At 61.6% G+C, this 115,343-nt stretch carries 88 protein-coding genes (1 of these 88 running past the window's edge); 46 read left to right on the top strand and 42 right to left on the bottom strand.

The genetic code is table 11. From position 1 onward, the window contains the following. Positions 1–1,280 carry the 5' portion of a glutathione-disulfide reductase gene (gene gorA, locus QD172_RS00440; RefSeq protein WP_254696484.1) on the bottom strand. Its footprint begins 109 nt before the window's first position, so the window shows 1,280 of its 1,389 coding nt (coding positions 1–1,280); it begins with the start codon at positions 1,278–1,280; its stop codon lies beyond the left edge, outside the window. Between the two features lie 278 nt (positions 1,281–1,558). Here gorA and can point away from each other — a divergent pair, with 278 nt between their 5' ends. The 11 genes from can (at position 1,559) to QD172_RS00385 (ending at position 15,836) form a co-directional block, all read left to right on the top strand. Next, positions 1,559–2,215, top strand: coding sequence for a carbonate dehydratase (can, locus tag QD172_RS00435; protein ID WP_084208684.1), 657 nt, complete (start codon positions 1,559–1,561; stop codon positions 2,213–2,215). 734 nt (positions 2,216–2,949) lie between these two features. After that, a complete protein-coding gene (locus QD172_RS00430) occupies positions 2,950–4,545 on the top strand; it encodes an ABC transporter substrate-binding protein (protein ID WP_084208685.1) in 1,596 nt (531 codons plus the stop codon). 324 nt (positions 4,546–4,869) lie between these two features. After that, entirely contained in the window at positions 4,870–5,916 is a 1,047-nt protein-coding gene (locus tag QD172_RS00425; protein ID WP_279854542.1) for an ABC transporter permease, read from the top strand. Further along, the gene (locus tag QD172_RS00420) at positions 5,913–6,893 is read left to right on the top strand and encodes an ABC transporter permease (RefSeq protein ID WP_077376435.1); all 981 of its coding nucleotides are present in this window, start codon (positions 5,913–5,915) and stop codon (positions 6,891–6,893) included. Before QD172_RS00425 ends, QD172_RS00420 begins: the two co-directional genes overlap by 4 nt. 20 nt (positions 6,894–6,913) lie before the next feature. Then, on the top strand, positions 6,914–7,945 hold the full coding sequence (locus QD172_RS00415; RefSeq protein WP_136937816.1) for an ABC transporter ATP-binding protein: 1,032 nt from the start codon (positions 6,914–6,916) through the stop codon (positions 7,943–7,945). After that, positions 7,942–9,009, top strand: a complete 1,068-nt coding sequence (locus QD172_RS00410; protein WP_279854541.1) for an oligopeptide/dipeptide ABC transporter ATP-binding protein — start codon at positions 7,942–7,944, stop codon at positions 9,007–9,009. The genes QD172_RS00415 and QD172_RS00410 overlap by 4 nt, the downstream gene beginning before the upstream one ends. A 379-nt stretch (positions 9,010–9,388) precedes the next feature. After that, complete coding sequence (locus tag QD172_RS00405; protein ID WP_077376443.1) at positions 9,389–10,315, top strand: LysR family transcriptional regulator; 927 nt, start codon at positions 9,389–9,391, stop codon at positions 10,313–10,315. 53 nt (positions 10,316–10,368) lie between these two features. Continuing rightward, on the top strand, positions 10,369–11,733 hold the full coding sequence (pepQ, locus tag QD172_RS00400) for a Xaa-Pro dipeptidase (RefSeq protein WP_279854539.1): 1,365 nt from the start codon (positions 10,369–10,371) through the stop codon (positions 11,731–11,733). 188 nt (positions 11,734–11,921) lie between these two features. Beyond that, the gene (locus QD172_RS00395) at positions 11,922–12,980 is read left to right on the top strand and encodes a hydrolase (RefSeq protein WP_279854537.1); all 1,059 of its coding nucleotides are present in this window, start codon (positions 11,922–11,924) and stop codon (positions 12,978–12,980) included. 243 nt (positions 12,981–13,223) lie between these two features. After that, positions 13,224–14,390: a dicarboxylate/amino acid:cation symporter gene (locus QD172_RS00390; RefSeq protein WP_084208688.1), complete on the top strand. Its 1,167-nt coding sequence runs from the start codon at positions 13,224–13,226 to the stop codon at positions 14,388–14,390. A 225-nt stretch (positions 14,391–14,615) separates the two neighbouring features. Then, on the top strand, positions 14,616–15,836 hold the full coding sequence (locus QD172_RS00385; protein WP_279854536.1) for an MFS transporter: 1,221 nt from the start codon (positions 14,616–14,618) through the stop codon (positions 15,834–15,836). A gap of 149 nt (positions 15,837–15,985) precedes the next feature. On the opposite strand, the gene msrA is transcribed toward QD172_RS00385, so the two are convergent. Beyond that, positions 15,986–16,624, bottom strand: a complete 639-nt coding sequence (gene msrA / locus QD172_RS00380; RefSeq protein ID WP_077376454.1) for a peptide-methionine (S)-S-oxide reductase MsrA — start codon at positions 16,622–16,624, stop codon at positions 15,986–15,988. Positions 16,625–16,673: 49 nt separating this feature from the next. Here msrA and QD172_RS00375 point away from each other — a divergent pair, with 49 nt between their 5' ends. Beyond that, positions 16,674–17,150: a YchJ family metal-binding protein gene (locus tag QD172_RS00375; protein WP_279854534.1), complete on the top strand. Its 477-nt coding sequence runs from the start codon at positions 16,674–16,676 to the stop codon at positions 17,148–17,150. A gap of 185 nt (positions 17,151–17,335) precedes the next feature. Here the strand turns inward: QD172_RS00375 and QD172_RS00370 are convergent, their stop codons facing one another. From QD172_RS00370 to QD172_RS00360, 3 genes are all read right to left on the bottom strand, one after another. Beyond that, positions 17,336–21,505 (bottom strand): translocation/assembly module TamB, encoded by a 4,170-nt coding sequence (locus QD172_RS00370; protein WP_279854533.1) that lies wholly within the window; start codon positions 21,503–21,505, stop codon positions 17,336–17,338. A 173-nt stretch (positions 21,506–21,678) separates the two neighbouring features. Then, the gene (locus QD172_RS00365) at positions 21,679–23,760 is read right to left on the bottom strand and encodes an autotransporter assembly complex family protein (protein ID WP_167593014.1); all 2,082 of its coding nucleotides are present in this window, start codon (positions 23,758–23,760) and stop codon (positions 21,679–21,681) included. A 187-nt stretch (positions 23,761–23,947) separates the two neighbouring features. Next, positions 23,948–25,087, bottom strand: a complete 1,140-nt coding sequence (locus QD172_RS00360; RefSeq protein ID WP_279854532.1) for a hypothetical protein — start codon at positions 25,085–25,087, stop codon at positions 23,948–23,950. Positions 25,088–25,693: 606 nt separating this feature from the next. Here QD172_RS00360 and QD172_RS00355 point away from each other — a divergent pair. Both QD172_RS00355 and QD172_RS00350 read left to right on the top strand, forming a co-directional pair. Beyond that, on the top strand, positions 25,694–26,278 hold the full coding sequence (locus QD172_RS00355; protein ID WP_065392414.1) for a Fe-Mn family superoxide dismutase: 585 nt from the start codon (positions 25,694–25,696) through the stop codon (positions 26,276–26,278). A gap of 261 nt (positions 26,279–26,539) precedes the next feature. Continuing rightward, the gene (locus QD172_RS00350) at positions 26,540–27,664 is read left to right on the top strand and encodes an alcohol dehydrogenase family protein (protein ID WP_279854531.1); all 1,125 of its coding nucleotides are present in this window, start codon (positions 26,540–26,542) and stop codon (positions 27,662–27,664) included. Positions 27,665–27,767: 103 nt separating this feature from the next. Here the strand turns inward: QD172_RS00350 and QD172_RS00345 are convergent, their stop codons facing one another. The 3 genes from QD172_RS00345 to mtnA all read right to left on the bottom strand — a co-directional run bounded on the left by QD172_RS00345 (position 27,768) and on the right by mtnA (position 31,292). Continuing rightward, on the bottom strand, positions 27,768–29,054 hold the full coding sequence (locus tag QD172_RS00345; protein WP_141391654.1) for a nucleotide sugar dehydrogenase: 1,287 nt from the start codon (positions 29,052–29,054) through the stop codon (positions 27,768–27,770). Between the two features lie 3 nt (positions 29,055–29,057). Next, entirely contained in the window at positions 29,058–29,942 is an 885-nt protein-coding gene (gene galU / locus QD172_RS00340) for a UTP--glucose-1-phosphate uridylyltransferase GalU (protein ID WP_077376470.1), read from the bottom strand. A gap of 231 nt (positions 29,943–30,173) precedes the next feature. Next, positions 30,174–31,292: an S-methyl-5-thioribose-1-phosphate isomerase gene (gene mtnA / locus QD172_RS00335; RefSeq protein WP_279854530.1), complete on the bottom strand. Its 1,119-nt coding sequence runs from the start codon at positions 31,290–31,292 to the stop codon at positions 30,174–30,176. 271 nt (positions 31,293–31,563) lie between these two features. Between mtnA and ubiG the strand changes: the two genes are divergently transcribed. Together ubiG and QD172_RS00325 are read left to right on the top strand one after the other, a co-directional pair. Beyond that, entirely contained in the window at positions 31,564–32,280 is a 717-nt protein-coding gene (ubiG, locus tag QD172_RS00330) for a bifunctional 2-polyprenyl-6-hydroxyphenol methylase/3-demethylubiquinol 3-O-methyltransferase UbiG (protein WP_103751442.1), read from the top strand. Beyond that, a complete protein-coding gene (locus QD172_RS00325; RefSeq protein ID WP_084208694.1) occupies positions 32,277–32,963 on the top strand; it encodes an HAD-IA family hydrolase in 687 nt (228 codons plus the stop codon). The genes ubiG and QD172_RS00325 overlap by 4 nt, the downstream gene beginning before the upstream one ends. A 136-nt stretch (positions 32,964–33,099) precedes the next feature. Here the strand turns inward: QD172_RS00325 and QD172_RS00320 are convergent, their stop codons facing one another. The 13 genes from QD172_RS00320 to QD172_RS00260 form a co-directional block, all read right to left on the bottom strand. Further along, the gene (locus tag QD172_RS00320) at positions 33,100–33,864 is read right to left on the bottom strand and encodes a YciK family oxidoreductase (RefSeq protein WP_279854529.1); all 765 of its coding nucleotides are present in this window, start codon (positions 33,862–33,864) and stop codon (positions 33,100–33,102) included. A 151-nt stretch (positions 33,865–34,015) separates the two neighbouring features. Continuing rightward, a complete protein-coding gene (ybgF, locus tag QD172_RS00315; protein WP_077376485.1) occupies positions 34,016–34,786 on the bottom strand; it encodes a tol-pal system protein YbgF in 771 nt (256 codons plus the stop codon). A gap of 138 nt (positions 34,787–34,924) precedes the next feature. Next, positions 34,925–35,434, bottom strand: a complete 510-nt coding sequence (pal, locus tag QD172_RS00310; protein WP_065392600.1) for a peptidoglycan-associated lipoprotein Pal — start codon at positions 35,432–35,434, stop codon at positions 34,925–34,927. Between the two features lie 70 nt (positions 35,435–35,504). Continuing rightward, the gene (gene tolB / locus QD172_RS00305; protein WP_279854528.1) at positions 35,505–36,797 is read right to left on the bottom strand and encodes a Tol-Pal system beta propeller repeat protein TolB; all 1,293 of its coding nucleotides are present in this window, start codon (positions 36,795–36,797) and stop codon (positions 35,505–35,507) included. After that, on the bottom strand, positions 36,794–37,990 hold the full coding sequence (gene tolA / locus QD172_RS00300) for a cell envelope integrity protein TolA (RefSeq protein WP_279854527.1): 1,197 nt from the start codon (positions 37,988–37,990) through the stop codon (positions 36,794–36,796). The genes tolB and tolA overlap by 4 nt, the downstream gene beginning before the upstream one ends. A gap of 3 nt (positions 37,991–37,993) precedes the next feature. Then, entirely contained in the window at positions 37,994–38,440 is a 447-nt protein-coding gene (tolR, locus tag QD172_RS00295) for a protein TolR (protein ID WP_077376494.1), read from the bottom strand. Positions 38,441–38,454: 14 nt separating this feature from the next. Further along, on the bottom strand, positions 38,455–39,132 hold the full coding sequence (gene tolQ / locus QD172_RS00290) for a protein TolQ (RefSeq protein WP_077377369.1): 678 nt from the start codon (positions 39,130–39,132) through the stop codon (positions 38,455–38,457). 178 nt (positions 39,133–39,310) lie between these two features. Further along, the gene (gene ybgC / locus QD172_RS00285; RefSeq protein WP_279854526.1) at positions 39,311–39,760 is read right to left on the bottom strand and encodes a tol-pal system-associated acyl-CoA thioesterase; all 450 of its coding nucleotides are present in this window, start codon (positions 39,758–39,760) and stop codon (positions 39,311–39,313) included. Next, positions 39,757–40,800: a Holliday junction branch migration DNA helicase RuvB gene (gene ruvB, locus QD172_RS00280; protein ID WP_077376500.1), complete on the bottom strand. Its 1,044-nt coding sequence runs from the start codon at positions 40,798–40,800 to the stop codon at positions 39,757–39,759. The genes ybgC and ruvB overlap by 4 nt, the downstream gene beginning before the upstream one ends. Before the next feature lie 204 nt (positions 40,801–41,004). Beyond that, positions 41,005–41,619, bottom strand: coding sequence for a Holliday junction branch migration protein RuvA (gene ruvA / locus QD172_RS00275; protein ID WP_077376504.1), 615 nt, complete (start codon positions 41,617–41,619; stop codon positions 41,005–41,007). Between the two features lie 408 nt (positions 41,620–42,027). Continuing rightward, positions 42,028–42,606 carry a crossover junction endodeoxyribonuclease RuvC gene (gene ruvC / locus QD172_RS00270; RefSeq protein WP_279854525.1) on the bottom strand — a complete coding sequence of 193 codons (579 nt, stop codon included), beginning with the start codon at positions 42,604–42,606 and terminating at the stop codon, positions 42,028–42,030. Between the two features lie 249 nt (positions 42,607–42,855). Beyond that, positions 42,856–44,643: an aspartate--tRNA ligase gene (gene aspS, locus QD172_RS00265; protein WP_191236994.1), complete on the bottom strand. Its 1,788-nt coding sequence runs from the start codon at positions 44,641–44,643 to the stop codon at positions 42,856–42,858. 143 nt (positions 44,644–44,786) lie between these two features. Then, on the bottom strand, positions 44,787–45,011 hold the full coding sequence (locus QD172_RS00260) for a zinc ribbon domain-containing protein (protein ID WP_136937831.1): 225 nt from the start codon (positions 45,009–45,011) through the stop codon (positions 44,787–44,789). A 314-nt stretch (positions 45,012–45,325) separates the two neighbouring features. Between QD172_RS00260 and QD172_RS00255 the strand changes: the two genes are divergently transcribed. After that, a complete protein-coding gene (locus QD172_RS00255) occupies positions 45,326–46,345 on the top strand; it encodes a D-2-hydroxyacid dehydrogenase (RefSeq protein WP_279854524.1) in 1,020 nt (339 codons plus the stop codon). A gap of 177 nt (positions 46,346–46,522) precedes the next feature. On the opposite strand, the gene QD172_RS00250 is transcribed toward QD172_RS00255, so the two are convergent. Next, entirely contained in the window at positions 46,523–48,454 is a 1,932-nt protein-coding gene (locus tag QD172_RS00250; protein ID WP_279854523.1) for a hypothetical protein, read from the bottom strand. A gap of 170 nt (positions 48,455–48,624) precedes the next feature. On the opposite strand from QD172_RS00250, the gene QD172_RS00245 reads away from it, so the two are divergent. The 3 genes from QD172_RS00245 (at position 48,625) to QD172_RS00235 (ending at position 52,140) form a co-directional block, all read left to right on the top strand. After that, entirely contained in the window at positions 48,625–49,545 is a 921-nt protein-coding gene (locus QD172_RS00245; protein ID WP_084208701.1) for a ribokinase, read from the top strand. A gap of 119 nt (positions 49,546–49,664) precedes the next feature. Further along, positions 49,665–50,618: a nucleoside hydrolase gene (locus QD172_RS00240; protein ID WP_077376524.1), complete on the top strand. Its 954-nt coding sequence runs from the start codon at positions 49,665–49,667 to the stop codon at positions 50,616–50,618. A gap of 394 nt (positions 50,619–51,012) precedes the next feature. Then, positions 51,013–52,140 (top strand): bifunctional nicotinamide-nucleotide adenylyltransferase/Nudix hydroxylase, encoded by a 1,128-nt coding sequence (locus QD172_RS00235; protein ID WP_258038301.1) that lies wholly within the window; start codon positions 51,013–51,015, stop codon positions 52,138–52,140. 79 nt (positions 52,141–52,219) lie between these two features. Here QD172_RS00235 and QD172_RS00230 read toward each other — a convergent pair whose 3' ends face one another. Then, a complete protein-coding gene (locus QD172_RS00230; protein ID WP_077377372.1) occupies positions 52,220–53,152 on the bottom strand; it encodes a LysR substrate-binding domain-containing protein in 933 nt (310 codons plus the stop codon). A 265-nt stretch (positions 53,153–53,417) separates the two neighbouring features. Here QD172_RS00230 and QD172_RS00225 point away from each other — a divergent pair, with 265 nt between their 5' ends. Then, positions 53,418–54,872, top strand: a complete 1,455-nt coding sequence (locus tag QD172_RS00225; RefSeq protein ID WP_077377375.1) for an aspartate ammonia-lyase — start codon at positions 53,418–53,420, stop codon at positions 54,870–54,872. A 213-nt stretch (positions 54,873–55,085) separates the two neighbouring features. Here QD172_RS00225 and QD172_RS00220 read toward each other — a convergent pair whose 3' ends face one another. From QD172_RS00220 to QD172_RS00205, 4 genes are all read right to left on the bottom strand, one after another. Beyond that, positions 55,086–57,035 carry a phosphotransferase gene (locus QD172_RS00220; protein WP_279854522.1) on the bottom strand — a complete coding sequence of 650 codons (1,950 nt, stop codon included), beginning with the start codon at positions 57,033–57,035 and terminating at the stop codon, positions 55,086–55,088. 28 nt (positions 57,036–57,063) lie between these two features. Beyond that, complete coding sequence (locus tag QD172_RS00215; protein WP_279854521.1) at positions 57,064–58,779, bottom strand: dihydrolipoyllysine-residue acetyltransferase; 1,716 nt, start codon at positions 58,777–58,779, stop codon at positions 57,064–57,066. Between the two features lie 174 nt (positions 58,780–58,953). Beyond that, positions 58,954–59,922 carry an alpha-ketoacid dehydrogenase subunit beta gene (locus QD172_RS00210; RefSeq protein ID WP_084209720.1) on the bottom strand — a complete coding sequence of 323 codons (969 nt, stop codon included), beginning with the start codon at positions 59,920–59,922 and terminating at the stop codon, positions 58,954–58,956. 83 nt (positions 59,923–60,005) lie between these two features. Then, positions 60,006–61,208, bottom strand: a complete 1,203-nt coding sequence (locus QD172_RS00205) for a thiamine pyrophosphate-dependent dehydrogenase E1 component subunit alpha (RefSeq protein ID WP_176494037.1) — start codon at positions 61,206–61,208, stop codon at positions 60,006–60,008. A 768-nt stretch (positions 61,209–61,976) separates the two neighbouring features. On the opposite strand from QD172_RS00205, the gene QD172_RS00200 reads away from it, so the two are divergent. Next, entirely contained in the window at positions 61,977–63,224 is a 1,248-nt protein-coding gene (locus QD172_RS00200; protein ID WP_084208707.1) for a dicarboxylate/amino acid:cation symporter, read from the top strand. A 169-nt stretch (positions 63,225–63,393) separates the two neighbouring features. Here the strand turns inward: QD172_RS00200 and QD172_RS00195 are convergent, their stop codons facing one another. The 3 genes from QD172_RS00195 to betT form a co-directional block, all read right to left on the bottom strand. Next, positions 63,394–65,061, bottom strand: a complete 1,668-nt coding sequence (locus tag QD172_RS00195) for an AMP-binding protein (protein ID WP_279854520.1) — start codon at positions 65,059–65,061, stop codon at positions 63,394–63,396. Between the two features lie 662 nt (positions 65,062–65,723). Beyond that, positions 65,724–67,457, bottom strand: coding sequence for a BCCT family transporter (locus QD172_RS00190; RefSeq protein ID WP_279854519.1), 1,734 nt, complete (start codon positions 67,455–67,457; stop codon positions 65,724–65,726). Positions 67,458–67,901: 444 nt separating this feature from the next. After that, positions 67,902–69,923, bottom strand: coding sequence for a choline BCCT transporter BetT (betT, locus tag QD172_RS00185; RefSeq protein ID WP_077376546.1), 2,022 nt, complete (start codon positions 69,921–69,923; stop codon positions 67,902–67,904). Positions 69,924–70,190: 267 nt separating this feature from the next. Between betT and QD172_RS00180 the strand changes: the two genes are divergently transcribed. Next, the gene (locus QD172_RS00180) at positions 70,191–70,718 is read left to right on the top strand and encodes a hypothetical protein (protein WP_084208710.1); all 528 of its coding nucleotides are present in this window, start codon (positions 70,191–70,193) and stop codon (positions 70,716–70,718) included. A gap of 122 nt (positions 70,719–70,840) precedes the next feature. Here the strand turns inward: QD172_RS00180 and smrA are convergent, their stop codons facing one another. From smrA to QD172_RS00150, 6 genes are all read right to left on the bottom strand, one after another. Beyond that, positions 70,841–71,482, bottom strand: a complete 642-nt coding sequence (gene smrA, locus QD172_RS00175; RefSeq protein ID WP_347882017.1) for a DNA endonuclease SmrA — start codon at positions 71,480–71,482, stop codon at positions 70,841–70,843. Positions 71,483–71,687: 205 nt separating this feature from the next. Next, complete coding sequence (locus tag QD172_RS00170; RefSeq protein WP_205632690.1) at positions 71,688–72,764, bottom strand: extracellular solute-binding protein; 1,077 nt, start codon at positions 72,762–72,764, stop codon at positions 71,688–71,690. Position 72,765: 1 nt separating this feature from the next. Continuing rightward, positions 72,766–73,548, bottom strand: a complete 783-nt coding sequence (potC, locus tag QD172_RS00165) for a spermidine/putrescine ABC transporter permease PotC (protein WP_077376552.1) — start codon at positions 73,546–73,548, stop codon at positions 72,766–72,768. Beyond that, the gene (gene potB, locus QD172_RS00160) at positions 73,545–74,426 is read right to left on the bottom strand and encodes a spermidine/putrescine ABC transporter permease PotB (RefSeq protein WP_077376555.1); all 882 of its coding nucleotides are present in this window, start codon (positions 74,424–74,426) and stop codon (positions 73,545–73,547) included. The genes potC and potB overlap by 4 nt, the downstream gene beginning before the upstream one ends. After that, a complete protein-coding gene (potA, locus tag QD172_RS00155; RefSeq protein WP_077376558.1) occupies positions 74,423–75,550 on the bottom strand; it encodes a spermidine/putrescine ABC transporter ATP-binding protein PotA in 1,128 nt (375 codons plus the stop codon). Before potA ends, potB begins: the two co-directional genes overlap by 4 nt. Positions 75,551–75,907: 357 nt before the next feature. After that, on the bottom strand, positions 75,908–77,206 hold the full coding sequence (locus tag QD172_RS00150) for a YihY family inner membrane protein (protein WP_176503283.1): 1,299 nt from the start codon (positions 77,204–77,206) through the stop codon (positions 75,908–75,910). Positions 77,207–77,305: 99 nt separating this feature from the next. Here QD172_RS00150 and QD172_RS00145 point away from each other — a divergent pair, with 99 nt between their 5' ends. From QD172_RS00145 to QD172_RS00110, 8 genes are all read left to right on the top strand, one after another. After that, complete coding sequence (locus tag QD172_RS00145) at positions 77,306–77,665, top strand: ArsC/Spx/MgsR family protein (RefSeq protein WP_279854517.1); 360 nt, start codon at positions 77,306–77,308, stop codon at positions 77,663–77,665. Positions 77,666–77,689: 24 nt separating this feature from the next. Next, complete coding sequence (wrbA, locus tag QD172_RS00140) at positions 77,690–78,337, top strand: NAD(P)H:quinone oxidoreductase (RefSeq protein WP_077376567.1); 648 nt, start codon at positions 77,690–77,692, stop codon at positions 78,335–78,337. Next, positions 78,338–78,745, top strand: a complete 408-nt coding sequence (locus QD172_RS00135) for a DUF2069 domain-containing protein (protein WP_279854516.1) — start codon at positions 78,338–78,340, stop codon at positions 78,743–78,745. 458 nt (positions 78,746–79,203) lie between these two features. Then, a complete protein-coding gene (locus QD172_RS00130; protein WP_279854515.1) occupies positions 79,204–80,037 on the top strand; it encodes an AzlC family ABC transporter permease in 834 nt (277 codons plus the stop codon). Further along, positions 80,034–80,432, top strand: coding sequence for an AzlD domain-containing protein (locus QD172_RS00125; protein WP_077376573.1), 399 nt, complete (start codon positions 80,034–80,036; stop codon positions 80,430–80,432). Before QD172_RS00130 ends, QD172_RS00125 begins: the two co-directional genes overlap by 4 nt. Positions 80,433–80,504: 72 nt before the next feature. Further along, the gene (gene pdxH / locus QD172_RS00120) at positions 80,505–81,155 is read left to right on the top strand and encodes a pyridoxamine 5'-phosphate oxidase (RefSeq protein ID WP_077376576.1); all 651 of its coding nucleotides are present in this window, start codon (positions 80,505–80,507) and stop codon (positions 81,153–81,155) included. 340 nt (positions 81,156–81,495) lie between these two features. After that, the gene (locus QD172_RS00115; protein WP_077376582.1) at positions 81,496–82,047 is read left to right on the top strand and encodes a hypothetical protein; all 552 of its coding nucleotides are present in this window, start codon (positions 81,496–81,498) and stop codon (positions 82,045–82,047) included. 67 nt (positions 82,048–82,114) lie between these two features. Next, positions 82,115–82,786 (top strand): RluA family pseudouridine synthase, encoded by a 672-nt coding sequence (locus QD172_RS00110; protein WP_279854514.1) that lies wholly within the window; start codon positions 82,115–82,117, stop codon positions 82,784–82,786. Positions 82,787–82,962: 176 nt separating this feature from the next. On the opposite strand, the gene QD172_RS00105 is transcribed toward QD172_RS00110, so the two are convergent. The 4 genes from QD172_RS00105 to QD172_RS00090 form a co-directional block, all read right to left on the bottom strand. After that, positions 82,963–83,865 (bottom strand): glycine betaine ABC transporter substrate-binding protein, encoded by a 903-nt coding sequence (locus QD172_RS00105; protein ID WP_077376588.1) that lies wholly within the window; start codon positions 83,863–83,865, stop codon positions 82,963–82,965. A gap of 247 nt (positions 83,866–84,112) precedes the next feature. Continuing rightward, a complete protein-coding gene (locus tag QD172_RS00100) occupies positions 84,113–84,970 on the bottom strand; it encodes a proline/glycine betaine ABC transporter permease (protein ID WP_077376591.1) in 858 nt (285 codons plus the stop codon). Beyond that, on the bottom strand, positions 84,967–86,175 hold the full coding sequence (locus QD172_RS00095; RefSeq protein ID WP_084208718.1) for a glycine betaine/L-proline ABC transporter ATP-binding protein: 1,209 nt from the start codon (positions 86,173–86,175) through the stop codon (positions 84,967–84,969). The genes QD172_RS00100 and QD172_RS00095 overlap by 4 nt, the downstream gene beginning before the upstream one ends. Before the next feature lie 307 nt (positions 86,176–86,482). Continuing rightward, positions 86,483–89,389 carry a bifunctional acetate--CoA ligase family protein/GNAT family N-acetyltransferase gene (locus QD172_RS00090; protein WP_279854513.1) on the bottom strand — a complete coding sequence of 969 codons (2,907 nt, stop codon included), beginning with the start codon at positions 89,387–89,389 and terminating at the stop codon, positions 86,483–86,485. A 193-nt stretch (positions 89,390–89,582) separates the two neighbouring features. On the opposite strand from QD172_RS00090, the gene QD172_RS00085 reads away from it, so the two are divergent. Next, positions 89,583–90,608, top strand: coding sequence for a histone deacetylase family protein (locus tag QD172_RS00085; RefSeq protein WP_084208720.1), 1,026 nt, complete (start codon positions 89,583–89,585; stop codon positions 90,606–90,608). A 164-nt stretch (positions 90,609–90,772) separates the two neighbouring features. Further along, positions 90,773–91,405, top strand: coding sequence for an XRE family transcriptional regulator (locus QD172_RS00080; protein ID WP_077376603.1), 633 nt, complete (start codon positions 90,773–90,775; stop codon positions 91,403–91,405). A 146-nt stretch (positions 91,406–91,551) separates the two neighbouring features. Here QD172_RS00080 and QD172_RS00075 read toward each other — a convergent pair whose 3' ends face one another. Both QD172_RS00075 and QD172_RS00070 read right to left on the bottom strand, forming a co-directional pair. Next, complete coding sequence (locus QD172_RS00075; RefSeq protein ID WP_255317579.1) at positions 91,552–92,493, bottom strand: helix-turn-helix transcriptional regulator; 942 nt, start codon at positions 92,491–92,493, stop codon at positions 91,552–91,554. Further along, positions 92,490–93,377, bottom strand: coding sequence for a formate dehydrogenase accessory sulfurtransferase FdhD (locus tag QD172_RS00070; protein ID WP_136938409.1), 888 nt, complete (start codon positions 93,375–93,377; stop codon positions 92,490–92,492). Before QD172_RS00070 ends, QD172_RS00075 begins: the two co-directional genes overlap by 4 nt. A 346-nt stretch (positions 93,378–93,723) precedes the next feature. Between QD172_RS00070 and QD172_RS00065 the strand changes: the two genes are divergently transcribed. From QD172_RS00065 to QD172_RS00005, 13 genes are all read left to right on the top strand, one after another. After that, on the top strand, positions 93,724–94,296 hold the full coding sequence (locus QD172_RS00065) for a DUF3305 domain-containing protein (protein WP_279854512.1): 573 nt from the start codon (positions 93,724–93,726) through the stop codon (positions 94,294–94,296). After that, positions 94,293–95,171, top strand: coding sequence for a DUF3306 domain-containing protein (locus tag QD172_RS00060; protein ID WP_279854511.1), 879 nt, complete (start codon positions 94,293–94,295; stop codon positions 95,169–95,171). The genes QD172_RS00065 and QD172_RS00060 overlap by 4 nt, the downstream gene beginning before the upstream one ends. Positions 95,172–95,611: 440 nt before the next feature. Then, the gene (locus QD172_RS00055) at positions 95,612–97,513 is read left to right on the top strand and encodes a 4Fe-4S dicluster domain-containing protein (protein ID WP_279854510.1); all 1,902 of its coding nucleotides are present in this window, start codon (positions 95,612–95,614) and stop codon (positions 97,511–97,513) included. Positions 97,514–97,541: 28 nt separating this feature from the next. After that, entirely contained in the window at positions 97,542–98,231 is a 690-nt protein-coding gene (locus QD172_RS00050) for a molecular chaperone TorD family protein (protein ID WP_176493876.1), read from the top strand. A gap of 175 nt (positions 98,232–98,406) precedes the next feature. Next, entirely contained in the window at positions 98,407–98,637 is a 231-nt protein-coding gene (locus QD172_RS00045; protein WP_077376618.1) for a hypothetical protein, read from the top strand. A gap of 279 nt (positions 98,638–98,916) precedes the next feature. Next, complete coding sequence (locus tag QD172_RS00040) at positions 98,917–101,763, top strand: molybdopterin-dependent oxidoreductase (protein WP_077376621.1); 2,847 nt, start codon at positions 98,917–98,919, stop codon at positions 101,761–101,763. Positions 101,764–101,890: 127 nt separating this feature from the next. Further along, positions 101,891–102,550: a formate dehydrogenase FDH3 subunit beta gene (fdh3B, locus tag QD172_RS00035; protein ID WP_084208727.1), complete on the top strand. Its 660-nt coding sequence runs from the start codon at positions 101,891–101,893 to the stop codon at positions 102,548–102,550. A gap of 51 nt (positions 102,551–102,601) precedes the next feature. Continuing rightward, positions 102,602–103,606 carry a formate dehydrogenase subunit gamma gene (locus tag QD172_RS00030; RefSeq protein WP_240499745.1) on the top strand — a complete coding sequence of 335 codons (1,005 nt, stop codon included), beginning with the start codon at positions 102,602–102,604 and terminating at the stop codon, positions 103,604–103,606. Between the two features lie 222 nt (positions 103,607–103,828). Continuing rightward, a complete protein-coding gene (locus QD172_RS00025; protein ID WP_077376629.1) occupies positions 103,829–104,173 on the top strand; it encodes a DUF1244 domain-containing protein in 345 nt (114 codons plus the stop codon). Positions 104,174–104,175: 2 nt separating this feature from the next. Continuing rightward, entirely contained in the window at positions 104,176–104,706 is a 531-nt protein-coding gene (gene moaB / locus QD172_RS00020) for a molybdenum cofactor biosynthesis protein B (protein WP_136937849.1), read from the top strand. Continuing rightward, positions 104,696–106,015 carry a gephyrin-like molybdotransferase Glp gene (gene glp, locus QD172_RS00015; RefSeq protein ID WP_279854508.1) on the top strand — a complete coding sequence of 440 codons (1,320 nt, stop codon included), beginning with the start codon at positions 104,696–104,698 and terminating at the stop codon, positions 106,013–106,015. The genes moaB and glp overlap by 11 nt, the downstream gene beginning before the upstream one ends. Positions 106,016–106,207: 192 nt before the next feature. Beyond that, entirely contained in the window at positions 106,208–107,002 is a 795-nt protein-coding gene (locus tag QD172_RS00010; RefSeq protein WP_084208731.1) for a carbonic anhydrase family protein, read from the top strand. 487 nt (positions 107,003–107,489) lie between these two features. Next, on the top strand, positions 107,490–115,343 hold a 7,854-nt coding region (locus tag QD172_RS00005; RefSeq protein WP_279854506.1), incomplete at its 3' end, for an Ig-like domain-containing protein.

Raw genomic sequence — 115,343 nt, 5'->3', positions numbered from 1 at the left:
CCGATGCCCTGCATGATCTCGCCTGCCTCATCCCCCACCATGTGGACGCCGACGACCTTGTCGGTTGCATCATCGACGATCAGCTTCATCAGACTGCGCTCGTCACTGCCGGACAGCGTGTGCTTCATCGGGCGGAAATCGGCGGTGTAGACACGGATGCTGTCGAACTTCTCGCGCGCCGCTTCCTCGCTGAGGCCGACGGTGCCGATGTTGGGGTGACAGAACACGGCCGTCGCGATGGTGTCGTAATCCAGGCCACCGACCACGCCATCACCGAAGTGTGCGCGAACCAGATGCATGGCCTCTTCCAGCGCGACCGGCGTGAGCTCCGGCCCGCCGGTGATGTCACCGAGTGCCAAGATGGAGGGGGTGGTGGTCTCGAAGCGCTCATTGACGCGCACGGTACCGTCGGCATTCAGCTCGACATCGACATTCTCGAGCCCGAGACCATCGATGTTCGGCTTGCGACCGGTCGCGGCGAGAATGCAGTCGACTTCCAGCACCTGGCCATCGCTGAGGCTGACCTGATAGACATCGCCCTGCTTGTCGATGGACTGCACGGTGGTGTTGAAGTGCAGGTTGACGCCCTTCTTGGCCATCTCGTCGCGCGTGAAGGCGCGCACTTCATCGTCAAAGCCCCGCAGGAACAGCTCGCCGCGATAGCTCAGATGCGCCTCGGCCCCCAGGCCATTGAAGATGCTGGCGAACTCGACGGCGATGTAGCCGCCGCCAATGACGAAGAAGCGCTTGGGGAACTGCTCGAGATCGAAGATGCGGTTGGAATCCAGCGCATGCTCACGGCCCGGGAAGTCCGGCAGGAAAGGCCAGCCACCGGTGGCCACCAGAATCTTCGCGGCGGTATAGCGCTTGCCGTTGACTTCGACGGTGTTGGCATCGGCGATCGTGGCACGGCCGTCGATCAGCGTGGTGCCGGAGTTGTTGAGCATGTTGCGGTAGATGCCGTTCAGGCGCGTGATCTCGGCGGTCTTGCGATCTCGCAGAGTGGCCCAGTCAAACCGGGGAGCCTCGCCGATGTTCCAACCGAAACCTGCGCTGTCCTTGAAGGAATCATGGTAGTGAGCCGCATAGGAGTAGAGCTTCTTCGGCACGCAACCCACGTTGACGCAGGTGCCGCCGAGATAGCGATCTTCCGCGACGGCAACGCGTGCACCGGTGGCTGCGGCAGTACGCGCTGCACGCACACCGCCGGAACCGGCGCCAATGACGAACAGGTCGAAGTCAAACTGGCCTGTCACAGGCTGTTGGGTCTGATCGGACACGGGAATCTCCTTGGTAAATTGGCCACATGGTATCAGGAGTCATGCCCCTCGGCAGCCCCATGACGTGGGCCGCGGTCATCCGCCATCATGACTGCTGGTTGACCCTGCAGGTCATCGCGCGGTAAAAATACCAATGATGTTAGACAAAAGTTACAACATGCGCCGCTCACGATGGCCTGCGATGTTGACGTATTGCATTGCAGAGGGCCTGGCGGCGGCAAGCATGTCTGTACAACATCTTCCCCTGCCCCGTCATCCTGATAAGTGGTCCCCTCGCCATGAGCAATATTGAAAAGCTGTTGGAGCAGAACAAGGTCTGGGCCGAGTCCATGACCGAGCGTGATCCTGACTTCTTCAAGCGACTCTCCGACCAGCAGAATCCGGACTATCTGTGGATCGGCTGTTCCGACTCACGCGTCCCCGCCAACCAGATCATCGATCTCCCGCCGGGTGAAGTCTTCGTTCACCGCAACGTCGCCAACCTGATTCACTACAACGACATGAATGCGTTGTCAGTGATCCAGTACGCCGTGGATGTCCTCAAGGTCGAGCACATCATGATCGTCGGCCATTACGGTTGTGGTGGTGTACGCGCTGCCATCACCGGCGGGGACAACGGCATGGTGGACTACTGGCTGCACAGTCTGCGCGAGCTCTACAACCTGCATCACGCCGAGCTCAAGGACTTGCCGCTGGACGAACAGGTCGACCGCATGTGTGAGCTGAATGCGCGTTCTCAGGTACAGAACCTGGCGCGTACCAAGATCCTCCAGCGTGCCTGGGAGCGCGGTCAGAATCTGCAGATTCATGGTTGGGTCTATGGCCTCTCGGATGGTCGCGTCAACAACCTGGAGTGCACCATCAGCGGTCTCTCCCAGGTGCCGAACCTCTATCGGGTTGACCGCCTGACGCCTGTCGCCGGCAGCAATGAGTAAGTGAAATGAGTAAGTGAGCAGGCGCACCCTGCTCTGCCTCCACGCCTGAGGCTTCTCGGCTCGCCAGCGGTACGCCACCACACGCCTTCCTTTCGGGAGGCGTGTCACGTTGCAGCGTTGATTTCGGGTGTATGACGCCCGCGAGACTGCGCACAACGACTAGACCTTAGTCGCGAATCAAGCCTCGCACCAGAACGGTGCACCTCATCGTTTCCTTCCAGGCAATCTCGGATTCCTCGTCCGGGAACACCGCCTCGTCAAGAATTTCCCCGCCGTCATCTCCGCAAGACAGGCTCCGTCGTCTGCCCGACTCGCGAGAGGACACGATGGCGTGGCTCTCTTGCCACCTTTCGATGAGCAAGGATGCATATCGCCATCAAGCCATTGAATTGAATAAGAATATCCCTTCAACCGCCTTTGTCGGAATGCTATCACCAGTCACGCTTTCCCCACGTGACACAGGCAAGAGACTTAACCAACCGTCCTGAACGACACTTGCCATCGTCCAACGAACGCCATGCAAGACGCCCTTGCCTCGTGATGCACCAGCAACGTGTGTGTTGCGCTTTTGTCGACACCGCTATTCACGGCCTGAATCTGGCTAGTCAACATTTCGATTGTCTCTGTGCGGCGTGTCTCACTACTGTGAAAGCGCATCCTTGCGTGTCGCCCTGAGGGAGACAATGCGAAGAGAGCCACAAGAACAACCAAACATCACAAGCAAAGGGAAGCTCATGACCCGTCAGAATGCCTTCCAGTCCCTCTTCCAAAAGAAGACCCTGTGCGCGCTGATCGGCAGCGCGACATTGGCCATGGCGACACCAGCCCTGGCCGAAGATGTCACCTTGCGCATGGCCTACGACGCAGACCCGGTCACGCTCGATATCCACGAGCAACTCTCCGGCGGCACTCTGCAGCTGTCGCACATGGTCTATGACCCGCTGATTCGCTGGAACAAGGATCTGGGCTTCGATGGCCGTCTGGCCAAGAGCTGGGAGCGTGTCGATGACAACACCATGCGTTTCCATCTGCGCGAAGGCGTCAAGTTCCATTCCGGCAATGACTTCTCCGCCAAGGATGTGGTCTGGACCATCGAGCGCCTCAAGAAGAGTGCTGACTTCAAGGCCATCTTCGCACCGTTCACTGACGTCAAGGCAGTGGATGACTACACCGTGGATCTGGTGACCGACAAGCCCTTCCCGCTGGTGCTGAATGCCGCGACCTACATCTTCCCGATGGACAGCAAGTTCTATTCCGGCGAGACCGAAGACGGCAAGGCCAAGGATGAGATCGCCAAGGCCGCCAACACCTTCGCCTCACGCAACGAGTCCGGTACCGGCCCCTACAAGGTCACTGACCGTCAGCAGGGCGTGAAGATCAGCTTCGAGCGCTTCGAGGATTACTGGGATACCGAATCCCCGGGCAATGTCGACGACATCGTGCTGACGCCGATCAAGGAAAACGCCACCCGTGTCGCGGCGCTGCTTTCCGGCGACATGGACTTCATCGCGCCGGTACCGCCGACCGACCTGGAACGCATCCGCAAGCAGGATGGCGTGCACCTGGTCGAGATGGGCGGCACCCGCATCATCACCTTCCAGATGAACCAGGAACGTGTCGAAGCCTTCAAGGACAAGCGTGTCCGCCAGGCGGTCAACTACGCCATCAATCAGGAAGGTATCGCCCAGAAGCTGATGAAGGGCTTCGCGACCCCCGCTGCCCAGATGTCGCCGGATGGTTATCAGGGCCACAATCCTGAGCTGACACCGCGCTATGACGTGGCCAAGGCCAAGGAGCTGATGAAGGAAGCCGGTTACGAGGATGGCTTCGAGATCAGCATGATGGCGCCCAACAACCGCTATGTGAACGACGCCAAGATCGCTCAGGCCGTCGCCTCGATGCTGGCCAAGATCAACATCACGGTAGATCTCAAGACCCTGCCCAAGGCCCAATACTGGCCGGAATATGATGCACGTGCGGCCGACATGATGATGATCGGCTGGCACTCGGATACCGAAGACAGCGCCAACTTCTTCGAATTCCTGACCTTCTGCCCGGATGCCGACAGCGGTGTCGGTCAGTACAACTCCGGCAACTACTGCAACCCGGACGTCGACAAGATGGTCACCGAGGCCAACCTGGAGACCGACACCGAGAAGCGCGCCAAGATGTTGCAGGCTGCCGAGAAAGCCGTCTACGACGATGCCGGCTTCGTGCCGCTGCACTGGCAGAACCTTGCCTGGGGCGCGCGTGATGGCGTCAACATCGAGCCGGTCCTCAACGTGATGAACTTCCCGTACCTGGGTGATCTGGTCATCGACCAGGACTGATCCCACGCCGTGAGTGAGCGACAGGTACTGGACCGTCTTGCATCGTCCAGTGCCATGTTCCTGGCCACGCACCCCTCGCGACAGGCAAGTCAGGCAACCGGAGACAGGCAACGTGAGCTCTCTGGTTGCCCTGCTTGGCTGAAGGCGACGACTTACCCCCGCTTGTTCCTTCCCCTTGGTCATCGCCTCTCGGTGATGGGTTGGGGAGCCTGTGCCCGATGACAGGCCAGCGACAGGCGGGACTCCTGACACCCAGCGCGATTGGCCAGCCAGACCAGGCCGCCGCGCGCGAGACCGTGATGTTCACGAGGAAGGTGGCGATCCATGATTGCCTTTCTGATCAAACGCCTGATGCACGCCGTACTGGTCATGTTCGTGATCAGCATCATCAGCTTCGCCATTCAGGACAACCTGGGCGACCCGCTGCGCGAGATGACCGGCCAGGCCGTGTCAGAAGCCCAGCGTGAAGTCATGCGCGATGAAATGGGGCTCAACGACCCATTCATCACCCAATATCTGCGTTTTGCCGGCAATGCCCTGCAAGGGGATCTCGGCACCTCGTATTTCTACAAGCAGCCAGCGACCGAGGTGATACTCAAGCACCTGCCCGCCACGCTGGAACTGGTGATGGCCTCGAGCCTGATCATCATCCTGCTCTCTGCCCCCATCGGCGTGTTCGCGGCGATCCGCCCACGCAACTGGCTGTCACGCCTGTTCATGGGCACCTCGATCATCGGAATCTCGGTGCCGGTGTTCCTGACGGCCATCGTGTTGATCCAGCTGTTCGCGATCGGCGTCACGGTGGACTGGTTCCCCGGTGATACCACCTGGGGCAGTGTGCTGAACGGCATGCTCTCCACCGATGGCGGCATGCCTTCCTACGGGCGGGGTGAGCTGGTCCATGTGGCAGGCCCCTGGTCCAGCGGCTTCTTCACCGCCGATGGCCTCTGGCATCTGGTACTGCCGGCCATCTCGCTGGCCTCGATCATGCTGCCGCTGTTCATCCGCCTGATTCGCGCCGAGATGATGGAGGTCCTGCAGTCGGACTACATCAAGTTCGCACGTGCCAAGGGGATCGGCCTCAAGCGCATCTACTTCCTGCACGCACTGAAGAACACCATGCTGCCGGTGATCACCGTCGGCGGCGTGCAGATCGGCACCATGGTGGCCTACACCATCCTGACCGAGACCGTCTTCCAGTGGCCGGGCATGGGCCTGATGTTCCTCGAGGCCATCACCCGCTCCGACATTCCGCTGATCGTGGCCTACCTGATGATGGTCGGCGTGATCTTCGTGATCACCAATACGCTCGTCGACCTGATCTACGGTCTGGTCAACCCCACCGTCAAGCTTGCGGGGAAATCGGCATGAGCCATTCCACTTCCGAGACCCATACGCCCGTCACTCCGAAGACCAGCTCCATCGCGGTGCCCGGACGCTGGCAGCGCTTCCGTGAGTCCTATCTGGTCTACAGCTTCAAGCGTGACTGGATGGCCCAGGCCTGCCTGCTGGTCTTCATCGCCATGGTGCTCGGGGCCTTTCTCGCCCCGTGGATCGCCCCGGCGGACCCCTATGACCTGGCCACCATCGACATCATGAACTCGGAGCTTCCGCCGGCGTGGATGGCGGGTGGTGATCCGGCCTTCCTGCTGGGCACCGATGCCCAGGGGCGGGATCTGCTCTCCACCATTCTGTACGGCACCCGCGTGTCGCTGCTGATCGGCTTCGGTGCCGTGATTCTGCAGGCGCTGCTCGGCGTGACCTTCGGGCTGCTGGCGGGCTATCTGGGGGGACGTGTCGATGCCTTCCTGATGCGCATGGCGGATATCCAGCTGTCGTTCTCGACCCTGATGGTGGCCATCGTGGTGGGTGCCATCATCAAGGCGACCTTCGGTGGCGCCGCCTTCTCGGACTATGCGCTGATCCTGCTGATCCTGATCATCGGGCTGGCGGAATGGCCCCAGTATGCGCGCACCGTCAGGGCGTCCGTGCTGGCGGAGAAGAGCAAGGAATATGTCGATGCCGCACGGGTGATGGGCTTCCGCTCCCGCCGCATCATGTTCCGCCACATTCTTCCCAATACCCTGTCGCCGATCTTCGTCATCTCCACCGTGCAGATCGCCAACGCGATCATCTCGGAGGCGGCGCTGTCCTTCCTCGGCCTCGGCATGCCGGAAACCCAGCCGTCACTGGGCTCATTGATCAAATCGGGCTTCGACTATCTGCAGTCAGGCAGCTGGTGGATCACGCTGATTCCCGGTGGCGTGCTGATTCTGCTGGTACTGGTGATCAATCTGCTGGGCGACTGGCTGCGTGACGTGATGAACCCCCGCCTCTACAAGGGCTGAAGCCGCGAGGAATCAAGACAATGGCATTACTTGAAGTCAACCACCTCGATGTCCGCTTCGCCATGCGAGGCGGCGAGGTCCGCGCCCTGCGCGACGTCAGTTTCACGCTGGAACGCGGCGAACGCCTGGGCATCGTGGGCGAGTCGGGGGCCGGCAAGTCGGTCGCCGCCTTCACCATCCTGAATCTGATCGCCAAGCCCGGCTACATTGCCGGCGGCGAGATCAAATTCGATGGCGAAGTGCTCAACACCATGAAGCCCAAGGCGATGCAATCGATTCGCGGCAATCGCATCTCGATGATCTTCCAGGACCCGATGATGACGCTGAATCCGGTGCTGACCATCGGCGAGCAGATGATCGAGTGCTTGAAGGCGCACCGTCGCATCTCCAGCAAGGATGCGCGCGCCATCGCCCTGCACAAGCTCAATCAGGTCTTCATTCCCTCACCGGAAAAGCGTCTTGATCAGTACCCGCACGAGCTGTCCGGTGGCATGCGTCAGCGCATCATCATCGCCATCGCGTTGCTGCTGGACCCGGACATCATCGTCGCCGATGAGCCGACCACCGCACTGGATGTGACCATCCAGGCCGAGATCATGGAGCTGCTGCTGCTGCTGTGCGAGAAGCACAATGTCGGGCTGATCCTGATCACCCACGACCTGGGTGTCGTCAGCCAGGTGACCCAGCGCACCCTGGTGATGTATGCCGGCCGTGTGATCGAGCAGGGCCCGACCCGCGAGATCATCAATGATGCTCAGCACCCCTATACCCAGGGGCTGATCAACGCCCTGCCCCAGATGGCCACGCCCGGTAGTCGCCTGAATCAGATTCGCGGCTCGATGCCCACGCTGACCAAGATTCCGGCTGGCTGCGCCTTCAATCCGCGCTGTGATTTCGCGGCGGATGTCTGTCATGAGCAGGTGCCCGCCTTCGTGGCTTCCGGCAATTGCAAGGTGGCCTGTCACATGGTGCAGGCGATGGTGAAAGGAGAGTCGTGGACCCCGATCGTCACCGATGCCTCCCAGGCTCCCCGAACGGAGGTGAACGCATGAGTCAGGCCATTCTCACACCAGAGGAGCGTCTCGCCAGCGGGACAAGTGCCGCGCTCGGCGACACCCTGGTCGAGATCCGCGATCTCGAGAAACGCTTCTCGCTGTCCGGTGACTTCCTCGAACAGCTGACCTTCGAGAAGGGACGCCTGCGGCGCAAGCAGGAGTACGTGCATGCCATCAATGGCGTCACTCTCGACGTCAAGCGTGGCGAGGCGTTGTGTGTCGTCGGCGAGTCCGGCTGTGGCAAGTCGACGGTCGCACGTACCGTGATGGGGCTGCTCAAGCCCAGTGGCGGGGAGATACGGTTCGACGGGACACGTATCGATGACATGGCGCCCAGGGACCTGCTGCCCTATCGCCGACGCATGCAGATGATCTTCCAGAACCCCTATGCGTCGCTCAATCCCCGCATGACCATCCAGCAGACGCTGGAGGAACCGCTGCGCTTCCACCAGCCGACACTGAAGGATGGTGAGATCCGCGACAAGATCGAGGAGGTGATGCGCTCGGTGGGGATCGACCCGGATTGGGGCAAGCGCTATGCCCACGAGTTCTCCGGTGGCCAGCGCCAGCGCATCTCGATTGCCCGCGCACTGGCGGTGGACCCCGAGTTCATCGTCGCCGATGAGCCGATCTCGGCACTGGATGTCTCGATTCAGGCTCAGGTGCTCAATCTGATGATGGATGCGCAGGAACAGCGGGATCTGACCTACCTGTTCATCACCCATGATCTTGCCGTGGTAGAGCACTTCGGGACACGTGTCGCCGTGATGTATCTGGGGACCCTGTGTGAGCTGGCGGACACTCGTTCGCTGTTCGCTCGTCCCAGACATCCCTACACCCAGGCACTGATGTCGGCGATACCGCGCCTACATGATGACAAGCCCAATCACATCCGCCTGGAGGGTGAGGTGACGACCCCGGTAAATCTGCCATCGGGCTGCGTCTTCCATGGCCGCTGCCCGCATGCCAATGAACGCTGCCGTCGGGAGATCCCGCGCTTGATCGCCATCGAGGGTGGTCAGGTGGCCTGCCATGCCGTCGAGGAAGGCAGAATCGACTGAGCAGGACACCTGCCCAGATGCCACTCCGTGGTGAGTCGCCCCGTGCCTCAGGGCCCGGCCCTCGGGGCACGGATGGCGATGTCCAAGGCAGCCGGCGCAAGCCGACTGCCTTGCCGTCTGATGACATGCCTGGCATGGACTTTCGGGTCGGCATCGACGGATCGACGATTGCATCCCACTCTCGGTCTAGGGCAACATCTCGCAGATCCGATATTGACCAAGGGGTCAATCCGCCCAGTAGCGAATCGTCACGATGAACGCTGCCGGGCATGGCGCCATTGACCTCCCCGCAAGATACCCTGGTGTGACACGTCCGCAGAGATGTGCGCCCGACCTCCTGACATGGCCTGTTGACAGGCCGACGAGGCACACCGAATCCATGGAAATACGCTGGCTCGAAGACTTCATCGTTCTGGCTCAGACCCGTCACTTTTCACGGGCAGCCGATGCACAGAATGTCTCTCAGCCCACCTTTTCTCGCCGTATCAAACTGCTGGAAGAGGAGATGGGCACCACATTGATCAATCGTCAGACCTTGCCACTGTCACTCACCCCTGCCGGGGATGAGTTTCTCCAGCTGTGCGAGCAGATTACCGAGCGGGTACGCATTACGCGTGAACGTCTGCAGGACATGGCCCAGCAGCAGGCCAGCAAGATCTCGCTCGGTGCGCCGCAATCGCTGGTATCACATTTCCTGCCCGAATGGCTGGATCAGCACCAGCTGCGTGAGCAGGTGTTTCCCTATCTGCGTGCGACGGGCTGGCTGGCGGCGGATTACTTTCATGGTCTGGATCGCGGCGAGTGTGATCTGGCCATGTGTTACTGGCCTCAGGCACGTGTGGACCTCGGCTTTGAACTGGACAGTTATCAATACCTGGTGGTCGGTGAGGAGTGCTTCATCCCGCTATGTGCGCCCCAGGCGGATGGCAGCCCGCTTCACCCCCTGCCGGGCACGCGTCGCAATCCCTTGCCGTTCATCAGCCCTCACCCCCGCGCCGTCATCGCGACCTCGTTGACGGCTCACCTGGCTCAGGTGCCCGTCCAGGCACACCTGGTGACCATGAACGAGAACATCCAGGCAGCCAACATCAAGGCACTGGTGCTGCAGGGCTACGGCATCGGCTGGTTGCCACAGCGTCTGGCGGCCGCGGAGATGGCCAGCGGGCAGCTGGTGCGCGCCGGAGATGAACGCTGGGATCTGCCACTGCATATTCGACTCTATCGCCCGCGAGAGCCACGTCACGCCAGCGTCAGTGAGCTATGGTCGCGGCTTGGCAAGCCACCGGAGTCCGGCGGACTGACCTGAAGGACTCGCCGGCGACAGCGCAGCTCTGAACCACATTGACATAAGGAAGACAGATGTTCGAACCTCGCCTGAATGACCCCGCACTGACCCATGCCGAGGCACATCGCGCGCATCTGGCGGCGCTGCAGGCGCGCTATGAGCTTGCCATGCAACAGCATGATCTGGACGCCATCGTGCTGCATAGCGGCAAGCCGAAACGGCATTTCGCCGATGACCAGGATGCCAGCTTCAAGTCCCATGCTCACTTCCTTCACTGGGTGCCGATGGCAGGCCTGAGCGATAGCTGGCTGCTGGTTCGACCGGGTGAGCGTCCGACGCTCTATCTGTATGCCCCCGATGATTTCTGGCACCTGTCGCCCACGTTGCCGACGCCTGACATCGCCCCCTGGGCTGCGTGCTTCGAGATCGTGCATCTACGCAAGCCGACACTGCCGAAGCGTCCCGAGGGCCGCGTGGCGCTGGTGGGTGAGATCGCCGAGCTTCAGCCGGAGGTGGTCAGCGAGCTTGGGGCGCTGCCCAATCCGCTCGGGCTTGTCCGTCAGCTGGACGAGGGGCGCGTCTGCAAGAGCGAATTCGAGATCGCCTGTCTGAGAGAGGCCAGCCTGCGCGCTGCCCGTGGCCACCTGGCTGCCCGGCGGACCTTCATGGAAGGCGGTGCGGAACTCGATATCCAGCTGGCATATCTCGGCGCGTCCCGCCAACGCGAATCCGATGTGCCCTACGGCAATATCGTCGGCCTCAACGAACATGCCGCGGTACTGCATTACCAGCACTATGGCCTGCAGACGCCTGATTCCCGCCGCAGCCTGCTGGTGGATGCCGGTGCCAGCGTGCACGGCTATGCCTCCGATATCACCCGCAGCTGGGCGGGTGATGACGCGCTGCCCCTTTACCGCTCACTGATAGTGGGCGTGGAAGCGCTCCAGAAGCGCCTGATCGCCAGACTGGCGCCCGGGGTCGATTACGTCGAGCTTCACCTGGAAATGCATCGTGAGCTGGGGGAGCTGCTGCGTGAACTGGGCGTGGTTTCCCTGCCTGCCGAGGAGCAGGTCGCACAAGGCATCACCGCCGCCTTCTGTCCGCATGGTCTCGGGCACCTGCTGGGACTTCAGGTGCATGATGTCGCGGGTCGAATTCCGGATCACACCAGCGGTGAGGTGCGTCACCCTCCGGAAGGTCACCCGATGCTGCGCCTGACCCGCGTACTCGAGACCGGCATGGCCATCACCATCGAGCCGGGGTGCTACATCATCCCCATGCTTCTCGAGCCACTGCGCAACGATGCACGGGGCGAGGCGATCAACTGGTCACTGGTAGACGCCCTGGCGCCTCATGGCGGTGTCAGAATCGAGGACAATCTGGTCATCACCGCCGATGGCGCCGAGAACCTGACGCGCAGCCCCGACACCGGATTGTGAGCAGCGCAGTGACCTGACCGACGACGGCGCATCATGCTGCAGTGCAACTAGCAGTGACCGATGGATAATGAAATGATGCAGCCAGCCCTGGTATCAGACGTAAAGAATCACTGAATGGAAGTCAGGAAATCCTGGCATGTGGCGCGCGATGCCCCTGCTCGGGATTTCCTGTCTCTGGAGTCAGCGTCATGCCTCATTCGATCTTCACCTCCGAGTTCCGGCCCGCTCTGGGGTTGCGCAATCGCCATGTCCAGACCTTGCTGCCCCGCCTGCTGCCCCGCGCCCCGCTGTCTTGCCGCACCGAGATACTCAACCTGCCGGACGGTGATTTCGTCGAACTCTCCTGGGTGACCAGTGATGGCAACAGCCGTCGCGAACGGGAAGTTGAACTGTCCGATGACGCCCCGCTGTTCGTGCTGTTCCATGGCCTGGAAGGCAATCTGGAGTCACCCTACGCTCGGGATCTGCTCAATGCGGCAGCGCGTCTGGGGTGGCGGCCCGTGCTGATGCATTTCCGGGGATGCGGGCAATCGCCCAACCGACTGCCGCGGGCCTACCACAGTGGTGACACGGCGGATGCCTACTGGGTTCTGGGGGAGATGGGCAAACGTTACCCCCATGCCCTCAAGGTGGCCTGTGGCGTATCTCTCGGGGCCAACATGCTGCTCAAGCTGGTGGCGGAACAAGGCGGAGATGGGCTGGACCTCGCCGGGGCGATCGCGATCAGCGCACCACTGGATCTCGCGGCAAGCTCCGACGTGCTGAATCAGGGCAGCTCGCGACTCTATCAGCGACATCTGCTCAAGAGCATGAAGGCCAAGGTGGCCGCCAAGCTGGCCAACGGGCCGCTGCCCATTTCCATCGGTGCACACCAGCTGACGCAGTTGAACAGCTTCTGGGCCTATGACAACGAAGTCACGGCGCCCTTGCATGGGTTTTCCTCGGCCAGTGACTACTACTCCCGTGCCTCGGCCGGCCGGCTGTTGCGAGACATCGAGCTACCGACCCTGATATTGCAGTCGCTGGACGATCCCTTCATGCCTCGTGACCTGTTCTCGCGCTTTCCGCAGCCCTCTGAAGCGGTGCGGATCGAGTTGAGCGAACGCGGCGGGCATGTGGGCTTCATCGAGTGGCGGCGCGGTCGTCTGTCGTCCTGGCTGGCACGCAGAATCACGCGCCAGCTCACGGATTGGTCAGCATTGTCACACTCCCGTCAGCGTCACAGTGTTCAGCAGGAAACGCTGTAACTGACATTGCCTGCCGCCTCGTTCGAGCACCTGCCGCGTGACTGACGTCCTGTATCGTGGGACGAGCACACGGAGACCTTCGCGGGTCAGATTGACAGACGTCTTCCTGCCCGAAGACGCCGTCATTACTTCAAAAGGAAACAATGACAAGATAACGGTATATAGAGAGAAGGAGGATTGCACTGTCGCGATGCCACGAGGATGGTAGACTGCGCGCCTGATACCTAGGCTATTGGTCTGATAATGAACCTCATTTTTCGTCTGGTACTCGGCATCGTCGCCGGTGTACTGCTGGGTCAATGGGCCCCGGACATCCTCGTGCGAAGCCTGCTCACCTTCAAGGTGCTGTTCGGCGAGCTGCTGGAGTATGCCATCCCGTTGATCATCCTGTTCTTCATCATGAGCGGCATCGCACGTCTCGAGCGCTCCTCCGGGCGGCTGCTGGCACTGACCATGGTGCTGGCATATGCCTCTACCACGCTGGCCGGATTGATGTCGGCGGTGGTGGGTCTCGAACTGGTGCCACATATCGTGAGCCACACCCAGATGCCCGCCAGTCACCCGATGGTGCTCCAACCTTATTTCGCGCTGGACATCCCCCCCTTGACCGATATCAGCACCGCCCTGGTCACGGCTTTCCTGTTCGGGATCGGTATCTCCGCCACCGGCCATGATGGCCTACGCAATCTTGCCGACGGTGGTCGTGACATCGTCGAGCGCTTCATCGCCAAGGCACTGATACCGGCATTGCCCTTCTATATCGCCGGACTCTTCTGCGAGATGACCATCGCCGGCACGGTGGCCAACACGCTGAAAAGCTTCGGCATGATCCTGATTCTCGCGCTGACCCTGCACTGGCTGTGGCTGAGTCTTCTCTACCTCGCCAGTGGCATGAGTACCGGCCGTGCACCGCTGGTGGCGCTACGTAACATGTTGCCGGCCTACTTCACTGCCGCCGGCACCATGTCATCCGCCGCGACGATCCCCGTGACCGTGCGCCAGACGCGCCTGAATCACATCTCGCCCTCGGTCTCGAGCTTTGCCATTCCGCTGCTTGCCACGATCCACATGTGTGGCAGCGCCATCACGCTGACCATCTGCGCCATCGGTGTCATCCTGGTGACACCGGCATTGCCGCAGCCCGACCTGATGTCGTTGTTGCCGTTCATTGCCGCACTCGGGGTTACCATCATCGCCGCGCCGGGCTCGCCTGGCGGCGCCGCGATGACATCGGTCGGAGTGCTCCAGAGTCTGCTGGGGTTCGATGCTGCCGCCGTCGGCCTGATGATGGCGCTCTATCTGGCGCAGGACAGCTTCGGCACGGCCTGCAATGTAGCGGGTGACGGTGCGCTGGTACAGTGGATCGACCGCTTCGCCGAAGCTGAACAGGATCGCCAGCGGTATCGCTGAAGCCGAGACGACAGGCGGCATCGCCTCAAGCAGAAGGTCAGGCCGCCTGCCCGGTGACATCGGTGCTGACTGACGCATTACCGACTGGAATCCAGAGTTGCGCCATCCAGCCCTTATGGTCGCGTCCCCTTGACCGCATGTCAGAGCTGTTCTTTGACGCGGCCATGGGGATTCACCTTCCCCGTGACGATGATGGATTTCATTCATGACACGGGGCAATCACGCATGACTCCCTCCGACACCTCTTCCTCGACCCCCAGCGACGGCATCAGCAGCGCCCTGGTGATGCTGTTTGCCTTCTGCTGTGGCGCGATCGTCGCCAATGTCTATTACTCGCAGCCGATCATCAACATGATCGCGGGCGACATCGGACTGTCAGAAAGCAGCGCCAGTCTCATCGTGGCGCTGACCCAGGGAGGATATGCGCTTGGCCTGCTGTTTCTGGTACCGCTGGGCGATCTGCTGGAAAACCGCCGGCTGTTGATCACCACGATCCTGATCTCGGCGGCGAGTCTGGTACTGGCGGGGCTGGCGGATGCTCCCTCCTCGTTTCTGCTCTGGTCATTGCTGATCGGTGTCAGCTCGGTCTCGGTGCAGATCCTGATCCCGCTGGCGGCTCACCTGTCTGCGGAACACAGCCGTGGCCGCGTGGTCGGCAACATCATGAGCGGATTGCTGCTGGGCATCCTGCTGGCACGGCCCGCCTCCAGCCTGCTGGCGGATCACTTCGGCTGGCGCTGCATCTTCTTCGTCGGTGCCGCCTTGATGCTGCTGGTCGGGGGCGTGGTATGGCGGGTGGTCCCCAGCCGCCAGCCACGCCATACCTCAAGCTATCCCGCGCTGCTCAAGACCCTCGGCAAGTTGATGCGTGATGAACCGGTACTGCGTCGTCGCTCCCTCTACCAGGGGCTGATGTTCGCGGCATTCAGTCTCTACTGGAGTGCCGTACCGCTCGAGCTGGTCAACGAACACGGCTTTTCGCAGACGCAGGTAGCGCTGTTCGCCCTGGTGGGGGTGTTGGGAGCTGTCGCCGCCCCGATCAGCGGACGCCTGGCAGATGCAGGCCACACCTCGATTGCCACCGTAGGCGCCCTGGTACTCGCCAGTGCCAGCTTCGCGACGGGGCTGATGCCGATGACTCTACAGGTCGTTGCACTGGCCGTGACGGGATTGCTGCTCGATTTCGCGGTACAGACCAACATGGTCCTCGGCCAGCGCGCCATCTATTCCCTCGACCCCGAGAGCCGTGGCCGCCTGAATGCCATCTACATGACCAGCATCTTCGTCGGCGGTGCGATCGGCTCGGCGCTGACCAGTCTGATCTACGCCCATCTCGGCTGGAATGGCATCATGGCGATCGGTGGCGCCTTGCCGCTCGTGGCACTGGCATGGCTGCTGGTGAGTCGCTCACGCAGCCAGGATGAGGCCTCCCCCACGACGGACTGAGACCGGGCGATCGGCCGTCAACCAGCAGGCGGGCCCAGCAACCAGAAAGCCTCATGGCAGGCGTCGTGCTGACGGTCACCATGAGGCTTTCGCGTTTCTTCAGGGCAGCGCAATCAGGGCAGACCGTTCATGCGCTCGCCGCCCGCCAGCTAGCCGATCGGGCAGCTGATCCCCGTGCCCTTCAGGCCACAATAGCCGCCCGGATTCTTGGCAAGATACTGCTGATGGAAATCTTCCGCGTAATAGAATGTCTCGAGCGGAGCGACCTCGGTGGTGATCCGTCCCAGACCGGACTGATTGAGCGCCTGCTGATAATCCGCCAGGCTCTTCTCGACGATCTCACGCTGCGCGTCATCGACGTAGTAGATCGCACTGCGATACTGGCTGCCGATGTCATTGCCCTGACGCATGCCTTGCGTCGGATCGTGCGCTTCGAAGCTGGCACGCAGGATTTCCGGCAGACCGATGACCGTCGGATCGAACACCACACGTACCACTTCGGTGTGTCCGGTCTTGCCGGTACAGGTCTCCTCGTAGGTCGGGTTCGGCGTATGGCCGCCAGCATACCCGACGGCCGTCACCACGACGCCCGGCAGCTGCCAGAACAGACGCTCCGCGCCCCAGAAACATCCCAGTCCCAGCACGATCTCCTCACATCCCTGGGGATAGGGAGGTACAATCGAGCGCCCATTGACGTGATGGGTACCCGTTATCTGCAGAGGCTGCTCGCGCCCCGGCAAGGCATCTTCTGCCGAGGGAATGGCCTGCTTGTCTTGCGTCTTCCACATGGCGGACTCTCTCCTGTGTCGCGTCGTGCAATCGTGTATAGGTTCAATGATGTCATCTCTGCCCCCCAAGATCTGCCCCTGCCAGCCCAACACCGCTGAGGCACGACGTTACGTCGATTGCTGTCAGCCGATTCATGCGGACATCACCCTCGCCGAACGCCCTGAGCAATTGATGCGCGCCCGCTACAGTGCCTTCTGCCTCTCGCTGAGCGACTTCCTCATCGACAGCTGGGACGCGGCACATTGCCCAGCACGCGCCGACCTGGAAGGTGCTGGCCCGCAATGGCTGGCGTTGGAGATTCTGGACAGCGGACAAGATGCCGATACCGGCATGGTACGCTTTCACGCCACCTTCTTCGAGCAGGGAAAGTTCCAACGATTGCAGGAACTTAGCCGATTTCATCATGATGGTCATCACTGGCGTTATGTCGACGGTGATGCCGAGTGGCAGACATTGACGCCAGGGCGCAACAACCTGTGCCCCTGTGGCAGCGGCAAGAAGATCAAGCGTTGCTGCACTGCATGACGCTGACCATCAGCGCCTGGTGCTGACGCGCACGAGCACGATCTCTGGCATAAGCCCTGCAAGCCCTGCAAGCCCTGCAAGACGCGCCCTGCGAAACGCCCAGGAAAACGCCCTGCAAAACGAAACAGCCCCCACCGACGCTATCGATGGGGGCTGAATCTGTGGCAATCAATTGGCCTGGCGTGTCATCTGTCCTTGCCGACTCTGGGCGCCAGCTCACTGCGACCCAATGAGAAGCTGTAGAGCAGATCCACGGCCTGCGCCGTACCGGACACCGCTTCGGCATACAGATTGCGGAACAGCTTGTAGCGCAGCGTAAGCTCCGCGATCGGCGAGAACAGCCCGACGCCGTAACTGAGCTTCAGATCCGGGGCGATATAGCCGCTGACCACCACCTGGCTGTCATCCCCGCTGCCGGAACTGTCCAGACTCAGATCCCTCACGCCGAAGGTTTCGCCGATCTGTCCGACCACCTGGCCACTTTGCGCCAGCGACATGCCGATCAAGGCGGACGTGACCGCACTGTCACTGCTGGTATCACTGTCCAGGCCTTCGCCGCGCAGCAGATAGCTCAGTGCCGACGACTCATCCATCGAGGGGTCCGAGAAGATCTCGATGCTGGGTGAGGAGGCAAGCCCCGTCACACGCACCCCTGCGGTCACGTCGTCCTCGGTGTTGTCAGGATCACGGATCGCTTCGATATTCAGTCGCGGACTCGAGGGCGGACCGGCCAGCAATACCTGCCCCTTGCTGATCTGCAGGTCCTGCCCGAAGCTCTTGTAGGTCCCGTCGACGAGATTGACCTCACCGAAGACCTGCACGCCGCCCTTGGACTGGCGCACATCGAGATCGCCTCTGAGCCTGGTCTTGAGCCCCATCGCCTCCAGGCGAGCATCTGGCCCGATATGGATGCCGATCCTCACATCCAGCGCCATGCCGGCCTCATTGAGCGCCTTGGCGGTATCGCTGCCATCCGCCAGCTCAGCCGGGTTGGAGGTGTCCTCATCACTGGGACGCTCGATGATGATGGTGTCACTGGAGGGTGACACGGCAGACGGCGGCACCTGGTCCACTTCGATGCGTGTCCAGGGCACATTGACGTCACCTCGCAGTTCGAGCAGCGTAGGGCTGGCATTGATCTCGAGATCCGGTGCGACGCGCATGCGCCCGATCCCGGCGATATTGAGCTCGAGCGGATTCTTCGCACCGTCGAGATTCACTGCCGCCGTCCAGTCATCCAGGGTCGGCCAGGCCGCCTCGCCATCGATACCCCAGCGCGCATCATTGCCCACCAGATACCCATCGATATCGGCACTGTTGCCATCGAAGTCGACGGTGAACTGGGCATCCGACAGCGACACCGGCAGCCCCTCACCCTGTACCTTGACGCCGGTCAGCGCGATCGGGCCGGTCAACGACGGCAGGCTCAGATTGCCGCCGACCTTGACGTCACCCGCCAGCTTGCCCTCCAGCTGAGTCATGCCCGCCACCAGCGGACGATACGGTGAGAGATCGATGTCGCGAATGGCCAGCGAGCCATCCAGCTGACCTGCGCCCGCCGGGTCGAGGACCGACACGGTAAGCCCGATGCCGCCTGCACTGTCGAGGCGAATCTGGGTATCGAGATCAGCCTTCTCGGGCGTGGCCTCCAACGCCAGTTGCAAGGTGGTTTCCGGCAGCGACCAGGCATTGCCATCAGCGTCTTCCCCGGCCAGTGTCAACTTGCCTGCCAGCTCCGCGTCCGCATTCCAGCGTTGGCCACCCTGCTTCCAGCTTGCCGTGATCTTGCCACCCGTGGCACCGCCGATGGTCCAGCTCTCCGGCATGGCGCTCTGGGCCATGTCCAGGGGAATCCCCTCGAGCGTCACCACGGCCTGGCCGTCATTGCCCGCACTCAAGGGCTCGGCGACACAGATCTGCCCCCCCTGTTCGCGGCTCAGACAGAATGGCTGCACCAGCACGCTGCCCTTGGCGAGATTGGCATCGAAGCGTGCCGGCGTATCGAAGTTGAAGTCACCGAAGTCGGTATTCGCCGTCAGCGGAGACAGCGCACCGCGATAATGCTCACGCGCCTTGTCGAGCCCGCCCTTGAGGGTCAATCCCAGACGTGACAATGGCATCTCGCCGGCCATCTCGGTATCGAACTGCAAGGTGTGGTCGCTCAGGAAGCCCCCCAGCGTCAGCGCGACCGTCGCGATCTGCTGTCCGCCAGCCCGAACGCCGTCGGCGTTGAGGGCGATATCCAGTGCCGGGTCATCCACACCACGCTTGCGGGCATCGACCCCGGCGGACAGCGCCATGTCGGAGATACGATTCTCCCCGATCTGCAGGCGTCGTCCCGTGAAGTTGCTCGCCAGTCGCGGCTTGTCGAGGGTGCCCGTGGCATCGATCTTGCCCTTGAGCTCACCCGCGACATCTGGCATCAGGGTCGAGAGCGCCGGGAAATCGATATTGGCGGCAAGCGTGATGGTCTTGGCAATCTTGCCGTTGGCGCTCAGGCGGTTCTGCCCCTGGCGCAGCTCCAGCGCGTCGACGTTCCACTGCATGTCGGCATTGCCTGAAAGCTTGCCGGTCAGCGTGAGCGGCCGCTCGAGCAAGGTGCCATGGATATCCAGCTTGCTGACATCGACGGCCCACGGGCCTTGCAGTGGCTGATGGAAGCTGGCCGCGAGATTGCCGCTCAGCTCACCGCGCACGGCTTTCTGCCCTCCACCGGTCGGGGCCGGCAGCAGATCCTCGGGATGCAGCTTGTCGAGCGCCAGCTGGGCCACGACCCGGAGTCCTTCCTTCCACTGGATCTCGCCGCGGGTCGTCGCGGAGCCACGCTTGAGCGCGATCTTGAGCGGCTGCCAACGGTAATGCTCGAGATCGCCGTCGCCTGCCAATGACACGGTGGCACGCGGAATGTCACGGCCCTCGATGATGGCATCCAGCGTGGTCGTATAGCCTGACAGTGAGCCCTTGGCGACCAGTGCCAGATTCTCGACAATATAGTCAGGCGTGAAGGAGGCAGACTGGCTCTTGGCGATGTGCTTGGCTGCGTTGTACTGATCCGCAGTCTGGGCCTCTTTCTGAGGCGCAAGAGCAGTATCACCCGCTGCGTCATTGGCGGCGGCAAGGGGCCAGGTGATCCGTTTGGCGCTCAGACGCGCCTCGAAGGGCAAATCACTGTCCAGCACATCCGCGCTGGCCACAAGCTCGGCGGCCAGTGGTCCGTCGGCCTTGAGAGAGGCCTCAAGATCCGCCAGTGAGCCCTCAAGCGACAGGCGCAGCCTTTCATGACGCACGGGGTCGATCAGGGTCTCGGCATTGAGCGTGGCGCTCAGGGGATACTCGTCCTTGAGCGTGACCTGCGCCACGAGATCGGCATTCACGTCACGCGAGTCGACCTCGAGACGCGAGAGCGTGATGTCATGCCCTTCCGCCTTGAGCGCCAGCGACAGACGGCTGACCTCATACGGGCTCGGCCCTTTGAGCGCAAAGTCTTCAATGGCCAGATCAGGGACCTCGATGGTCAGCGGAATATAGACCTCCGGCAAGGCGATGCGCCCGGCCTGCGCTGTCTCATCTGAGGTCTTGTCTGCAGTCTTGCCAGACACTTCTGCGGCCTCATCCGTGATGGCCTTGTTCGAGATGGCCCTGGCGGCGCTCTCGGCTTGTGGCGCCCCCCTCTGAGCGTTGACCACTGCGCTCGCCGCTTGCTGCGCCTCAGGCGTGAGGCTCACCCCCTCGAGACTCACAGTGTCAGACGTCGCTTGAGCCGCGATGGCATCAGCCGGAATGAAACGACTGGTGATCAGGCGTGTCTCGCCCAGCGTCAGCGTACTCACCGATAGCGCGGCCGAGGTATGGAAGTGATCGAAGGTGACGCGACTGCCATCCGCCAGCGCCAGGGCGAAGTCATCAATGGCGACCTTGCGCACCTCGATGGGAATCGGCACCACGATGGGCACGTTGAGACTCTCACCGCTCTCTAGCTCAGGCTCCTCGCTGGCACCGCTATCACTCAGGGTGATGGCGAGCCCGCTGGACTCAAGCGACTCGAGACACAGCTTGCCCTGGAGCAGACAGTCCTCGCCCCAGGCCAGCGACAGGGAATCGGCATTGACGGCCAGTCCCGGCAGGTCCAGCGAGACGTCCTTGAGCGACAGCGCTTCCAGCGGTGAACCTGAGGCCTGCGAATAATCGATGAAGCCACGTGAGCGTGCCTGATCGAGCACGAGGCCTGTGCCCCACGGAGACAACACGCCCCCGACCAGCAGCATCGTCAGCCCGATCAGGAACACGAGCAGCCATATCAGCAACCGGATGACCAGGCCGCCCCGACGTACATAGGGATTAGACAATTCCAACATCTCCATATCTTTTATCAGCTCACCCACCCAGCTGATTGAGCTGAGCAGGCGCTTGCTGCGCTTGAGAGCCGATCACGCGTCCATACAGCGATCACACTTCCCGGCTTCAGGAGGCACTCCGTCTCGCCCCCTGATCAGGCCTGCGAAACTGACCTGCGGATCAGGCCTGCTGATCAGAACTCGGGCCCGATCGAGAAGTGAATGCGATAATCGTTGTCATCGTCATCGAAGGGATGGGCGATATCGAGGCGAATCGGGCCCACCGGGGAGATCCAGCGAATCCCCATGCCCGCCGCCGTCTTGAGCTCCAGGGCATCCCAGCCATCGAAGGCGTTACCAGCGTCATAGAAGGCCGCGCCCCACCAGTCACCGGTCAGGCGGTAGTCATATTCCAGACTGCTGGTCAGCAGGGAACTCCCGCCTTCATCATCCCCGTCATCATCTTCCGGCGAGAGGCTCTCGTAGGAGTAACCGCGAACACTGCTGTCGCCGCCAGCATAGAAGCGCTTGGAGTTGGGCATGCCGTGGAAGTTATCGGTGTCGAGGTTACCGATACCGGCACGCGCCACGAAACGGTGATTGTTGCCGATGGAGCGGATCCAGTTGGTATCGAACTGGGTCCACACGAAGTTTTCATCAGATCCCCAAATCTGATTGCCGTACTCTACCGTCAGCTTCTGACGATCCCCCCACATGGGGAAGGCCTTGGGACGAGTTCGTGTCCGCGTCCAGCTGACCCCCGGATACAGCAGAAACACCTGACCAGTATCTGAGGCGATGGTGAAGTCGTCATAGCTCGCGCCCAGGTAAATCTTCTGCTGCCAGCCATTGTCGAATTTCCACTCACGCCCGAAACGCACTGTCGTTTCATTGCTGGTCTCATCATCGTCGTCGACGATGGCCACCCCGTACTCCAGCACATAGCTGTCCTTGAGCGGGTCAGCCAATGGCATGCGGTATTCACCCTCGAAGGTCTGCTCCGGTGAGGAGAGGAACAGGCTGTTGGTCATGCTATGGCCATAGCGATTGACCCACGGCATCTCCCAGCTGAACTGCAGGCGTGGCCCGACATCCGTGGCGTAACCGATGCCCGTCTCGAACTTGTGGCGGTCGGCGGGAATCAGGCTGATATCCACGGGAATGATGGGACCGTTGGCCGTCTTGACCGCCGCCTCCAGCGCATCGCCAGTCAGTACCGGCGTGTCGCTGCCAGAGGCTTGATCAGTACCCGCTTCACTCGCAGCACCGCCGGCGGCCAAGGTCGCCTGCCCGGGAGGCACCGACGAGGCTGATCGTGAGGACGCTCCAGCACGACGATTCGTCTCTGTGTCACGGTCTTTCTCACTGCCTTTTTGACTGTCTTGCTCGACGTCAGTCCGCTCGACATCGGCAAGCCATGACCCCTCATACCCCTGTGCCTCGGCATAGGCTGTCTTGACGTTGCGCGTCTTGATCTTGCTGTCAGGACTGGTGGTCTTGAGTTCGGCGCCCGGATTGAGCTGTGGCTTGATGGCGGCCGAGCGGAACCAGCCTGCCTCACTCAGCCGCTGGTTGAACTGGGTCAGCTTGCCGGCTTCGTAATAATCCCCCGTCTGGAACGGCTGCATGGCCTTGACGCGATCCAGCTCTATCTGGCTGTTGAGATAGGTGATATCGCCGAAGCGGTAACGCTGACCGCTCTGCATGACCAGATAGATGCGTGCCGAGTGCAACCAGGGGCGCACCTCGATGCGCTGCTGGGAGAAGGAGGTATCGAAATAGCCGCGCTCGAGACTGAGCGACGCCAGAGTCGACTTGAGGCTGTCGTAGCGAGAGTGACGCAGCACATCGCCTTCCTCGAGGTTGGCATCGGCCAGCGCCTTCTTCATGACCTTGTCGCGCGCGGCGTCGCCCTCGAGTCGCAGCTCCAGTGTCTCGATGGTGACCGGCTCACCGGCATCCACCGTCACCACCACATCATCGCCCCCCAGCAACCCCTTCTCGGGATAGCGGAGAGTGATCTGGGCATCGTAGTAACCGAAGGCCTGTAGCGCTTCCTGGATGCGCCGGATGATCTCGTCCTCGTAGCGCTCGGCCGGGACATCCTCCTCCAACGTCAGCCCCGCCAGATAATTGACCACGTTGGTGGCAGCGGCGCCTTTCAGCCCTTTCACCGCGGCATCCAGCGCCAATGCCTGTGGTGCCAGCAGCAGGCCGGTGCACAGGACCAGCGGCTTGCTCCAGCGCAGATAGCGGCGTGCAGCGTCGTTGCTCAACACCTTGCCTCGAGGCTCGAGCGAACCCGCTCTCCCATTCTTGTCGCCACTCATTGCACGTCCCTTGTTAGGTACTCATGCGAGTACTGTCCATCACTGTTACTGACCATATGTCATCTGCCGCAGGCCGGTTCGGGGAGGTTCGTGTCCTTCACGGGTACGTGACCCTCCAGGATTCCATCACTGCTCAGCGCTCCAGGCGCGCGACTCGCTGCTCCAACCGGGACAGCTGACTCAACATGGACGCCACGCGGCCACTCAACTGCCGACGGCTGGCATCCAGGGAGCGCAGCTGCTCGTCCTGCGGGGATGCCTCACCCAGGGCTTCCAGCCCGGCGCTGAGCGCCGTCTGCTGGCGTCGCAGCTCCCCCAGCTGGGAAGACAGCGACGTCTGGGTCTTGCTCAACGGCGCAAGCCGGGCGTCCACCAGCCCCGTCAGGGACGCCTGCTGCTGCTCGAGCTTGCGACGCAACGCGTCCAACGCCTCCTGCTGGGACTGCTTGAAGGCCGTCAGCGCCTGCGAGCTTGCCTGGCGATCCTCTGTCGTCGGCTCATCCTGCGCTTGCCTGAGGGCGTCCCACTGCGAGGCGAGACGCTCAAGCTGCACGGCCTGCTGATCCAAGCGGCTGGACTGATCGCTCAGGCGTTGCTCGAGTCGGGGCAGCGACTGCTGCTGCGCTTGCTCGACTGCCTTGAGCTCGGTCTCGAGATGGGCCAGGGTGTCAGCCTGTGCATCTAGGCGTGCCTTGAGCGTCGCACGCCCATCCCGGCTCAAGGACTCAAGGGCACTGACGGATCCCTGCAAGGCACTCAGCAAGGTGGTGCGGTTGTCACCCGCCTGGCGTAGTCCCTCGAGCTGGGCCTCGGTGGACTCGGCAAGCGCTGCGAGACGACTCGCCTGCGCGTCCTGCGATGCCGTCAGCGTGTCCGAGAGCGCGGCAAGACGCTCCTGCCAGGCGGCCTGCTGTTCAGCGAGGCTGTCGGCAAGGGATTCATCGGTCTGCGAGAGGCCGTCGATGCGCGCACTCAGCGACTCGTCCACCCGCGTGGTGAGCTGGGCAAGCCGCTCATCCACATCCCCCAGCAGCCGGGCGTCGTTCTCGACATCGCCCTTGAGTCCCGAGACCTGACGACTCAGCTGATCACTCTGCTGGCCTCGCATGTCCTGAAGCTGCTGCAATTGCCATTGCTGCCAGGCGACCACCCCTCCCAGTGCCAGCACGCACACCCACAGCGGCCAACGACGCGGGGGCGGGGCTGCATCAGGATGACGGGCCAGCGCTTCATCACGCCGTGCTATCAGTGATTCCTTCCGGGAATTGTCCATCGAAGGTCCCGTAGTGTCCTGCCGCATACTGGCTCCATGACTGGCACATCGACTCAAGGTTCCAGCGACAGGCGTCGGCATCATCCGCGGCAAGGCCCGAGCCTCATGCGACACCTGGAGGGAAAACGCCCGTATCCCGCTGATTGACTGGCCGGTTTTCGGTTGCCGGCTCTGCCGAGTCTAACAGCAGACCCCGGCCATCTCATCAGGTTCCCCGGCAGCACGGCCCGCGGTCCCTCTCATGTAACCGCACTGTACCTTACCGCCAGACGGCGACGTCGCCCGGGATGCCTGACATCGCTCACCGACATCCTTCGGTGCTTTCCCGCCAGCAGGTCCCGGCGGCGTTGGCCTGCAGGAACACGAGTGCTATAGTGCAAAGCACTGCGACTCTCGCAGCCTCTGGCTTCGTAGCTATCTGGATTCACAAGGTTTTTCACGCTAATTGCACATTTTCCATCATGTGCTGGCTGAATGGATCCCTGGCGATTGTCTCCTCGTCGCCTGACGTCGAAGAGAACACTGAAGGAGGCTTGAAAGCCTTCATGCCTGCCCCAACGAAGTCAGAGCAAGATTCTATTGGTGAGGAAAAGGAGCTTATCCCCCATGGCATTTGAACTCCCGGCACTGCCGTACGAAAAGAACGCACTCGAGCCGACCATCTCCGCCGAGACCCTTGAGTACCATTACGGCAAGCATCACCAGGCCTACGTCACCAAGCTCAACAGCATGGTCGAAGGCACTGCGGACGCAGAGAAGTCTCTGGAAGACATCATCCAGAGCGCTCAGGGCGGCCTGTTCAACCAGGCAGCTCAGGTGTGGAACCACACCTTCTACTGGCACTGCCTGTCTCCGAACGGTGGTGGCGAGCCGACAGGCCCGCTGGCAGATGCCATCGTGGCCAAGTGGGGCTCCGTCGCTGACTTCAAGGAAGCCTTCAACACTTCCGCTGCCGGCAACTTCGGTTCCGGTTGGACCTGGCTGGTCAAGAACGCTCAGGGCGAGCTGGAAATCGTCAACACTGACGACGCAGACACCCCGATCGCCAAGGCAGGCCAGACCCCGCTGCTGACCGTCGACGTCTGGGAACACGCCTACTACGTCGACTACCGCAACGCGCGTCCGAAGTATCTGGAAAGCATCTGGAACATCATCAACTGGGACTTCGCTGCACAGAACTTCGCAGCCTGAGACACCCGGCATGAGTGATGGCACCTTCACTTCACTCTCACATCAGACGTCATGGATGATATGACCTGACAGTGACGTTCGAGTGAGAGGATGGTGCAAGGAAAGACCCCGCCAATCGGCGGGGTCTTTTGGTTTCTGGCTCCCCTATCGCCTGATGATCCTTTACGAAGCGCGCTTGCAGATGACATGCCGCCTCGCCATTTGCTAGCCTGCAAGGTAGAACATTCACTCTACTCTTCCGTCATCCCCAGAGAGAACGTCATGCCATCCGATACCACCTCCTCGTTACCCGACACCATGCTCGCCATCGTGACCACCGGCCACGGCGGCTATGAACGCCTCGAGGCGCAAGAACGGCCTGTCCCTGTGCCAGACAAGGGGGAAGTGCTGATCAAGGTACTGGCGGCTGGCATGAACAATACCGAGATCAATACGCGCCTTGGCTGGTATTCCTCCAGCATCACCACGGCCACGAACCAGGCCAGCAGCCAGCACGACACCTCGCCTGGCGAGACGACAATCGACAAGCCGGTCCCGCCTGAAGATGGCTGGAAAGGCGAGACGCCCTTCCCCCTGATCCAGGGAACCGACTGCTGTGGTGAAGTGGTCGCGCTCGGCGAAGGTGCCGACACAGCGCTGCTCGGCAAGCGCGTACTGGTGCGGGCCTGCATGCGCAGTGCAGGCTGGGAGTCATTGGAAAACGAATGGATGGGCTCTGACTTCGATGGCGCCTTCGCGCAATTCGTCAGTATCCGGGCCAGTGACGTCTTCCCGGTCGAATGTGACTGGAGCGACGTGGAACTGGGCTCACTGCCCTGCGCCTATGGCACAGCGGAGAACATGCTAGAACAGGCCGAGCTCACGTCCGGCGAACGTGTACTGGTCACCGGCGCGTCAGGCGGCGTCGGCTCCGCCACCCTGCAACTGGCCAAGCGACGTGGCGCCATCGTCTATGCAGTGGCAGGCGCTTCCAAGCATGAGGCCCTGCGCACGCTGGGGGTCGACAGACTGTTTGATCGCCATGCGGACCTGGTCGCCGAACTCGGGCAGGAATCCGTCGATCTGGTGGTCGACAATGTCGCCGGCGATGCCTTCCCGGTGATGCTCAAGCTGTTGTCACGTGGAGGCCGGCTGGTGACCACCGGCGCCATCGCCGGGCCCATGGTCACCCTGGACCTGCGTGATCTGTACCTCAAGAATCTCCGCCTGCTGGGCACCACCGCCTGGTGCAAGGCGACCTTCCCCAATCTCGTGCGCTACGTGGAGCGCGGGGAGATTCGCCCCTTGATCGCGGCGAGCTTCCCGCTGAAGGATATCGCCAAGGCCCAGAAGGCCTTCCTCGAGAAGACCCATGTCGGCAAGTTCGTGCTTGAGCCCTGGGCCTGATGAGCCACAGGAGTGACCAAGGAAAAGGCCCCATCCGTTGCCGGATGGGGCCTTTTTCATGCCAGGCGAATGTCATGCACATTCGTCAGGTGCCGAGACGGTGTCACGGCGTCGCGCGACGCCCGATGCCTCGGTAGGTCAGCCCCTGGCTGGCCACGTAGCTGGGGTCATAGATATTGCGACCGTCCAGCACCAGCTTCGCGCCCAGCTCACGCTTGAGACGCTGCCAGTCCGGATTCCAGTAGCACTTCCATTCGGTGACCAGCATCAGGGCGTCCGCCCCTTCGAGGGCGTCGTACATGTTGCCATCGACCAGCTCCAGCAAGGGGTGTGCGCCACAGGCCTCGCCCAACGCGGACAGCGCCGCCGGATCATGCACACGAACGCGCACGCCCTGAGCCCACAACGCCTCTAGCAGCGTCAACACCGGCGCATGGTCGATACGCGCCGTGCCCGGTTTGAACGCCGCCCCCCAGATGGCGATGGTGCGACCGCGCAGCTCGCCATCGAAGTGCTGCCACAGCTTGCGGAACAGCGTCTCCTTCTTGGCCTCGTTGATGTCGAGAACATGCTCGAGCAGCAGCGATTCACGTCCGGTCTCATGCTGGACATCGGCCAGACGCATCAGGTCGCGCGAGAAGTTGGGACCACCGAAGCCACAGCCCGGATACAGATAGCCGAAGCCGATGCGCGGGTCGGCGCCCATGCCCTGGCGCACGTACTCGACGTCCACCTCGAGGGAATCCGCAAGCCCGGCGACTTCGTTCATGTAACTGATCCGGGTCGCCAACATGCCATTGATGGCCAGCTTGGTCAGCTCGGCGGCGCGGCGCGGCATGATCTGGAAGACATCTTCCCGACGATTGAAGGCGCGCAGAAGCTCCTGGACGCGACGTGTCGCTACCTCGGACTCGCTGCCCAGCAACCAGCGCGCGGGGCGCTCGAAGGTCGCCAGTGAGCGCCCCTCTTCCAGCATGTCCGGCAAGGCCACCGCATATTGATCATCCCGCGACAGCAGCGCCTCGAAACGCTCGGTGGTCCCGACAGGGAAGGTCGAATTGTTGACCAGCACCGTCGGCTCCGCGAGTGTCGCGACGACCTGCTCGATACGCGCCAGAGCACCCTCACGTTGATCCGGCGAGACGGCCACCCAGTGCACATCGATGCGACGCAGTGAACCAAGCCCCTTCACCAGCGTCAGATCGCCACGTTCGACGTGGCGGTCCAGCCGCTCTCGCAGGCCCGGCTCACTGTTCAGCCAGTCGACCCGGTCCAGTGACTCCCAGTCCATGTCTTCATGCGGCCACCACCAGACATTGTGGCCGACACTCGCCAAGGCGGCACTGGCCGTGGCAGCCGCCAGTTCGCTTCCGTGCACCAGCACCTGCATGGCTCATTTCTCCTGATAGCGGGTCATCAGCTCGCGGAAGCCTTCCCCGAATTTCGGGTGACGCTTGGCGAAGGAAATGGTGGCTTCCAGATAGCCCAGCTGATGGCCGCAGTCATAGGTATCACCGGCCATGCGATAGGCGGCGACCGCCTTGTCATCGCGCAGGGTATCGATGGCATCGGTCAGCTGGATCTCGCCACCGGCACCCGGCGGGGTATTCTCGAGCAACTCGAAGATGCGACCCGGCAGCAGGTAACGGCCGATCACCGCCAGAGTGGAGGGTTCGGTGCCCGGTGCCGGCTTCTCGACCATCCCGCTGATCATCGCGGACTTGCCTGCTTCCGGCGTCTCGCCATCGATGGCGACGATACCGTACTTGTAGGCCATCTCCTGGGGCACGTTCTCGACCATGATCTGGGCGGCATTGGTGGCTTCATAGGCCTCCATCATCCGCGCCAGGTCATTCTTCTCGAGACCTTCGCCGTCGACCAGCACGTCCGGCAACATCACCAGGAAAGGCTCGTCTCCGACGATGGGCTTGGCACACAGCACCGCATGGCCCAGCCCCAGCGGTTCCGGCTGACGCACGCTGATGATCTTGACGTCATCCGGAATGATGTGACGAAGTTCCTCGAGCAGCTCGAACTTGCCCTTGGCTTCCAGAGTCGTCTCGAGCTCGAAGTGCTTGTCGAAGTGGTTCTCGATGGCATTCTTGCTGGAATGGGTGACCAGGACGATTTCCTTGATACCCGCCGCAACCGCTTCTTCCACCACATACTGGATCACCGGCTTGTCGACGATGGTGATCATTTCCTTGGGGATGGCCTTGGAGGCCGGCAGGCAACGAGTTCCGAGACCTGCAACAGGCAATACAGCCTTGCGTATCATGAAGCGTCTTCCTTGTGTCTATGTCGTGGCAGATCGTGACGACTCTACCGAGTTACTGCCGCCCGGACGAGATGGCGACCGTCCTGAAATCTAGGCAGGGATTATGCCAGTTTGGCAAAAAAGTGCGAATTGACCGCAGATTTTCCACACTGGCCCATCAGATCGGCTGTCTGAGACGTCCATGACGGGCCAGTCCACGCGAAGCCTTCGCTCCGCGGACAGGGTGCCTTCTCAGCGACGCTGGGCGCGCCCCAACAGGGCGCCCACACTGTCGCTATCGGGCGACTCTACCACACCATGCTCGGTGACGATGGCATCAATATACTCATGCGGTGTGACATCGAAGACCGGATTGAAGACCTCGATCTCATCGGGAGCGATCCTGCGATTTCCTGCCTGACGCAGTTCATCGGCATCGCGAGTCTCGATGGGGATGGCGGCCCCACTGTCCAGACTGGCATCGAAGGTGGCAAGGGGCGCCACCACCATCACCTTGACGCCATGGGCACGCGCCTGGACCGCCAGGGAGAAGGTGCCGATCTTGTTGGCCGTGTCGCCATTGGCCGCGATGCGGTCCGCACCGACGATCAACCAGCGCACATCGTCATCGCCGTCCCTGGATTGCATGATCAGCGAGGCGGCCCCCTCCACGGCCAGTCGGGCGGGAATCTTTTCCTGCACCAGTTCCCAGGCGGTCAGTCGAGCCCCCTGCCACCAGGGGCGCGTCTCATTGACATGGACGCGGCTGATCAGCCCCTGAGCGTACGCCGTGCGAATCACGCCCAGGGCGGTACCGTGCCCCCCAGTCGCCAGCGCACCGGTATTGCAGTGCGTCATCACCTCACAGTGGGGGGTGTCGGCCGGCAGGGACGCGGCAATCACCTGCGCACCGAATTCCGCCATGCGCAGATTGTCCTCGAGATCCTGCTCATGAATGCGCACGGCTTCCCGCAACAGTGCCTCGTGGGGAGCAAGCTCACGCGTGGCGTGCGCAGCGATCGCCGTACGCATGCGATCCAGCGCCCAGAACAGATTGACCGCCGTCGGCCGAGAAGCCGCCAGAACCTCGCAGGCCGCTTCCAGACGCGCCCCCCAGGCACCGCCCTCATGTGCGGCGCGAACCGCCTCCAGTGCCACACCATAGGCGGCCGCGATGCCGATGGCCGGTGCACCACGCACTACCATGTCGGCAATGGCGCGAGCCACGCCGTCTGCATCCCGCAGTTCGATCTCTCGGGTCTCGCCCGGCAGCAGACGTTGATCCAGCAGTGCCAGTCGCGGCAAGGCATCTTCGTCGCTACCGGTGGCATTGTCTGACTGGGTCAGCCAGCGAATTGGAATCAGGCTCATGACACTTCCCTGTAGGCTCACGGACAAAGGGGTACGCACTGGAGTACACCGCGGCGCGATAATGGCTGAGGCCATCTGCAAGTTCCCGTCATGACGAGTTTTTTGCAGTTACCGCTGACCCGCGACGACAGGCGGATTAGAATGGAGGAATCGTGCCCGAGGGTGACGCGTCTGTACAGGGGCGTGCATGCTTGCGATGCACTTCCGTAACGGTAAGGATCCGATCATGAGCCATAGCGACGCCAAGCAAGATTCCACTGCCCCGGATCATCTGGGCAACGTCGATGCCAGCGAAATCGCCAAATTCTCCGCGCTCGCCAGCCGCTGGTGGGACCGCGACAGCGAGTTCAAGCCACTCCACGACATCAACCCGCTGCGCGTCGATTACATCGACACCCATGCCGGACTCGCGGGCAAGCGAGTCATTGATGTCGGCTGTGGCGGCGGCATCCTGTCCGAGGCCATGGCTCACCGTGGCGCCACCGTGACCGGGATCGACATGGGTGAAGCCCCGCTGTCAGTGGCACGCCTGCATCAGCTGGAATCCGGCGTGGAAGTCGATTATCGCCAGACCACCGCGGAAGCTGCCGCCGAGGAAATGGCGGGACAATTCGATGTCGTGACCTGTCTCGAGATGCTCGAGCATGTTCCTGACCCTTCCTCGGTGATCAACGCCTGCGCGCGACTGGTCAAGCCGGGAGGCAAGGTGTTCTTCTCGACCATCAACCGCAATCCCAAGGCGTACGCCTTCGCGATCATCGGTGCCGAATACCTGCTGCAGATGCTGCCACGCGGCACGCATGAGTACCGCAAGTTCATCCGCCCGGCTGAGCTTGGCCGCTGGACGCGTGAAGCGGGCCTCAAGATGGAGGGTTCCACCGGCATGACCTACAACCCGCTGACCCGGAAATATCGCCTCAACACCGCCGACCTCAGCGTCAACTATCTGATGCATACGCGCCGCCCGACGGAAGACGAACTCGCATGAGTCTGCCGGCCGCACTGCCCCGTCCCGCTGCGCTGATCTTCGATCTCGATGGCACCCTGGTGGACACTGCGCCGGACCTGGCGCGTGCGACCAACGAGCTGCGTAGCCATCATGCCTTGCCCGAATTGAGCTATGAGGTGATTCGCGCCGAGGTCTCGCATGGCGGAAGCGCCCTGGTGAGGCTGGCGCTGGGTCACGACATCGATCATCCCTCGCATGCCGAGGAGCGTACACGCCTGCTGGACTTCTATGCCCGTGATGTCGCGGCCCACAGCGAGCTGTTCCCGGGCTATGACGCCTTGATCGAGATCTGTCAGCGCAACGGCCTGCCCTGGGGGATCGTGACCAACAAGCCGCGTCAGTTCGCCGAGCCGCTGATCGAGTCCCTGGCGCTCACTCCGGGCTGTCTGCTGTGCGCCGATGACCTGCCCGTCAAGAAGCCCCATCCTGAGCCATTGTGGGAGGCGGCGCGCCTCCTCGGCGTCGAACCGTCACGATGCTGGTATCTCGGGGATCATGATCGCGACATGCAGGCGGCGCGCGCGGCGGGCATGCTGGCGGTCGCCGTGCGCTATGGCTACGTCCGCGACGGGGATGATGTGGACGCCTGGCCTGCCGATGTGTGGTTCGACACCTCGGAAGAAGTCATCAATGCCGCTCTGCGCGCAGCGGAACTGCGCTGACGCGGCGCGCGACACCCTGACGCCCTGCCAATGAAAACGCCGAAGGCCATGGCCGTCGGCGTTTTCATTGCAGGCAATCCTGTCAGTGACAACTTCTCACCATCAAGCGCTCGTCGCTGTTACCCGCTCGGACATCTCACGTCTTGGGCGGCTGGGCATCGAACATCTCGCCGGTGCGGCCACGACTCTCCGGGCCGATCAGCCACAGGTAGCTTGGCATGATGTCGGCTGGCGTACGCAGGGTATCCGGGTCTTCCGCCGGGAAGGCCGACTTGCGCATCGACGTTCGAGTCCCACCGGGATTGAGGGTATTCACGCGGACCTGACTGGTATTCTCGAGTTCCTGTGCCAAGAGCTGTGAAAAGCCTTCGGTGGCGAACTTCGAGACACTGTAGGCCCCCCAGAAAGCACGCCCCTTGCGGCCGACGCTGGAACTCGTCAGCACCACGGACGCATCCCGAGACGCTTTCAGCAGTGGCAGCAGCGCCTGCAACATCCAGATAGGCCCATTGATGTTGACCTGCATGACCTGCTCCCACAACGCCGGATCATACTGCTCGAACGGGGTGATCTTGCCCAGCAGACTGGCATTGTGCAGCACCCCATCGAGTCGCCCGAATTCCTTGTCGAGCGTTTCCGCCATCTGCTGGTAATCCTTGAGCGTGGCCCCTTCGAAGTTCAGCGGGTAGATCGCTGGCTGAGGAGCCCCCAATGCTTCGATCTCGTCATAGACTTCCTCGAGCTTGGCAATGGTGCGCCCCAGCAAGATGACGGTCGCGCCATGCCTGGCATAGTCAATGGCTGCTTCACGACCGATGCCCGAGCCTGCACCAGTCACGAGAATGATTCGCCCTTTCAGCAGATCCGCTGGTGCCTGATAATCGATCTTGCATTCCGCCATGAGGATATCCCGTCCTGAACGCTGGCCTTGCCGAGAGGCTGACCCGAAGGGCAAGGCCTGAGGTGTATCGATGACATGCGGGCGCATGTCAGAACGCACAAAGCCCGCCTTGTCAGTCAACAAGTGCGGGCTTTGTCATCATCATCTGGCGTCATGCGCCAGAGGCGAGGAAATCCTTGGCCATTCCGCCGGCCTTGCTGTCGGGGTACTGGCGAACCAGTTCCTCGAGCAACTTGCGACTTTCCTGCGCCTTGCCCTGCCGCGCCTTGACCAGTCCCAGCTTGTACATCGCATCCGGCACCTTGCTGGATTGCGAGAACTCACTGATGACAGTATCAAAGGCCTGGGCAGAAGCATCCAGTTGATTCTTCGCGGAATACAATTCCCCCAACCAATAATGGGCATTGGCCGCGAGATTGGAATCCCCGTGATCCACCACGAAGGATTCAAAGGCATCGATCGCTCCGTCGAAATCACGCGACTGCACCTTGGCAAAGGCGTTCTCGTAATCCTTCTGGGCATCTCCTCCACTGGAGGCATTGGCGCTGCTGGCATTGCTGCCCGCACCACCACTGACCGCGGCTGCGGTCTGCGCATCGACCTCCTGACCGTTCTCACCGGCTGGACTTGTTCCCGAAACACGTTGCTCCAGGTCCAGGTACCGTTGCTGCGACATCTCGGTGAGTCGCTTGAACTGATATTCCAGTTCATCGACACGCCCGCGCAGCCGCGCAATTTCCTGGGCCTGCTCATCAAGCTGGTTGAGAAGGGTCAGGGTGCCGCCACCACTCAAGCGAGTGTTGGCCTGCTGATAAAGCGAGTTGGACTGTACGGTAAGGTCTTCCACTGCGGGTGCGGCTGCAACTGACAACGGAAGCGCCAGGGCTCCCACACCGCACAACCATTTCAGGCTGTCTTTCATGCTGTCGGCTCCGCCGAATCATCATGTTGCCGTGCGAGAAGGCCCGAGCCTCAAGGTTGCCCTTGGGACTCAGGCCTGCTCAACACAAGTTTCAAGCGTCTCTGTTATCCCGCAGGGACCTCAGAGAGATTGCCGAACTCAGTAGTCGAAGACCACACGACGGTTCTTGGCATAGGAAGATTCGCCGTGACCTTGAACGGCCGGACGCTCTTCACCGTAGGAGACGATCTCGATCTGGGACGGAGACACACCCTGAACAGTCAGGAAGCGTGCGACAGACTTGGCACGACGCTCGCCCAGACCCAGGTTGTATTCACGAGTACCGCGCTCATCAGCGTGGCCTTCCAGAACGACGTTGGCGCTGGTGTTGGCCTTCAGGTACTGGGCGTGGCCCATCAGGACGCTTTCGAATTCAGGACGGATGGTGTCCTTGTCGAATGCGAAGTAGATGGTACGCACGTCAGGCATGGAAGCGTTGCTCATCTGGTTGCCGTTGGTGTTGGCACCAGAGTTCATGCCGGCAGTGTTGGCACCGCTGTTGGCTGAATCCATGTCGCCGTCCTGGGCGCCACCGCTGCTGGAACAACCGGCCATGACGCTCAGGGACAGGGCAACCAACAGACCTTTTGCATACGGGGTGAACTGCATTGTAAAACTCCTTGCTCTAATGAAAACGAATGCCAAGCCTTTCTTTGTGACTCGGATGCATTCTAGTGGTTTAGTTCAGGAACGGCGACCACGCAGGTTCACGCACTTCGCCTTGTGGTGACGGCAGGGAAAATTGTGCTCTTCCGTCTGCCGAGACCTCGCCCAGGACCCCACGGGTTCCTTGCTGAGTGGCATATATCACCATAGTGCCATTCGGTGCAACACTTGGAGATTCATCCCACTGAGTATCCGTGAGGGATGTCACTCGACCACTCTTCAGATCCTGCTTGGCAACCTGATAACCATTGCCCGAGCGATTGATCATGAACAGGGTTTCCCCATCGGGCGACACACGCCCACGGGAATTGTAGTTTCCGGTAAACGTCACGCGTTCAGTACCACCGGAAAGATCAAGACGATAGATCTGCGGCGAGCCGGCACGATCAGACGTGAAGACCATGCCACTGCCATCCGGCAGCCAGTCCGGCTCGGTATCGATCGCAGGATTGTTGGTCAGACGTTGGAATTTGCGTGACGCGATATCCATCACATAAATCTCGGGCTGACCATCCTTTGACAATGCCATCGCCAACTTGCGGCCATCCGGAGACCAGGCCGGAGCACCATTGATGCCACGGAAACCGGTCAGTTTGGCACGACGACCACTTCCCAGCTCCTGAACATAAATCGCAGGCCGTTCTGATTCGAAACTCACGTACGCCAGTTTCTTTCCATCCGGCGACCATGCAGGAGACATGATCGGTTCATCGGATGCAAGAATCTCCTGACTACCATGGCCATCCGAGTCGGCAACATACAGTGCGAAACGAATGTTGTCACCCACGCCATTGGCGGTAATGTAGGCGATTTTTGTCGAGAAAGCACCGCGAATTCCAGTGATTTCCTCAAATATTTCATCACTCATGTAATGGGCGCGCGAACGCAACTGGCCATCACTGCCCGTGATGACTTCTCCCAGCATGCGCTTGTTCCCGAGCACATCCATCAGCTCGTATTGAATGCTGTAGCCACCGCTGCTCGCATTCTTGACCTGCCCGACCACCAGATAGCTGGCGCCGAGACGCTTCCAGTCATTGACGAAGACATCCTGGGTAGTCCCCGGCAGCGCGATCAGGTTGTCACGCTTGATCGGCTCGAATTGGCCGCTGCGCGCCAGATCATCCGAGATGATACGGGCCAGATCCTGAGGGAGACTTCCCCCCGTCAGGTTCTCGAACGGCACCACGGCGATCGGCGTCGCGCTGTCATTGCCCTTGGTGATCTCGATGGTCAGGTCCGCTCGCGCCATGCTGGTCACGACCAGCATGGCGGCTGCCACCATCCATGTAGTCAATCGTCTCATCGGCCCAGGTCCTCTGGATTGAACTTAAGATTGAAGTTACGGAACTGGCTCTTGGCTGAAGCCGGCAAGTCCTGCATCTCGGTAAACGGTGCCGCCTTCTGAAGCGCCTGGATCGCCGAGCGATCGAAAGCGGCATTGCCACTGCTCTTGCTCACTGCCGCCGATACCAGCTCACCCGTCGGAAGCAATGAGACGCGCAGGATCACGACCATACCGGAAGTCGCACCCGAGGGCCGGTTCCAGTTCTGCCCGACATACTTCTTGAGCAGACTCTCAAAGCCATTGGCCGCCTGTGCGGCCTGCTTGGCGCCACTGATGGCGTCACTTTCGCTGTCGATCAGACTATCCAGTGACCCGGCTGATGCCTGTGCTGCCTTCTCGGCAAGCGCTTTCTGGCGCGCGGCCTCCGCGGCTGCCTTCTTGCGAGCCTCTTCCGCTGCCTTTTCCTTGGCCGCCTTTTCCTTCGCCGCTTTCTCGGCGGCTGCCTTGGCTGCCTTTTCCTTTTCAGCCTGCGCCTTGGCCTTGGCCGCCTTTTCAGCCTCTGCCTTGGCCTTCGCGGCTTTTTCCGCCTCGGCTTTCTTGCGCGCTTCCTCGGCTGCCTTTTCCTTGGCAGCCTTCTCCGCTTCCGCCTTGGCCTTGGCCGCCTTTTCGGCTTCCGCCTTCTTCAAGGCGTCTGCCTTGGCCTGTTTTTCAGCTTCAGCCTTCTTGCGCTCAAGCGCAATCGCCTTGGCTTCTTCCGCCCGACGCGCTGCATCTGCCTTGGCCTTGTCTGCCGCCTCGGCAGCCGCTTTCTGTTCCGCCTTCAACTGCTCAGCCGCCTTGGCCTGTGCCGCCTTCTCCTGCTCGGCAGCCTTGGCCTGCTCTGCCTTGAGCTGCGCGGCTTTCTCGCGCGCAGCACTCTTCTGCTGTTCTGCAGCGCGCTCCGCTTCCCGGGAGGCCTCCTCCTTGGCGCTCTGACGCTCATCGGCCTCTTCGGCGGCATCCCGCGCCTTGCTGGCCTTGGCCTGCTGGGGCTGATTGGTCGTCGTTTCGGTGCTGACCAGCGTCGCGTTGACGATGGTCGTGCTGCTCTGATCCGGCTCGGACTCAGGCCAGCTCACCAAGGTCAGTACCAGGATGACCACATGCAGACCCACGGCCAGCACGACGGGTAATCCATAGCCTGCCCGCTTTTCGATTTCCGGCTGACTCATCAATCAGCCCTCGTTCGGCGGTTCTGAAATCAGCCCGACATTGGGAACGCCCGCCCCCTGAAGAGTGCTCATCAGCCCCATCACATCACCATATGGCGCTGTCTTGGCGCCTTTGACCAGCACGGGTGTCTTGGGCTTTTCCGACACGATGGCGGCCACCTTGCTGCCCAGGTCATCCAGGGCGACGGGAGTCCGCTTGTCCTGATCAGAGCCCAGATCGATGTAGTAGTTGCCGCTGTCATCCAGCGAGACGATCAGCGGTGTCACGTCATCAGGATTGTCGATGGGCTTGGAGGTGACCTTGGGCAGTTCGACCTGTACCCCCTGGGTCATCATCGGCGCGGTGATCATGAAGATGACCAGCAGCACCAGCATGACATCGATGAAGGGCACCACATTGATTTCAGAGGACAGCTTGCGCTTGTGCCCCCGGCTGTAAGGTCCTTTCATGCTCGACTCTCCTTTCAGGCGTCGTTGCTGCCACGGCCGTGCAGATTGCGATGCAGAATCGAGTGAAGCTCTTCGGCGAAGTCTTCATAACGGCCCAGCAGCTGATCGGCACGGCTGGCCAGACGGTTATAGAAGATGACTGCCGGAATCGCGGCAAAAAGCCCCATGGCGGTGGCGACCAGCGCTTCTGCAATCCAGGGAGCGACAGTGGTCAGAGTGGCCTGCTGTGCAGTCCCCAGTGCCTGGAAAGAGCCCATGATGCCCCACACCGTCCCGAACAGACCCACATAGGGGCTTACGGAGCTGACGGTGGCAAGGAACGGAAGATGGATATTGAGACGTTCTTCCTCGCGTGACAGCGTGACACGCATGCTGCGCTGAACGCCGTCCATCACCGCATCGGCATTGCTGGACTTGGGCTTGAGACGACTGTACTCACGAAAGCCTGCACGGAAGACGCCTGCAGCACCCGGCGTCGCCTCTTCTTCACTGGGCAATTCACGGTAGAGGTGATTGAGATCCACTCCGGACCAGAAACGCTTTTCAAAGGCGGTATACGCCTGTTTCGCTCGTGACAATGCCATCCCCCGCTGGAAGATCACTACCCAGGAGGCGATGGAAGCCGCCAACAGCAGCAACATGACGGATTGCACCACCAGGCTGGCATTCGCGAACAGCGAAATGATCGACATCGAATCTTCCACGGAAATCCCTCTTTTACTTGGTTCAGTCAGTGCCGCCGGTGAGGCGACACCCTTAACATTCGTCCGACTCCGTCGCCTGACATCCGACCAGAAGGATGGCTGCAACAGCGTCTCACTCGTTCACGCCTTGACCACGGCGACTCTCGGTCAATCTGGTATCGGTGACTCAGACCTCAAGAGCGCTCAGCAATTCCACGGGCCATCGACGCGGACGCAATGTGCTGGCATCGACACAGGCAATCACCACCTCGGCATCACTCAACATCACCCCGTCCTTCATCACCTGTTGATGAAAGACAAGGCGCGCGCCACGCAATTCACCTGCCGTTGCCGTGACCTGAAGCAGATCATCCAGTCTCGCAGGACGATGATAGCGACTGGCCACACTGTGCACGACAAGCTGGATACCGCGCTCCAGAAGTGTCTGCTGGGAATAGCCACGTGCGCGCAGCCATTCACTGCGTGCACGCTCCATGAAGCGCAGGTAATTGACGTAATAGACGATGCCACCCGCATCGGTATCCTCGATATAGACCCGCACCGCATGATGAAAATCGCTCGTCTGCTCAGTCAACGTTTCCTCGCCGGGTCTGGATGTCTGCAGAGACGACATCATGCGTCTTCCTGCCCACCCGGCGTCAGACGCGCCTGGGTCTCACGCGGTGTGATGCCGAAATGCTGATAGGCGGAACTGGTCACCACGCGCCCACGCGCCGTTCGCATCATGAACCCCTGCTGAATCAGATAGGGCTCCAGCACATCCTCGATGGTATCGCGCTCCTCGCCGATGGCGGCCGCCAGCGAATCCACTCCGACGGGCCCGCCATCGAACTTCTCGATCATCGACAGCAGCAACCGGCGATCCATATGATCCAGCCCGTGGCTATCCACATTGAGCATGTTGAGCGCCTTGTCCGCGACATCCAGCGTCAGACGGCCATCGCCGCGCACCTCGGTAAAGTCACGCACCCGCCGCAAGAGCCGATTGGCGATACGCGGCGTCCCTCGCGAGCGTCGTGCGATCTCGCGTGCGCCATCCATCTCCACTTCCATGCCTGACAGCTTCGCGCTGCGCGAGACGATACCGGTCAGCGACTCGATATCGTAGAACTCGAGGCGCTGAACGATGCCGAAGCGATCTCGCAGGGGCGCGGTCAACAGCCCAGCCCGGGTCGTCGCCCCCACCAGAGTGAATCGTGGCAATTCCAGCTTGATCGAGCGGGCAGCCGGGCCCTCACCGATCATGATATCCAGCTGATAGTCCTCCATCGCGGGATACAGCACTTCCTCGACCGCCGGTGACAGCCGATGGATCTCATCGATGAACAGTACATCGCCTTCCTGGAGATTCGTCAGCATGGCGGCCAGGTCACCTGCCCGCTCCAGAACCGGTCCGGACGTCGACTTGATGTCCACGCTCATCTCACTGGCAATGATGTGTGCCAGAGTGGTCTTGCCAAGTCCCGGGGGCCCGAATACCAGGGTGTGATCCAGGCTATCGCCACGACCGCGAGCGGCACTGATGAAGATTTCCATCTGCTCGCGCACGATCGGCTGACCGATATACTCATTCAGCGTTCGCGGCCGATTGGCGCGATCGATCCGTTCTTCCGGATCATGCGTGGCCGCGGAGATCAGTCGATCCGACTCCATCATGATGCTTGCTCAACTCCTGATGACTCATGCTGCAGACATGAATCATGTGGCGAGAGGTGGTCTGACCGAGGCAGTGAAATGATCTTGCGCCAATGCAATCAAGCGCGCACTTTCTACCCCAGTCGCCGGCCATTCCCTAGTCAATAAATCCAATCAGATCGTGCCTATTCTGTCATTCACGCTATCAGGCACGAGACACGTGCGCTAGCTGGCCATCTTGCGGGCCAACGCCGCCTTGATGAGGGCTTCCGTGGAGGCACCTGTCTCGAGTCCCGAGAGCATCTTGGCCGCCTCGACCGGCTTGTAGCCCAGCGCGACCAGAGCGGCTTCGGCGTCGGCCAGGGGATGGGTAACCGGCGGCTGTGGCTGCGAAGCGCGCGCCATTTCCGACAGACCATCGTCCTGCGGAATCGTCCAATGCTTGAGCCGGTCGCGCATCTCGATGATCAGGCGGTCCGCCGTCTTCTTGCCGACGCCGGGCAAGCGAGTCAGTGCCCGACTGTCTTCGTCGTGCACGCAGCGAATGAAATCGGCCTGCTCCATTCCCGAGAGAATCGCCAGCGCCAGGCGCGGCCCGACCCCGGAAATCTTGATCAATTCCCGGAACAGACGACGCTCCGGCTCCTTGCCGAAGCCATAGAGCAACTGGGCGTCTTCACGCACGACCAGATGGGTGAACAGCTGACAGTCCTCCCCGACAGCCGGCAAACCCAGCAAGGTATTCATGGAGGCTTCAAGTTCATAGCCCACACCCTGTACATCGAGTACCAGATGAGGCGGCTGCTTTTCGAGCAAACGCCCGGTCAGACGTCCAATCATGTTTCGGGCTGTCCTTGAGTCTTCAGTGCCGCCTGCTCATCACATCAGGTGTCAGGCGGCACGGGTTGTTGCGATGCGGGCAAGCCTACCAAAGATAACGTGCAGGCGGCATGTCCGAGTGTCACGACGATTTTGTCGCATGAATCTGACAGTCACTTGTTGCCATGAGGCCAGATGCAGGCAGCATGCGGATGCCAGCAGAACGCAAGATGCTGCCTGACATCGTGAAAACAAGCCTACAAGTGACTGAAAAATTGGAATTTATTGATAACGATAGCGTATCTGGCGCAAGCGGGCTTGTCACTTCTCGCCTGTAGAGGCCGTCTTCGGCACACGCCGGAGTCTGCTCCCCACTCTCTTCAGCCCCTGACCAGACACTCTTCAGACCCTACGTGACCAGCAGACACCTCATTTGCCCGGCTCAAAGTCACGCCAGCTACTGCTGCGTCGTGCGCGGGTACTCTTGCGCCCTGCACCCGCCCCCAGGCCCAACGCCTCCAGCTGCGCGCTGCTCGGGGTCAGTCGCATGCGTGCAAAGCAATGTGTCAGCGCGATGGCCAGAGCATCCGCGGCATCCGCCTGAGGCGTTGCAGAGAGCTTGAGCGTATGGGTCACCATATGCTGGACCTGCGCCTTGTCTGCTGCACCCGATCCCGTGACAGCCTGCTTGATCTGTCGCGGCCCATACTCTGATACCGGCAGGCCGTGGTTCGCCGCACACACGATGGCTGCCCCACGTGCCTGACCGAGCTTGAGCGCGGAGTCGGCATTCTTGGACATGAAGACCTGCTCGATGGCGAACTCCGCCGGGCAATGCATGGCAATCACTTCACTGATACCGGCGTAGATCTGCGCCAACCGCTGGTCGAGGCTGACCTGGGACATGCGGATGCAACCACTGTCCACATAGCGGGGCTGAGCCGCCGAGACGTCCAGTACGCCGTAACCGGTCAGGCGTGACCCCGGATCAATGCCAAGAATGATCATGCCACCGCCTCACGTCTCACACTCATTGCCTCTCCACCCCTGTCGTCTTTCGTGCTTACTGTGTATATAACCAGCCACAATGCCACAAAAAAGGCGGTGCGACACTGTCATTGCCTGCATCATCTGCAGGTAACAGTCTCACACCGCCTTGCCGGGGGTCACTTGCCCGCTTGCGCGGGACTCCCCCTCTCCCGGGCGCTGATGGCGCCTGTCAGGAGAGGTTGATCACCCCGGGGTCATTCGCCTGGATCAGGCCTGACCGCCTTCCTCTTCAACCTTGACCTTCTGACGCAGACGGATGTTCAGCTCCTTGAGCTGCTCACCGCTGACTTCCCCCGGGGCGTCGGTCATCATGCAGCCAGCGCTCTGGGTCTTCGGGAAGGCGATGACTTCACGAATGGTCTTGGCGCCGGTCATCAGCATGACCAGACGATCGAGACCGAAGGCCAAACCACCATGGGGCGGCGCGCCGAACTTGAGCGCGTCGAGCAGGAAGCCGAACTTCTCTTCCGCTTCCTCCTCGCCGATGCCCAGCACTTCGAACACGGTACGCTGCATGGCCTGGTCGTGGATACGGATGGAACCGCCACCCAGCTCAGTGCCGTTGATGACCATGTCATAGGCGCGAGACAGTGCCGCTTCCGGATCGGCCTTGAGTTCTTCCGGGGTGCAGGACGGCGCGGTGAACGGGTGGTGCAGCGCGCTCAGGCGGCCGTTGGCATCGGCTTCGAACATCGGGAAGTCGACGACCCACAGCGGTGCCCATTCGCGGGTGTAGAGGTTGAGGTCTTCGCCCAGCTTGACGCGCAGCGCGCCGATGGCCTCGGCCACGATGTTGGCCTTGTCGGCGCCGAAGAACACGATGTCGCCATCGACGGCGCCACAGCGGTCCAGCACGTCATCCACGACGTCTTCCATGAACTTGACGATCGGCGACTGCAGACCCTCGATGCCCTTGGCACGCTCGTTGACCTTGATCCACGCCAGGCCCTTGGCACCGTAGATGCCGACGAACTTGGTGTAGGCGTCGATTTCCTTGCGTGACAGGCTGGCACCGCCCGGCACACGCAGCGCGGCGACACGGCCCTTGTCATCCTTGGCCGGGCCGGAGAAGACCTTGAAGTCCACACCGCTCATCAGGTCATCGACATCGACCAGCTCCAGCGGGATGCGCAGGTCCGGCTTGTCGGAACCGAAGCGCTGCATGGCTTCGGAATACGGCATGGTCGGGAAGTCGCCCAGCTCGACATCCAGCACTTCCTTGTAGAGACCACGGATCATGGTCTCGGTCATGCCCATGATGTCCTTCTCGTCGACGAAGCTGGCCTCGAGGTCGATCTGGGTGAATTCCGGCTGACGATCGGCGCGCAGATCCTCGTCACGGAAGCACTTGGCGATCTGGTAGTAACGATCGACACCGGCGACCATCAACAGCTGCTTGAACAGCTGCGGAGACTGCGGCAGCGCGAAGAAGCTGCCGGCATAGGTGCGGCTCGGCACCAGATAGTCACGTGCCCCTTCCGGCGTGGCACGCGTGAGAATCGGGGTTTCGATGTCGAGGAAGCCCAGGGCTTCCAGCTGGGCACGCACGCTGTGGGTGATGCGTGAACGCAGGCGCAGCTTGTCGATCATGTCCGGACGACGCAGGTCGACATAACGATACTTGAGGCGAACTTCCTCACCGACCTTGTTGTGGTCGTCCAGCTGGAACGGCGGCGTCTGTGCGGTGTTGAGCACTTCGACATCCTTGGCCAGCACTTCGATCATGCCTGTCGGCATGTTCGGGTTCTGGGTGCCTTCCGGGCGCATGCGAATACGGCCCTTGATGCGCAGGACGTACTCGCTGCGCGCCTTGTCGGCAGTGGCGAAGGCATCGACGGTGTCCGGATCGACGACGATCTGGGCGATACCGTCACGGTCGCGCATGTCGAGGAAGATGACGCCACCGTGGTCGCGACGGCGGTGCACCCACCCGCACAGAGTGACATCCTGATCGATCAGGGTCTCGTTCAGTTTGCCGCAATAGTGGCTGCGCATGTTGATTCCTTGTTGCTCAAATTCGTGATCGACGCACTGGTGCGCGTCTGTCTCAGAGGGCCTGACGCTGGAGATGCCTGCCACTCATGCATGACCTTGCACATGGATGGCAGGCATGACAGCTGGCCTGATGACGGGAGACATCAGGACGAGCTATCGCCACCTCCGGCCAGATTCTTCTTGCTGCCGGACTTGAAATCCGTTTCGTACCAGCCACTGCCCGCCAGACGGAAACCGGCGGCGGATACCAGCTTTTCCAGCTGGTCCGTCTTGCATTCCGGACATTCCGTCAGCGGCGCGGCGCTGATCTTCTGCAACTTGTCCATCCGATGGCCACAGGCCTTGCAGTGGTATTCATAGATCGGCATGGTTTTTTCCTGACGATACTGGTCCCGAGCGCATGAATGCGAGTCGCGGACCATGACAATGTTATGCCTTGCGGCGCCCTTGCATCAGACGTGCCGGAGACATCAATATGAGTGACATCTCAAGCACAGCTTCGGAACGCGTACAATAAGGCCAGTTGAACGTCTTTCAAGTCAAAGCGAAAGGGCCACATTATAGCGTGCTCGGCCCCTTGCGGGGCAACACCTCGATAGATTCCCGGCAATGCGCCGTCATGCCCGGCCAGGGTCAGGCCTCATTCACTGCCGCCCGGCCGTCTCACGTCATGAGGACACCGATGTCTGATCCCCAACTCGCATCTGCAACTCCCCCTACTGCTGCCGCTGGTGCTGGCCCGCAGGCCGTGATGCTCGACATGGCATCACTTGGCGACGGCCTTGACTTCAGCCGCCTGAAGGACCGGGTCAATGGGCTTGTCTGCCATGATGCCACGTTGCCCGAGCAGGTCGTGGAGCGTCTGGAGGGTGCCGAGATCGTGCTGGTCAACAAGGTACGCCTGGAGGCGCAGCATCTGGAGGCCCTGCCGACATTGAAGCTGATCGCCGTCATGGCCACCGGCACCAACAACATCGACATGGAAGCGGCAAGGGCGCAAGGCATACGCGTCATGAACGTCGCGGCCTATGGCACCGCCTCTGTCGCACAGCACACCTGGATGTTGATGCTGGCACTGGCCGGACAACTGCCTGGCTACCAGGGAGATGTCGCGAGCGGTGAATGGCAGCGCAGCAATACCTTCTGCCTGATGGGCCGCCCCACCCTGCAACTGGCCGGCAAGCATCTGGTGATCGTCGGCAAGGGAGAGCTGGGGACTGCCGTGGGCAGGTTGGCAGAGGCGTTCGACATGCGCGTCACCTTCGCCGCGCGCCCGGGCAGTGAGTCGACGTCTCAACGACCGAGCCTGAAACACCTCCTGCCTGAAGCGGACGTCATCAGCCTGCACTGCCCACTGACGCCTGAGACACACCATCTGATCGACGAGCAGGCCCTGGCGTTGCTGAAGCCCGGTGCCCTGCTCATCAACTGTGCACGCGGTGGCATCATCGATGAAGAGGCTGCACTTGCCGCCTTGAAGCGTGGGCACCTCGGTGGACTGGCCGTCGACAGCCTGCCGGAGGAACCGCCCCGAGAAGGCCATGCCCTGCTCACAACGCTGGCTGACGGCCGCACGGCGTCTGAGGCCGGATGGAACCTCATCGTCACGCCCCACAATGCCTGGATCAGTCGTGAAGCGCGTCAGAACATACTGGATCTGAGTCTTGCCAATATCGAGGCCTATCTCGGCGAAAACGTCTGAGACATGGACGAGGGGGCTACATGGCGATGCCCGCCCGCTGACAGAGGCATGGATAGACACAAGAAGGGGCCAGATGCGCAAGGCATCTGGCCCCTTCTTGTGTCGGAATTGCCGCGTCATTCAAGAGGAATGACGCGACATCGATGGCAACTAGCCTGAGATCACTCTTGAGTTCGCTCAGCGCAGGTGACTGGCAAATGAAGATCTGTCGATACGGATATGCATGCCAGCGGCCTTGACGGGGTGGCCTTCGGCATCCCACGTCACTACCCGCCCGCGCGAGATGAGCAATACCCAATCAATGGCATCCGCCGCCTGATCCTCGTCATGCCGACTCGCCGACGATGCCGCATGGCCCTCGCCGCCTTGCGGCTCGATGCCCGGATCAACCGTCAGATCAGAATGCGCATTGCAGCCCATGCTTTCGATGTGCCGCAGATCCTCCTCTCCCGGGGCGCGCATGCGGTACTGACATTCGAAGGTATCGCCGAAGGTGGTGAACACGCGGTGACGCAGGACATGCACGGCTTCCAGGTCATCAGGATGGATCAGCCGATCAAAGTCCAGCTCGCGCATCACCAGCGGCTCACGCCCTGTCGCTCCCAGCATCCGCCACAGATTGGGGTGAATGTGGATGATGCGCCCGGGAATATCCATCTCCCACAGACTGTCGCCACTGGCTTCCAGGGAGTCGAGCAAGCGCCGCTCACTGGCCTGGAGTTCCTGCTGGGTCTGGCGCAGACGTCGGTACATCTCTTCCGCCGTATTATGGGCATCATCCAGCTCGACGATACCGCATTGCCCAGGAGACTCGATCTCCGCCCCCATGCCGATACGATGCAGGCGATCCCTGAGCTCTGCCAGCGGCACGGACAGATGGCGACTGATGTGGTGGGTGCGCCAGCTCATCAGCAGGAAGAAGCTCAGATAGAAGAGAATCAGGCCGCCCACCAGCGCCATGCCGACCAGTTGAAAATTGCGCCCGATCTCGGCGGTACGCGAGAAGACGGCCGACTCCTCCACCATGCTCAACATGATCCAGTCATTGCTGCTCAGACGCTCCCAGGCCACCTTGAAGGGCTCACCATTCACCAAGACGCTTGCAGAGCCACGACGCTGCCCGAGGATCTGCTCGGACAGGGTGGCGAAGACGGGATGCCTGGACAGCTCCATCTGCGCCGGCCGCAGCACGTCCTCCTCCTGGATAATGCTGACGTCCGGCTGCTCGACCGGTGCCAGAGAGAGCAAAGATTCGCCCCGCGACGGCACCGCCAGTGAGCGCCCCTTGGCATCGTAGAGCATCGCGAAGCCGCTCCAGGGCAGTTCCATGGCCAGAATCTGGTTGACGATGACATCCAGGGTCATGTCGATGCCTACCACACCGAGAAATTCGTCACCGTCGTAAAAAGGCGTGACGGCAGACGTCATCCAGCCATTGGCGGCGGGGTCCTGATAGAGATCCGTCCAGACGGTGTGGCGCTCGGGATTCATGGCCGGTGCGGCCAGGTAGAAGAAGGAGAAGTCTCGGCAATCGTGATCGGGGGGCAACAACTCAACGAGATCCACATAGGGATAGATTCGCACATAGCAGTTCGCCAGCGTCACGAAGGTCTGGATGACCGCGGGATGGGTCGAGACGATATTGCGCATCAGGGGGTCCACGGCCGTCATTCGCAATGCCAGTGGCACATCGATCTCGATATCAGGCAGCACGGCATGGAAGCCACTGGCCTGATCCCCTTCATCCCTCTGGCTGGCCCAGGCGCCACTGCGCTCGAATCCATGCCGAGCCGCTTGCTCCGCCCTGACGGGAGAAGCACTGTCGAGTCGAATCATGCGGGCCTGTGCCGCCATGCCGGTGGAGAGATCCTGTATATGTTCCAGCTGACGATTGAGGCTCTTGGCCTCGCGCAGCATGGCCAGATTCAACTCACTGCTCGACTGCGCCTGAAGGTAATTCAGGTTGGCATCACGTATCTCGTCGTTGGACAGGAAGTACACCGCTACCAGCGCCGTCTCTACCAGCAGCAACGGGATCATGGTACTGGTAAACAGCGCGCGCCAGACCCATTTCTTGATGGTGATGGGGGTACGTTGAATTCCCGGCATTGGCGGATTTCCTGATTCCTCCATAAGTGAATCGAGTATGCGCCTTCTCTTGCCTATAGGTGGACTTCGCGCTTCAACGCTCAAACATGTCCAAAAGGTCAGACCTTGGTGTCAGGACTGCGGACAGGCGGCCAAGGCTTTGCTAGGATGCTCGCCCCCAAGGAGGCTGCATGCTTTACAACTACGGTTCCATCAATATCGATCACGTCTACCGGGTCCCTCATCTGGTTCGCCCCGGTGAAACTCTGGCGAGTCACTCCTTCCGTCAGGTATTGGGCGGCAAGGGGGCCAACCAGTCCCTCGCTCTGGCACGCGCAGGCGGAGATGTCACCCACTGGGGACGTCTCGGCAATGCCGACCGCTGGGCACTTGAGCCATTGGAGAGCGCCGGTGTCATCACGTCTCAGGTCGAACTGAGCGCCAGCGCCAGCGGTCACGCCATCATTCAGGTGGATGATCACGCCGAGAACAGCATCATCCTTTACCCTGGTGCCAATCATGGCTTCACCGACGAACACCTCTCCGAGCTGTTCTCCGGAGTCACCCAGGGCGATTGGCTGCTGCTTCAGAACGAGTGCAATGCGCTTGGCAAGGTCATCGAGATGGCGCATGCCAAGGGCATGAAGATCGCCTTCAACCCGGCGCCGATGGGTGCTGAAGTGCTGGATCTCCCGCTGGAGCATTGCCAGGTGCTGTTCTTGAACCGTGGCGAAGCGGCGCAACTGGTCGAGCTGGAAGAAAGCGCACCGGTCGACACGCTGCTCAATGCCCTGCATGAGCGCCTGCCCGCCACCGAGGTGGTGCTGACTCTGGGCAGCGAAGGCGTCTGCTATCAGCTGGGCGAGCAGCGCATCCAGCTGCCTGCCCATCGCGTGAAGGCGGTGGATACCACCGCTGCCGGCGATACCTTCATCGGCTATTACCTGGCCAGCCAGATCGATGGCATGAACATCGAAGACAGTCTGCGTCGCGCCAGCACGGCCTCCGCACTCTGTGTCAGTCGTGAAGGCGCCGCTCCCAGCATTCCGGGCAGCAGCGATGTCGCTGACGCCCTGGCGGAGTGGCCCCCCCTGGACGCATTGAGCAACTGAACGATCACCCCCTTGAACCGGACAGGTCTGAGCCTTTCCTGAGGGTGAGGCTCAGACCACGGCACGCTGATTGAGGTGCCGATGGCACCGGTTCATGGCTTTATCGGCAAGAGGACATCATGAAGACTCCCATCATCTTTGATACCGACCCGGGCGTTGATGACGCCCAGGCCATCGCCATCTGCCTGGCACATCCGGACATCGAATTCCTCGGCATGACGACCACCTTCGGCAACGTCACCATCGAGACCGCCACGTCCAATGCGTTGTTGCTGGGGGAGCTGGCGGGCCAGAATATCCCGGTCGCACAGGGTGCTGCCCAACCGCTGGTCAAGGACAAGTTCCCCGCACCGGCGCACATCCACGGTGCCAACGGCCTTGGCAACATGGATATCCCGGAGCCCAAGGGCAAGGCGTTGCCCATCAGTGCACCGCAGTTCATCGTCGAGCAGGTCAATGCGCGTCCGGGCGAGATCACCCTCGTCGCGGTAGGCCCGCTGGGCAACCTGGCAACCGCCCTGCAACTGGACCCGAGCATCATCACCAAGGTCAAGCAGGTGGTCGTGATGGGTGGCTCCATCCGTGAAGGCGGCAACGTCTCTCCGGTCGCGGAAGCCAATATCTTCAACGACCCGCATGCCGCCTCCAAGGTGCTCACGGCAGGCTGGCCGCTGACCATGGTCGGCCTGGATGCCACTCACCGCTGCGTGCTGTCCCCGGCACATGTCGAGCGCATCCGTGTCGCGCAAGGTGCCCTGGGCGAGGTGCTGTCCGGCAGCTATCAGTTCTACAAGGCCTTCTACCAGGAAGCTCGTGGCATCGATGGCTGCTGTCCGCACGACAGCTGTGCCCTGGCCTGGCTGATGAAGCCGGAGATGTTCACCGTCGAGCGTGGCCACCTGAGCGTCGAAGTCGAAGGGCTGGCGGAAGGCCAGACCCTGTTCGCGCCGCAAGGACGCGAGTTCCTCGGCAATCAATGGTCCCAGACGCCGCTGGTCGACGTCTGCGTCAATGCCAACGGTGAGCAGGTCGTCGAGTGGATCACCGACGTGCTGACCGCCAAGGCTTCCTGAGCCTGTACTCCCGATATCTCGTGACGCACCGCGGGTCATGACGATACCGGCTGGCCCCCCCGCAAGGCATGCCTTGCGGGGGGTAGCCAGTCTGCGTGATGCATCGCCTTCTCTCCGCTTTCTATTGCCTCTCTCGTTTCTCTCGTCTTTCGCCTTTCGCCTCTCCCACCTCGCCGATGACAGTGTTGTGGGTAGGATTGATATCTGTGCGGAGATACAAGGTAACGGTATAATAAAAGATGCTTGCAGACTCAGACAGATCGCACACTGCCAGGCCATGCTCAACGTATGCGCGTTATCTGATAGGCTATCGGGGACGCACGACCTGCCACCCAGACGCAGTCTTCAGAATTCCATGGAGCGTTTCATGCCCTCATCGTCTCTCATGCCCGCCATGCGTGCACCGTCTCAGCTCTGCTCCGAGGGCTCGGCAGACAACGCCTGTCAGTATGACTGTCTCGTCTTCATCGGCCGCTTCCAACCCGTTCACCATGGTCATGTCGCGATCATGGAGGAGGCCCTGCGTCGTGCACGCCAGGTCATCGTCCTGGTGGGGTCTGCCTGGCAGGCGCGTTCCTTGCGCAACCCTTTCACCTTCGATGAACGCACCCGCATGATTCGCAGCTGTTTCGGGGAGGATGCCAATGCCCGACTGGAAATCGTGCCGCTGCTGGATGCTCTCTACAACGACGATGTCTGGGTGCGGGATGTGCAGCGCAAGGTGCGTGACATCGCACGCCCGCAGGCCAATCGCATGCCCCGCATCGCCTTGATCGGGGCCACGCATGGCAATGACAATGCACGTTCCAGCTATTATCTGAGTCTGTTCCCGCAGTGGGAATCCGTGGCAGGGCCTTACCACGAGGGCATGGTGGCGAGTCATATCCGCGATGTGATCTTCAGCGAGCGGGCCAGAGTCGAGGACTGGCTGGACAACGAGGGACTGGAGTTGCTGCCCGGCAGCGTCGCGCAACATCTGCGCGGCTTTCTGGAGGAAACGGCATGGCAAGGTCTGGTCGAGGAGCGGCGACTGCTCGAGCAGTATCGCGCGGCATGGAGTGACGCGCCCTATCCTCCCCTGTTCATCACGGTCAATGCGGTCGTCGTGCAATCAGGGCATATCCTGCTGACCACCCGACGCGCGGCGCCTGGCAAGGGGCTTTACGCCTTGCCCGGGGGCTTCGTCCAGTCGCAGGAGCGCCTGCTGGACGCCTGCCTGCGCGAATTGAGAGAACGCGTGCGGCTCAAGGTGCCAGAACCTGTCCTGCGCGGCTCACTGCGTGGGCAGCGTCTGTTCGATGAGCCTCACCGCAGCTGGCGCGGTCGCACGCTGGCAGAGGCCTTCTATTTCGCACTGCGCCCGGAGCAGCAGTTACCGAAACTGCGCAGCAGTGGCAAGGACAGCGAAGAGCAGGCTCGCTGGGTGGCACTTGCGGATCTGGAGCCTGACACCTTGTTCGAAGACCACTTCTTCATCATCCAGAACTTTCTGGGCTTGCATGCGGGGCAAAGCAGTTTCTGACTCGCCGATAGAGACAGCTTTGCCAGACACGACAACGGCAGGCCATTGGCCTGCCGTTGTCGTGTCTGGGTGTGGCCTGTCAGGCCTGAAGGAAATCTCGCGGCAGATTCATCAGCTGCTTCCACAGCTTGTCGATCCCCGGCTTGTGAACCAGTGAGCAACGATAGAGACGAATCTCCAGCGGAATATCCCAGGCGTCATTGCCGGCTCTCACCAGCTTGCCACTTTCCAGCTCATCCCGGATGCAGAAGTCCGGAATCCACGCCATGCCCACTCCCTGCAACGCCATGCCCTTGAGACCCTCCGCCATCGCCATTTCATAGACGGTGCGCAAGCGAAGCCGCAATGGATCATTCTTGAGCAACATCTTCACGCTGCGCCCCAGGAACGCTCCCTGTGTATAGGAGAGCAAGGGAATCGCGTCCTGACTGGTTTCGCTCTGGCCGGTCAGCGGGAAGCGTGGTTCGCCGTTCTCCAGCGGCACGCAGACCGGCAGCATGTTGACCTTGGCCACCGAGAAGGAGGGGAATGCCTCTGCATCCAGCTGCATGCTGGCGTAAGGGTCGTAATACGCCAGCATCAGATCGCAGTTGCCCTCACGCAGGGCATGGATGGCATCGCCGACATTCATGGCGGAGAGCCGCGTCGGCAACTCCCCCAGCCCTTGCTGAAGGCGCGAGATCCACTTGGGGAAGAACGCCAGCGCCAGCGAGTGTGCCGCCGCGATGTCCAGCGTCTCGTTGGCCATCCCAAGCCCGCGTAGATGGGCCAGACATTCGGACAACTGCTCGGTCAAATTGCGCGCGGTCACCAGGAACAACTGTCCTTCCGGCGTCAGGCTGACAGGCGTGGTCGAACGATCCACCAGCGTGGTGCCCACGGCCTGCTCCAACGCGCGAATTCGACGGCTGAAGGCTGGTTGGGTCACATGTCTGAGGCGAGCCGAGGTGGAGAAGCTGCGCGTATTGGACAACGCGACGAAATCTTCCAGCCATTTTGTTTCCAGGTTCACCCGAACTCCCATCGATATCGATCATGCCGGCAATATGCGTGAAAACCGGTCATGTAGCGCCTTGTCTCTGGCAGTGAGCTTCACGGGGGAGAATCACTACCTTCGTCGTATGCATTTGACGTATACGGCAGCGGCGATAGGCATTGGTCGTCGGGGCATCCTGCTGGTTACCCTTGTCCACCTCACCGCGCTTCAAGCGCAACAGTGTACTTCAGCCAGGAGTTCCGCCCAAGTGAACAGTGCCTCGGAAACCGCTCAGAACGCCATGCCATCCTCACAGCCCGACCTCAGCCATGCAGAGCAGGAGGCATTGGCAAACGGTTTCCGCCTCGAGAAGGATCTACTGGGGCGCGAGCCGGTCCCGACAGAGGCCTATTACGGTGTCCAGACCCAGCGTGCACTCAACAACTTCCATCTGTCCGGCGTGCCGCTGTCCCACTTCCCGCGTCTGGTGGAAGGCCTGGCATTGGTCAAGGCCGCTGCCGCGGAAGCCAATCACGCGCTGGGCTATCTCGAGACACGTGAGCACGATGCCATCCAGCATGCCTGTGCACGCTTGATGAATGGCGATCATCACGATCAGTTCGTGGTCGACATGATCCAGGGGGGTGCCGGTACCTCGACCAACATGAATGCCAACGAGGTGATCGCCAACCTCGGGCTGGAATATCTTGGCTATCCGAAAGGGGATTACCAGCACCTGCACCCCAACAATCACGTCAACATGGCGCAGTCCACGAATGACGCCTATCCGACGGCCATTCGCGTCGGCCTGCTGCGCAGCCACTCGATGCTGGTGGATGCGCTGAGCGAACTGGCCAATGCCTTTGCCAGCAAGGCACTGGAATTCGATGATGTCGTCAAGATGGGGCGCACCCAGCTTCAGGATGCGGTGCCGATGACGCTGGGCCAGGAATTCCGCGCCTTCGCCAACACCCTGCGCGAAGATGTCGAGCGCATCGCCAACCTCAACGAGCTGCTCAAGGAAGTCAATCTGGGGGGCACGGCGATCGGCACCGGCATCAATGCCGATCCGCGCTACAGCGCCCTGGCCATCGAGGCATTGGCACGTCGTTCCGGCATCGACTTCCGTCCGGCGTCGGACCTGGTCGAAGCGACCAGCGACATGGGGGCCTTCGTGCTGTTCCACGGCATGCTCAAGCGCCTTGCGGTCAAGCTGTCCAAGATCTGCAATGACCTGCGTCTGCTGTCTTCCGGCCCGCGCACCGGCTTCAACGAGATCAACCTGCCGCCTCAGCAGCCGGGCAGCTCGATCATGCCGGGCAAGGTCAATCCGGTGATTCCGGAAGCCGTCAATCAGGTCGCCTTTGACGTGATCGGCAACGACACCGCGCTGACCATGGCGGCGGAAGCCGGCCAGTTGCAGCTCAACGTGATGGAGCCACTGATCGCCTACAAGCTGCTGGATTCCATCCGCCAGCTGAGCCGAGCCATGACCATGCTCAAGAATCGCTGCGTGATCGGCATCACGGCCAATCGGGATCGCTGTGCGGAGCTGGTCAACAACTCCATCGGCCTGATCACCGCCCTCAACCCCTACATCGGCTATGACAACGCGACCCGCATCGCCAAGGAAGCCCTGGTCAGCGGTCGCAGCGTATTGGAGTTGGTGCGCGAGGAAGGCCTGCTGGATGAGGCGCGCCTTGAAGCACTGCTGTCGCCTCAGGCGATGACACGGCCGCGCCAGATGAAGGATTGAAGCTGCAGTAGCGTTCCGATGACTCATTACGGGTTATCCTTGCGCCAAACCGTGGCGTGGTCTGACGCGTAGTCTGAAATGACAAACGCCCCGTCCAGGCTTGAAACCTGAGCGGGGCGTTTGTCTGCTGGATAGCGGCAAGACAAGTCGCTTCTCTTTCCTCGCTTCTCTTTCCTCGCTTCTCGCTTCTCGCTTCTCTCCAGTGTCACGCTGCTATCTGGCCTGCCCTGCTGGATCCTGCCGAGTCGTCATGTTGACCCGAGGGTCACGCGGGTAGAAGCGTTCGGGCTGCGCTTCGACATGGTCAAAGTGCTTGGTGTTCTTGTAGGGCATCTTCATGAAGCCCGACACCCCCAGTCCGGAAATCAGTGGCACGGCGGCCAGGATGACATCCAGAAGATGCGCGAAATCGGCTTCACGCCCAGGGTCGAGCAGACGGTAATAACTGTGGATCTTGAGATGATGCGGCAATGCCTCGAAGATCAGCATTCCGGTGTGATGGATCTGATTGAGTTCCGACAGCGCGTTCATGATCTGTTCCGGCAGGGCCAGAAACTCCTCGGGATCCGGGCCATCCTCGAAATAGGAGTGCACTCGTGATTCATCCTCCAGCTCCGGAACGGCGCTGACTTCATAGGGAAAGCGGAGTGCCTCACGCCGAGGGGAGGCTTGCGGCAGCGTGAAGGCGTCCTCGGGGTCGTCGCGCTCCAGGTGCAAGGTATCACGCGCATTGAACAGACAGGCCTTGAACACCCCCTGTCGATAGATGGCACGCGCCAGCGCCACCATGTTGTTGACCGCTACCACGAAGGCGGCCTTGAGCGAGGGGTCATGCAGGTGCAGCGCCGTGTCCACGAAGATGCCCTGCGGCTCCCAGCGGATCGCCAGTCCCCCGACGATCGGATACTTCCCCAGCCGGCTCACGGCGGCCAGAAAGGCTTTCTCCGTATCTCCCATGCCCTGCATGAAGTTCTTGTAATAGCGATCCAGCTGGACGTCGTTGACGGCATCCAGCGCATTGGCGTGGTCGCCGTCTTCGTGGTTGGCCTGCGCACTGTCCATGCCATCGATCTCGAAGGCTTCCCGCAGAAAGGATTTGCGCGAGGTATAGACGACGGTGTCGATGTCGCGGGCGGCAGGCCTCACCCAGACGGGAAGCAGAGAGGGTATCGGCGATGACGGCAGTTCCGGCATGACCAGACGAGCCATTCTTGGCATCTCGCGCAGGAAATAGTCACCCGCCTGCATGCGCAGCATCGGGTCTTCCGCCAGCATGCCATCCAGCATGCGCGCGAACTCCCGTGGCAGTCCCAGCGAGGTTGCCGGGATGGCACGCACGCCGAAGCGACACGACTGCCCTGACGCCAGTGCATAGAGTGTCGCGGCCACGCCTTGCTCATCGAAGCGAGGCGAGGACAGCGCGCCATTGAGCTGTTCCTCGCCGATGAAGTAGACATCGCCCAGTCGCGCGTTGGTCTGCTGCAGATCATCCGACATCAGCTGCATCACATTGGTCGTGAGGTATTGCATGTGCTCGTCGAGTTGCGCGAAGACGGCACTGCCCCAGTCGATCAATGCCACCTGCTCACGCTCAGCATCGAAGACCAGGTTGGACGGTTTGATATCCCCGTGCACCACCGCGGGCGTGTCGGGGCTTGCGGATGACCCACGCAGCGACTTGAGAATCCCGGCAAGCTGACTGGCGACCCTGATCACCAGGCGCGGTGACATGCGGCCATGCTTGAGCGAGTACTCCTCGAGATTGATGCCCGGCGCGCGCTCCATGACCAGTATCGACTGGCGGCGAACGCGCTGGTAACTGATCAGGCGCGGAATCAACGGATGCGCGACCTGGTCGAGCATGAAGGCCTCTTCCTCCAGACGGTCCTGCAACGCCTGAGGCAAGGTGACCCGCGTGAACTTGAAGACGTGCTCCTCTCGAATGGCCGTGCCTTCACCAGGGCGCCACCCGGCAAACACGAAGCCATAAGCCCCCTTGCCCACCAGATGGATTTCGCGATAGCCCAGCCCCTCGAGCTGGGCAACGCACAGCGCCACCCAGTCCTTGAGCTTCTTGGCATCATGATGCGAGAGCAGGTAGATGGACTGCTCTTCCGGGATATAGAACTGTTGCAGGCGCTCATGAGCGCGCGTGTCACTCATGGACAAGCGCCTCCCTCATCGAACCCCGTCATGCCAGCGACAGCAGCATCTCATCCGGATGCTCCAGATAGTGCTTCCACAGATTGCTGAAGCGAGCGATGGTACCGCCATCGATGATGCGGTGATCCCCGGCCCAGGTGATCGTCATGATGTCGCGCGCGCAGACATTGCCATCGACATCGAAGCGCGGCAGCCGCTGGGTACGACCGAGGGCCACGATGGCGACCTCGGGCTGATTGATGATCGGGGCCGCATAGGTGCCGCCCAGAGCACCGATGTTGGAGATCGACAGCGTGCCACCCTTGAGATCCGCCTGCGGGACACGACCATTGCGTGCCGCCTCGGTCAGTCTGGCCACCTCACGCGCGATCTCGAGGATGCTCAGGCGTTCGACGCCCTTGACGTTGGGCACCATCAGGCCGGCGGCACCATCGACAGCCATGCCGATATTGCAGCTTGCGTGATAGAGCACCTGGCTTTCATCGTCACTGAGACGTGCATTGAGAATCGGCTCTTCGAGCACCGCCAATGCCATCGCCTTCATGATGAAGGGCATCAGCGTCAGGCGAGTCCCCTCCTTGTCGGCCCGTGACTTGAGACGCGCGCGCAGCGCGAGCAGCTCCGTCACATCGAGCTCATCTCCGTAATGGAAATGGGGGATCTGGGTGCTGGATTGCACCATGCGTCGGGCCATGACGGCCGCCACGCCCTTGAGGGGGACCTGCCTGGCTTCCAGTCGCGCTGCACGTGGCTCGTGCGACTCGCACGCCACCGGCTCGGCCACCGCCACATCGGGGGACACCGCAGCCGCGGGGGCCACGTCCCGATGGAGTTGATCTGCAGAAGGTGCTGTCGGGCGATCTGTCGCGGAATCACGCGCGAGATAGGCGAGCACATCCTCTTTCAATACCCTGCCGTTGCGACCAGAGCCCGCAATGGCGCTGATGTCCAGCGCATGCTCGCGCAGCAGACGACGAACCGCCGGCGTGGCAGGAATGCGCGCCTGGGCCGGGGACATGCCTGAGGCACAGGCAGACGAAGCGTGCTGTGCTGCAGCCGGCGCCATCCCTGCCTCCGTGACTGCCTCGTGCGCCACGCCAGATGCCTCGTCGGCCGTGTCATCGCTGTCAGGCACATAAGCGTACAAGGGGGTATGGACACGGGCGTTCTCCCCCTGAGCGTAATGGAAGCGCACGATACGCCCGGGCTCGGAGGCCGTGATCTCGACCAGCGCCTTGTCTGTCATCACATCGACGATCGTCTGGTCTTCCTCGACCTTGTCACCCTCGGCCACATGCCAGGTGACCACCTCACATTCGACGATGCCTTCCCCGATGTCCGGGAGGATGAAATCACGCGAACGTCGTTCACTGACAGCCTCTCCAGCGGCCTGATCCGCGCTGTCGGCGCCCGGCGCCTTCGCTCCGGACCGGGCGTGATCGCCAGACGGCGCTACTTGTCCATCTGCCCCACCTGCTTCACCTGCCCCACCCTTCCCATCCGACTCACCCGCCTCATCCACCGCAAACAGCGGTGCATGCACCCGGGCAATCTCGCCCTCCCGACAATACAGACGAACCACGGTGCCTGCGTGGGGCGCGGGAATTTCCACCAATGCCTTGTCCGTCATTACCTCGGCGACCGCCTGATCTTCCTCGATCACATCGCCTTCCTTGATCAACCACTTGACCAGCTCGCACTCGACGATCCCTTCACCGATATCGGGCAGGATGAAATCATTCATGGCACACGTCACTCCCTGCAACTCATCACGTAAACACAAGCCGTCACCTGGACATGAGCGGTCTCGACATCATCGAGCCTCCGTCAGCAATTCCAGGTCCGTGCTCAGTCATTCAGGCTCAGTCATTCAGGCTCAGTCATTCAGGCTCAGTCATTCGAGCTCCATCATTCGGGCTCAGTAATTCAGGCTCTGCTTGATGGCTTCGTATATCTTGAGCTCGTCCGGCAGGTGCTCCTTCTCGAGCACCAGCGGGAACGGTGTGTCCAGACCGGTGACGCGACGTATGGGCGCTTCCAGATACAGGAAGCAACGCTCTTGCACGGTTGCCGCTATCTCGCTGGCGAAACCTCCCGTCAGCGGTGCTTCATGACTGACCACCAGGCGACCCGTCTTGAGCACGGATTGACATACGGTCTCGAAATCCCAGGGCAGAATGCTGCGCAGGTCGATCACCTCGCAGTCGATACCGTCCTGTTCGGCCAATGCGGCCGCCTTCTCGATGACCTCCATCTGGGCTCCCCAGCCCAGAAGCGTGATGTCGCGGCCTTCACGGATGACCTCGGCGACGCCCAGCGGCAGCTCATAATCCGCTTCCGGCACCTCGCCCACGGAAGCGCGATAGAGACGCTTGGGTTCCATGAACAGCACGGGATTGGGGTCACGGATCGCCGCCAGCAGCAGACCTTTCGCCTGATGGGGGTTGCGCGGGATCACGATCTTGAGCCCGGGGGTATGCGCAAAATAGGCTTCAGGTGACTGGGAGTGGTAGAGCCCGCCGGCAATGCCCCCGCCATAGGGAGTTCGAATGGTCAGTCCGCCGACATTGAAGAGATCCCCGGAGCGGTAACGGAACTTGGCCGCCTCGTTCACGATCTGGTCGAACGCCGGGAAGATGTAGTCGGCGAACTGGATCTCGGCGACCGGGGTCGAGCCCTGCGCCGCCAGACCATTGGCGAAACCGATGATCCCCTGTTCCGTCAAGGGCGTATTGAAGCAACGCTCACGGCCGTACTTGTCCTGCAGATGACTGGTGGCACGGAAGACACCGCCGAATACGCCGACGTCCTCGCCGAACAGCACCACCTGAGGGTTGGCCGCCATCGCGATGTCCAGCGCGTTGTTGATGGCCTGCAGCATGTTCATCTGCTTCTTGCCTGAGCTCGCGCCGGCTGTCTCACCCGATGCGGGAGTGACGTCGTGACGGGCAGTGGTCGGAGTCGAATCGCTCATGCCGGCTGGCCTCCCTGCTGACGCTGCTGATGGGCCTTGCGGCTCTGCTCGATCTCATCGGCACTGAACCCCATGCTGCTGGCCCCCTTGGGATAGGCATGCGGGTATTTGCGGATATGCTGCTTGAGGTCTTCCATCTGCGCTTCCAGCAAGGGGGGCGGCGTGTCATAGACATCAGTGATCAGACTCTCCAGCGGAGGCGGAGCCAGTTTCTCGGCGCGCTTCATCGACTCGAGCACCTCTCGGCGCAGTTGATCGCCGGTAGCCTTCTCCTCCTCCTCGCTCCACCAGCCCTGGGCCTCAAGCCAGTGTCGCATGCGCAGGATGGGGTCCTTGTCGCGCCAGATGGCCTCTTCCTTCTTGCTGCGATAGCCCGAGGGGTCATCAGAGGAGGAATGCGCGGCCAGGCGATAGGTCATCGCCTCGATCAATACCGGCTGATTCGTCTCAACGGCGATCTTGCGCGCCGCCTGGGTGGCTTCGTAGACGGCAATCACATCGTTGCCATCCACGCGGATGCACTGCATGTGATAACCGAAGGCGCGCGGCGCGATGCCATCTGCGGCGAATTGCTCGCAGGACGGTGTGGAAATCGCGTAGCCATTGTTGCGGCACAGGAAGATGCACGGCACACGATGTACCGATGCCATGTTGAGGGCCGCGTGGAAATCCCCTTCCGACGCGGCACCCTCTCCGAAGATGGTAATGGTGCATTGCCCCTTGCCCGCCAGCTTCTGACCATAGGCGTAGCCGGTCGCCTGGGGAATCTGGGTCGCCAGCGGTGATGAGATGGTCATGTAGTTCAGATCACGCGAGCCGTAGTGGATCGGCATCTGGCGTCCCTTGCCGTAGTCGCGTTCATTGCCGAACATCTGGTTCATGAATTCGTCACAGCTGAACCCACGCCACGCCAATGCGCCCTGCTCGCGATACTGGGCCATGATCATGTCGTCATCCTGCAGCGCGGCCGCACTGCCGATCACCGTGGCTTCCTCACCCGTGCATTGCATATAGAAGCTCAGACGCCCCTGACGCTGGGCAGCCAGCATGCGCTCATCCAATACCCGGATGAACAGCATGGTGTGATAGATCCTGAGCGCTTTCTCGCGCGTGAGACTGACCTCTTCGCCTCCCTCATGCAGCGAGCCATCCTGGCGCAGACGCTGGAAGAGAGGAATGCAGAGCTCATCGCCGGTCATGAAGGCGATGCGATGCAGGACGTTCGCGGTTTCAGGCGCCAACTGCCGGGAAGTGGGAAGTGACGTCAACTCGGGATGTGCGGTCGGTTCAGAGCCCGACGCCATCGTGTCAGCCTTCACTGCGTCCGAGGCTGAGGCCCTGGCTGCACTCGCAGACGATGTGGAGGCGGCCGCGGGGGCCTCTTCACGAGTGGCGGGCTCACTGGTGGAGCCATCGCCCTTGCAGGAGCCGGTGGTTCTTGTATGGGACATGCGCATCATCCTCTTTACCGATCAGGTGCCTGAGGCCCCCGCCCGCTCCTTTTGAGAGCGAGCAGGCAGATGGTCTGGCTGAGCCACCCCGGGAATGCAGAGAGAAGCGCTGCGAGGAGGACTCGCGATGCAATACGCTCTCCGGCAATCGCCGATGCGACGTGGTTTCCGTCATGCCTCGTTGCTGTCAGCGTAGTCGAGGTTGTCCAGCCAGCGCTAGAAAGTTGACGTTAACGTAAAAGATAGGTGATTGCAGTGAATAGTACTGCCTGAGCGCTACATCTTTGGTGGAACGATTCGCGGCATGAGCTTATGCAGGATTGGTATGGAAACGCAGAATCCTGCAATGGGGCCGCAAAATTACGACTAAAGATGCAAGGGGACCACTCAGGTGGACTGGTAATCTTCCCGCACTAAAACGGTGCCTCAACTTGCGACACCCCCTATCAAGCAGCGCTCGGGTTCTCCTGTGTGCAATGAGCGATCGAGATCGCGACCTCGAATAAGGACAACCACATGAGTGACACTTCACGTCCCAATCTCTGGCGCCGCCTGCCGCTATGGCAGAAGATCCTCGGTGGCCTGGCGCTGGGTATCCTTGCCGGCGCCCTCATGGGTGAGAACGCCAGTGTCTTCAAGCCGCTGGGCGATATCTTCATCAATGCCATCAAGATGCTGATCGTACCTCTGGTATTCAGCACCCTCGTCGTCGGTATCACCTCGATGCGTGACCCTCAGAAGATGGGGCGCATCGGTGGCAAGACCATCGCGCTTTACCTGCTGACCACGGCCTTCGCGATTGCCATCGGCATGCTGGCGTCTGCCATCTTCCAGCCGGGTGCCGGTTTCGAATTCAGCTTCGACAAGGCCATGGAAACCAAGGAAGCACCGTCTCTGGTGCAGATCCTGGTGGATCTGGTGCCCAGCAACCCCATTGATGCGCTTGCCAATGGCAACATCATGCAGATCATCGTCTTCGCCATCGGGATCGGCGTCTCGCTGATCATGATCGGCGACAAGGGCGAACCGGTCGTGCGTGTCTTCGACAGCTTCGCGGAAGTGATGTACAAGCTGACCGAGTTCGTGATGGCCTTCGCCCCGTTCGGGGTCTTCGGCCTGATGGCACATGTCTCCGGCAACTACGGCATGGATGTGCTGCTGCCGCTGGCCAAGGTCATCGCCGTGGCGTATCTGGCGAGCATCGTGCATGTGCTGGTGGTCTACTCCGGCCTGTTGGCGACACTGGGCAAGCTGAACCCGATGCGCTATCTGCGCGGCATCGTCGATGCGCTGGTCGTGGCGTTCTCCTCGGCCTCAAGCTCCGGCACCCTGCCGATCTCGATTCGCTGTGCCCAGAAGAATCTGGGCGTCTCGGAAGGCGTATCTGGCTTCGTACTGCCGGTAGGCGCCACCATCAACATGGACGGTACCGCCATCTATCAGGGTGTCGTGGCGCTGTTCATCGCGCAGATGACCGGGATCGAGCTGTCGGTGATGGATTACGGCATGATCGTGCTGACCGGTACCCTGGCCTCCATCGGCACGGCGGGCGTACCCGGTGCCGGGCTGATCATGCTCTCCATCGTGCTCAGCCAGGTGGGTCTGCCGCTGGAAGCGATCGCCGTGATCGCCGGCATCGACCGCATCCTCGACATGGCGCGCACCACCGTCAACGTCGCGGGCGACCTGATGGTCACCACCCTCGTCGGCAAGTCCGAGAAGGAACTGGATCTGGAGATCTACAACGCGCCGCACAAGCAGTGACGCCACCAGGAGTGCTTGCGACGTCTTTCGTCCAATGGCTCAGGTGACATGTCACATAGGACATGCCACTCATGAGACACCCCAGCCGTACGATCAGTGGCTGACACGAAGAAGCCCCGCTCATCGAGCGGGGCTTCTTGTTTCGTCAGGAGTCTCTCGCCATTTCCTTTCAGGCTGTCGCCTCCGGCGGGGAATCGCGCAGCTCGCGCCTCAGCACCTTGCCGACATTGGTCTTGGGCAGGTCATCGATGAACACCACATGGCGTGGCACCTTGTAACTGGCCAGCTCCTTGCGCGACCACTCTCTCAGCGCATCCGCCTCAAGCTCCGCACCGTCCTTGAGTACCACATACAGCTTGATGGCTTCCCCGCTACGTTCATCAAGAACCGATACCGCAGCGGCCTCCAGGACATCCGGATGTCGCACGATCACGTCCTCGACCTCGTTGGGATAGACGTTGAAGCCGGAGACGATGATCATGTCCTTCTTGCGATCGACGATGCGCATATAGCCATCGTCCTGGAAGACCGCGATGTCACCGGTGCGCAGGAAGCCATCGGCAGTGAAGCTATCCTTGGTCGCCTGCTCACGCTGCCAATACCCCTTCATCACCTGCGGCCCCTTCACGCACAGCTCACCGGGCTCTCCCATCGCGACAAGCTCGCCCTCTTCATCGTAGAGACGCACCTCCGTCGAGGGCATCGGACACCCGATGGTGCCCAGCTGGATGGCGTCCAACGGATTGAACGACACGATCGGCGAGGTTTCGGTCATGCCGTAGCCCTCGGAGATATCACTGCCGGTGACCCGCTTCCACTCTTCTGCCGCCTTGCGCGTCAGCGCCACGCCTCCCGAGGTGGTGATCTTGAGCTTCGAGAAATCCAGTGCCTGGAAGCCGGGGTTGTTGCACAGTGCCACGAACAAGGTGTTGAGCCCCACGAACATGGTGAAGTCATGCTTTTGCAGCGTCTTCACGAAGCCCGGAATGTCCCGCGGATTGGGAATCAGCAGTGAATGATTGCCCTCGCTGAGCATGCAGGCCAGATGAATGGTGAAGGCATAGATGTGATAGAGCGGCAGAGGTACCACCAGCGTCTCATTCCCGGCCGAGAGCCCCTGGGTCAGCGCCATCTTGCCCTGCAGCATGTTGGCCAGCAGGTTGCGATGCGTGAGCATCGCTCCCTTGGCGACGCCTGTGGTGCCTCCGGTGTATTGCAGGACGGCGACATCATCGAGTGCCAGTGTCGGCCGCTCCCAACGCTCGGCCTTGCCCTGCGAGATGGCCTGTCGCAGCGGGATGGCATCCGGCAAGCGATAACTCGGCACCAGCTTCTTGACGTGCTTGACCACGGCATTGATCAACAGGCGCTTGAGCGGTGGATGCATGTCGCCCAGTTCGCAGACCAGCACGTACTCAAGGCCGGTACGCTCGCGTACCCGCTCCACCTTGTCGGCCATGTTGGCCAGCACCACCAGCGCCCGTGCACCGGAGTCATTGAACTGATGCTCCATCTCGCGCTCGGTATACAGCGGATTGGTATTGACCAGCACCAGCCCCGCACGAATGACGGCGAAGGCCACCACCGGGAACATCAAGGTATTGGGCAACTGGATGGCGACCCGATCGCCCGGCTTGAGATCGGTCTCGTGCTGGAACCAGTCCGCCAGCTGGCGACTGGAAGTTTCAAGCTCTTCAAAGCTCATGGTGCGGTCCATGCAAGTGAAGGCCGGCCGCTGGGCGTGGGTGCGACAGGCGTTCTCGAACATGTCCATCAGGGAATCAAGGCCGGTGAAGTCCACTTCCCGCGAGGAGCGCAGGCACGACATGCCGCTCATGTCGTCTGTCGTTGGCTGTGCTCTCGAAGCGTCGGGCGAGGCATCTGCCACGTGGGAAGGTTCTGTAGTCACGTCGTTGGTGGAGTCGTTAGTGGACTTGCCTGGCTCATTGGGTCGAGCCGCTAGGGGATCATGCATGGCGTTGCTCCTTGAACAGTACGTGGGGCGCTCGGCGTCACTGCCCCCGCTACCTTGTTGTTGTAAGACGTTGTTGTAAGACGTCGTCGCGCGACTACGTCGTAAGACATCGTGGTGAGTTGCTTGGTGAGTTGCGTGGTGAGGCGCTGCTGGGGCTCCGTCGGATGGATGTCAGCCTGTGGGCTCTTCACTTTCGACAGCATAGCCGCAAACCCATGCTGCGCGCCGTTGGCGGAATCGATGGACCTGCCAGCATTGGAACATACGTACGTTTGATATTGCCTTGCGACCTTGGTGACATGCGCAGGCTAGCTCTGGAGCAGGGAAACAGCCCTGAGCCCAGGGAGGAAACAACCCTGGCCAAAAGCCGGAAAATCGCTGGCATGGATGAGCGAGATCTCGCCTTCTCACCTAAACACAAGAAACAACGAGGCCCCTGCCCAGGGGGCAGAGGCCTCATGTCTTGCACACCGGACGCACACGTCAGGCGCATACGTCTGGCGCGCACGTCAGGAACAGGCAACTCAAGAGAGGTCGCGGACCTCGTTCTCGATCATCTTGCGGATATGCTCTTCGTTCTCGATCATCGATTCGCCGTCCTCGCGCAGCGATTTCAACAACCCGATCATCATGGCGATCAACACGAAGGTGAACGGCAAGGCGCCGGCGATCGAGGCAGCCTGCAGGGACTTGAGCGCTTGATCTCCCCCCAGCAACAGCAGGATCAAGGTCACGGCGCCCAGCATCATGCCCCAGATGATGCGTTGCTGAACCGGAGGACGACGACCGAAGGCCAACAGGCGTCCCAGCACCAGGGTGCCGGAATCCGCAGACGTGACGAAGAAGATGATCACCACGACCAGCGCCGCCACCTTGGCTACGGTCGCGGCGATGCCGGGTGTGAGCACCTCGAACGAGTGGTAGAGGGTTCCGGCGTAGTCCCAGTTGGTGACCGCAGCCGTATAGATGCCCATGTCGGCCCCATACAGGGACTGATAGATGCCCGCCGAGCCGATGACGCCAAACCAGACCAGCGCCACGATGGAGGGGATCACCATCACCCCGAGAATGAATTCACGGATAGTTCGGCCGCGCGAGATGCGGGCAATGAACATGCCGACGAATCCGGCCCAGGCGATCCACCAGCCCCAGTAGAAGATGGTCCAGCCGCCCTGCCAGATGCGCTCGTCCGGCGTGCGTGCCGTCCACAGTGTCATCGAGACGCCATCGGTGAGGTAATCCCCGAGCGCGGTGATGGAGCTCGCGATTAGATAGTTGGCATCGCTCACCAGCAGGAAGTAGGCAAGGATGCCGAGGCATACCCAGGTATTGAAGGTGGAAAGCAGCTTGATGCCACGTGCCACGCCGCTGGTCGCTGACAGAGTGGCGATGGCGCTGATCAGCAGGATGGAGACCACGGTCACCATGCGCGACTTCTCTTCGATGAGGCCCAGTGACATCAGGCCGGAGCCGATCTGCTCGACGCCCAGGCCGAGCGTGGTGGCGATGCCGAAAATGGTGCCGAACACGGTCAGGATGTCGACGGTATGTCCGATGGGCCCGTAGATACGGTTGCCGATCAGCGGATAGAGGGCCGAGCGCATCGAGAGCGGCAGGCCCTTGCGAAAGGCGAAATAGGCCAGTGACAGTCCGACGATGGCATACATGGCCCAGGCGATCGTACCCCAGTGGAAGACGGTGAGCTTGATGCCACCGGCCGCCGCTTCCGCGACGCGGCTGTCAGGCACCGGGAAGCCTTCGTCCCCCGGCATGAGCCCACTCGCCAAGGCTGCCTGCTTGGCCTCGAAGAAGACGGCGACGGCCGCCTTGATGTCAGCACTCAGAAACGGATTGCCCCCGCTCCAGTCACTCGCGAAATGGATCATGGGCTCGGACATCGAGAAGAACAGCATGCCCGCGCCGGTACCGCAGCCGAACAGCATCGAGAACCAGGCAAAATTGCTGAACTCCGGGCGTTCATCGTCACGCCCCAGCCGGATCTTGCCGACACGCGAACACATCACGTAAAGACAGACCACGAAGGTCGAGAACATGACCAGCACGTAGTACCAGCCCAGGGTGCTCTCTATCCAGGACTTGATACCCAGAAACTGATCGCTGGCCGTCTTGCCCAACAGAATCGCATAGAGAATGAAGAACACGGTCATGGTGATCGCGGTGATACCGAGCGTCGAGTTGAGACCCTTCAGGACACCTCGCTGCTCGATCAGTGCATCCAGTTCCTTTCCTTTCAGCATGTTTCTACCTCGTGACGGGTTGTTATTATCGTTTTTCATGACACCGGTATCGTGGTTCATGACAGCGGATACTGGGGCTCAGGGAACCTCAGGCGTCATGGCGACATTGCGGGCAGATCGCGTTCACCTTCGGTCAGTCATGGGCGAGAACCCTGGCAGGAGACACCACCACGGCATGTCATCTGGCCCCCGCCGGTATGCGACTTTGTGGGAAGAATCCATGCTAGAGGGCCCCCGCTCGCGAGACAAATAAGATCTCGACGTCGTCTGGATAAGCAGAGCTAATGCCTGAGCTGAGAAAGCGAGGCCTCAGGTCACGGCGTCTCTCGACAGATGCACTATCCAGTCCGGCTCATCCGGTCCGTCTCATCCAGACAGACAAAAGCCCCCGCGAGTCAACTCACGGGGGCTTGGGGTCTGACGGTCTCGCGCAGAGACTCGCTGTCAGCCGGCAGACTGGGTCAGGCGCAGCTGGTGCAGGTAGTGCATATGACGCTCGTACTGTTCGAGCAGATCATTGATGACCTGGTCCTTGCTGTAGCCCATCAGATCATAGGACTGGCCGCCTTCCTTGAGGAAGACCTCGGCACGACAGTAATCCTCTTCATCGCCCTCGTCTTCCTGATCCAGATTGAGATCCGGACGCAGGTGGGAGCGAATGCGCACGCCGTAGATGAAGTCATCTTCCTCGCCATGGCGCGCATTGAAGTAGACGCGATCACGACTGATGGTGACTTCCACCTCCAGCCCCTGACCACGCAGCTCTTCCGCCAGCTCCTGCATGCCCTGCGCGACGGTACCGCGCAGGAACCCCCGCACCATGGCGCGCGTCGGGAAGCTCATCAGGTGCTGGGCACGCTTGCGCCAGTTGCCCTTCTCGCCCATCGGGGTCGCCGCTGCCGTGTTGACGGACAGTGAACGCCGCTTGACGGACTCGAGATTGAGCTGGCGCAGCAGCCCGAAGATCGACGCCAGCAGGATCATCCCGAACGGCAAGGCAGTGGCGATGGTGGCCGTCTGCAGTGCGCCCAGCCCACCGGCCAGCATCAGGACGATCGCCAGAATGCCCACCGCGAAGGCCCAGTAGATACGCTGCCAGGTCGGGGTATCTTCCCGACCGCCGGAGGCCAGCATGTCGACCACCATCGAGCCGGAATCCGCGGATGTCACGAAGAACACGATGACCATCACCAGCGCGATCACCGAGGTGATGGACGCCAGCGGCAGCTGCTCGAGGAAGGTGAACAGGGCCAGCGAATAGTTGTCGTTGACGGTATCGACCAGCGCCGTGACGTTCTGCTCCATGATCATCGAGATGGCCGTGTTGCCGAAGATGGTCATCCACAGCAGGGTGAAGCCGGCCGGCACGAACAGCACGCCGATCACGAATTCCCGGATGGTGCGACCGCGTGAGACACGCGCGATGAACATGCCGACGAACGGAGACCATGACATCCACCAACCCCAGTACAGCAGCGTCCAGCCACCGATCCAGTCGTTGGGCTCATAGGCATAGAGTTCGAAGGTCTTGCCGACGATATCGGCCATGTAGAAACCGGAATTCTGCACGAAGGCCTTGAGCAGGAAGGCGGTCGGCCCGAGCAGCAACACGAACAGCAACAGCACGACGGCAAGCCCGAGATTGACCTCGGACAGGATGCGGATGCCCTTGTCGAGCCCGGTCACCACCGAGATGGTCGCAAGGCCGGTGATCACGACGATGATCGCCACCTGGGTCCAGTCATTGTTGGGCATGCCGGTCAGGTGCGAGAGCCCGGCGTTGACCTGTGCCACGCCGTAGCCCAGCGTGGTGGCAACCCCGCAGACGGTGCCGACGATGGCGAAGATGTCCACCGCATGGCCGATCGGCCCATGGATACGCTCACCAATCAGCGGATACAGCGCGCTGCGCAACGTCAGCGGCAGTTCATGGCGATAACTGAAGTAGGCCAGAATCAGCGCGACGATGGCATAGATGGACCAGGCGTGAAGCCCCCAGTGGAAGAAGGTCAGCTTCATCGCTTCGCGCGCGGTCTCCACCTCTTCAGGGGTTCCGGTCGGCGGATTCAGGAAATGCATCACCGGTTCGGCGACACCGAAGAACATCAGTCCGATGCCCATGCCAGCCGAGAACAACATCGCGAACCAGGTGACGTTGCTGTAGTCCGGCAGCGAGTGATCCGGACCAAGACGAATCTCGCCGTGGCGCGAGAAACCGACATAGATCACGGAAATGAGAACGATCGCGACACACAGGATATAGAACCAGCTGACGGTATTGGTGATCCAATGCTGGACCGAGTCAAATACCGACATGGCCGTGTCCGAGAACACTGCCGTGAAGATCACCAATAGCAGGATGATGGCGTTGGCGCAGAAGAAGACTGGCGGATTGACCTTGGCAAACAGGCCTGAACGAGACTCCTTGCCGGGCTCTCCGCCACCCGCAGCAGGGGTTGAACGCATGGGCATTTCCTAGTGGGTGTATTGGCGAGACAGCGTGGGCACTTGATGTCCCCTGGCTGCCTCAACGCGCATATCCATAATGAAAAGTCGTCATCAATGGCGGCGCGGATAATACCACTTGATGGCAACACGCCCAACGCCATGGACACGCCATTGCGGGGTATCACGACATCATCAGATATCATTTCTTTGCGGGTTGCTTGCACACTGAACGAGCGCGGCAGGCGCATAATCGGCGTGACGGATTGATGCAGAGGAGTTGAATGCATGAGCAGAAAAGGATCCACGCGCGGCCTCGCGCTGTCACTTGCCCTGTTGACTGCCCTGCCGGCCGCTTCGGCAATGGCCGGTCCGGGGCACCCACGTCTGGATGGCCCGGATATCTTCATCGGGCATGGTGGCCCTGGGCCGCTGGTACGCTGGGCCCCGGGAGGCCCCGGCCACGGGCATGGACTGCCGGCAGGCGCTCGCGGCATCTGGGTTGGCGCCACTCTCTACTACCTGGCGGCGGGCACCTATTACCTCTGGGAGGCCAGCCAGCAACAGTACCTGCCGGTCCAGGCCCCTGCTCCGGCGACGCTCTCCGCCCCCGCGGTGGATGTCATCGCCTATCCCTCCAAGGGGCAGAGCCAGGACCAGCAGGCCAGGGATCGCTACGAGTGTCATCGCTGGGCCAATCAGGAAAGTGGCGCGGATGCCAATTCCGCCGCCCCGCCGGTGACCGCCGGCAATGCCGACACCTATCGCCGCGCATTGAGTGCCTGCTTCAGCGGACGCGGCTACAGCGTGCAATGAGTCAGCCGGCTGCACGCGAAAAGGCCCGCCACTTCATCGTGGCGGGCCTTTGCCTGCCTGCTCGCGGAAGACCTGAGGGCCTGGTGACGTGAGTTCTGTGTCGTGAGCCTTGAAGCGAAGCATCAGCCGCGACGCTTCTGGTGGCGCTCGCGGTTGTTGTCACGCGCCGCACGGGATTTGCGCAACATCACCAACGTTGCCCCCAGGCCACCATGACGCTGCGGAGCACTGCTCCAGGCTTGCACCTCCGGCATCTGTTGCAGCCAATGCACCAGGTAGGAGCGAATCAAGGCAGCATGCGATTCACCATCACGCCCCTTGCCATGGATCACCAGCAGCGAGCGCAATTCACTGCCCCAGGCATCCTGAATGAAGCGATGGACCTCTCGACGACACTCGATCAAGGGCCGACGCATCAGATTGAGCTGTGCCTCAGGGGGGTAGCCGCCCTGACGCAGACGGTCCAGCACGCCCACCTGAATGCCATCACGCCGATACTCGACCGGATCATGCGGCGACAGATGCTCCACGTAACTGTCTGACAACCCATCCAGCTCATTGCCCAGCGCCTTCTGGGCCTCTTCCCGACGGGCCAGCTGTGCTTCGCTCGGTGCCCTGGGCCCCGTGGCCACATCCGCGCGATCCTTGCCACGCGTCAGAGGAGCAACACCTTGCATCTCACGACTGAACAGCGCATCCGCTTCATCAGGGGTAATCTCGCGCGAATGCGCTGCCAACATCATTGCAGGGGAAAAACGTGACATGGCACCCTCCAGTCTTCACCAGGACGTGGCAATCAGGGAGCAGGTCGTCATCAAGACCTGCCAGCGCCCGGGGCGATGGTTGGCCACCCGGGGCGCAGAGGACGCAAATGACGACGCCCCGAGACAGAGAATGCCTCGGGGCGTGAGCCAAGCTCAAGCGTCCATGCCAAATTCGTGCGTCCACACGTCTGGCGTCACGACGGGATCAGTGACCCGTCTTGAGCTGTTCCCAGTACTTCTGATAGATCGACAGCGCATCGCCGACATCGGTCTGGAACTCGCCACGTGCGAGATCCTGCTGCGTCGGGAAGACCACCGGGTTGTCACGCACCTCGGGGTCCATCATCTCCTTGGCGGCAAGGCTCGGCGTAGTGTAACCCACGTATTCGCTGATCTCCTTGCTGACTTGCGGGCTGATCAGATAATCGATGAACTGATAGGCCGCATCGACGTGACGCGCATTGGACGGGATGGCCATGGTGTCCATCCACAGAATGATGCCTTCCTCGGGATAGACGTAATTCACCGGTACGCCTTCCTCATTGGCCTGGTAGACCTCACCGTTCCAGATCAGACCGGCATCGACCTCGCCCTGCATGAACGGCACACGCGCCGCATCGGAGTTGAAGGCGCGAACATTGGGCATCAACTCGGTCAGCTTCTCGTAGGCTGCCTTGATCTCGTCCGGGTCCGTGGTATTGCCGCTGTAGCCCAGGCTTGCCAGCGCGACATGGAAGACCTCGCGCATGTCATTGGAGAGCAGCAACTTGTCACGATACTTGTCATCCCACAGATCGTTCCAGCTGGTCAGCGCGCCCTCTTCGACATAGTCAGGGTTGTAACCGATCCCGGCGCTGCCCCACATGTAAGGCACGCTATATTGATTGCCCTTGTCGAAGTCGCGGTCGACCAGGTTGGGATCGAGATCCTTGAAATGGCTGAGCTTGCTGACATCCAGCTTCTGCAGCAGATTCTCGCGCGCCATCTTGTCGATGTAATACGTCGACGGGAAGACGAGATCGTAGCTGTTGTCGCTGTCCAGCAGCTTCAGCTTGGCGTACATCGCTTCGTTGGAATCGAAGGTGGAATAGATGACATCGATACCGGTCTGTTCTTCAAAGCGCTCGATGACCTCATCGGGCATGTACTCCGTCCAGTTGTAGACGTAGAGCACCTTGTCGCTGTCATCCGCGGCCAGAACGGGGGCGGATGTCGCCACGGATGCCAGGCTGACGGCAGCCATCAGGCCAGCGGCGCGCAGCGGGAAACGGGAACCTTGCATGTTATTTTTTCTCCTTGATCAACCACTGGGAAATCACCAGCAGACAGAGTGACAATCCAAGCAGCAGAGTTGCCAGTGCATTCACTTCAGGCTTGAGCCCCAGGCGCACCATGGAATAGATACGCAGCGGCAGTACTTCAAAGGTCGGACCGGTGACGAAGGTCGAGATCACGACATCGTCCAATGACAGGGTAAAACTGAGCAGCCAACCCGAGGCTATCGCCGGCATCAACGCTGGCACCAGCACATGCCAGACGGCCCGTGCTTCGCTGGCCCCCAGATCACGTGCGGCCTCCAGCAATTGCGGATTGATCCCCGACAGGCGCGAATACACCGTGATCACCACGAAGGGCAGACAGAAGGTGGCATGAGAGACCAGCAACGAGAGATAGCCCAGCTGGATGCCCAGGGCGATGAACAGCGCCAGGAACGCGATCGCCATCACGATGTCCGGCATCATCATCACGGTAAACAGCATGCCGTTGAGCAGCGGCTTTCCCCGGAAGCGATAACGGTACAGCGCCGTGGCGGTCAGGGTGCCGATCAGCGTGGCGAGAGTCGCCGCCGTCACGCCCAGCCACAGGGTATTGAGCGCAGCATCCATCAGATTGGCGTTGCCCAGCAGCTTGTCGTACCAGCGCAGACTGAAGCCACCCCAGAGGAACGGATTGCGCGAATCATTGAAGGAAATCCCGATCAACACCAGGATCGGCACATACAGCAGCGTGAAGATCAGCGTCATGTAGCAACGACTGAACACGCGCAGGGGGCGGCTCAAGCTCATAGTGTCACCTCCCGCTTGAAGAGCTTGACGCTGCGGTAATACGCAAGCAGCAGGAAGGCCATCACCAGTGTCAGCATCACGCTGATGGCCGCCCCGAAGGACCAGTTGTTGGCTTCCAGGAACTGTCCCTTGATGATGTTGCCGATCAAGGGATGACGCGAGCCACCCAGCAGATCCGACACATAGAACATGCCCATCGCCGGCAGGAACACCAGCAGCACGCCGGCGATGATGCCGGGCATGGTCAGCGGCAACACCACATGACGGAAGGTGGCCAGACCATTGGCGCCGAGATCGCGTGCCGCCTCCAGGGTCGGACGGCTGAGCTGCTCGAACACCGCGTAAAGCGGAAGAATCATGAAGGGCAACAGCATGTAGACCAGCCCGATGATCACCGCCTCCTCGGTATACAGAAGCCGCAGGGGAGTATCGATCAGCCCCAGAGTCATCAGCACATCATTGAGCAGCCCACGAGTCGCGATCAGCGTGCGCAGGGCATAGATGCGAATCAGCGAGTTGGTCCAGAACGGGATGATCACCAGCAGCAGCAGCAGCGGCTGCATCCGGGGGCTGGCACGCGAGATCATCCAGGCGAACGGATACCCGAGCACCAGGCAGATAAGAGTCGTGACCAGGCCGATCCACAGCGAATGGCCAAACACTCCCAGATAGACCGGACTGATCATCTGGCCGTAATTGGTCAGCAAGCCCTGCCAGAGCGTGGCAGGCGAGATGTCGCCACTCAGTAGCTGCCCACTGCCCTCGGGCATCAGGCTGACCAGTACCACCAGCAAGGTGGGCGCCAGTACCAGCACGATCAGCCAGCCCCAGATGATGGTCAGCGTGGCCGTCTTGAAGGGATTGCGCACCACACTCATGCCCCCGCCTCCACGGGGGCATCATCCGGCAGGATGATTTCCCAGTCCGGCACCCAACTGACCTTGACGCGCTCACCGAGGCGATAATCGAAGTCCGGATCATCCTCATCGAAGAACTCGCTGGCCAGCAGCTGCTGGCCACTGTCGAGCTCCAGCACCGTATCCAGCGTCATGCCCTTGTAGTTGCGCTCGATGACACGGGCCGCGAAGCCTTCGCTGTCCTCGGCGGACTTGAGTCGCATGTCCTCCGGGCGCAGCAGCACCTGCACCGCCTCGCCACCCAGGTATTCGCGGCCGTGGCTGCTCAGTTCCAGCGACTTTCCCAGCACCTCGACGTGGATGCGCCCCGGCGTTGTCGAAGGCCGCTCGACGCGTGCCGCCAGCTGATTGATCTCGCCGACGAAGCGCGCCACGAACAGCGTGCTCGGCGACTCATAGACTTCACGCGGCGTGCCGATCTGCTCGATCCCCCCTTCCCGCATCACGACCACACGATCGGACATGGAGAGCGCTTCCTCCTGATCGTGGGTGACGAAGACGAAGGTGATGCCCAGACGGCGCTGAAGACGCTTCAGTTCATTCTGCATCTGCTTGCGCAGCTTGTAGTCCAATGCCGAGAGCGGCTCATCCAGCAGCAGGACACGCGGGCGCTTGATGACGGCGCGGGCAATGGCGACACGTTGCTGCTGGCCACCGGAGAGCTGGTCCGGACGACGGTCGGACAGATGCGCCAATTGCACCATTTCCAGCGCTTCCCGCACACGCTCGTGGATCTCGGCCTTGGGCACCTTCTCCATGCGCAACCCGAAGGCCACGTTGTCGTAAAGATTCATGTGCGGAAACAGCGCATAACTCTGGAAGACGGTATTGACCGGACGCAGGTGCGCAGGCGTGTGCTGCAATGCCGCGTTCTCGAGCGTGATGGTACCCGCATCAGGATCCTCGAAGCCTGCGATCAAGCGCAGTACGGTCGTCTTGCCACACCCTGAGGGGCCTAGCAGGGTCACGAACTCACCATCCTTCAAATCCAGATCCAGGCTGTCGAGCACCTTGCGCTCGCCAAACGTCTTGGTGATGGAGCGCAACTTGACCAGTGGGGTCGTCTCAGGAGCAGAGCTATTCATCGGCAGGGGGTCACCTCCAGCGGGAAACGCGCACGTCTCCCTGATACATGAAATGGCGCGCCGGAAATGATGCGCCACACTGTCGAGTCTTCTTCAGTTCCTGCGCGACCTGCACGCAGAAGGTCCAGCTCAGGATCTTTACCGCTGCGCCACGGCGGTCATGCAAGCCGTTGTCCATGCCGTCAGGCGATGCGCGCGGCAACAAATCCTGAGCGACGAAACATGAAAAGGCCCGTACCGGAGTCGGGCCTTTTGCATTGCCTGGCAGCTTGCATCCTCCAGCCTCAGGCAGGTCGTGAGGTGCGCATTCTGCCCACTCGAGGGCCTGCTGTCATCTCGCATTCACCCAGGAACAACTCACGTCGCCATGGAGGAGGTGGATGACGGATTCGTCGGAAGGGGGGCGCCGGTGTGGGCAGAGCCAGATTCGACCTCACCGACACTGGGCAGAACCTCCACCAGCCCACAGTCCATGCGTTCCTTCTCGGCCTGACGCGCCTGAGCCAACGCTTCTCGCAACGGCTCCAGACGAGGGTGCGGCGCTTCGCCGGCCTCGCCTGCCGGCAGATCCCAGGGCAGCGCTCGCGCCAGCTCCCAGAGCGTATAGTGATTGAGATCACGTCCCAGCACCCACTGACCATCCTGGGTCTGGCTGGCGATGTTCTCCTCAATCAAGGGCTTGAGTACACGACGATAGCGGCTGCCCAACACCTCGGTCAGGCTGTCATCCGACAGCGGCTCGCCCCGTTCATGCGCATCCTTGAGCAGCATGACGGCCCCCAGGGTCTGCCAGAACGGTGGCCAGCGGTGCCAGTCAGCGTTGGAGCGTTCCCCCATCCAGGCCGCCACTTCCGCCCCCAGCAACACGATGCACCAGGACAGGAAGACCCACAGCAGGAACAGTGGCACTGCCGCGAAGGCACCATAGATGGCCTGATAGGACGGGAACTGCGTGACGTAGAACGAGAACCCGGCCTTGGCCAGTTCCAGTGCCAGAGCTGTCGTCACCGCTCCCACGGCCGCATCCCGCAGGCGCACCTTGCAATTGGGTACCGCGGCATAGATGAAGGTGAAGGCCACCGCGCTCAACAATGGTGGCAACAGGCGCAGCAATACCGCCTTACCGCCCAGCATCGAGGCCGCTGAATCGAAGAACGACAGCGAAGTCAGATAGGAAGACAGCAGGAAACCGGACCCCAGCATCAGCGGCCCGAGTGTCAGTACCGCCCAGTACATCAGAAAGCTCGACAGCCCCTTGCGCCCTTCCGGTACCTGCCAGATGGCATTGAACGCCCCTTCGATGGTGATCATCATCAACACCGAGGTGACGAACAAAAAGATGAGGCCCACGGAGGTCAGATTGCGAGCCTGGCCCGAGAACTCATTGAGGTACTCAAGCACCGTCTCGCCGGTGGAGGGCAGGAACTGGGCAAAGACGGTGGTCTGCAGTTGCTGCCCGACACCGTCAAAGCTCGGGATGACGGCGAACATCGAATAGATCACCGTCATCAGAGGCACCACCGCGAACAGGGTGGTATAGGTCAAGGCGGAGGCAGTCTTCTTGCCATCGTGATAGTTGAAACGTGAGACCAGCTTGAGGACGACCCCGATGGCAGGCGTCATCCGCTTTAGTTGTGGCAGTTGTGGCATTCTCATGCGCCCCTCTACAATGCATCCCTGATGTGAAGCTGCCGTCAGGAATCACTGACGGCACAGTCCATTCGCCTTACCGCCTGTCCGGAAACGGAGACAGTCATGCCAATGCTGAAACTCTATCACAACCCGCGCTGCTCCAAGTCACGCGAAACCCTCGCGTTGCTGGAGTCACGCCTGAAAAGCGACGAATTCGAGACCATTCGTTACCTGGACACCCCGTTGAGCCGTGAGCAGCTGAGTGCGCTGGCCGCTCGACTCGAAGGCGGGGCGAAAGCCCTGACGCGAGAGAACGAGGGTGACTGGAAGGCGCTCGCCCTTGAGGAACCCGATGATGCACGACGTCTGGACGCCATCGCTGCCACGCCCAAGTTGATGCAACGCCCGATTCTCGATGATGGAAAGCGCGCCATCATCGGCAGACCACCGCAGGATGTACTCGCCCTGCTCGACGACGCCTGATCCCTTCGTGACCTGAGGACGCCCATGTCAGCTGACACCCATTCCAGTACGTCCCCCGATACGACACCCTATGTGCTCGTGCTTTATTACTCGCGTCACGGTGCGACCCAGACCCTGGCGGAGCAGATCGTCGCTGGCATCGAGTCCATTCCGGGAATCCAGGCCCGCCTGCGCCGTGTCCCCGAAGTCTCGACGACCTGCGAGCAGACCACGCCGGAAATCCCCGACAGCGGTGCCATGTATGCCACCCTCGATGACCTGCGTCAGTGTGCAGGCCTGGCACTTGGCAGCCCGACCCGTTTCGGCAACATGGCCGCTCCGCTGAAGTACTTCCTCGACTCCACCAGCGAGCTGTGGATGAACGGGGCACTGATCGACAAGCCCGCCACCGCCTTCAGTGCCTCAAGCTCACTGCATGGCGGTCAGGAAACCACCTTGATGACCATGCTGGTGCCTCTTCTTCACCACGGCATGGTCTATGCGGGTGTGCCCTACAGTGCCACTGAATTGCTGGAAACCACCCAGGGCGGTACGCCCTATGGCACCACCCATGTCAGCGGCAAGCGCGGTGACAATGACGTGAATGACCATGAGCGACGCCTGGCCGTCGCGCAAGGCAAGCGCATTGCGCGCCTGGCCCTCGCCATGCAACCCCTCAGGGAGAACCGATAGATGCGCGCCTGGCTTGAACGAATGGAACGCGAACAGGGCCTCGACACCCTCGAGGCCAAGAGCCGCCGCGGCGTGATCGTGAGCTTCGCGGCCCTGGCCATCATCCTGCTGGTAGGTGGCATCCAGTTGATGGCCCAGAGTGACAACACCGGCCTGGTGCCGTTGTTGATTCGCCTGTTGCCCATTGCCCTTTTCCTGCCCGCCGTGCTGACTCGTCGCGCCCGCGGCCACGTCTGGCTGGCCTTCGTCAGCCTGCTCTATCTCATGCAGGGCGTGATGCTGGCCAGCGTACCCGGCCATGGGGTGATCGGCGTACTGGAGGCGCTGGCGGCACTTGGCCTGTTCCTCGCCAGCATGGCGTATGCTCGCTTTCGCTCGCGCAATCTGAAGCGTCAGCCTCAGTCGTGATGCGGGCCGGCCCCCCCCATGGGGCAAAAGGCCGGCCGCCAAGGACCTGACAGATAGCGCCCCCTGGGCGCTATCTGTCATCAGGCCTGGCGCTTTGTCTGCACGACCGGCGATTCTTTCGAATTTTCTGCCCCTTCCCTCATTTCTGTCCCTGCCGCTATCTCTTTCCGCTGTCTCTTTCCGCTTCTCTTTTTCCTCTCCCCCTTTCTCCTCGGCCTCGGCGCTTATCCCTTGAAGATTCGCGGAGGAATCCAATGACAGATCAGCACTCGACGGTGGCTTGCCGGGCAATTGGCGCTAGAATCCAGAGGATTGCACTGCAGAGTGCCACCTTGGCCGCATCGCCACACCATCATCGTCACGCTATGCTGATGCGTCTGACCCCTTCGGGATCGGGTCGTCACGCAGCCTCGCGTGATGCCAATGCCCATTGAGCCGACAGGAACCCCGTACGCCTCATGCCTACGACCCCCACCACCGATGGCGTGACACGCACCCTCGACGACGGCGCGCCCTCCCTGAAGATGGCCGAACCTGAGTCGATCACCACGGCCAGCGCCTGGCTGAGTGCTCGCCAGGCGTGGCGTGAGGCGCTGCGTCAGACGCTACCGGTGATGTTCGGCTATATCCCGCTGGGAGCCGCCTTCGGGGTGCTGTTCACCCAGTTACCCCTGAGCCCCTGGCTGGGACTCTTGATGTCGGTGATCATCCTGGCGGGTGCCGGGCAGTTCCTGGCGGTCGCTCTGCTGGGCGCTGGAGCGGGCGTCACGGAGGTGGCCGTCGCCACCCTGCTGCTCAACTCACGCCACCTGTTCTATGGCCTGTCATTGCTGGAACGTTTTCGCGAGGCCGGAATCGCCAAGCTCTATCTCATCTTCGGCCTCACCGACGAGACCTACTCGCTGCTATCCAGCCTGCCGCGCAGCGGTGAGCGGGATGACAAGGCCGCCAGGCGCAATGATCAGCGTCTGATGCTGCGCATTACGGCGCTCAACCAGCTGTGGTGGGTATTGGGGACCGCACTGGGACTAGCGGCCGGTCAGCTCACCTTCGACAGCAGCGGCATCGAATTTGCCCTCACCGCCCTGTTCGTCGTGCTCGGCATCGAGCAATGGTACGCACTGCGGGAACGCTGGCCCTTCCTGCTGGGCCTGGTGATCACCCTGGCGGGGCTATGGGTGCTGCCCCAAGACCAACTGCTGCTCGGCAGCATCGCCGCGGCAAGTGTCCTTCTGCTCGGCCATTATCTCCATCAACAGCGCTCTCTGAGCGACGGGAGCCGGACACGATGACAACGACCCAGGCACTGCTGCTGATCGGCGTGGCCGCGCTGGCGACCTTCGCGACACGCGTGACCCCCTTCCTGTTTCTCTCACGCCATTCCGCACATCCCTTGATCCTGCACATGGGTCGCTATCTGCCGGCCATCGTGATGGTCGTGCTGATCATCGTGTCCCTGTCTGCCATGTCATTGCCCGGCGACTCCCCCCGTGATCTGCCCTCCACGCTTGCTCGCAGCGAGCTCTGGCGCGACTGGCTGATGCAGGCCGAAGGTGCCGGCATGCTGATATCCGCCGCCTGCGTGGCCGGCCTTCACCTCTGGCGACGCAATGCGCTGCTCTCCATCGCCGTCGGTACCGGTCTTTACATGGCGTGGGTACAGCTCGGCCCCATGGCACAGGCCTGAGGCCCTTGCGATCTGGCGCTCGACGGTACACAGTCCTTACATTACATGAGCAATTCATCAAGGGAGCCCACCATGAATCGCGATATCGCTGACGTGCGCAGAACCTACTCCGGTGATGGCCTGAATCTTGACAACACCCCGGCCGAACCCTTCGAGCAGTTTCAGGAATGGCTGACCAGCGCACTCTCCGCCGATGACAACGATGCCAATGTGATGACGTTGTCCACCGTGGACAGCCAGGGCAAGCCGCACGCGCGCATCGTGCTGCTCAAGGGATACGACGCACAAGGGTTCATCTTCTATACCAACTATCAGAGCCACAAGGGCAGCGAACTGGCCAATGTGCCGCATGCGGCCCTGACGTTCTGGTGGCCTGCCATGGAGCGCCAGGTCCGTATCGAGGGTCGCGTGGAGAAGGTCTCAGACGCCACCTCGGACCACTACTTCGCCTCCCGTCCCAAGGAAAGCCAGCTGGGGGCCTGGGTCTCGCAGCAGAGCGTCGAGATTCCGGATCGCGACTGGCTCAGCGAGAGACAGGGCCGCTTCGAGAAGGTCTATGCCGACAGTGATGTCCCGCGACCTGAGCACTGGGGTGGCTATCGCGTGGTGCCCGAGATGATCGAGTTCTGGCAGGGCCAGCCATCACGGCTGCACGACCGGGTCCGTTATCAGCGTCTGGATACCGAAGACAATGAGTGGCACAAGGTGATGCTCGCACCGTGAGTGGCACCTGATCGCCACACGCTCTCGAAGGCTCCGCCATGGCGGGGCCTTTTGCGTGAAGGCGCCTGCGTGCTGATCGAAACACGCATGCCCCTTACGCCAAGCCCCTCGCACCATGCCCCTCGCGCCATGCCCCTCGCGCCATGCCCCTCACATCCAGCCATGCGGCACCCGCGATGCGCCCCATCGACGCGGCATGCGAGATTAAGCATGACTTGCCCTGCGCCGTGCCAGAACAGACAATGGCCGGCTTTTCGGTGCAGGGCATGCTCAGGTCGTCGACAGCTGCACGGCTCATGTCCTGCATACACCGTCACATGTTTACAGGAAGGGAGGCCACATGGCCTGGGACGACAGTGCAACACCCAAGGTGGCTCGTCAGACGCTGGTAGATCGCCTGCTGGCAAGCTACACACCTTCCGATCACCATGGCATCTCGCTGGTGGATCACGCCGTGGTCGGCAATGTGCTCTACACCGTGCTGGAGCATCCCCATGGTCATACCTTCATTCGCCAGCATCTGATGCAGGCTCCCCGACAGGGTGACCCCAGCCGCTGGGAATACCATATCCGGGATGAAGGCACGCCAGATATTCCGCTGCAATGCCCGCCGGCACTCCTGGCACAGTCCACTGCCCCCGGTGAGATTGCCGCCCAGTGGCGAGAGGCGACCCGCGCCGCGCGTGAGGATGTCGCGGCGCGCAAGCGCAAGATCAAGAAGCTCAGAAAAGGCGAGCGCCTTGCGGCACTGGATGGCAGCGAGGTGATCTTCGTGCGGGCTTTCACCGCCAGCCTGTTCATCGGGCGAGCTCCCGACGACACCGAGGAGGAGGAATACGAGTATCACTGGGAAGACATCGATCTGCTGGCCTCCCCGCTGCCTGACGAGTGACGGCGAGCTCATCACCCGCCTTGCCGACCATCACCGTCGAACCGCCCATCGTCATCTGTGAGACCCCATGCAGCCACAAGCCGACCCGTTCATCGTTCCGCCCTGTCATGAGACCTACAAGGTGCTTTACGCGGATGAGGACATCCTGCTGATCCACAAGCCCAGTGGTCTGCTGAGCCTGTCCGGCAAGCATCCGCTCAATCTGGACTCGCTGCACCATCGGCTGGTCAAGGAATACCCGACCGCCAAGCTGCTGCACCGTCTGGATCTCGGCACCTCAGGCATCATGCTGGTGGCGCTCAACAAGCCGGCCAACGGCAACCTGACGCGCCAGTTCCAGGCCCGGACCATCGACAAGTCCTACCGCGCGATGCTGCTGGGACACGTCGAGCAGGACAGTGGACGGATCTCGCTGCCGATTGCCAAGGACGTGGATCAGTTCCCGTTGCAGAAGATCTGCCATGAGACAGGCAAGACCGCCATCAGTGACTATCGCGTGCTTGAGCGGCTCGAGGCCCCCAGGCGTACCCGGGTCGAATTCACGCCCGTCTCCGGGCGCACCCACCAGCTGCGCATCCACAGTCAGCAGTTGGGCCACCCCATCCTGGGCTGCGATCTGTATGCCAGTGATGAAGCCTTCTTCATGGCCGAGCGCCTGATGCTGCATGCCGAGATGATCGCCTTCGATCACCCGGTCAGCGGCGAGCGCATGGAAGTCTGCAGCCCCTGCCCCTTTTGAGCGTCGCTGACGTCCCGCATCGGCGAGACGGATGGTGAGACGGATGGTGAGACAGATAGACGACCCTGATAGACGAGACGCCCCCGCAGGCAAGCCTGCGGGGGCGTCTCGTCGTGGTCTTACTCACATTGATGGCAGCCCGAGGGTGGACTAGACCGCTGCCATCACGATGAAGGTTACTGAGCCGTTGCCGGCAGCCACTCATTGACGATATCCGGATGGCTTTCCACCCACGCCTTGGCCGTCTCGTAGGGGTCTGCATCATCCTCCTGATTGTTGAGCATCACCTCGCCCATGTCCGCCGGCGTCCAGGCGAAGTTGTCCAGGATCGCGTAGACCTCCGGCATGTCCTCCTTGAGCCCCTTGCGTGCCAGGGTATGGATCTCCTCGGCACCGCCATAGACACCCTTCGGATCCTCCAGGTACTTGAGGTCCCAGCGCGCGAACATCCAATGGGGGGTCCAGCCGGTCACCACGATATCCCGCTCGCCCTTGATGGCATTGCTCAGTGCTGCGGTCATGGTCGCACCGCTACCGGTCGTGAGGTCGATATCCTCGAGATCGTAATCCTCTAGCACCTGCTCGGTGAGTCGTGTCAGGCCGGCGCCTGGCTCGATACCGACGATACGCTCATCAATCTCGTCGGCATGCGAGGTGATATCCTCGATGGACTCGAGCTTGCTGTACGCCGGGACCACCAGGCCAAGCTTGGTGCCCTCGAGGTTGACCCCCAGGTCCTCGACCTTGGGCCCGACCTTGGCCATGTAGTCTTCATGGGTCGTGGGGAGCCACGCACCGACCATGCCATCAGCATCACCAAAGGCGACCGCCTGGAACATCGCGGCGGCAGACAGCGCCTTGAGCTCGACGTTGTAGCCCTGGGCTTCCAGCACCGCTTTCACGACATTGGTGGAAGCGACCTCGGAGGACCACTCGACATACGCCAGGGTGACATCTCCCTTGTCACCTGCCGCATGAGCCGCGCTGACACCGACCACCGAGGATGACATGGCGGCCCCCAGCAACAGTGCCTTGGCGGTGATGGTCAGATGGCTACGTGAAGTACCTTGCTTATTCATCAACTTCCCCTTTATTTGAATATACTTATTTCTTAGGGCGAGAATTGCCTGATCGCCGATCAGGTCAGCCTTTCATCAATACAGGACCAGCAGAAAGACTGGCTGCCGCGAATGCCGTATCCCCATGCAACGTGTAAAGAACAGGAGAATGTGTCGCGGTGCAGAAATGTGGGCAAGAAACGCCCTGAAGAGATGGGACAAGCCGGCACGACAGGCGGTGCCGGCTTGTGGGTCGAGGTGAGTCACCTCAGGAGCGTGACTTCTTTTCCTTGCTCAAGGTCTGGGTCAGGCGGTCAAGCAGCATGGCCAGGATCACCACCGCGATACCCGCTTCGAACCCATCTCCGGGACGCAGACGCTGGATCGCCTTCCAGACCTCGTTGCCCAGACCATCGGCGCCGATCATGGCCGCGATGACGACCATCGACAGGGCCAGCATGATGGTCTGGTTGATGCCCGCCATCACCGTCGGCAGCGACAGGGGCAGCTGCAGCTTGAAGAGCTTCTGGCGACGGGTGGACCCGAAGGCATCTGCGGCCTCGATCAGCTCCTTGGGCACCTGACGAATCCCCAGGGTAGTGAAACGGATCGCCGGCGGCATCGAGAAGATGACCGTAGCGAAGATCGCCGAGACCGACCCGATACCGAAGAAGGGAATGGCCGGGATCAGATAGACGAAGGCCGGCATCGTCTGCATGAAATCCAGAACCGGCATGATGACCCGATAGAAGCGATCCGACAGCGCCGCCAGAATGCCCAGGGGGATGGCGATGACCACGGCCACCAGCGTCGCGATGACCACCAGGGTGAGCGATTCGATCATCGGATCCCACAGATCCAGATTCCAGATGAGGCCGAGGCCCAGGATGGAACCGATCGCCAGGCGAGTTCCCGCCAGCCGCCAGCACAACAGCGCGACCATTGCGATCAAGGCCCACTGAGGCATCCACATCAGGGCGTCATTGAGCGCACCGATGCCGGTTTCGGTGAACTTGGAAATGGCGCGGGTCACGCTGGAATAATTGTTGGTCAGGTAATCCAGCCCTGCCTCGATCCAGTCACCCAGCTCTATCTTCGGAATGGTGAAACCTGTCGATTCACTCATGCATGCGCCTCCCCTGCTTCGGCCAGCTCAGCCAGTACGGATCCCTTGACCACGACTCCCATCAAGCGCGATTGCTCATCCACGACTGCCAGCGGGTGGTGATGGCCGGCAAACATCGCGAACAGGTTGTGCAAGGGCTCATCAGGCGAGACCCGACAGCAATCGGAGTGGATCAGACTGGAGAGATCCGTGAGGTTCTCACGCACGGCACGCTCGGCATCTTCTGCCGTCACGATTCCCAGAACGGTACGGTCGCGGCGCACCACGAAGAGACTGTCCAAGCCGTTTTCTCCCATCTTGCGCAATGCCGTACGGGGGCCATCATCGTCTCGCGCGGTGGCACGGACATCCGTCATGGCGGACTGGGCGGTCAGAATCCGCGACATGTCCACGCCTTCGACGAAGCGCGCGACATAATCGTCAGCGGGCTCGGTGAGAATGGTCTCGGGAGTGCCGATCTGGACGATTTCACCATCCTTGAGCAGGATGATGCGATCACCGATGGACAGGGCTTCATCCAGATCGTGGGTGATGAAGATGGTGGTCTTCTTCATCTTGTGCTGCAGCGCCAGCAGCTCCTGCTGCATGTCCTTGCGGATCAACGGATCCAGTGCCGAGAAGGCTTCATCCATCAGCAGGACGGTAGAATCATTGGCCAATGCACGTGCGAGCCCGACACGCTGCTGCATGCCGCCGGAGAGCTGATCGGGGTAGGCATCCTCCCATCCGTCCAGTCCTACCTGCTTGAGTGCATCACGCCCGCGCTGGAAACAGACTTCCTTCGCCTCGCCGCGCACTTCAAGGCCGTACTCGGCATTCTGTTGAACCGTACGATGAGGGAAGAGCGCAAAGTTCTGGAAGACCATCGAGAAGTGCTTGCGACGACAGCGCAGCAGCGATTTCTCATCCAGCTTGGCCACGTCCTGACCGTCGATCAGGATCTCGCCTTCTGTCGGGTCGATCAGACGATTGAGACAACGGATCAAGGTGGACTTCCCGGAGCCGGACAGCCCCATGATGACCAGCAGCTCACCTTCCATCACATCGAAATCGACATTGGACAGGCCCAGTGTCTGGCCGGTCTTTTCCAGAATTTCAGGACGTTTGAGTCCCTGGTCACGCAGAGTGAGCGCCTTGTCAGGCTGGTTACCGAACACCTTGCTCAGGTTGCGCACCCGGATCTTCACATCGCGAGTGTCAGTCATTGGCTTTCCTGTTGTGAGTGCACAGGGAAGCGTGAACAGGCTTGATCAGTCACACGGCAGGCAACGCGCTTTCACGAGGTTGCGCCGCTGAGGGTGGCATAGCGCCAATCAGGCCGTCATGCGGGAGATACCCGTCATGACACTGCCTGATACTGAGCAGAATGCCACGTCATTCCCTGCGCCAATTTCCATAAAGGATTCTTATATTTAAAATAATGATACAGAGTTATTGATATTCACTCAAACAACAACACAGCTTTATACGACGAAGGTGGCATACCACCGATCATGCCCCGACACGCGCGCATCAGGCCTTGGATTCAAGCCTCAGGCGTTGCCAATCACTGGTGGGCTCATTGAGTCGGATACTCGCATCGATGACCTGTTCCTCCATGTTGTAACGACAGGTGAACCCCAGATGCTTCATCAGTGCACGCATCGGGTGATTGTCCATCATGATCTTGCCTACCATCTCGAGAGTGCCCAACGAACGGCAATAGCGCAGCATCTTTTCCATCAGCAGTCGCCCGATCCCCTCACCTTGCAGGTCATCACGAATGATCACCGAGAACTCCGTGCGAATGTTGTCAGGGTCATTCCAGACCCGCACCACTCCCAGCATTTCACGACGTGAGCCGCCCTCCTCCTGCTCACTGACTTCACGCTCGGCGATGAATGCCATCTGGCGGTCATAATTGATCTGGGCCAGCAGCGCCAGATCGCGTTGCGTCAGGGAAGCCTTGTGATGGAAATAACGGAAACGAATGCTTTCCTCGGACAATCTGGCATGGAAAGCGGTGATCAATGGCGCATCCTCTGCACGAATCGGCCGCACTTCCACCTCGGTGCCATCCTCAAGTCGCACCCACTCCCGCAGCTCTTCCGGGTACGGCATGATGGCGAAGCGCGCGGGCTTGCCCAGATCCAGCGTGAAATCCACCGCGACGGCCTCATCACGATTGAGCAGCAACGGATTGATCTCCAGCCCCCGAATGTCAGGCAAATCCGATGCCAACTGCGACAATTTGATCAACAAGGTACACAGGCGCGCGATATCCCGCTCGGGGTCCGGCGAGTGCTCCTCGATCAGGCGCGAGGCATGACTGCGCGAGATGAGCTCGCGTGCCAGCGTCATGTTGAGAGGTGGCAAGGCAACCTGGCGGTCTACCAGCACGTTGACCTTGTAGCCCCCCAGCCCGAAGACCACCACCGGCCCGAACTCCTCGTCACGCGTGATGCCCGCACTCAATTGCAGCGAATGCTTGCCGCGACGCATCGGCTGCAGGCAGAACTCATGGATGCGGGTGCGTTCGCTGCCGCTGCGTCCCCGCTCGTCATCACGCTCGCTCACCTTGCTGGTGATGCGACGCATGGCCAGGGCGATGTCTTCCGGGCCATTGAGATCCTGGACCACGCCAGAAGACAGACGCTGCGGGAAGCGGCGATAACGGAAGGGCTGGCTGTTGTGCTCGTGGACCACCCGCAAGGCGAAGGGCCCCGCTGCCATCTCGGCGTCTTCCTTGCCAGCCGCCTGCCTGAGAGCTGCAATGGCCTGCGCGGCTTCGGCGGCGTCAGACACATAATGACTGGCAGCTGTCGCGATGCCATAGGTCTCCAGTACCTGAGCCGTTTCAGAATGGGTCAGCCATTCACGACCGGCACGCCGAGCGCTGTGCACCAGATCATGTGCTCGGGCGCGAATCTCGGCGCTGGTGGTGAAGGACAGGCTCGGCGGGGTCTGCTGCAACAGGGACTGCACCCGCTGGTAATCCACCATCTGCAGGAAGGCCTTGACGCCCTTTTCGGGTGAGAGATAGGTCGGGATACCCGCAGCGTGGCAGGCATGACGTGCCGCCAGCGCCTGCTCGAGCCCCATCCAGCTGGTCAGCAGATTGCGCCGGAACTGCTTGCGATGCGTGATCAGGGCCTCGGCCGTGTCCTTGGATGGTGCAAGTCTTGTCGGGGCGTGCACGACGAGCACCGCATCGACTCCCTGATCATTGGCCACGATGTTGACTGCGGCAACGAAGTCTTCGGGCGTGGCATTGCCCCCCAGATCCACCGGATTGCGACCGGGCAGGCTGACATCCAGCTGATCCTTGAGCAGCGCATCCCGACTCTCCTTGCTCAGCTCGGCAAGCTTGCCGCCTCCCGCCATCAGCTTGTCGATCGCCAACAGGGCCGGCCCGAGACCATTGGAGACGATCGCCAGCCGATCGCCCCGCAGCGGTTTCATGCGATTGAGCGTCTCGAGGGCATCGAACATGTCCTCGCTGTCATTGACGCGTACCACCCCAGCACGCGCCAGCGCGACGTCCACGATCTGGTCGCGATTGGGAATGCCGGGGGTGACATGAGTCCCGAACAGGTCGGCCTCGGGCGTGCGACCGCTCTTGATCGCCAATACCAGTCGGTTGCGAGAGGCCTCGCGCAGTGCGGTCATGAAGTGCATCGAGTCATGGATGCGCTCGAGATGCAGCAGGAGCGCCTGGGCATGCCCATATTGATTCAGGTAATCAATCAGGTCAGGCAGCATCACGTCGACGCTGTCTCCCAGCGTCACCAGATGGGAGAAGCCGATACCGCGCCCCGCTGCCCAGTCGATCATGGCATTGCCCAGCATCCCCGACTGCCCCAGATAGGCGACCTTGCCCTTGGCGACAGGCTGACCACTGAAGGAGGCATTCAGATTCCGATTGGGCACGCAGACCCCCATGCACTCCGGGCCCAGCAGACGTATTCCACTGCCACGTGCCGCCTTGAGCAGACGGCTGTTGAGACTCTCCTGATCCGAATGGATGCGCAGTCGCGCGTGGTCGGGGGCCACAGGCTCACGCCGGGCAAGCATTCCGAGCCCTTTTTCCGTCACGCGGGCCAGGGAGCTTGCCGGCGACGGTGCCACTCCTCCGGAGATCAACAGCGCGGCCTTGACGCCGCGACGCCCCAGCTTCTCGACGATGCGCGGCAAGGTCTCGGCAGGCGAGCACAGGATGGCGAGGTCCGGCATCGTGTCCAGCTCACTGATCCGTCGCACACAGGGCACTCCATGCACCGTGTCATAGCCCTTGGGATTCACCACGACAAGCGTGCCCTTGAACCCGCCTTCCAGCAGGTTTCTCAGCACCTGGCCGCCCAGTGAGTGTGTCTTTTCCGAGGCCCCGATCACCGCGATACTGGTGGGCTCGAAGAAATTGCGCAGAAATCGCATCCCCATGGAGGTGTCCTGTCAGCCGGTGCGCATCCAATGCGCGATGCCACCAGCATGCCGCGAAAGTGAGTGCCTGAACAGCAGCCGGCAGGTGCTGGAGAAGGTAGACCATCCGCCACTATCCGTGCCTACCAGTGAATCTTACTGTGAGGTTTCGAACTATCCTCAGTCTAGCGCCCAGCCAAACAGGCACATGCCGATGATCACCTCTTATATCTCTCATAGCGACTGTGGCAACCATTTCATGGGTCCAACACATCCCGAGAGCCCATTGCGCCTGCAGGCCATCCAGCGTCAGCTGGCATTGAGCGGCGTGATTCAGCATGTCCAGCAATACGATGCACGCCCTGCCACGCTGGAACAGCTGGCAAGAGTCCATCCGATGCGCCACCTGCAGGCTCTCGACAAGTGCCCGCCCCAGGCAGGTCAGCTGCTGGCGCTCAGCGAGGACACCGTGATGTGTGCAGATAGCCTGGTGGCGGCACGTCTCGCGGCAGGGGCCGTCGTGCGTGGGGTCGACCAGGTGATGCGCAATCAGGCAGACAACGTCTTCTGTGCCGTGCGCCCACCGGGCCATCATGCCGAACGCGCGGATGCCATGGGCTTCTGCTTCTACAACAACGTGGCAGTAGGCGCGCTGCATGCCCGCCAGCAGTACGGTGTCAGACGCATCGCCATCCTCGATTTCGATGTTCATCAGGGCAACGGCACGGTAGATATCTTCAAGCATGACCCCGACACGCTGGTCTGCTCATCGTTCCAGAACGCCATGTACCCCTGGCGCTATCTCGAGAGCCGCTGGGAGCACATTCACAATACCCCGCTGGCAGAAGGCTGTGGTTCGCTGGACTTTCGCCATGCCATCGAAGCGCAATGGCTGAAGAAGCTTGATGATTTCAAGCCGGAGCTGATCCTGATCTCGGCAGGCTTCGACGCGCATCGTGAGGATCCGATGGCCGAACTGTGTCTCGAGGACGACGACTATTACTGGATCACGCGCCTGGCGATGGACGTGGCCAGGCGCCATTGTCAGGGACGTGTCGTCTCGGTACTGGAAGGCGGCTACTGCCTGGAAGCGTTGGCACGCAGCACTGAGGCCCATGTCAAGGCACTGGCGGGTCTGCCGATGGAGGACGGGATATCCCTGCGTCATTCGCCGCCAGCCGCGCACGCGTCACCCAAAGTTCATGCAAGGCCAGATGAGCGTGATCATCCGCTGTTCTGAGTGACCAGACATGCGACTTCAAGAGACGCATCCCCTGTCGCCAGGAGCATCGTCGATGCCTTGCTCAGCTACACCGTGATTTCCTTGCTGTGATAAGCTGGCGAAAAAGTTTCCAATAGTAAACTTGTGAACTCCCGCCGCCATCGACCACAGCGAAGCTTCCCATGAGTACACCGACTGACAAGGATGCCGCGGTCCGGATCGCTTCCGGCCGCAAGGCCTTCGTTGAGCCCCTCAAGCTTGGAGAGAGGGTCAAGCAGATCCGTCTCGCCAATCATTGGACCCTCGAGGACGTCAGCCAGCGTACCGGGCTTGCACGCTCTACGCTGTCCAAGATCGAGAATGAACAGATATCCCCCACCTTCACCGCCGTCCAGAAGTTGATCAATGGTCTCAATATCGACCTTCCTCAACTGCTGAGTCCTCCCAAGCGACAGAGCGGCACGCTGGGCCGACGTGATCTGACACGCCTCGGTGAAGGCAAGAGCCACCCGACCCCGACCTATGAACATGAGCTGCTTTCCTGGCAGCTGGCTCAGAAGCGCATGATTCCCTTCAAGACCCGGGTGCGCGCTCGCAGCTTCGAGGAGTTTCCCGACTGGGTGCGCCACGACGGCGAGGAATTCCTGATGGTGCTGGAGGGCAGCATTCTGCTGTATTCCGAGTTCTATGAACCCTTGCCTCTCGGGGATGGAGACAGCATCTATTTCGACTCCGACATGGGCCATGCTCTGGTTTCCACCAGCGAAGACGATGCCGTAGTGCTGTCGGTCTGCACGCGCAACGACGCCGATTGATGATACGCCCACTGGCGCAACGCTAAACCGTTCTCCAGGAGCATGTGACGTGAAAGATCTTTACCTCGCCAGAACAATGGCCTGGCGAGGCAGAGGCAGCGCCCACATCATCACCGTTTAGCCTGGTGCTAGCGGGCGATCTTGACTCAGTCATGTTGGGCGGCGTCGCCTCGCCAGATGAGCTGACCACATTCACGCAGGTCATACCCTCCCAACGACTGTGCCAGCTGGATGCCATTGGGCGTGGACAGATAGTCCAGCAGGCCCTGGAAGAGGTCGCGGAAATAGACGTTGCGTGGCACGACCAGATCAAAGGCCTCCTCACAGACCGGCACGAAACCGAGACCGAATTCATTCGCGGCCGATAACGTCCCCGGCCCGACATCCACCTCCCCGCGCGCGACGAGTGATGCGACCTCTCGCTCCGAGTAGGCGATGGCGAGGGTGTTGAGCTGCTCCGGGCGCATCTGATGGCCGGACAGCCACTCCTGCAGGAAGCGCTGCGAACCGGCCCCCTCCTGACGCACTACCCAGCGCCGTTGAGACCCGAACAGGCCGCCGGGATTGATCGGCAGGTGGCGATCTTCCTGACGAATGATCAGCCCCTGGGTGCGCCGAGCCAGCCGGACCAATACCCACTGACGATAACCATCGTGCCCGCGGATCAAGGCCGGATGGCGAAGCGATGCTTCCTCGGCACGCCCCCAGTGGATGGCACAGACATCGGCTCGCCCCTGACTCAACAGATCCAGCCCCAGGCGTGTCCCGGTGACACTCATGCCATAGAAGGCACTGCCATCGTGCTGCTGGTTGAGTCGCATCGTCAGCGCTGCCAGCAAGGGGTCATCGCTACCGGTGATCATCAAGCGATCCGCCAGCACCCCATGATGGCTGGACTCCAGAATCCATTGCTCGACCAGGCGCCGCGGGAAAAGCCATTTGCCGGTGACCTTGGTGGCCGGCATGGTGCCCTCACTGGCCAGCTGATAGATCTTCTTTTCATTGAGGTGCAACAGTCGTGCGACCTCATGGACCGTCAGAAAGGGGTTGTCATGCATCGTCGCATCCCCGCAAACAGGCTGATTCATTGCTCGCCTCCCGGGCGAGACTTGCCAGCTTCACGAAGTTGATCACCGGCACGCAGCGGAGGGATGGCGTCCAGTATCATTCGACCGGCAGGGTCCACCACCTGGAAGTGGCTGCCCTTGGCACGTGCGATCAACAGCACCCCGAAGCGGCTGGCCAGCTCAACGCCCTTCTGGGTCACCCCGGAGCGTGAGACCAGCACCGAAATGCCCGCCTGCGCCACCTTGAGCACCATCTCCGAGGTCAGACGCCCCGTGGTATAGAAGATATTGGCACCCCGGTAATCCGTCTCGTCCTCGCGCACAGGTGAAAGCCAATTCAGGCCTGCCAGGGTATCGACGGCATTGTGGCGACCGACATCCTCGATGAATGCCAGCACCTCATCGTCCCGACACAGCGCACAGCCATGTACCGCCCCCGCCTTGCGGTAGGTGGCATTGTGGGCCGCGAGAGATGCCAGCAGCTGATACAGCACACTCTGCTGAAAGGGGCGATCATCAAGCGCCTCCAGCGTCTGACGCTCCAGCAGATTGCCAAAGACGGTTCCCTGGCCGCAGCCGGTGGTGACGGTACGTTTGCTCAGTCGCTGCTCGATATCCTCCGGCAGATGGCGCGTCACCACCGAGGCGCTTTCCACCTCCCAGTCCACTTGCAGCGCCTCCAGGTCTTCGATATCTCCCAACAGGCCCTGATTGCGCAGATAGCCCGCGACCAGCGCCTCAGGCTCGGCCCCCAGCGTCATCAGAGTGACGATCTCACGCTTGTTGAGGTAGATCGTCAGCGCGCGCTCGGCAGCGATCGACTGCGTCTGGCGCTGGCCTCGCTCATCCATCACGACGATATCCAGCGTGGTGGGCAATCGAGCATTGCTGATGACCGGAGGCATGGAGGTTTTCATGGCGTCGGGGTCTCCCTCTTCGAGCCGAATTGATGCCGGAGGGTGCCGCCACACGGCGAACCTGCCATGCAGGTTGCGGCATGCGTCGTCACCCAGCGCTCAAAGAATACCAGTCAGGCCGAGAGGCTGTCCTGATCCGGCAGCCATTGCGATCTCGCGTCATGCAATTCTCGACGCATGCGGCACGCTTCTTGCTAAAACCGGTAGAGCGTCGCATGTTCGTGAACGTACGAGCCACGACGCTGATGCAGACTCGCCTTGGACCCGATACGCCGCCGACCTCGCCTCGGGTCACCCCCTGAACAACCTCCAGAACGCCCTCAAGAGATACGCCATGACCCAGCCACCCGACCCGTTGATGGACACGGCACTCGACGCCTCACGCGAGTCATCACGACCTGACGACACTCGCTGGCTGACCGTGACACTGGCCCCCTCGCAGCAGACTCTCGGCCGCTTCACTCTCGACACCTGGGTGATTTCCCGGATCGCGCCCGCGGATCACGGCGAGACCACGCCCCGGACGCCTGATCAAGCGGCGCAACCGGAGCCTCAACGCACTCTGCCCCTGCAGCTGCATCTCACCGAGCGCACCGACTATCGTTACAACCTGCGTTGCGAACAGCCGCGCCTGTTCGTCTTGTGTGAAGAGCGTGAAGCGGATGGCATGCAGCCAAGGGTCGTCACCGCCTGCCAGGAAGTGGCCTCGCATTGGCTGGATGGCGACCAACTGGTACTGGATACCCCGATGCCTCCTGCCCTGATGGTCTGGCTGGAGGGCTATCTCGCCCGACATGGTGAGCGCATCGACGAAGGCAAGAAGAAGAAGCGCAAGGGGGCGGGGCGCGCCAGTCAGACCGACACCGTGCGCCCGAACGCCGATGCTGCCAACAAGGAAGGGCCATGAGTCACTCCGACGACCGCGACCATACCTCGCAAGGCCTGTTGTCCCGCTGGTCACGCCGCAAGCAGCACGCCGAAGCCTCACGGACGACCACGGACTCTCCCGATGCCGCCGCTGGGCTGGCGACGGTCGCACAGCCCTCCACGGCCAATGACACCGCACCCACTGAGACCGCACCCAAGGAAACAGGGGCCTGCGAGGCATCGGACGAGCCAAGCCATGCTCTGCAAAGTGAGCGGCATGACAACAAGCGGCATGGCGAAACGTCCGCTGAAGGCGGCAGTGAGACGACCGACGCCGAGGCCCTTGCACAGGAGGCAGATGAGCCCCCACCCGTCGTGGAGCTGCCAGACCCCGACACCCTGCTGCCGGATGCGGATATCAGTGCCTACATGCAGGCAGGAGTGGACCCGGCGCTGCGACAACGCGCCCTGCGCCGCATCTTCATGGGAGGCGAGCACTCCCTGCGCGATGGCCTGGACGATTACGATCAGGATTTCTCCCAGATGCGTCCGCTCGCCGCAGGTGTGGCCGAGACGCTGAGACGCTGGACCCGCGATGTCGAAGAGGGACTCGAGAAGCTGGAAGATGACGAGGCTGAGTGCGTAGCCACCAGCAACGGCTCGGAAGATCAACCGCAGGATGAGGCGCCGGAGGCTGCACCCTCAACGGATGAGCAAGGTCTCGACTCACTGGATGAGACATCACCGGATCACGGCCCACAGACCCATCGCGAGCACGCGCAGGACAAGCACAGGGATACTGATGCTGCCCTTGCGCATGACACGCATGCACGGCAAGGCGCATGGGACCAAACCAATGACGTCACGGCTGACGGACATGGGCCCACCCACAGATCGCCCCTACCACCAGAATGACACGCCTGCCCTCAGGCACTGAGACATTATGACCCAGCGCGAGCTCCGTATTCGGCATGCGGAGTCATTCCCTTGCCTCTCACATGACTTCCACTCCCATGCGAGAGGCGCACTGCCTGCAAGAATCCGCTCAACAGAGGCAGGTATCGTCTAGCAAGAGGACGGCACTGCCTCCCGATACCTGACCGTCTACGCCCGATGCTCATCGCTGGCCCTTCAGTCCCTGACTATGCTGAAGCCAGTCGCAATGATGCCGCCGTGCGGATCATCCGGATGACATCAGGCGCAAGACGTCGCTGGAAGCCCATGCACTTCCTTGAATGACCTTCGACCGCTGACCGGGCGCGAGCCTCGAGAATCAGCGGCGATCAGGAACCGTCCACCGCGCCACCTGACAGGCGCGCAGGGGCGGAGCCGCCACGACCGAAATAAGGATGAGGATGCTCAGTTCAAGTCTCGAGAACGCCCAGCGCGCGCTCAACCAGCAAGCACGCCAACGCGCCCTGGCGGCAGTGCTCGGAGCCTCCCCCGCTTCCAGCCTGCCACTGCTGGCCAGTGATTCCGGCAGCGCCCCGATCCGCTATCGCAGCCAGGGCCGCACACTGCTGATCGGCAGCGAAGCGCGCCTGCGTGCCCTGTCCAGCCTGATGCTGACACTGCCCGCCACTCACTCCCTGTCACTGTCTCTGCTGATCAGCGAGCAGGACAACAGCGCTCTGGTATCCCTCGACGAGCGGCATATCACGACGAGCGAAGCACTGCCCTCCCATGCCAGCACCCGCGAGGCGCTCTCGCTGAGCGGCCATCTTGGCCATTTCACGCTGCTGTCTGGCGGGGTCAATCTGGCGCGCGCACTGCTGTCCACAGGTGCCCGACAGGTCGAGACCTTCGACCTGATCGCCGATCTGGGTCACCAGCCCCTCAATCAGGCGGAACTTCCGCCGCCGGGCTATCTGCGTGCAGAGGATACGGTGCTGGGCGAGCTGGATCGTCTCGCAAGCGACGCCAGCCTTGTCGAGAGCGGCGATCAGATCACGAACCTGACCCGTTGGGCGACAGAATTCGCCGGTCTGGTCGGCAGCTTCGACAAGCCCAATTACGTCAACGTCAATCTCGACATCTGTGCCCATTCAAGTGCGGGCAGCATCGGGTGTACACGTTGTCTTTCCTCCTGCAGCGCCGATGCCATCTTCTCCGTGGCGGGACGCCGCAACGCGCATATCGAGATCGACCCGTACCTCTGCCATGGTGCCGCCAGTTGCGTGAGTGCCTGCCCGACCGGCGCGCTGAGCTTTACCCAGCCGCCACTCGAACAGCGTCTCGAACAGATCCAGCGTCTGCTTGAGCGCTATCAGGATGCAGGGGGCACGCAGCCGATACTGCGCTACCGCCTCGAGTCTGCCAGTGACCGCCACTCGCCGTTGGCACCTGAGGATCAGGAACGCTGCCTGGACATTGCACTGGATGAAATCAGCGCCACCGGGCACGACGAGTGGCTGGCCGCGCTGGCGCTGGGCGCCACCCAGGTCATCGTCGAACTGCCTCGGACACTGCCTGCCGGTCAGCACCAGCAACTCGAGCAGGAACAGCGTCTGTGCAATGCGTTGCTGGAAAGCATGCAACTGGCCACGGACACCCAGGGCTCCCCCCGTCTCGTGCTGATCACCGAGTCCGCCGTGCCGGCCTCGCCCATGACGCTCGTCAGTCCGCTCTGCATCGCGCTGGCGCCCGGTGCCGATCGCGAAGAAGACGGCCAGCCGGGCCTGCCGATCGCGCGTGACTGGCTGTTGGGTCAACCGGATGCCCGACCCGGCAAGCGTGAGCGCCTGAATCGTGTACTGGATCACCTGGCCACGCTGGCCGCCGCTGACCTGGCGCAGACCGCCGTCGAGGTGCCTGCCGGTGCGCCCTTCGGCGCGATTCAGGTCGAAAGCGACGGCTGCACCCTTTGTCAGGCCTGCGTCGCGGTCTGCCCGACCAGCGCACTGTCCGCCAACCGCACCTCTCCGGCACTGTCCTTCACCGAGGGAGATTGCGTGCAATGTGGCCTGTGCGAGCAGTCATGCCCCGAGAGCGTCATCACTCTGACGCCGGGCTTTTCCGCACAACCAGAGGTGCGCCGTGAACCGCGCCTGCTCAAGCAGGACACGCCGTTCCCCTGCATCAGCTGCGGCACCCCGTTCGGCTCCACCGCCACCATCACGGCGATGCAGACCAAGCTGGCCTCCCACGCCTATTTCCAGGGTGACGGTGCGCTGCGCCTCAAGATGTGCAGCGATTGCCGCGTGAAGGATATCTGGCACGAAATGGCCCGCAATCCCGATGCTCAACTCAAGGTCTGAGTCCATGCCTTCAAGTGATGACACTGATATGACACCTGATGATGGATCGCTGATCAGCCACAGTGCCGAGCAACAGGCACTGCGGGCCGATCTCTACCGCCTGCTGGCTCGCCTGCTGCGGGCAGCGCCCGATCAGCCACTTATCGACTTCCTGGCGGCGCTGGAGCCTGAGGCCATCACCATGCCCGGCGCGGATCAGCAGCAACTGCCCAGGGCGCTGGCCTCGCTGTCTCTCTCGGCGCGGGTCAGTGACCCTCGACGACTGGAGGATGAGTATTTCCAGGCTCTGGTCGGGGTCGTGCAGGGCGAAGTGGTGCCGTATGCCAGCTGGTACCTGACCGGCTCATTGATGGAAATGCCGCTGGTGGCACTGCGCCATGACCTCAAGCGCCTCGGTTTCGAGCGCGAAGCCGACGTTCGCGAGCCGGAGGACCACCTGGGGGCTCTGTGCGAGGTCATGGCCATGCTGATCGAGGAGCTGCCCGGCGAACAGGTCAACTTCTTCCGTCAGCATCTGGCGAACTGGGGTGAGCGTTGCTGTGCCGACCTTGCGCGCCGCAAGAGTCCTTTCTATGCCGCGGTTGGCTATCTTGGCCAGGCATTTCTGGCAGCCGAACGACGCAATCTCGGAGAGGCTCCCCAACCGACAGCCTCATTGGCGGACGTCGCAAGCCAAGACACCACTGGCTGGCAAGGCATACAACTTCCCCAATCGTGAGACCGACAGACACGAGCCGGACAGCACCCACAGCCCCGGCACACGCCATGGCCAGTGCTGGGGCTGATGCAAGACCCTGATGCAAGACCTGAAGCAAGACCGTGAGACACCCTTCAAGCGACAACGGATTCAGCGACGTTCGCCTTGAACATGACATGTCAGACAGGAGATCAGCATGAAGACTGATGACAACACGCAAGGCCAGGAACTGGCTCGTCAGGGCCGCCGCAAGTTCCTGAGGGTACTGGGAGCCAGCACCGTCGGGGCGGCAGCCGCTGGAACGCTGGCCGGGGCCGTCATCCCGGATCAGGCCGCGCCACAGGACGGCAAGACAGCAGACAGAGTGACCGACAACTATCGCGAGACGGATCACGTGAAGGCGTTCTACGCCACTCTGCGAGATTGACCTTCTGTCGGTTACGTCTCCATAGGGGAATCTGCCAGTGGCAACGCCGCCACCGCCAGTTCCTCCGGGAGAGTACAGACTCGCCTGACGGCGTGACCGATCAGAGACACAAAGGGCAGCGTGGAGTTCACTCCAGCCGCCATTGACAGCGACAAGACGGCACAGGGGCTCGCTGGCGAACGCCAGAAGAGCCACCTGAAGAACCGCCACTCCCGACACGGCCACCTGACCCGCCCAAGCGGTGCATGTCGTGTATCGGGTGATGAGGAGAAAGATGTCATGCGACTGACCCCCACCCCCTCCAGCACGGAGAGTACGGGACTCGGCATCAACCGCCGCCAGTTCCTGAAGCGCAGCGGTGTTGCAACCGGCGGCCTTGCCGCGGCCAGCTTCATGGCCACCCCGATGATGAAGCGTGCCGAGGCCAAGACGGAAGTCTCACAGGCACCTGTCGAGACCAAGCGCACGATCTGTTCCCACTGCTCCGTGGGCTGTGGCGTCTATGCCGAAGTCCAGGAAGGCGTCTGGACCAAGCAGGAACCCGCCTTCGATCACCCCTTCAACCGCGGCGCGCATTGTGCCAAGGGCGCCTCGCTGCGTGAGCATGGTCACTCTGATCGTCGTCTGAAGTATCCGATGAAGCTCGAAGGCGGCAAGTGGAAGAAGCTGTCCTGGGAGCAGGCCATCGAGGAAGTCGGCAACAAGGTACTGGAGCTGACCGAGCAGCATGGCCCGGACAGCATCTACTGGCTCGGCTCGGCAAAGTTCAGCAATGAACAGGCCTACCTGATGCGCAAGTTCGCAGCGCTGTTCGGCACCAACAATGTCGATCACCAGGCGCGTATCTGCCACTCCACCACCGTCGCCGGCGTCGCCAACACCTGGGGCTATGGCGCGATGACCAACTCGTTCAACGACATGCACAATTGTCGTTCGATCCTGTTCATCGGCTCCAACCCCTCCGAAGCCCACCCGGTGGCGATGCAACACATCCTGCTGGCCAAGGAGCGCTCCAACGCCGAGATCATCGTCGTCGATCCGCGCTTCACCCGCACGGCAGCGAAAGCCAACAAGTACGTTCGTCTGCGTCCGGGCACCGATGTTGCCTACATCTGGGGCCTGCTGTGGCACATCTTCGAGAACGGCTGGGAAGATGAGGCCTACATCCAGCAGCGCGTCTACGGCATGGACGAGGTGCGCGCGGAAGTCGCCAACTTCCCGCCGGACGTGGTCGAGCGCATCACCGGTGTCGGTGAAGCCGACATGCTCGACGTCGCACGTCGACTGTCCCAGAACCGTCCGGGAAGTGTCGTGTGGTGCATGGGTGGCACGCAGCACACGACCGGCAACAACAATACCCGCGCCTACTGCATTCTGGAGCTGGCACTGGGCAACATCGGCAAGTCCGGTGGCGGCGCCAACATCTTCCGGGGTCACGACAACGTTCAGGGCGCCACGGATCTGGGCCTGATGTCCCACTCCCTGCCAGGTTACTACGGCCTCTCCGAAGGGGCGTGGAAGCATTGGGCCAAGGTATGGAACGTCGACTTCGACTGGATCCAGAACCGCTACGACCAGACCGAATACCACGACGGCAAGCCTATGCACACCAACGGCATCACCGTCTCGCGCTGGGTCGATGGCGTGCTTGAGGACCCGGATCGCATCTCCCAGCGCACCGCGCTCAAGGCGATGTTCTACTGGGGGCATGCCGTCAACTCCCAGACCCGTGGACCCGAGATGAAGAAGGCCATGGCCAAGCTGGACATGATGGTGGTGGTCGACCCCTACCCGACCATCGCCGCCGTCATGCACGACCGCACCGATGGCGTCTACCTGTTACCGGCCGCGACCCAGTTCGAGACCACCGGCAGCGTGACCAACTCCAGTCGCTCCCTGCAGTGGCGTGATCAGGTCATCGAACCGATGTTCGATTCCAAGCCGGATCACGAGATCATGTATCTGCTGTCCCGCAAGCTGGGCTTTGCCGACGAGCTGTTCCGCAACATCAAGGTCGAGGGCAGCGTGCCGGTGGTCGAGGACATCACCCGCGAATTCAATGCCGGGATGTGGACCGTTGGCTATACCGCCCAGAGTCCCGAGCGCCTGAAGGCACATCAGAAGAACTGGCATACCTTCGACTTCGAGACACTCAAGGCACGGGGTGGTCCCGCAAATGGCGACTTCTACGGTCTGCCATGGCCGTGCTGGGGGACGCCGGAGATGGGCCATCCAGGCTCGCCCATCCTGTATGACACCTCCAAGACGGTGGCCGAAGGCGGTGGCAACTTCCGCGCCCGTTACGGCGTGGAACACAACGGCACCAATATCCTGGCCGAGGGCTCCTGGTCAAAGGGCGCCGAGATCGAGGATGGCTATCCGGAGTTCACCGACAAGCTGCTCAAGCAGCTGGGCTGGTGGGACGACCTGACGGCCGAGGAAAAGCAGGCGGCGGAAGGCAAGAACTGGAAGACCGATCTTTCCGGTGGCATCCAGCGCGTGTGCATCAAGCATGGCTGCATGCCGTACGGCAACGCCAAGGCACGTGCCCTGGTGTGGACCTTCCCGGACCCGATCCCCAAGCACCGCGAGCCGCTGTATACCGCGCGCCGTGACCTGGTGAAAGACTATCCGACCTGGCCGGATTCCGAGTCCATCTATCGCTTGCCGACGCTCTACGCCTCCATTCAGGAGAAGGACGTCAGCGCCAAATACCCGATCACCCTGACCTCGGGCCGCCTGGTGGAATACGAAGGGGGTGGCGAAGAGACACGCTCCATCCCGTGGCTGGCCGAGCTGCAGCAGGAGATGTTCGTCGAGATCAATCCGGCGCTGGCCAATGACCAGGGCATCAAGGATGGCGACATGGTATGGGTCGAGGGTGCCGAAGGCGGCCGCGTGAAGGTCAAGGCGCTGGTCACCGAGCGAGTCGGGCCGGACGTGGTCTTCATGCCCTTCCACTTCGGGGGCCACTACGAAGGCGAGTCCCTGGAGTCACGCTACCCGGAAGGCACGGTGCCCTACGTGCTGGGTGAGTCCGCCAACACCGCGACTACCTATGGCTATGACCCCGTGACCCTGATGCAGGAAACCAAGGTCACGCTGTGCCGAGTCAGCCTCGCCTGAAGCGCGTCCCGACCCTGACTGTCGATCGCGTAAACGCCGAATCATCGAGCCAATCATATGTCGGTGATCAGAAATATCCGGCCTGTCGTCTGAGCCACTCGACGACGGGCCGTGAAGGAGAAGCAAGATGGCCCAGATGAAATTCCTGTGTGATGCAGAGCGCTGCATCGAGTGCAATGGCTGCGTGACGGCCTGCAAGAACGCCAACGAGACGGAATGGGGCATTCAGCGTCGCCGTGTCGTGACCCTGGATGACGGCAAGCCGAGCGAAGTCTCCATCTCGGTGGCCTGCATGCACTGTGACGACGCGCCCTGCATGGCGGTCTGCCCCACCGACTGCTTCTACAAGACCGATGACGGCATCGTCCTGCACGACAAGGATATCTGCATCGGTTGCGGGTACTGCCTGTATGCCTGCCCGTTCGGCGCGCCACAGTTCCCGCAGCAAGGCGCCTTCGGCGAGCGCGGAAAGATGGACAAGTGCACCTTCTGTGCCGGCGGCCCGGCCGAGAGCCCGGAAGAAGAGTTCGAAAAGTACGGTGCCAACCGCATCAGCGAAGGCAAGCTGCCGCTGTGTGCCGAGATGTGCTCCACCAAGGCCCTGCTGGCCGGTGACGCCGAGACCGTCTCCGACATCTTCCGTCAGCGCGTGGTCTATCGTGGCCATGAAGACGGCGCCTGGTCGCCGGTCGACAAGGCCAGCCATCCGGAAACCTCGGCCAACCTGACCACCAGCAGCGTTCAGCAGGCGGATCACCTGGCCTACGACGCAGCCCGCAAGGGGTAAGGAGGCGACATGCGCGCGCACTTCACAGCTTCACGGTTGACCGTCGTCGCCATGTTCCTGTGTCTGATGCTGGCCAGCCTCTGGCTGGCCCCTCAGGCGCTGGCCGCGAATCCGGACGGCGAGATCGGTCAGGCGGTCGGTACGGTGAATGCCGACACCTGGCGTCAGGTGAAAGATGGGGAAAATTCCATCGACAGTCGCCATGACTCCAACTACAGCCTGATCAACCAGAGCGGCGAGACCTGGCGCCAGATCCGCAACCGCTGGATCTCACCGGGTGGCCTGATCGCTCTGGGCGGTATGCTGGCCGTGCTGGCGATCTTCTATCTGCTGGTGGGGCGCAACGATCTGGACCACCCCCGCTCAGGCAAGTTGATGCTGCGCTGGACGGCACTGGAACGTGCCATGCACTGGACACTGGCCACACTGTTCCTCACGTTGGCCATCACCGGCATCAATCTGTTGTGGGGCAAGTTCGTGTTCCGCAATGTCTTCGGGGATGTGTTCTGGGCCAACATGATCATGGCGACCAAGGTGATCCACAACTATGTAGGGCCGCTGTTCTCGATCATGCTGATTCTGGTGCTGGCCAAGTGGCTGAAGCTCAACCTACCCAAGAAGCATGACCTTGAATGGTTCCGCCAGGGCGGCGGCATGATGAAGGGCAAGCACCCGGATGCCGGCTTCGCCAATGGCGGGGAAAAGGCCTGGTACTGGATTCTGGCAACGGTCGGCCTGGTGGTGATTGCCAGCGGCCTGGTGCTCGACTTCCCGATATTCGGTCAGACCCGTGACAACATGCAGTGGGCCAATGTCTTCCACGGCGTTGCCTCATTGATGCTGATCGCGGTGTCCTTCGGCCACATCTACATCGGTACCGCCGGCACGGAAGGTGCCTTCGAGGGCATGAAGACCGGCTACGTCGATGAAACCTGGGCCAAGCAACACCACAATCTGTGGTATGACGAGGTCAAGCAGGCCGAGGCGGCGGACCCGGCATCAGACCCCGCCACGGCACCTGACGACAGCCTGGCGCGTCAGCAACGCCCGAATTAGTCCGAGGCCAGACATCCGCTGGATGAGTGATGATTCGCCCGGTCAGGTTCGCCTGCCGGGCGTTTTGCATTGATATCGCCTCTCCCTGCCCGTCGCCCGGCCTCTCGCACCGGTTCACAGCCCTGCATTAGTTGCGTAAAGTTTCAGGTATCTGGCCTGGTCTCACCAGGCCCCCTCTACCATGAAGGCCTGCGCCATGCCGCGCCTTCTCAGGAGATTTCCATGAGCGACCCGACCCCCCAGACCGTCCAGGACCTGAACCAGCTGGACGAGCAGACCCGCACCGAGCTGGAAGCGGCCGCTTTCCGCCGTCTGCTCAAGCACCTGGATGACAACAAGGATGTCCAGAACATCGATCTGATGATCCTCGCCGACTTCTGCCGCAACTGCCTGTCCAAGTGGCTGATGGCCGCCGGCGAGGAACGCGGCGTGAGCTTCGATTATGACGCGGCGCGCGAGCACGTCTACGGCATGCCCTATTCCGAGTGGAAGACACATCACCAGGCCAAGGCGACCCCTGAGCAACTCGCAGCGCTCGAGGCTCGTCAACAAGGCAAGAAGGACTGATCATGAGCGGCAATGACGAACAGATCGGCCTCACCATCGCGGTATTGACCGTCTCCGACACGCGCACCGAGGACACTGATCGCTCCGGTGACGCCCTGGTCGAGAGCCTGACGGCAGCCGGCCATACCCTGCATGAAAAACGTATCGTCCCCGATGACATCTATCAGTTGCGCGCCGTGGTCAGCGAGTGGATCGCGGACCCGGCCGTGCAGGTCATCCTGACCACCGGCGGCACAGGCTTCACCGGACGTGATTCCACACCGGAAGCCATCCGCGTGCTGCTCGACAAGGAAATCCAGGGCTTCGGCGAGCTGTTCCGTCAGCTTTCCCATCAGGAAGTCGGCAGCTCCACGATCCAGAGCCGCTGTCTGGGCGGCCTGGCCAATCGTACCGTGGTGTTCTGCCTGCCCGGCTCTACCGGGGCCTGCAGGACAGCCTGGAACGGCATCCTCAAGGAGCAGCTCGACAGCCGTCACCGTCCCTGCAACTTCGCCAATCTGGTGATCCCGGAGCGCGGAACCCATGCCCACTGACTCCTCTTTTGCACAAGAGGCATCCCGGACGGGTCAGGCAACGACCGCCTGCGGCTGCGATAGCGTGCCGGTTGGCGCCAAGGGCCTGGCCCCTCTTTCCAGTGCCTTGTCCGCACTGCGCGAATGCTGTCCGGTAATGCCGGTAGAGCAAGTCTCTGTCAGCAAGGCCGCGGGGCGTGCCCTCGCTGAAGACGTCTACGCCGAACTGGACGTTCCTCCTGCCGACAACTCACAGATGGATGGCTACTGTGCAAGAGTGGCGGATATCGGTGATGGCGCCTGGCTGCCAATCAGCCAGCGCATCGCGGCAGGCCAGCCCACCTCGCCACTCGCCTCGGCAAGTTGTGCACGGCTGTTCACCGGGGCGGAAATCCCCGAAGGCGCCGACGTTGTGGTCATGCAGGAAGAAGTGACACTGCGTGAGAACGAAGATGGCACCACGGAAGCCTGGCTGCCCGGCCCACGGATTCCCGGCGACAATATCCGCCGACAGGGACGCGACGTCACTCGTGGCACTCGGCTGATCGCCGCTGGCACTCGCCTGGATGCCGCGATGCTGGGCCTGCTCTGTGGTCAAGGATTGAGCAGGGTCTCGGTGCGGCGCAAGGTACGAGTGGCTCTGTTTGCAACTGGCGATGAGCTGATCGAACCGGGACAGCCCCTCGAACCGGGGCAGATTTACAACTCCAATCGCGTGATGCTCAGCCAGATGCTCAGCGACTTCGGGGCTGACGTGGTGCTTGCGCCACTCAATGTGGCCGATACCTTCGAGGCCACTCGCGATGCTCTCGCGACAGCGGCAGAACAGGCCGACTTGATCGTCACCTGTGGCGGGGTCAGCGTCGGAGAGGAAGATCACGTCCGCCCTGCCATCGAGGCGCTCGGCAGCCTGGATCTCTGGCGCCTGGCCATCAAACCGGGCAAGCCACTGGCGCTGGGGCGCATCCTCAACACGCAAGGCGACTCGGTGCGTGTGGTGGGGCTACCTGGCAACCCGGTGTCGAGCTGGGTCGGTGGCTGGCTGTTTCTTCGCCCCATACTGGGCGAGATGCTCGACTGTGACGCACTGCGGACCCTGAGAAGCCTCCGGGTACGCTCCGCCTTCTCGGCCAACACCGCCATCCGTCAGGACCATCTGCGTGTCACGCTGACTCCAGCCGATGATGGCCAGCTTGAGGCTCACGCCTTCCCGGACCAGAACTCAGCCGTGCTCTCCTCATGCGTCGGCGCTGAGGCATTGGCCGTGATCCCTCCCCACGCACAGATAAGCCCCGGCGACAGTGTGGAGTGTCTATGGCTGGAGAGTTGAGTGATTTCCGCTACTGACCGGCACCCCCACCTCCTCTGACGCTGGAATGCGACAACCGAGTGACCCTCCAGCGTCATCTTGACCTTCCCTCTGAGTCCGGCACACTGACTGCTTTTATTCGTCAGCGTTCTGGCCTGCCAACCGCAGGCCAGAACGCTGGAATGTTCCGGACTCTTGAGCAAGGACATCTCAATGCCAGCCAATTCCTCGTCGCCTCGTGCGTTGTTGCGCCCACTCACCATGGCTGTGCTGCTTGCCACCGCTTCGTCATCCCTCCCGGCCTTGGCCAATGACAATGAAACGGCACCAGCCCCGGGAACATCCGTCACCGAATGGAGCTACTCGAGTGAGTCGGGCGACAGCGCCAATGGACCGGAACACTGGGGAGACCTCACCCCCGGCTACGCGGAATGCGCCAGTGGTGCCCGGCAATCACCGATCGACATCGACAGTCAGTCACGCCCTCTGGAGGAAACAGGGCCGAAGCTCGACTACCACTCGCCGCTGCTCGTCACTCGGGACACGGGGCACACCTTGCAGATCGAAGGGGCCAGCGGAAACACGATGACACTGGATGGCACCCCCTACACTCTGTCACAGGTGCATCTGCATGTGCCCTCGGAACACGCGATCGATGGCAAGCGCGCTGCCATGGAAATCCATCTGGTGCACACCACTCCAGAAGGCAAGTTGGCAGTGCTGGCCGTGTTGGTCGAGGAAGGACATGACAATCTGGCGCTCAGCCGTCTGTTGAGCCGTCTTCCACAGCGAGGACTCTCCGAGACTCTGACAAGCGGACTGTCGGCCAACCTGCTGCTGCCACGCGAGCATGCTGGCTGGCAATACTCCGGCTCGCTGACCACTCCGCCATGTTCTGAACCCGTCACCTGGTTTGTGATGAAATCACCGATCGAAGCCTCTCGGTCACAGATCGATGCCTACCTGGAGTGGCAAGGAGGGGAGAATTCTCGCCCTCTCCAACGCTGACGACACGATTTCCTCTCAAACCATGAAAACGCCACCCGACAGGGTGGCGTTTTTTTTCGTGTGCTCAGAAACATATTTCAAACGTTTAAGCAACGGACATTACTGACCAGCGAGCGCCTACTTATAAGGATATCTTAAAGTAATGCGATTTTTCGCCACGATATTAATCAGTTAGCGCCATTCCATGTACGCATCGATACGAAACCAGAACAATCATACCCAGGGAATGATCCAGATACGTCCTTGCAGCGTTCTTGAAAACACACTCCATACCGCCATGCTACCTAGGTATCAGTGGCGTAGACAGCATTCGACGTGTTGAACAAGAAATCGAGAAACACAAGAAAAACAAATCAAACGATATATAAACGCATATCATTCATGCGACAGTGCTAGAAAAATGAACCCACACATAATACTGTGTTAATCATTGATAATTAATAGAAAGTCGTAAAAGCACACAAGAAGTGCCATTGAGGACAACAATATGCCAGTCAATGCCAAGGTCGCTCCGCACGGTCAACTCGAAAGTCAGGAAGCTATCCTGCGTGAAGTCGATAACATCACCCTCAATGAAGCCTCGGATGTCAGCCTGGATCTCCATCCACGTGACGTAGAAATGATGACCCGCCAGGGGGACAACCTGCTTGTCACTCTCGAGAACGGGGATCTGGTCACGATCGAGAGTTTCTACGCCGACCCCAGCGAACTCAGTCATCTGTATCTTCAGGGTGATGAATTCGCTGGAGAAATATTCCAGGTCGGCCTTGGCGAGGCCGGTGCCAGTGGCGCAGTCCCCTTCACGAGCACTGCGACATTGACCACGGCAGAGTCTGCCCTCGCCACAGCGGCTGCGGGAGCAAGCTCTGTCGGCGCCGGGGCGGAAGCAGCCACCGGCGCAGGGGCTGGCGCCGGCATCAGTACTGCCGGACTGGTGGCAGGCGGTGTTGCAGTAGCCGCCGGCGTTGGGGTTGCCGCAGCCACTTCTGGCGATAGCGCTTCCTCTGATGCGGACACGACAGCGCCCGATGCTCCTCTTCTGAGCGACACCAATGGCATGGTCCTCAGCGGCATCAGCGAGCCCGGTGCCACTATCGAAGTCATCAATGCATCCGGTGAGATCGTGGGCACCGCGACGGCTGATGCCGATGGCAACTTTGTCGTTGAGCTGGATCCGCTGCAGGAGCCAGGCACCGAACTGAGCGCCACTGCTACCGATGCCGCTGGCAACGAAAGTGCTGTCTCCGACACCCTGCTGGTGCCGGAAGATGCCGACGTCACCGCACCGAACACGCCGACCATCGCCTCTGCCACCGACGACGTGGAAGCCGTAACCGGCACCCTCGCCGATGGCGACAGCACCAATGATGCGACGCCAACCCTGACCGGCAGCGCCGAAGCCGGCAGCACCGTCACGATCACCCACAACGGTGAAGTGATCGCTACTGTCACGGCAGATACCAATGGCAGCTGGACCTACACCCCGACGACCGCGCTGACCAAGGGCGATCAGACCTTCAGCGTCACCGCCACCGATGCCGCGGGCAACGAAAGTGCGGCGTCTAGCGAGTTCACGCTGACCGTCGATACCACTGCACCGGGTGCACCGACGCTGATCGAGTCCGATGGCACCACTGTCTCCGGCACGGCCGAGGCTGGCAGCGATGTCGTCATCACCAACAGCGATGGTCAGGACGTCGGTAGCGGCATTGCCGAGGATGACGGCTCCTTCAGCATTGTCCTGGATCCGGCACAGGAAGATGGCGAGACGCTGACGGCGACCGCCACTGATGCCGCGGGCAATATCAGCAGTGATTCAGCACCGACCGTCGTGGATACCGGTATCGATGCCACCGCGCCGAACACGCCGACCATCGCCTCCGCCACTGATGATGTGGCGGCTGTCACAGGCACCCTCGCCAATGGCGACAGCACCAATGACGCGACTCCGACGCTGACCGGCAGCGCCGAAGCCGGCAGCACCATCACGATCACCCACAACGGTGAAGAGATCGGCACCACCACCGCCGACAGCAACGGCACCTGGAGCTTCACGCCCGAGACCGATTTCGCCGATGGCGAGCATGTCTTCAGCGTCACTGCCACTGATGCTGCAGGCAACGAAAGTGCACCATCTGCCGACTTCACGCTCACCGTCGACACCGTCGCGCCAGATGCACCGGTCCTGACTGAAACCGATGGCGAGACCGCCAATGGCAGCACGGTCAACGGCAGCGCTGAAGCCGGCGGGACCGTCGAGATCTCCAACGGTGATGGCGATCTGCTGGGCTCTGGCACCGTCGCGGATGACGGCACCTTCAGCATCACACTGTCTCCAAAGCAGGAAGCCGGCGCTGAGCTGACCGCCACTGTCACCGATGCTGCTGGCAATGAAAGTGCTGTCTCCGACACACTGGTGGTGCCGGAAGATGCCGACGTCACCGCCCCGAACACGCCGACCATCGCATCTGCCACCGATGACGTGGAAGCCGTCACAGGCGCCCTCGCCTCGGGCGACAGCACCAATGATGCGACCCCGACCCTGACCGGCAGCGCCGAAGCCGGCAGCACCGTGACCCTCACCCACAATGGTGAAGAGATCGGCACCACCACCGCCGATGCCAATGGCACCTGGAGCTTCACACCCGCGACTGGCTTCGCCGATGGCGAGCACGTCTTCAGCGTCACTGCGACCGATGCCGTAGGCAACGAAAGCCCAACGTCTGGCGAGTTCACACTCACCGTCGACACCACCGCGCCGGATGCACCAGTGCTGGCCGAGACCGATGGCACCACCGTCGCGGGCACCGGCGAAGCCGGCACCACGATCGAGATCACCAACGGTGATGGCGATCTGCTTGGCACCGGCACTGTTGCCGATGACGGCACCTTCAGCGTCACGCTGTCTCCGAAGCAAGAAGCCGGTACCGAGCTGACGGCCACCGTCACCGATGCTGCAGGCAATGAAAGCGCAGCCTCTGCCGCATTGACCGTGCCGGAAGATGCCGACGTCACCGCCCCGAACACGCCGACCATCGCCTCCGCGATCGACGACGTGCCTGATGGCACCAGCACCCTCGCCTCGGGCGACAGCACCAATGACGCGACTCCGACGCTGACCGGCAGCGCCGAAGCCGGCAGCACCATCACGATCACCCACAACGGTGAAGAGATCGGCACCACCACCGCCGACAGCAACGGCACCTGGAGCTTCACGCCCGAGACCGATTTCGCCGATGGCGAGCATGTCTTCAGCGTCACTGCCACTGATGCTGCAGGCAACGAAAGTGCACCGTCTGCCGACTTCACGCTCACCGTCGACACCGTCGCGCCAGATGCACCAGTGCTGGCCGAGACCGATGGCGAAACCGCCAATGGCAGTACGGTCAATGGCAGCGCCGAAGCCGGCGGGACGGTCGATATCACCAACGGTGATGGCGATCTGCTGGGCTCTGGCACCGTCGCGGATGACGGCACCTTCAGCATCACGCTGTCTCCGAAGCAGGAGGCCGGCACTGAGCTGACGGCTACCGTCACCGATGCCGCAGGCAACGAAAGTGCTGTCTCCGACACCCTGGTGGTGCCGGAAGATGCCGACGTCACCGCCCCGAACACGCCGACCATCGCCTCCGCGATCGACGACGTGCCTGATGGCACCAGCACCCTCGCCTCGGGCGACAGCACAAATGACGCGACTCCGACGCTGACCGGCAGCGCCGAAGCCGGCAGCACCATCACTCTCACCCATAACGGTGAAGAGATCGGCACCACCATCGCCGACAGCAACGGCACCTGGAGCTTCACGCCGGCGACTGACTTCGCCGATGGCGAGCATGTCTTCAGCGTTACTGCCACCGATGCCGCGGGCAACGAAAGTGCACCGTCTGCCGACTTCACGCTCACCGTCGACACCGTCGCGCCAAATGCACCAGTGCTGGCTGAGACCGATGGCACCACCGTCGCCGGGACCGGTGAAGCGGGCACCACGGTCGAGATCACCAATGCTGCTGGCGACGTCCTGGGCTCTGCTGAGGTCGACACCGATGGCAACTTCTCGGTCGCGCTGTCTCCCGAGCAGGATGCTGGCACCGAACTTAGCGCCACCGTCACCGATGCCGCAGGCAACGAAAGTGCTGTCTCCGACACCCTGGTCGTGCCGGCAGATGCCGACGTCACCGCGCCGAATGCGCCGACCATCGCCTCCGCCACGGATAATGTGGAAGCCGTGACCGGCTCCCTCGCCAATGGCGACAGCACCAATGACGCCACCCCGACCCTGAACGGTAGTGCCGAGATTGGCAGCACCGTCACCCTCACCCACAACGGTGAAGAGATCGGCACCGCTACCGCCGACAGCAACGGCACCTGGAGCTTCACGCCGGCGACTGACTTCGCCGATGGCGAGCATGTCTTCAGCGTCACTGCCACCGATGCCGCGGGCAACGAAAGTGCACCGTCTGCCGACTTCACGCTCACCGTCGACACCGTCGCGCCAAATGCACCAGTGCTGGCTGAGACCGATGGCACCACCGTCGCCGGGACCGGTGAAGCGGGCACCACGGTGGAAGTCACGAATTCCAACGATGATGTGGTGGGCACCGCGATCGTCGATTCAGAAGGCAACTTCTCCGTTGAGCTTTCACCGGAGCAAGAAGCTGGCAGCACTCTGACAGCCACGGCAACAGATGCAGCTGGCAATGAAAGCGCAACGTCCGAGGCACTCGATGTGCCGGAAGATGCTGACGTCACAGCGCCGAGCACGCCGACCATCACCTCCGCCACAGATGATGTGCCAGCCGACACCGGCTCCCTCGCCGATGGCGACAGCACCAATGATGCGACTCCGACGCTGACCGGCAGCGCCGAAGCCGGTAGCACCGTCACGATTACCCACAATGGTGAGGAAATCGCGACAGTCACCGCCGATGCCAATGGCACCTGGAGCTTCACGCCGGCGACTGGCTTCACCGATGGCGAGCACGTCTTCAGCGTCACCGCCACCGATGCCGCGGGCAACGAAAGTGCACCGTCTGCCGACTTCACGCTCACCGTCGACACCACCGCGCCGGATGCGCCCGTTCTGGCCGAGACCGATGGCACCACCGTCGCCGGGACCGGTGAAGCCGGTACCACGGTCGAGATCACCAATGCTGCTGGCGACGTCCTGGCCTCTGCTGAGGTCGACACCGATGGCAACTTCTCGGTCGCGCTATCTCCCGAGCAGGATGCCGGCACCGAGCTGACGGCTACCGTCACCGATGCTGCAGGCAATGAGAGCCCGGCTTCCGACACACTGGTGGTCCCGGAAGATGCCGACGTCACCGCGCCGAATGCGCCGACCATCGCCTCCGCCACGGATGATGTGGCGGCCGTCACAGGCACCCTCACCGATGGCGACAGCACCAACGACGCCACCCCGTCCCTGACCGGCAGCGCCGAAGCCGGCAGCACCGTCACTCTCACCCATAACGGTGAAGAGATCGGCACCACCACCGCCGACAGTAACGGCACGTGGAGCTTCACACCGGCGACTGGCTTCACCGATGGCGAGCATGTCTTCAGCGTCACTGCGACCGATGCCGCGGGCAACGAAAGTGCACCGTCTGCCGACTTCACGCTCACCGTCGACACCGTCGCGCCAAATGCACCAGTGCTAGCTGAGACCGATGGCACCACCGTCGCGGGCACCGGCGAGGCCGGCACCACGATCGAGATCACCAATACTGCTGGCGACGTCCTGGGCTCTGCTGAGGTCGACACCGATGGCAACTTCTCGGTCGCGCTGTCTCCCGAGCAGGATGCTGGCACCGAACTTAGCGCCACCGTCACCGATGCCGCAGGCAACGAAAGTGCTGGCTCCGACACCTTGGTGGTGCCGGAAGATGCCGACGTCACCGCACCGAATGCGCCGACCATCGCATCTGCCACGGATAATGTGGAAGCCGTGACCGGCTCCCTCGCCAATGGCGACAGCACCAATGACGCGACCCCGACTCTGACTGGCAGCGCCGAGATCGGTAGCACCGTCACCGTCACGCATAATGGCGAAGTGATCGGCACGTCCACCGCCGATAGCAACGGCACGTGGAGCTTCACGCCGGAGACTGACTTCGCCGATGGTGATCACGTCTTCAGCGTCACCGCGACCGATGCCGCAGGCAACGTGAGCGCGCCGTCTGGCGAGTTCACGTTGACAGTTGATACTACCGCGCCGGATGCCCCGATTCTGTCTGAGACCGATGGCGAGACCGCCAACGGCAGCACCGTCAATGGCAGCGCCGAGGCCGGGGGGACCGTCGAGATCACCGATGTCGATGGCGTTGTGCTTGGCACCGGCACTGTTGCCGATGACGGCACCTTCAGCATCACGCTGTCGCCGAAGCAGGAAGCCGGCACCGAGCTGACCGCCACCGTCACTGACGCCGCGGGTAACGAAAGCTCTGTCTCCGACACCCTGGTGGTGCCGGAAGATGCTGACGTCACAGCGCCGAGCACGCCGACCATCGCCTCCGCCATCGATGATGTGGAAGCCGTCACAGGCACCCTCGCCGATGGCGACAGCACCAATGATGCGACCCCGACCCTGACCGGCAGCGCCGAAGCCGGCAGCACCGTGACCCTCACCCACAACGGTGAGGAAATCGCGACTGTCACGGCAGATACCAATGGCAGCTGGAGCTTCACACCAGGCACTGAATTCGCCGATGGCGAGCACGTCTTCAGCGTCACCGCGACTGATGAAGCCGGCAACGTGAGCGCGCCGTCTGGCGAGTTCACGCTGACGGTTGATACCACTGCGCCGGATGCGCCGATTCTGTCCGAGACCGATGGCGAGACCGCCAACGGCAGCACCGTCAATGGCAGCGCCGAGGCCGGGGGGACCGTCGAGATCACCGATGTCGATGGCGTTGTGCTTGGCACCGGCACCGTTGCCGATGACGGCACCTTCAGCATCACGCTGTCGCCGAAGCAGGATGCTGGCACCGAGCTGACGGCTACCGTCACTGATGCTGCAGGCAATGAAAGCGCAGCCTCTGCCGCATTGACCGTGCCGGAAGATGCCGACGTCACCGCCCCGAACACGCCGACCATCGCATCTGCCACCGATGACGTGGAAGCCGTCACAGGCGCCCTCGCCTCGGGCGACAGCACCAATGATGCGACCCCGACCCTGACCGGCAGCGCCGAAGCCGGCAGCACCGTGACCCTCACCCACAATGGTGAAGAGATCGGCACCACCACCGCCGACAGTAACGGCACGTGGAGCTTCACACCGGCGACTGACTTCGCCGATGGCGAGCATGTCTTCAGCGTCACTGCCACCGATGCCGCGGGCAACGAAAGTGCACCATCTGCTGACTTCATCTTGACCGTCGACACCACCGCGCCGGATGCACCGGTCCTGACTGAAACCGATGGCACCACCGTCGCCGGTACCGGTGAAGCGGGCACCACGGTGGAAGTCACGAATGCCAACGATGATGTGGTGGGCACCGCGATCGTCGATTCAGAAGGCAACTTCTCCGTTGAGCTTTCACCGGAGCAAGAAGCTGGCAGCACTCTGACAGCCACGGCAACCGATGCGGCCGGCAATGAAAGCACAGTGTCCGAGGCACTCGATGTGCCGGAAGATGCTGACGTCACAGCGCCGAGCACGCCGACCATCGCCTCCGCCACGGATGATGTGGAAGCCGTGACCGGCACCCTCGCCTCCGGCGACAGCACCAATGACGCGACCCCGACTCTGACTGGCAGCGCCGAGATCGGTAGCACCGTCACCGTCACGCATAATGGCGAAGTGATCGGCACGTTCACCGCCGATAGCAACGGCACGTGGAGCTTCACGCCGGAGACTGACTTCGCCGATGGTGATCACGTCTTCAGCGTCACCGCGACCGATGCCGCGGGCAACGAAAGTGCACCGTCTGCCGACTTCACGCTCACCGTCGACACCACCGCACCGGATGCACCGAGCCTTGCGCTCACCGCCGACACCAACGTCGCGGACGATGGCATCACCAGCAACGGGGAAGTCACCGTCAGCGATCTGGAAGCCGACGCTACCTGGGAGTACACCACCAACGGTGGCACGACCTGGGTCGATGGCACGGGGGCTACATTCACTCTCGCCGAAGGCAGCTATGCCGATGGCACGGTGCAGATCCGTCAGACCGATGTCGCCGGCAACGTCAGCGACGCCGTGAATCTGGGCGCCGTCACCGTCGATGCCACCATCGCGGCACCGAGCCTTGCGCTCACCGCCGACACCAACGTCGCGGACGACGACATCACCAGCAATGGTGAGGTCACCGTCAGTGGTCTCGAGACCGATGCCACTTGG

This window comes from Cobetia sp. 10Alg 146 (genome assembly GCF_029846385.1).
GTDB classification, from domain to species: Bacteria; Pseudomonadota; Gammaproteobacteria; order Pseudomonadales; family Halomonadaceae; genus Cobetia; species Cobetia marina.
This window is presented reverse-complemented; position numbering and strand designations above follow the sequence as displayed.

Excerpts from the sequence above, each read along its gene's own strand:
- smrA (WP_347882017.1), bottom strand. The coding sequence starts at position 71,482 with ATGTCACGTTTTTCCCCTGCAATGATGTTGGCAGCGCATTCGCGCGAG.
- QD172_RS00415 (WP_136937816.1), top strand. The coding sequence starts at position 6,914 with ATGGCATTACTTGAAGTCAACCACCTCGATGTCCGCTTCGCCATGCGA.
- tolQ (WP_077377369.1), bottom strand. The coding sequence starts at position 39,132 with ATGTCGATCATTTCGCTGTTCGCGAATGCCAGCCTGGTGGTGCAATCC.
- QD172_RS00255 (WP_279854524.1), top strand. The coding sequence starts at position 45,326 with ATGTCTGATCCCCAACTCGCATCTGCAACTCCCCCTACTGCTGCCGCT.
- ybgC (WP_279854526.1), bottom strand. The coding sequence starts at position 39,760 with ATGATGTCGTCTCTGCAGACATCCAGACCCGGCGAGGAAACGTTGACT.
- QD172_RS00220 (WP_279854522.1), bottom strand. The coding sequence starts at position 57,035 with ATGAGTGACACGCGCGCTCATGAGCGCCTGCAACAGTTCTATATCCCG.
- QD172_RS00390 (WP_084208688.1), top strand. The coding sequence starts at position 13,224 with ATGAACCTCATTTTTCGTCTGGTACTCGGCATCGTCGCCGGTGTACTG.
- QD172_RS00105 (WP_077376588.1), bottom strand. The coding sequence starts at position 83,865 with ATGAATAAGCAAGGTACTTCACGTAGCCATCTGACCATCACCGCCAAG.
- QD172_RS00200 (WP_084208707.1), top strand. The coding sequence starts at position 61,977 with ATGAGTGACACTTCACGTCCCAATCTCTGGCGCCGCCTGCCGCTATGG.
- QD172_RS00190 (WP_279854519.1), bottom strand. The coding sequence starts at position 67,457 with ATGCTGAAAGGAAAGGAACTGGATGCACTGATCGAGCAGCGAGGTGTC.
- QD172_RS00080 (WP_077376603.1), top strand. The coding sequence starts at position 90,773 with ATGAGTACACCGACTGACAAGGATGCCGCGGTCCGGATCGCTTCCGGC.
- QD172_RS00215 (WP_279854521.1), bottom strand. The coding sequence starts at position 58,779 with ATGAATGATTTCATCCTGCCCGATATCGGTGAAGGGATCGTCGAGTGC.
- QD172_RS00090 (WP_279854513.1), bottom strand. The coding sequence starts at position 89,389 with ATGGGGATGCGATTTCTGCGCAATTTCTTCGAGCCCACCAGTATCGCG.
- QD172_RS00350 (WP_279854531.1), top strand. The coding sequence starts at position 26,540 with ATGCCATCCGATACCACCTCCTCGTTACCCGACACCATGCTCGCCATC.
- aspS (WP_191236994.1), bottom strand. The coding sequence starts at position 44,643 with ATGCGCAGCCACTATTGCGGCAAACTGAACGAGACCCTGATCGATCAG.
- pdxH (WP_077376576.1), top strand. The coding sequence starts at position 80,505 with ATGAATCGCGATATCGCTGACGTGCGCAGAACCTACTCCGGTGATGGC.
- QD172_RS00425 (WP_279854542.1), top strand. The coding sequence starts at position 4,870 with ATGATTGCCTTTCTGATCAAACGCCTGATGCACGCCGTACTGGTCATG.
- galU (WP_077376470.1), bottom strand. The coding sequence starts at position 29,942 with ATGATACGCAAGGCTGTATTGCCTGTTGCAGGTCTCGGAACTCGTTGC.
- QD172_RS00115 (WP_077376582.1), top strand. The coding sequence starts at position 81,496 with ATGGCCTGGGACGACAGTGCAACACCCAAGGTGGCTCGTCAGACGCTG.
- QD172_RS00040 (WP_077376621.1), top strand. The coding sequence starts at position 98,917 with ATGCGACTGACCCCCACCCCCTCCAGCACGGAGAGTACGGGACTCGGC.
- QD172_RS00070 (WP_136938409.1), bottom strand. The coding sequence starts at position 93,377 with ATGCCTCCGGTCATCAGCAATGCTCGATTGCCCACCACGCTGGATATC.
- QD172_RS00060 (WP_279854511.1), top strand. The coding sequence starts at position 94,293 with ATGAGTCACTCCGACGACCGCGACCATACCTCGCAAGGCCTGTTGTCC.
- QD172_RS00385 (WP_279854536.1), top strand. The coding sequence starts at position 14,616 with ATGACTCCCTCCGACACCTCTTCCTCGACCCCCAGCGACGGCATCAGC.
- ruvA (WP_077376504.1), bottom strand. The coding sequence starts at position 41,619 with ATGATTGGACGTCTGACCGGGCGTTTGCTCGAAAAGCAGCCGCCTCAT.
- QD172_RS00180 (WP_084208710.1), top strand. The coding sequence starts at position 70,191 with ATGAGCAGAAAAGGATCCACGCGCGGCCTCGCGCTGTCACTTGCCCTG.
- QD172_RS00170 (WP_205632690.1), bottom strand. The coding sequence starts at position 72,764 with ATGCAAGGTTCCCGTTTCCCGCTGCGCGCCGCTGGCCTGATGGCTGCC.
- ruvB (WP_077376500.1), bottom strand. The coding sequence starts at position 40,800 with ATGATGGAGTCGGATCGACTGATCTCCGCGGCCACGCATGATCCGGAA.
- QD172_RS00240 (WP_077376524.1), top strand. The coding sequence starts at position 49,665 with ATGAAGACTCCCATCATCTTTGATACCGACCCGGGCGTTGATGACGCC.
- pal (WP_065392600.1), bottom strand. The coding sequence starts at position 35,434 with ATGCAGTTCACCCCGTATGCAAAAGGTCTGTTGGTTGCCCTGTCCCTG.
- QD172_RS00025 (WP_077376629.1), top strand. The coding sequence starts at position 103,829 with ATGAGCGACCCGACCCCCCAGACCGTCCAGGACCTGAACCAGCTGGAC.
- tolB (WP_279854528.1), bottom strand. The coding sequence starts at position 36,797 with ATGAGACGATTGACTACATGGATGGTGGCAGCCGCCATGCTGGTCGTG.
- tolR (WP_077376494.1), bottom strand. The coding sequence starts at position 38,440 with ATGAAAGGACCTTACAGCCGGGGGCACAAGCGCAAGCTGTCCTCTGAA.
- ybgF (WP_077376485.1), bottom strand. The coding sequence starts at position 34,786 with ATGAAAGACAGCCTGAAATGGTTGTGCGGTGTGGGAGCCCTGGCGCTT.
- QD172_RS00355 (WP_065392414.1), top strand. The coding sequence starts at position 25,694 with ATGGCATTTGAACTCCCGGCACTGCCGTACGAAAAGAACGCACTCGAG.
- QD172_RS00320 (WP_279854529.1), bottom strand. The coding sequence starts at position 33,864 with ATGGCGGAATGCAAGATCGATTATCAGGCACCAGCGGATCTGCTGAAA.
- QD172_RS00050 (WP_176493876.1), top strand. The coding sequence starts at position 97,542 with ATGACACCTGATGATGGATCGCTGATCAGCCACAGTGCCGAGCAACAG.
- QD172_RS00210 (WP_084209720.1), bottom strand. The coding sequence starts at position 59,922 with ATGAACATGCTGCAGGCCATCAACAACGCGCTGGACATCGCGATGGCG.
- potC (WP_077376552.1), bottom strand. The coding sequence starts at position 73,548 with ATGAGCTTGAGCCGCCCCCTGCGCGTGTTCAGTCGTTGCTACATGACG.
- QD172_RS00375 (WP_279854534.1), top strand. The coding sequence starts at position 16,674 with ATGTCATCTCTGCCCCCCAAGATCTGCCCCTGCCAGCCCAACACCGCT.
- QD172_RS00045 (WP_077376618.1), top strand. The coding sequence starts at position 98,407 with ATGAAGACTGATGACAACACGCAAGGCCAGGAACTGGCTCGTCAGGGC.
- QD172_RS00095 (WP_084208718.1), bottom strand. The coding sequence starts at position 86,175 with ATGACTGACACTCGCGATGTGAAGATCCGGGTGCGCAACCTGAGCAAG.
- QD172_RS00205 (WP_176494037.1), bottom strand. The coding sequence starts at position 61,208 with ATGACCGGCGATGAGCTCTGCATTCCTCTCTTCCAGCGTCTGCGCCAG.
- QD172_RS00250 (WP_279854523.1), bottom strand. The coding sequence starts at position 48,454 with ATGCCGGGAATTCAACGTACCCCCATCACCATCAAGAAATGGGTCTGG.
- QD172_RS00245 (WP_084208701.1), top strand. The coding sequence starts at position 48,625 with ATGCTTTACAACTACGGTTCCATCAATATCGATCACGTCTACCGGGTC.
- QD172_RS00065 (WP_279854512.1), top strand. The coding sequence starts at position 93,724 with ATGACCCAGCCACCCGACCCGTTGATGGACACGGCACTCGACGCCTCA.
- QD172_RS00145 (WP_279854517.1), top strand. The coding sequence starts at position 77,306 with ATGCCAATGCTGAAACTCTATCACAACCCGCGCTGCTCCAAGTCACGC.
- potA (WP_077376558.1), bottom strand. The coding sequence starts at position 75,550 with ATGAATAGCTCTGCTCCTGAGACGACCCCACTGGTCAAGTTGCGCTCC.
- glp (WP_279854508.1), top strand. The coding sequence starts at position 104,696 with ATGCCCACTGACTCCTCTTTTGCACAAGAGGCATCCCGGACGGGTCAG.
- QD172_RS00010 (WP_084208731.1), top strand. The coding sequence starts at position 106,208 with ATGCCAGCCAATTCCTCGTCGCCTCGTGCGTTGTTGCGCCCACTCACC.
- QD172_RS00150 (WP_176503283.1), bottom strand. The coding sequence starts at position 77,206 with ATGAGAATGCCACAACTGCCACAACTAAAGCGGATGACGCCTGCCATC.
- pepQ (WP_279854539.1), top strand. The coding sequence starts at position 10,369 with ATGTTCGAACCTCGCCTGAATGACCCCGCACTGACCCATGCCGAGGCA.
- can (WP_084208684.1), top strand. The coding sequence starts at position 1,559 with ATGAGCAATATTGAAAAGCTGTTGGAGCAGAACAAGGTCTGGGCCGAG.
- wrbA (WP_077376567.1), top strand. The coding sequence starts at position 77,690 with ATGTCAGCTGACACCCATTCCAGTACGTCCCCCGATACGACACCCTAT.
- QD172_RS00410 (WP_279854541.1), top strand. The coding sequence starts at position 7,942 with ATGAGTCAGGCCATTCTCACACCAGAGGAGCGTCTCGCCAGCGGGACA.
- QD172_RS00260 (WP_136937831.1), bottom strand. The coding sequence starts at position 45,011 with ATGCCGATCTATGAATACCACTGCAAGGCCTGTGGCCATCGGATGGAC.
- QD172_RS00370 (WP_279854533.1), bottom strand. The coding sequence starts at position 21,505 with ATGTTGGAATTGTCTAATCCCTATGTACGTCGGGGCGGCCTGGTCATC.
- QD172_RS00430 (WP_084208685.1), top strand. The coding sequence starts at position 2,950 with ATGACCCGTCAGAATGCCTTCCAGTCCCTCTTCCAAAAGAAGACCCTG.
- QD172_RS00125 (WP_077376573.1), top strand. The coding sequence starts at position 80,034 with ATGACAACGACCCAGGCACTGCTGCTGATCGGCGTGGCCGCGCTGGCG.
- QD172_RS00235 (WP_258038301.1), top strand. The coding sequence starts at position 51,013 with ATGCGTGCACCGTCTCAGCTCTGCTCCGAGGGCTCGGCAGACAACGCC.
- QD172_RS00395 (WP_279854537.1), top strand. The coding sequence starts at position 11,922 with ATGCCTCATTCGATCTTCACCTCCGAGTTCCGGCCCGCTCTGGGGTTG.
- QD172_RS00225 (WP_077377375.1), top strand. The coding sequence starts at position 53,418 with ATGCCATCCTCACAGCCCGACCTCAGCCATGCAGAGCAGGAGGCATTG.
- QD172_RS00360 (WP_279854532.1), bottom strand. The coding sequence starts at position 25,087 with ATGGACAATTCCCGGAAGGAATCACTGATAGCACGGCGTGATGAAGCG.
- QD172_RS00420 (WP_077376435.1), top strand. The coding sequence starts at position 5,913 with ATGAGCCATTCCACTTCCGAGACCCATACGCCCGTCACTCCGAAGACC.
- betT (WP_077376546.1), bottom strand. The coding sequence starts at position 69,923 with ATGCGTTCAACCCCTGCTGCGGGTGGCGGAGAGCCCGGCAAGGAGTCT.
- QD172_RS00405 (WP_077376443.1), top strand. The coding sequence starts at position 9,389 with ATGGAAATACGCTGGCTCGAAGACTTCATCGTTCTGGCTCAGACCCGT.
- ruvC (WP_279854525.1), bottom strand. The coding sequence starts at position 42,606 with ATGATCATTCTTGGCATTGATCCGGGGTCACGCCTGACCGGTTACGGC.
- QD172_RS00075 (WP_255317579.1), bottom strand. The coding sequence starts at position 92,493 with ATGAATCAGCCTGTTTGCGGGGATGCGACGATGCATGACAACCCCTTT.
- QD172_RS00100 (WP_077376591.1), bottom strand. The coding sequence starts at position 84,970 with ATGAGTGAATCGACAGGTTTCACCATTCCGAAGATAGAGCTGGGTGAC.
- QD172_RS00325 (WP_084208694.1), top strand. The coding sequence starts at position 32,277 with ATGAGTCTGCCGGCCGCACTGCCCCGTCCCGCTGCGCTGATCTTCGAT.
- QD172_RS00195 (WP_279854520.1), bottom strand. The coding sequence starts at position 65,061 with ATGAGCGGCATGTCGTGCCTGCGCTCCTCGCGGGAAGTGGACTTCACC.
- QD172_RS00110 (WP_279854514.1), top strand. The coding sequence starts at position 82,115 with ATGCAGCCACAAGCCGACCCGTTCATCGTTCCGCCCTGTCATGAGACC.
- QD172_RS00085 (WP_084208720.1), top strand. The coding sequence starts at position 89,583 with ATGATCACCTCTTATATCTCTCATAGCGACTGTGGCAACCATTTCATG.
- QD172_RS00055 (WP_279854510.1), top strand. The coding sequence starts at position 95,612 with ATGCTCAGTTCAAGTCTCGAGAACGCCCAGCGCGCGCTCAACCAGCAA.
- fdh3B (WP_084208727.1), top strand. The coding sequence starts at position 101,891 with ATGGCCCAGATGAAATTCCTGTGTGATGCAGAGCGCTGCATCGAGTGC.
- tolA (WP_279854527.1), bottom strand. The coding sequence starts at position 37,990 with ATGAGTCAGCCGGAAATCGAAAAGCGGGCAGGCTATGGATTACCCGTC.
- potB (WP_077376555.1), bottom strand. The coding sequence starts at position 74,426 with ATGAGTGTGGTGCGCAATCCCTTCAAGACGGCCACGCTGACCATCATC.
- QD172_RS00135 (WP_279854516.1), top strand. The coding sequence starts at position 78,338 with ATGCGCGCCTGGCTTGAACGAATGGAACGCGAACAGGGCCTCGACACC.
- QD172_RS00345 (WP_141391654.1), bottom strand. The coding sequence starts at position 29,054 with ATGCAGGTGCTGGTGCACGGAAGCGAACTGGCGGCTGCCACGGCCAGT.
- QD172_RS00130 (WP_279854515.1), top strand. The coding sequence starts at position 79,204 with ATGCCTACGACCCCCACCACCGATGGCGTGACACGCACCCTCGACGAC.
- QD172_RS00030 (WP_240499745.1), top strand. The coding sequence starts at position 102,602 with ATGTTCCTGTGTCTGATGCTGGCCAGCCTCTGGCTGGCCCCTCAGGCG.
- mtnA (WP_279854530.1), bottom strand. The coding sequence starts at position 31,292 with ATGAGCCTGATTCCAATTCGCTGGCTGACCCAGTCAGACAATGCCACC.
- moaB (WP_136937849.1), top strand. The coding sequence starts at position 104,176 with ATGAGCGGCAATGACGAACAGATCGGCCTCACCATCGCGGTATTGACC.
- msrA (WP_077376454.1), bottom strand. The coding sequence starts at position 16,624 with ATGTGGAAGACGCAAGACAAGCAGGCCATTCCCTCGGCAGAAGATGCC.